80 protein-coding genes are annotated in these 88752 nt (G+C 61.4%); 39 read left to right on the top strand and 41 right to left on the bottom strand.

Features of this window, described 5'->3' with window-relative positions; genetic code table 11:
* Positions 1 to 31 precede the first annotated feature (31 nt).
* Entirely contained in the window at positions 32 to 3718 is a 3687-nt protein-coding gene (locus IG629_RS08820; RefSeq protein ID WP_193171583.1) for a vitamin B12-dependent ribonucleotide reductase, read from the bottom strand.
* A gap of 571 nt (positions 3719 to 4289) precedes the next feature.
* Here IG629_RS08820 and IG629_RS08815 point away from each other — a divergent pair.
* From IG629_RS08815 to IG629_RS08795, 5 genes are all read left to right on the top strand, one after another.
* The gene (locus IG629_RS08815) at positions 4290 to 4919 is read left to right on the top strand and encodes a LysE family translocator (RefSeq protein ID WP_193171582.1); all 630 of its coding nucleotides are present in this window, start codon (positions 4290 to 4292) and stop codon (positions 4917 to 4919) included.
* A 35-nt stretch (positions 4920 to 4954) separates the two neighbouring features.
* Positions 4955 to 5620 (top strand): RraA family protein, encoded by a 666-nt coding sequence (locus IG629_RS08810; RefSeq protein ID WP_193171581.1) that lies wholly within the window; start codon positions 4955 to 4957, stop codon positions 5618 to 5620.
* 85 nt (positions 5621 to 5705) lie between these two features.
* A complete protein-coding gene (locus tag IG629_RS08805) occupies positions 5706 to 6059 on the top strand; it encodes an NADH:ubiquinone oxidoreductase subunit NDUFA12 (RefSeq protein ID WP_193171580.1) in 354 nt (117 codons plus the stop codon).
* A gap of 61 nt (positions 6060 to 6120) precedes the next feature.
* A complete protein-coding gene (gene mlaD / locus IG629_RS08800; RefSeq protein ID WP_193171579.1) occupies positions 6121 to 6579 on the top strand; it encodes an outer membrane lipid asymmetry maintenance protein MlaD in 459 nt (152 codons plus the stop codon).
* A 28-nt stretch (positions 6580 to 6607) separates the two neighbouring features.
* Entirely contained in the window at positions 6608 to 7039 is a 432-nt protein-coding gene (locus IG629_RS08795) for a DUF2155 domain-containing protein (protein WP_193171578.1), read from the top strand.
* On the opposite strand, the gene aat is transcribed toward IG629_RS08795, so the two are convergent.
* From aat to IG629_RS08765, 6 genes are all read right to left on the bottom strand, one after another.
* Positions 6973 to 7626 carry a leucyl/phenylalanyl-tRNA--protein transferase gene (gene aat / locus IG629_RS08790; protein WP_193171577.1) on the bottom strand — a complete coding sequence of 218 codons (654 nt, stop codon included), beginning with the start codon at positions 7624 to 7626 and terminating at the stop codon, positions 6973 to 6975. The genes IG629_RS08795 and aat overlap by 67 nt on opposite strands.
* A gap of 46 nt (positions 7627 to 7672) precedes the next feature.
* Positions 7673 to 9019, bottom strand: a complete 1347-nt coding sequence (accC, locus tag IG629_RS08785) for an acetyl-CoA carboxylase biotin carboxylase subunit (protein ID WP_193171576.1) — start codon at positions 9017 to 9019, stop codon at positions 7673 to 7675.
* Between the two features lie 15 nt (positions 9020 to 9034).
* Positions 9035 to 9469 (bottom strand): acetyl-CoA carboxylase biotin carboxyl carrier protein, encoded by a 435-nt coding sequence (gene accB, locus IG629_RS08780; RefSeq protein WP_193171575.1) that lies wholly within the window; start codon positions 9467 to 9469, stop codon positions 9035 to 9037.
* An 18-nt stretch (positions 9470 to 9487) separates the two neighbouring features.
* A complete protein-coding gene (aroQ, locus tag IG629_RS08775) occupies positions 9488 to 9937 on the bottom strand; it encodes a type II 3-dehydroquinate dehydratase (protein WP_319025049.1) in 450 nt (149 codons plus the stop codon).
* 78 nt (positions 9938 to 10015) lie between these two features.
* Positions 10016 to 10582, bottom strand: coding sequence for a PAS domain-containing protein (locus IG629_RS08770; RefSeq protein ID WP_193171573.1), 567 nt, complete (start codon positions 10580 to 10582; stop codon positions 10016 to 10018).
* 145 nt (positions 10583 to 10727) lie between these two features.
* Entirely contained in the window at positions 10728 to 11252 is a 525-nt protein-coding gene (locus IG629_RS08765; RefSeq protein ID WP_193171572.1) for a MarR family winged helix-turn-helix transcriptional regulator, read from the bottom strand.
* A 116-nt stretch (positions 11253 to 11368) separates the two neighbouring features.
* Here IG629_RS08765 and hppD point away from each other — a divergent pair, with 116 nt between their 5' ends.
* On the top strand, positions 11369 to 12460 hold the full coding sequence (gene hppD, locus IG629_RS08760; protein ID WP_193171571.1) for a 4-hydroxyphenylpyruvate dioxygenase: 1092 nt from the start codon (positions 11369 to 11371) through the stop codon (positions 12458 to 12460).
* A gap of 155 nt (positions 12461 to 12615) precedes the next feature.
* Complete coding sequence (locus IG629_RS08755; protein ID WP_193171570.1) at positions 12616 to 13872, top strand: MFS transporter; 1257 nt, start codon at positions 12616 to 12618, stop codon at positions 13870 to 13872.
* Position 13873: 1 nt separating this feature from the next.
* Here the strand turns inward: IG629_RS08755 and IG629_RS08750 are convergent, their stop codons facing one another.
* The gene (locus IG629_RS08750; RefSeq protein ID WP_226886559.1) at positions 13874 to 14644 is read right to left on the bottom strand and encodes a DsbA family protein; all 771 of its coding nucleotides are present in this window, start codon (positions 14642 to 14644) and stop codon (positions 13874 to 13876) included.
* A gap of 107 nt (positions 14645 to 14751) precedes the next feature.
* Entirely contained in the window at positions 14752 to 16137 is a 1386-nt protein-coding gene (locus IG629_RS08745; RefSeq protein WP_193171569.1) for a M48 family metalloprotease, read from the bottom strand.
* Positions 16138 to 16234: 97 nt separating this feature from the next.
* On the opposite strand from IG629_RS08745, the gene IG629_RS08740 reads away from it, so the two are divergent.
* Both IG629_RS08740 and IG629_RS08735 read left to right on the top strand, forming a co-directional pair.
* Positions 16235 to 17797 carry a gamma-glutamyltransferase gene (locus tag IG629_RS08740; RefSeq protein WP_193171568.1) on the top strand — a complete coding sequence of 521 codons (1563 nt, stop codon included), beginning with the start codon at positions 16235 to 16237 and terminating at the stop codon, positions 17795 to 17797.
* Positions 17798 to 17812: 15 nt separating this feature from the next.
* Entirely contained in the window at positions 17813 to 18964 is a 1152-nt protein-coding gene (locus tag IG629_RS08735; protein WP_319025048.1) for a pyridoxal phosphate-dependent aminotransferase, read from the top strand.
* 2 nt (positions 18965 to 18966) lie between these two features.
* Here IG629_RS08735 and IG629_RS08730 read toward each other — a convergent pair whose 3' ends face one another.
* From IG629_RS08730 to IG629_RS08705, 6 genes are all read right to left on the bottom strand, one after another.
* A complete protein-coding gene (locus IG629_RS08730; protein WP_193171567.1) occupies positions 18967 to 22149 on the bottom strand; it encodes an efflux RND transporter permease subunit in 3183 nt (1060 codons plus the stop codon).
* A gap of 10 nt (positions 22150 to 22159) precedes the next feature.
* Positions 22160 to 23269 carry an efflux RND transporter periplasmic adaptor subunit gene (locus tag IG629_RS08725; RefSeq protein ID WP_193171566.1) on the bottom strand — a complete coding sequence of 370 codons (1110 nt, stop codon included), beginning with the start codon at positions 23267 to 23269 and terminating at the stop codon, positions 22160 to 22162.
* Positions 23270 to 23338: 69 nt separating this feature from the next.
* The gene (locus IG629_RS08720) at positions 23339 to 23884 is read right to left on the bottom strand and encodes a PadR family transcriptional regulator (protein ID WP_193171565.1); all 546 of its coding nucleotides are present in this window, start codon (positions 23882 to 23884) and stop codon (positions 23339 to 23341) included.
* A gap of 143 nt (positions 23885 to 24027) precedes the next feature.
* Positions 24028 to 24717: an SDR family NAD(P)-dependent oxidoreductase gene (locus IG629_RS08715; RefSeq protein WP_193171564.1), complete on the bottom strand. Its 690-nt coding sequence runs from the start codon at positions 24715 to 24717 to the stop codon at positions 24028 to 24030.
* Between the two features lie 42 nt (positions 24718 to 24759).
* Positions 24760 to 26403, bottom strand: coding sequence for a thiamine pyrophosphate-dependent enzyme (locus IG629_RS08710; RefSeq protein WP_193171563.1), 1644 nt, complete (start codon positions 26401 to 26403; stop codon positions 24760 to 24762).
* Positions 26404 to 26462: 59 nt separating this feature from the next.
* Positions 26463 to 28763 (bottom strand): xanthine dehydrogenase family protein molybdopterin-binding subunit, encoded by a 2301-nt coding sequence (locus tag IG629_RS08705; RefSeq protein ID WP_193171562.1) that lies wholly within the window; start codon positions 28761 to 28763, stop codon positions 26463 to 26465.
* 132 nt (positions 28764 to 28895) lie between these two features.
* Here IG629_RS08705 and IG629_RS08700 point away from each other — a divergent pair, with 132 nt between their 5' ends.
* Entirely contained in the window at positions 28896 to 29654 is a 759-nt protein-coding gene (locus IG629_RS08700) for a hypothetical protein (RefSeq protein ID WP_193171561.1), read from the top strand.
* Here the strand turns inward: IG629_RS08700 and IG629_RS08695 are convergent.
* Both IG629_RS08695 and IG629_RS08690 read right to left on the bottom strand, forming a co-directional pair.
* On the bottom strand, positions 29651 to 30028 hold the full coding sequence (locus IG629_RS08695; RefSeq protein WP_193171560.1) for an AtuA-related protein: 378 nt from the start codon (positions 30026 to 30028) through the stop codon (positions 29651 to 29653). The genes IG629_RS08700 and IG629_RS08695 overlap by 4 nt on opposite strands.
* Positions 30025 to 31398 carry an acyclic terpene utilization AtuA family protein gene (locus IG629_RS08690; protein WP_193171559.1) on the bottom strand — a complete coding sequence of 458 codons (1374 nt, stop codon included), beginning with the start codon at positions 31396 to 31398 and terminating at the stop codon, positions 30025 to 30027. The genes IG629_RS08695 and IG629_RS08690 overlap by 4 nt, the downstream gene beginning before the upstream one ends.
* A gap of 93 nt (positions 31399 to 31491) precedes the next feature.
* Between IG629_RS08690 and IG629_RS08685 the strand changes: the two genes are divergently transcribed.
* Together IG629_RS08685 and IG629_RS08680 are read left to right on the top strand one after the other, a co-directional pair.
* Complete coding sequence (locus IG629_RS08685; protein ID WP_193171558.1) at positions 31492 to 32124, top strand: exonuclease domain-containing protein; 633 nt, start codon at positions 31492 to 31494, stop codon at positions 32122 to 32124.
* Between the two features lie 92 nt (positions 32125 to 32216).
* Complete coding sequence (locus tag IG629_RS08680; RefSeq protein ID WP_193171557.1) at positions 32217 to 32693, top strand: cyclic nucleotide-binding domain-containing protein; 477 nt, start codon at positions 32217 to 32219, stop codon at positions 32691 to 32693.
* Between the two features lie 10 nt (positions 32694 to 32703).
* Here the strand turns inward: IG629_RS08680 and IG629_RS08675 are convergent, their stop codons facing one another.
* Positions 32704 to 33024, bottom strand: coding sequence for a hypothetical protein (locus IG629_RS08675; RefSeq protein WP_193171556.1), 321 nt, complete (start codon positions 33022 to 33024; stop codon positions 32704 to 32706).
* Between the two features lie 270 nt (positions 33025 to 33294).
* Between IG629_RS08675 and IG629_RS08670 the strand changes: the two genes are divergently transcribed.
* On the top strand, positions 33295 to 34527 hold the full coding sequence (locus IG629_RS08670; RefSeq protein WP_193171555.1) for a hypothetical protein: 1233 nt from the start codon (positions 33295 to 33297) through the stop codon (positions 34525 to 34527).
* Positions 34528 to 34530: 3 nt separating this feature from the next.
* On the opposite strand, the gene IG629_RS08665 is transcribed toward IG629_RS08670, so the two are convergent.
* A complete protein-coding gene (locus IG629_RS08665; protein ID WP_193171554.1) occupies positions 34531 to 35451 on the bottom strand; it encodes a DMT family transporter in 921 nt (306 codons plus the stop codon).
* Between the two features lie 150 nt (positions 35452 to 35601).
* Here IG629_RS08665 and IG629_RS08660 point away from each other — a divergent pair, with 150 nt between their 5' ends.
* The 9 genes from IG629_RS08660 (at position 35602) to IG629_RS08620 (ending at position 44727) form a co-directional block, all read left to right on the top strand.
* On the top strand, positions 35602 to 37911 hold the full coding sequence (locus tag IG629_RS08660) for a xanthine dehydrogenase family protein molybdopterin-binding subunit (RefSeq protein ID WP_193171553.1): 2310 nt from the start codon (positions 35602 to 35604) through the stop codon (positions 37909 to 37911).
* A gap of 81 nt (positions 37912 to 37992) precedes the next feature.
* Positions 37993 to 38619: a glutathione S-transferase family protein gene (locus tag IG629_RS08655; RefSeq protein WP_193171552.1), complete on the top strand. Its 627-nt coding sequence runs from the start codon at positions 37993 to 37995 to the stop codon at positions 38617 to 38619.
* A 137-nt stretch (positions 38620 to 38756) separates the two neighbouring features.
* Positions 38757 to 39392: a peroxiredoxin gene (locus IG629_RS08650; protein ID WP_193171551.1), complete on the top strand. Its 636-nt coding sequence runs from the start codon at positions 38757 to 38759 to the stop codon at positions 39390 to 39392.
* 277 nt (positions 39393 to 39669) lie between these two features.
* A complete protein-coding gene (locus IG629_RS08645; protein ID WP_193171550.1) occupies positions 39670 to 40614 on the top strand; it encodes an NAD(P)-dependent oxidoreductase in 945 nt (314 codons plus the stop codon).
* A gap of 42 nt (positions 40615 to 40656) precedes the next feature.
* On the top strand, positions 40657 to 41184 hold the full coding sequence (locus IG629_RS08640) for a 2'-5' RNA ligase family protein (protein WP_193171549.1): 528 nt from the start codon (positions 40657 to 40659) through the stop codon (positions 41182 to 41184).
* A 226-nt stretch (positions 41185 to 41410) separates the two neighbouring features.
* Complete coding sequence (locus tag IG629_RS08635; protein WP_319025047.1) at positions 41411 to 42433, top strand: zinc-dependent alcohol dehydrogenase; 1023 nt, start codon at positions 41411 to 41413, stop codon at positions 42431 to 42433.
* A gap of 13 nt (positions 42434 to 42446) precedes the next feature.
* Positions 42447 to 42845, top strand: coding sequence for a 6-pyruvoyl trahydropterin synthase family protein (locus tag IG629_RS08630; RefSeq protein WP_193171548.1), 399 nt, complete (start codon positions 42447 to 42449; stop codon positions 42843 to 42845).
* Positions 42842 to 43921 (top strand): glycosyltransferase family 4 protein, encoded by a 1080-nt coding sequence (locus IG629_RS08625; RefSeq protein ID WP_193171547.1) that lies wholly within the window; start codon positions 42842 to 42844, stop codon positions 43919 to 43921. The genes IG629_RS08630 and IG629_RS08625 overlap by 4 nt, the downstream gene beginning before the upstream one ends.
* Entirely contained in the window at positions 43918 to 44727 is an 810-nt protein-coding gene (locus IG629_RS08620) for a class I SAM-dependent methyltransferase (protein WP_193171546.1), read from the top strand. The genes IG629_RS08625 and IG629_RS08620 overlap by 4 nt, the downstream gene beginning before the upstream one ends.
* Here the strand turns inward: IG629_RS08620 and IG629_RS08615 are convergent.
* The 4 genes from IG629_RS08615 to IG629_RS08600 all read right to left on the bottom strand — a co-directional run bounded on the left by IG629_RS08615 (position 44720) and on the right by IG629_RS08600 (position 48440).
* A complete protein-coding gene (locus IG629_RS08615; RefSeq protein ID WP_193171545.1) occupies positions 44720 to 45472 on the bottom strand; it encodes a RibD family protein in 753 nt (250 codons plus the stop codon). The two genes, IG629_RS08620 and IG629_RS08615, sit on opposite strands and share 8 nt — an antisense overlap.
* On the bottom strand, positions 45469 to 46275 hold the full coding sequence (locus IG629_RS08610) for a creatininase family protein (RefSeq protein WP_193171544.1): 807 nt from the start codon (positions 46273 to 46275) through the stop codon (positions 45469 to 45471). The genes IG629_RS08615 and IG629_RS08610 overlap by 4 nt, the downstream gene beginning before the upstream one ends.
* A gap of 618 nt (positions 46276 to 46893) precedes the next feature.
* Positions 46894 to 47316, bottom strand: coding sequence for a hypothetical protein (locus IG629_RS08605; RefSeq protein ID WP_193171543.1), 423 nt, complete (start codon positions 47314 to 47316; stop codon positions 46894 to 46896).
* A 2-nt stretch (positions 47317 to 47318) separates the two neighbouring features.
* Positions 47319 to 48440 (bottom strand): FAD-dependent monooxygenase, encoded by a 1122-nt coding sequence (locus IG629_RS08600; protein ID WP_193171542.1) that lies wholly within the window; start codon positions 48438 to 48440, stop codon positions 47319 to 47321.
* A gap of 464 nt (positions 48441 to 48904) precedes the next feature.
* Between IG629_RS08600 and IG629_RS08595 the strand changes: the two genes are divergently transcribed.
* Entirely contained in the window at positions 48905 to 49444 is a 540-nt protein-coding gene (locus IG629_RS08595; protein WP_193171541.1) for a helix-turn-helix domain-containing protein, read from the top strand.
* A gap of 108 nt (positions 49445 to 49552) precedes the next feature.
* Here IG629_RS08595 and IG629_RS08590 read toward each other — a convergent pair whose 3' ends face one another.
* From IG629_RS08590 to puuE, 3 genes are read right to left on the bottom strand one after another with little or no spacing between them, the layout of a single operon-like run.
* Entirely contained in the window at positions 49553 to 50044 is a 492-nt protein-coding gene (locus IG629_RS08590) for an ureidoglycolate lyase (protein WP_193171540.1), read from the bottom strand.
* On the bottom strand, positions 50041 to 50898 hold the full coding sequence (locus IG629_RS08585) for a bifunctional allantoicase/(S)-ureidoglycine aminohydrolase (RefSeq protein ID WP_226886558.1): 858 nt from the start codon (positions 50896 to 50898) through the stop codon (positions 50041 to 50043). Before IG629_RS08585 ends, IG629_RS08590 begins: the two co-directional genes overlap by 4 nt.
* The gene (gene puuE, locus IG629_RS23045) at positions 50895 to 52310 is read right to left on the bottom strand and encodes an allantoinase PuuE (protein ID WP_193171539.1); all 1416 of its coding nucleotides are present in this window, start codon (positions 52308 to 52310) and stop codon (positions 50895 to 50897) included. Before puuE ends, IG629_RS08585 begins: the two co-directional genes overlap by 4 nt.
* A gap of 193 nt (positions 52311 to 52503) precedes the next feature.
* Between puuE and uraH the strand changes: the two genes are divergently transcribed.
* From uraH to IG629_RS08545, 7 genes are read left to right on the top strand one after another with little or no spacing between them, the layout of a single operon-like run.
* On the top strand, positions 52504 to 52863 hold the full coding sequence (uraH, locus tag IG629_RS08575; RefSeq protein WP_193171538.1) for a hydroxyisourate hydrolase: 360 nt from the start codon (positions 52504 to 52506) through the stop codon (positions 52861 to 52863).
* A gap of 9 nt (positions 52864 to 52872) precedes the next feature.
* A complete protein-coding gene (gene xdhA / locus IG629_RS08570; RefSeq protein ID WP_193171589.1) occupies positions 52873 to 54321 on the top strand; it encodes a xanthine dehydrogenase small subunit in 1449 nt (482 codons plus the stop codon).
* Positions 54318 to 56666 (top strand): xanthine dehydrogenase molybdopterin binding subunit, encoded by a 2349-nt coding sequence (gene xdhB / locus IG629_RS08565; protein ID WP_226886557.1) that lies wholly within the window; start codon positions 54318 to 54320, stop codon positions 56664 to 56666. Before xdhA ends, xdhB begins: the two co-directional genes overlap by 4 nt.
* Complete coding sequence (gene xdhC, locus IG629_RS08560; RefSeq protein WP_193171537.1) at positions 56663 to 57508, top strand: xanthine dehydrogenase accessory protein XdhC; 846 nt, start codon at positions 56663 to 56665, stop codon at positions 57506 to 57508. The genes xdhB and xdhC overlap by 4 nt, the downstream gene beginning before the upstream one ends.
* Complete coding sequence (locus IG629_RS08555) at positions 57505 to 59064, top strand: ABC transporter ATP-binding protein (protein WP_193171536.1); 1560 nt, start codon at positions 57505 to 57507, stop codon at positions 59062 to 59064. The genes xdhC and IG629_RS08555 overlap by 4 nt, the downstream gene beginning before the upstream one ends.
* Positions 59054 to 60130, top strand: a complete 1077-nt coding sequence (locus IG629_RS08550) for an ABC transporter permease (RefSeq protein WP_193171535.1) — start codon at positions 59054 to 59056, stop codon at positions 60128 to 60130. The genes IG629_RS08555 and IG629_RS08550 overlap by 11 nt, the downstream gene beginning before the upstream one ends.
* Positions 60127 to 61050, top strand: a complete 924-nt coding sequence (locus IG629_RS08545) for an ABC transporter permease (RefSeq protein WP_193171534.1) — start codon at positions 60127 to 60129, stop codon at positions 61048 to 61050. The genes IG629_RS08550 and IG629_RS08545 overlap by 4 nt, the downstream gene beginning before the upstream one ends.
* A gap of 9 nt (positions 61051 to 61059) precedes the next feature.
* Here the strand turns inward: IG629_RS08545 and IG629_RS08540 are convergent, their stop codons facing one another.
* Positions 61060 to 61527, bottom strand: coding sequence for a GNAT family N-acetyltransferase (locus tag IG629_RS08540; protein WP_193171533.1), 468 nt, complete (start codon positions 61525 to 61527; stop codon positions 61060 to 61062).
* A 30-nt stretch (positions 61528 to 61557) separates the two neighbouring features.
* The gene (locus IG629_RS08535) at positions 61558 to 62499 is read right to left on the bottom strand and encodes a LysR family transcriptional regulator (protein ID WP_193171532.1); all 942 of its coding nucleotides are present in this window, start codon (positions 62497 to 62499) and stop codon (positions 61558 to 61560) included.
* 110 nt (positions 62500 to 62609) lie between these two features.
* On the opposite strand from IG629_RS08535, the gene IG629_RS08530 reads away from it, so the two are divergent.
* Both IG629_RS08530 and guaD read left to right on the top strand, forming a co-directional pair.
* Positions 62610 to 63857 carry a urate hydroxylase PuuD gene (locus IG629_RS08530; protein WP_319025046.1) on the top strand — a complete coding sequence of 416 codons (1248 nt, stop codon included), beginning with the start codon at positions 62610 to 62612 and terminating at the stop codon, positions 63855 to 63857.
* A complete protein-coding gene (guaD, locus tag IG629_RS08525) occupies positions 63857 to 65140 on the top strand; it encodes a guanine deaminase (RefSeq protein WP_193171531.1) in 1284 nt (427 codons plus the stop codon). Before IG629_RS08530 ends, guaD begins: the two co-directional genes overlap by 1 nt.
* 11 nt (positions 65141 to 65151) lie before the next feature.
* Here the strand turns inward: guaD and IG629_RS08520 are convergent, their stop codons facing one another.
* Both IG629_RS08520 and IG629_RS08515 read right to left on the bottom strand, forming a co-directional pair.
* The gene (locus tag IG629_RS08520) at positions 65152 to 66084 is read right to left on the bottom strand and encodes a hypothetical protein (RefSeq protein WP_193171530.1); all 933 of its coding nucleotides are present in this window, start codon (positions 66082 to 66084) and stop codon (positions 65152 to 65154) included.
* A 243-nt stretch (positions 66085 to 66327) separates the two neighbouring features.
* Positions 66328 to 67989 carry a thiamine pyrophosphate-binding protein gene (locus IG629_RS08515; protein ID WP_193171529.1) on the bottom strand — a complete coding sequence of 554 codons (1662 nt, stop codon included), beginning with the start codon at positions 67987 to 67989 and terminating at the stop codon, positions 66328 to 66330.
* A 185-nt stretch (positions 67990 to 68174) separates the two neighbouring features.
* Between IG629_RS08515 and tcuA the strand changes: the two genes are divergently transcribed.
* Both tcuA and tcuB read left to right on the top strand, forming a co-directional pair.
* Positions 68175 to 69596 carry an FAD-dependent tricarballylate dehydrogenase TcuA gene (tcuA, locus tag IG629_RS08510; RefSeq protein ID WP_226886560.1) on the top strand — a complete coding sequence of 474 codons (1422 nt, stop codon included), beginning with the start codon at positions 68175 to 68177 and terminating at the stop codon, positions 69594 to 69596.
* Complete coding sequence (gene tcuB, locus IG629_RS08505; RefSeq protein ID WP_193171528.1) at positions 69586 to 70692, top strand: tricarballylate utilization 4Fe-4S protein TcuB; 1107 nt, start codon at positions 69586 to 69588, stop codon at positions 70690 to 70692. Before tcuA ends, tcuB begins: the two co-directional genes overlap by 11 nt.
* Before the next feature lie 73 nt (positions 70693 to 70765).
* Here the strand turns inward: tcuB and IG629_RS08500 are convergent, their stop codons facing one another.
* From IG629_RS08500 to IG629_RS08455, 10 genes are all read right to left on the bottom strand, one after another.
* A complete protein-coding gene (locus IG629_RS08500) occupies positions 70766 to 73018 on the bottom strand; it encodes a xanthine dehydrogenase family protein molybdopterin-binding subunit (RefSeq protein ID WP_036553275.1) in 2253 nt (750 codons plus the stop codon).
* Positions 73019 to 73235: 217 nt separating this feature from the next.
* Positions 73236 to 74312, bottom strand: a complete 1077-nt coding sequence (locus IG629_RS08495; protein ID WP_193171527.1) for a hybrid-cluster NAD(P)-dependent oxidoreductase — start codon at positions 74310 to 74312, stop codon at positions 73236 to 73238.
* A 3-nt stretch (positions 74313 to 74315) separates the two neighbouring features.
* Positions 74316 to 75542, bottom strand: a complete 1227-nt coding sequence (locus tag IG629_RS08490; RefSeq protein ID WP_193171526.1) for an aromatic ring-hydroxylating oxygenase subunit alpha — start codon at positions 75540 to 75542, stop codon at positions 74316 to 74318.
* A gap of 165 nt (positions 75543 to 75707) precedes the next feature.
* On the bottom strand, positions 75708 to 76190 hold the full coding sequence (locus IG629_RS08485; RefSeq protein ID WP_028465705.1) for a (2Fe-2S)-binding protein: 483 nt from the start codon (positions 76188 to 76190) through the stop codon (positions 75708 to 75710).
* Between the two features lie 4 nt (positions 76191 to 76194).
* Complete coding sequence (locus IG629_RS08480; protein WP_193171525.1) at positions 76195 to 77064, bottom strand: FAD binding domain-containing protein; 870 nt, start codon at positions 77062 to 77064, stop codon at positions 76195 to 76197.
* Between the two features lie 180 nt (positions 77065 to 77244).
* Complete coding sequence (locus IG629_RS08475; RefSeq protein ID WP_193171524.1) at positions 77245 to 78951, bottom strand: thiamine pyrophosphate-requiring protein; 1707 nt, start codon at positions 78949 to 78951, stop codon at positions 77245 to 77247.
* A gap of 143 nt (positions 78952 to 79094) precedes the next feature.
* A complete protein-coding gene (gene pcaG / locus IG629_RS08470) occupies positions 79095 to 79709 on the bottom strand; it encodes a protocatechuate 3,4-dioxygenase subunit alpha (RefSeq protein WP_226886556.1) in 615 nt (204 codons plus the stop codon).
* Complete coding sequence (gene pcaH / locus IG629_RS08465) at positions 79709 to 80452, bottom strand: protocatechuate 3,4-dioxygenase subunit beta (RefSeq protein WP_193171523.1); 744 nt, start codon at positions 80450 to 80452, stop codon at positions 79709 to 79711. Before pcaH ends, pcaG begins: the two co-directional genes overlap by 1 nt.
* Positions 80449 to 80829, bottom strand: a complete 381-nt coding sequence (gene pcaC, locus IG629_RS08460; protein WP_028465700.1) for a 4-carboxymuconolactone decarboxylase — start codon at positions 80827 to 80829, stop codon at positions 80449 to 80451. Before pcaC ends, pcaH begins: the two co-directional genes overlap by 4 nt.
* 43 nt (positions 80830 to 80872) lie before the next feature.
* A complete protein-coding gene (locus IG629_RS08455) occupies positions 80873 to 81616 on the bottom strand; it encodes a GntR family transcriptional regulator (protein WP_226886555.1) in 744 nt (247 codons plus the stop codon).
* A 410-nt stretch (positions 81617 to 82026) separates the two neighbouring features.
* Here IG629_RS08455 and IG629_RS08450 point away from each other — a divergent pair, with 410 nt between their 5' ends.
* Genes IG629_RS08450 through IG629_RS08435 form a run of 4 tightly spaced genes read left to right on the top strand, consistent with a single transcriptional unit; the run spans position 82027 to position 87147 of the window.
* On the top strand, positions 82027 to 84141 hold the full coding sequence (locus IG629_RS08450; protein WP_193171522.1) for an adenylate/guanylate cyclase domain-containing protein: 2115 nt from the start codon (positions 82027 to 82029) through the stop codon (positions 84139 to 84141).
* A gap of 3 nt (positions 84142 to 84144) precedes the next feature.
* A complete protein-coding gene (locus IG629_RS08445) occupies positions 84145 to 84855 on the top strand; it encodes a methyltransferase domain-containing protein (protein WP_193171521.1) in 711 nt (236 codons plus the stop codon).
* Entirely contained in the window at positions 84845 to 86506 is a 1662-nt protein-coding gene (locus IG629_RS08440) for a transporter substrate-binding domain-containing protein (RefSeq protein ID WP_193171520.1), read from the top strand. The genes IG629_RS08445 and IG629_RS08440 overlap by 11 nt, the downstream gene beginning before the upstream one ends.
* A complete protein-coding gene (locus IG629_RS08435) occupies positions 86506 to 87147 on the top strand; it encodes a hypothetical protein (RefSeq protein ID WP_193171519.1) in 642 nt (213 codons plus the stop codon). The genes IG629_RS08440 and IG629_RS08435 overlap by 1 nt, the downstream gene beginning before the upstream one ends.
* Here IG629_RS08435 and IG629_RS08430 read toward each other — a convergent pair.
* Positions 87144 to 88085: a LysR family transcriptional regulator gene (locus IG629_RS08430; RefSeq protein ID WP_193171518.1), complete on the bottom strand. Its 942-nt coding sequence runs from the start codon at positions 88083 to 88085 to the stop codon at positions 87144 to 87146. The two genes, IG629_RS08435 and IG629_RS08430, sit on opposite strands and share 4 nt — an antisense overlap.
* A gap of 113 nt (positions 88086 to 88198) precedes the next feature.
* Here IG629_RS08430 and IG629_RS08425 point away from each other — a divergent pair.
* Positions 88199 to 88752 (top strand): FMN-dependent NADH-azoreductase (locus tag IG629_RS08425; protein ID WP_193171517.1); only part of this gene is annotated, 554 nt, incomplete at its 3' end.

Here is an 88752-nt window from a genome sequence, read left to right as displayed (position 1 = left end):
GGGGGCCCGTTTGTGTTTAGAGGGGGCTGGCTCAGCTGCAGCCGGACGTCCCGCCGCAGGTGTCGCACTTCAGGCAAGTGCCGTTGCGGACCAGGGTGAAGTTGCCGCACTCGCCACAGCTTTCACCTTCATAGCCCTTGATCCGGGCTTCCCGGATCCGGTTCAGCTTTGCGTCGGTCGCGTCCATCACGCTTTCGGAGACCGTGACCGATGCGCTCTTCTGCACCGTTGTCGTCACTGTCGCTGCGTGTGTGGCTGCCGTTGCCATGACCGGTTGGGCATTGTCCGTTCCTGTAGCCTTCATCTGGTTAGACTGACCGCCCTGCAGCACCACCAGGTTCTTGCGGACATAACCGCGGCTGGTGATGGTGCCGACCTGCTCCATGAGCTGGGCCTTGGCTTTGTCGACGGCGTTCTCGTCGTCACCATCGCCGATCGCATCCGGCATCAGGTCGCTGGTGTCGACATGGCTGAGATCGTGGCGGTCGAGATAGGAGATCGCCAGCTCCCGGAAGATGTAGTCGAGGATCGAGGTCGCCATCTTGATGGCGTCGTTGCCGGTCACCATTCCCTGCGGCTCGAACCGCGTGAAGGTGAAGGCGTCGACATATTCCTCCAGCGGCACGCCATATTGGAGGCCGATGGAGACGGCGATGGCGAAGTTGTTCATCAGCGAGCGGAAAGCGGCGCCTTCCTTGTGCATGTCGATGAAGATCTCGCCAAGCTTGCCTTCCTCGTATTCTCCGGTCCGGAGATACACCTTGTGGCCACCGACATTGGCCTTCTGGGTGTAGCCCTTGCGGCGATGCGGCAGACGCTCACGCTCCGCGGCACGCTCGATGATCCGTTCGACGATCCGTTCTGCGACAACCGGCGCCTTGGCGGCGATCGGCGCTTCCATCAGATCTTCCATCTCTTCCTCGTCCTCGTCGTCAACGAGGGAGGAGGAGAGCGGCTGGCTCAGCTTGGAGCCGTCGCGATAGAGCGCGTTGGCCTTGATGCCGAGCTTCCAGGACAGGATGTAGGCGTCAGAGCAATCCTGAACCGTCGCCGCGTTCGGCATGTTGATGGTCTTGGATATCGCGCCGGTGATGAACGGCTGGGAGGCCGCCATCATGCGGATGTGGCTTTCGGTGGAGAGGAATCGCTTGCCGATCCGGCCGCACGGGTTGGCGCAGTCGAACACCGGCAGATGCTCGTCCTTCAGGTACGGAGCGCCTTCCAGCGTCATCGCACCGCAGACATAGGTGTTGGCTTCCTCGACCTGCTTTTTGGTGAAGCCGAGAGACAGCAGCATGTCGAAGGAGAGATCGTTCAGCTGATCGTCGGTGAAGCCGAGCGTATCACGGCAGAAATCCTCGCCGAGGGTCCACTTGTTGAAAGCGAACTTGATGTCGAAGGCGCTGGCCACCGCATCCTGAATCACTTTCACCTGTGCATCGCCAAAGCCTTTTGCCTTCAGGCTTTCCGGGTTGATGCCCGTGGCGCCTTCGAGCGTTCCGTAGCCGACGGCATAGCGGATCATCTCTTCGATCTGCTCTTCCGAATAGCCGAGGTTGCTCAAGGCTTCCGGCACGATCCGGTTGATGATCTTGAAGTATCCGCCGCCGGCCAGTTTCTTGAACTTCACCAGGGCGAAGTCCGGCTCGATACCGGTGGTGTCGCAATCCATGACCAGGCCGATGGTGCCGGTGGGGGCAATTACCGTGGTCTGGGCATTGCGGTAGCCATGCTGCTCACCGAGTTCCAGTGCTGCATCCCAGGCGGCGATAGCGGCCGCGTTCAGGTCCCGGTTCGGGCTGTTCAGGGCGTTCAGCGGCACCGGCTTGATCGCCAGCTCCTCGTAACCCTCATCCTCGCCATAGGCGGCGCGGCGATGGTTGCGGATGACCCGCAGCATGTGTTCGGCGTTCGGCTTGTATTCCGGGAACGTGCCCAGCTCGCCCGCCATTTCGGCAGAGGTCTTGTAGGCGATGCCAGTCATCAGGGCGCTGATGCCGCCGCAAAGCTCGCGGCCTTCGTCACTGTCGTAGGAAAAGCCGCTGGCCATCAGCAGGCCGCCAATATTGGCGAAGCCGAGGCCGAGGGTGCGGAAGTCGTAGGACAGTCTGGCGATTTCCTTCGATGGGAACTGCGCCATCAGCACGGAGACTTCCAGCGTGATGGTCCAGATCCGGGTGGCGTGCTCGAACGCTTCGATGTCGAAGCTGCCATCCTCATGCCGGAACTGCATCAGGTTCATGGAGGCGAGGTTGCAGGCCGTGTCGTCGAGAAACATGTACTCGGAGCACGGGTTGGATGCATTGATCCGTCCCGAAGCCGGGCAGGTGTGCCATTCGTTGATCGTGGTGTCGTACTGGATGCCCGGATCGGCGCAGGCCCAGGCCGCGTTGGAGACCTTGTCCCACAGCTCGGCTGCATTGACCGACTCGGAGATCTTGCCGTCGGTGCGGCGGATCAGGTCCCAGTTCTTGCCTTCGGCAACGGCTTCCAGGAAGTCATTGCTCACCCGAATGGAGTTGTTCGAGTTCTGGCCGGAGACGGTGAGATAGGCTTCGCTGTCCCAGTCGGTGTCGTAGGTCGGGAAGTCGATGGCAGTGAAGCCCTGCTCGGCGAACTGGATGACCCGCTGGATGTAGTTCTCCGGGATCATCGCCTTGCGGCCGCCGATAATGGCTTTCTTCAGGGCCCGGTTCTGCTTCGGGTCGAAGCGGGCAGCGCCCTCGGCACCGTCGGCATCGCGGCAGGCAGCCATGACTTCTTTCAGGTGCTTCTGGGCCAGCTTGGAGCCGGAGACCAGGGCGGCGACCTTCTGCTCTTCGCGAACCTTCCAGTCGATGTATTTCTCGATGTCCGGATGGTCGATGTCGACCGTGACCATCTTTGCGGCCCGGCGGGTGGTGCCGCCGGACTTGATGGCGCCGGCAGCCCGGTCGCCGATCTTCAGGAAGCTCATCAGGCCGGAGGACTTGCCGCCACCGGAGAGGGACTCGCCCTCGCCGCGCAGGCGAGAGAAATTGGAGCCGGTGCCGGAGCCATACTTGAAGAGCCGCGCCTCGCGGACCCAGAGGTCCATGATGCCGCCGTCATTCACCAGATCGTCACTGACGCCCTGGATGAAGCAGGCATGGGGCTGGGGATGCTCGTAGGCCGACTTGGAGCGCGTCAGCTTGCCGGTCTTGTAGTCGACATAGTGGTGGCCCTGTGCGGGGCCGTCGACGCCATAGGCCCAGTGCAGACCGGTATTGAACCATTGGGGGGAGTTCGGGGCCGCCATCTGCCGGCAAAGCATATGGCACATTTCTTCGTAATAGGTCTTGGCATCGGCTTCGGCGTCGAAGTAGCCGCCTTTCCAGCCCCAGTAGGTCCAGGTGCCGGCCAGCCGGTTGAAAACCTGCTTGGCGCTGCTTTCACCAACCGTGCGCTCATCTTCCGGCAGCGCCGCGATGGCGTCCTTGTCCGGGGTCATGCGCCACAGCCACGAGGGGACGTCAGCCTCCTCGAACGGCTTCAGGCGCGCCGGGATGCCCGCCTTGCGGAAATACTTCTGTGCGAGGATGTCGCAAGCCACCTGCGACCAATCGGCCGGGACTTCAATATCTGCATTCTGGAAAACAACGGATCCATCCGGGTTGCGGATTTCGCTGCTGGTTTTCCGAAATTCAATACCTGCATAAGGACCCTTCTTTGAGTCCGTAAACCGGCGTTCGATTCTCATACTTGGAACCCCCCGTTCCGTTTGGTCAGTGGCTATAGCGCTGACGCCACAAGATCTTGTGGCCAAGGGTTGAGACGATACTGGATTTGGCTTCCCGGAGGCAATGATAAATGAACCGTAAGGATGGAAAAAATGAATGTCGGCTCAATGTCCGCGGAATTCTGCGGAAATTGCCTGTCCGCAGCGAGCGTTAAAGTAAAATGGAAGTAAAATAAGAATAAATTCACCAATTCTATTAGGTGAATTAAGGGCGACGTGACCTGCTTCGGGTTGCGTGCTGCAATCCGGCGATCCAAAGTCTTGATTCCGCGATCAAGCTCCGCATTTCTATTAGAAGGCCCGTGCCAAGCCGTCGACCCAAATAATGCCGTTTTCGGTTTTCCGAATCAACATATTTTGTGCGCCGAAATGTCATAAAATCTACATCTAGTGTTTTTTCGCACTGTCGCCGTGCGATCCGGGCTTTTGCAAGGGGCGAGGAAAAGCAGGTCTTGCCCCGGGTTCCGGTGCTGTGGCTCACTCCCTGACATTGGCGATGCGGCGAATACCAGGTTTAGCGTGGAGGATAATAATGGACCCGACCCTTTGGCTCGCATTCACGGCAGCCTCGGCTTTCATGTTGGCGATCCCGGGGCCGACCGTGATGCTGGTCGCGAGCTACGCGATGGTGCGCGGACGGGAGTCCGGCTGGGCGACGGTGCCGGGTGTGGCGCTTGGCGATCTGGTGGCAATGACGGTGTCCTTGCTCGGCGCGGGCGCGATTCTGGCGGCATCGGCCGATCTCTTCACCGTGATGAAGTTGGCCGGTGCCGGATATCTCCTCTGGCTTGGTGTGCAGCTTTGGCGCAGCAAGCCAGAGCTTGCATCGGTTCAGGTCGGGACCGGGCGGCGCGACAAGCTGAGGATGTTCAGCAATGCCTTTGTGGTGACCGCTCTCAATCCAAAGGGCATCGTTTTCTTCGTGGCCTTCGTGCCTCAGTTCTTCGACCCGGCGCGCCCGATCGTGATGCAATGTGTCATCCTGATTGCGACCTTCGTGATTCTCGGTGCACTAAATGCCGTCTTCTGGGCAGTCATGGCCGGGACGATGCAAAACCGGTTTTCCAGTCCGCGGGCGCTCCGGATAGTGAACAGGCTCGGCGGAAGTGCAATGATCGGCGCGGGACTTCTGACGGCCCTGACGCGGCGTTCTGCCGTTTGAAGCGCAAAAATACAAAAACATAAGGGAGCGGACCAATGGCGATCATCAGATACAAGGGCGACTATAAGGCACTCGACGCGGCAGCTCTCGAACGCTGGAAAGGCGTGCCGCCGGCCGTCGCCGGGGATTGCCTGAACCGGACGGCCAGCATGGCGGGCCGTGTCTCCCCCCTGCATCCGGACATGCGAATCATCGGACATGCCCGGACAATCAGGGTGATGGCCGGCGACAATGCCTGCGTTCACGCGGCAATCCCGCTGATGCGGAAGGGCGAGATCATTGTGATCGACGCCGGTGGGAATCCGGATGTGGCCATCATTGGGGAAATCCTGGTGACGGCAGCCAAGCACAAGGGCGTAGCGGGATTCGTCATAGACGGAGCCGCGCGGGATGTGGCGGAGCTTCGTGCGGGAGATGTTCCGGTCTTTGCCTCGGCGTCCGTTCCGGCCGGACCGCACAAGGGGTTCGGTGGTTCGATCGACGGCCCGATCTCCTGCGGTGGCGTCCCGGTGCGGACGGGTGATCTTATTCTCGGCGATGCAGACGGTGTGACCGTCGTGCCGCTGGAGCAGGCGGGCGCGATTCTTGAAGCCGGCGAGGCGCATGTCCGCAAGGAGACGGACATGCTGGCGCAGCTTGCGGCCGGCAAGACGACAGCGGAGATGCTCGGGATTGAAATTCCGGAGATCACTGCGGAATGAAGCTTTGCGCGTCCGACTGGACTGCGCGGCTTGGGAATGACATATTCCGGCAACGTCTTGATGCAGGTGACAGGGTGGTTGGTCGATGGATATCGGCACGTCAATTTACACATGGCTTAACGGCCGCGAGGTCGGCCAGGACCAGTTCGGTAACCGCTATTACGAGCACAAGTCCGAACCGGCTGCTGGCTACAAGCGGAAGCGTTGGGTGATCTATAACGGGATCGTCGAAGCCTCGAAGGTTCCGGCGGAATGGCATGCTTGGCTGCATTACACAGCTGAAGCCCCGTTGGCGACCGATGACGATTTCGACTGGCAGAAAGAACATCTGCCGAATCTTACGGGTACCCGCTACGCCTACCGTCCGCCGGGGCATGTCCTCGAGGGTGGCAAGCGTGACGCGGCGACCGGAGATTATGAAGCCTGGACGCCGAACTGACGGTTTCCGGCTGTGCGAAGGCGTCGTTCCGGCGTCTTCTGGTTCAATCTGCTGAGGTCTCATGAAGCGCAATACGATCGAAACCGTTATTGGCGCCGTAGTGTTGCTGGTCGCCGGCATATTTACGGTATTCGCCTATATATCGGCGGATCTCAACACGCGTGGCGGCTATATCGTGACGGCAAGCTTCAACAAGGTTTCAGGCCTTGCCGTCGGCGGTGATGTCCGGATGAGCGGAATCAAGATCGGCACCATCGTCAGCCAGGAACTGGATCCGAAATCTTTCCTGGCCAAAGTGACCATGAACATCCGGGACGATATCGAGCTGCCGGCCGATAGTGCGGCTGCGATCTCGAATGAAAGCCTGCTTGGCGGGAGCTTTCTGGAGATCGTTCCGGGCGGCGACTTTGAAACGATAAAGAGCGGCGGTACTATCGAATATACGCAGGACCCCGTCGATATCGTCCAACTTCTCGGCAAGTTCATATTTTCGGCCAGTTCTTCCGCTACAAAGGAATAACTGGGCGAAATTGGTTGGGGCCGCTCCCATGCGACTGTCGAAGTGTGTGATTATCTGGGGGACGGCATTTCTGATCGCCCTGTCAGCTGGTGCCAATGCTCAGACACCGCCCCCCGAGCCCGGTTGGATCGAGCTTCCCATCGCGGTCCTGCAGGGGCTGGACAAGATCACGGCGCGAATTTCCACTTTTGAAGCGCAGGTGGGGGAGACGGCCACCTTCGGAACGTTCTCCATCACGCCCCGGGCGTGCCGCAAGCGGCCACCGACCGAAACACCTGAAAATGCCGCCTTCCTCGAAATCGACGAGAAGAAGCCTGACGAAGAACAGATCCGCCTTTTCACAGGCTGGATGTTCGCCTCAAGTCCTGCACTGAATGCTGTCGAGCATCCTGTCTACGATGTCTGGCTATTGGACTGCAGGAGTTCTTCAACGAACGGCCAGTCGTCCGGCCCCGAGTAGAATTCGGCTGGAAGTTTGATGGCTTCGGCGAGTTGGTCGCGGTAGTCCTGACGCGGAATTTCGATCGCTCCGAACTGCGCCAGATGCTCGGTGATGAACTGGCTGTCCAACAGAGTGAAGCCGGACGCCTTGAGTCGGGCTACCAGGTGGACAAGTGCAACCTTGCTTGCGTTCGGCTCCCGGCTGAACATGCTCTCGCCGAAAAAGGCGCCTCCCAGGGCTACCCCGTAAAGCCCCCCGACGAGCTTCCCTTCGCGCCAGCATTCGACGCTGTGACCGTGGCCCATCTCAAAAAGTGACATGTAGAGCCTGAAGATTTCTTCGTTGATCCAGGTATCGGGGCGCTCATCCCGTGGCTCCGCACAGCCTTCGAGCACGCCGCGGAAGTCCGTGTCGCAGCGAACGTCGAACCGCCGCCGCTTTACCTCCTTGCGGAGGCTGCGCGAAACGTGGAAGGCGTCAAGTGGCAGGACGCCACGATTTTCAGGATCGACAAAGAATGTGCGGGCATCGTCATGGCTCTCCGCCATCGGAAAGACGCCGATAGCGTAGGCCTGAAGCAACAGTTCTGGCCGCAATTGCGACATCGTGCCAGCGACTCCTCTGCGCCCTTCTGGGCGGTGGCCGTTCCGGTCAGGCTGGATCGGCGAGGAAACTCTTCTCTAGCCAGTGTATGTCGTATTCGCCGTTTATGAAATCGGGAGCCTGCGAGAGATCCTGATGCAGAGGCACGGTGGTCTCCACATTGCTGATCACAATCTCGTCCAAGGCCCGGCGCAGCCGCAGCAAGCACTCGTTTCTGTTGGAGCCATGCACGATCAGTTTGGCGATCAGGCTGTCGTAGTAGGGCGGGATCTGGTAGCCGGCATACAGTGCCGAATCGACCCTGACCCCGAGACCGCCCGGTGCGTGATAGTCGGTGACGCGGCCCGGTGACGGCATGAAAGTGCGCGGGTTTTCCGCGTTGATCCTGCACTCGATGGAGTGCCCGTTCAAAACCACGTCGTCCTGGGTAAAGGACAGCGTCGCTCCGGAGGCGATCTGAATCTGCTCGCGAACGAGGTCGATGCCGGTGATCATTTCGGTGATCGGGTGCTCGACCTGCAGGCGGGTGTTCATTTCGATGAAGAAGAATTCGCCGTCCTCGTACAGGAATTCCAGCGTTCCGAGGCTGCGGTAGTTCATCTTCGCGGTGGCACTGGCGGCAATGGCACCGATTTTAGCACGCGCGGCTTCATTCAGGGCTGGCGAGGGCGCCTCTTCCAGAACCTTCTGGTGGCGACGTTGCAGGGAGCAATCGCGCTCACCCAGATGAACCACATGGCCATGACCGTCGCCGACGATCTGCACTTCGATATGGCGCGGCTTGGAGAGATAGCGCTCCATATAGACTTCGTCGTTGCCGAAGGCCGCCGCTGCTTCACGGCGGGCCATATTGTAGGCTTCGCTGACCTCGTCCCGACTTTGGGCGATCTTCATGCCGCGTCCGCCGCCGCCGGCAGTCGCCTTGATCAAAACCGGAAAGCCGATCTCCTCGGCAGCCGCTTCAGCGGCCTCGACTGATTCGACGGGCCCGTCCGAGCCTGGCACACAGGGAATGCCCAGTGCCTTCACAGTCCGCTTGGCGATGATCTTGTCGCCCATGTCGCGGATATGCTGCGGCGAGGGGCCGATGAAGACAAAGCCGTGCGCTTCAACGATCTCGGCGAAATCCGCGTTCTCGGACAGAAACCCGACACCGGGATGGATGGCGTCGGCGCCGGTCACGGTGGCGGCCGTGAGAATGGCCGGAATGTTGAGATAGCTGTCCTTCGCAGCGGGCGGGCCGATACAGACACTCTCGTCGGCGAGGCGCACATGCATTGCATCCGCGTCGGCAGTGGAATGCACGGCAACGGTCCGTATACCCATTTCCCGGCAGGCCCGGTGAATGCGCAGGGCCACGTCGCCGCGATTGGCGATCAGGACTTTCTCGAACATTTCGGCTCCGGTCCGCTACTCGATCACGATCAGCGGCTGGCCGAATTCAATCGGCTGCCCGTTCTGAACCAGTACGTCCTTCACCGTCCCGGCGCGCGGCGCGGGGATCGGATTCATAACCTTCATTGCTTCGATGATCATCAGGGTCTGACCTTCGGTGACCCTGGCGCCGACCGAAACGAAGGGCGCCGAGTCGGGATCTGGGCCGAGATAGGCTGTACCGACCATCGGAGAATTCACCGCGCCTGCAATATCTGCAGGAGCGGTATCCGCGACGGGCGCGACTGGAGCCGGGGCAGGCGCCGCGACCACGCTGGCCGCCTGCTGTACGGCCGGCCTGGCCACGCGGATCCGCCAGTCGTCCTTCGCATATTCAAGCTCTCCAAGGCCGGTCTCTTCCAGGAGGGCGGCGAGCTTTCGTACGAGTTTGCTGTCAATGTCGTGCGACAAAGGGGTCTCCGGGTTCGTTCAGGTGCGATCAAGTATCCGCGCCATACCATCGAGGGCCAGGACATAGCCCTGGGTTCCAAGGCCTACGATGATTCCTTCGGCGACGGAGGAAATATACGATGTATGGCGGAAGGGTTCGCGCCGGTGAATGTTTGAAACATGGACTTCGATCACCGGCAGATCGGCCACGCGCAAAGCGTCGTGAATGGCGACGGAGGTGTGCGTGTAGGCGCCCGCATTGATAATGATCCCAGACGCGCTGCCGCGCGCTTGCTGGATGATCGTCACCATTTCACCTTCGAAGTTCGATTGCCGGAAATCCGTCGCCAGCCCAAGTGTTGCGGCATGGTCGGCACACATGGCATCGACATCGTCCAATGTCTCGGCCCCGTAGAGCTCCGGCTCCCGGGTTCCAAGCATGTTCAGATTTGGGCCATTGAGAATAAGTATTTCCGGGCGTTCGGACACTATGCTCGCCTGCATCTCAGTTTCGAAGGTTATATCACGCGGTCCGGCTGACGCAATCGGAACCGGCAGCTTCACAGCCTAATATAACGGATCCTTGGAATACATGGTGAGAGTGGCGTTGCCTACCTTAATTCGGGTGCCGTCGTTTCTGTAAGTGGCTTTCTGGGCCGGTGTTTCTTGTCTGGTGCGACCCGAGATCGTGTCGGTTACTTTTGTGCATCCGAGGATCGTATCCAGCTCCCCCTTGGCGCCGGTCATGGGCAGAAACAGGCGCTGGACCATGACATTGCGCTTGTCATGCAGGGTTTGTGCTCCAATGGTGTGGACAAGATGTCCGGCCTCAAGGCAGTCATCCAGGCGCTCTTTCAGAAGATTAGCGGTTTTACTGGACAGGAAATCGTTCAGCGAGCGACCCCGCAAACCCTGACCATACAGCGTATTCACGGCTTCACCCACGAGGCAATAGCGGTAGCTATTCAGGTCCGGTTCGCGTTCGCAAATCCAGACAAACGGGAGCGCCTGACCAAGCTCAAGCGGTTCAATCGATTTGCGCGCCGGATAGGCGTCGCCATTGCACCACGCGAACCATCTTTCCACCAATTTCCCTAATGTCGGGTCGTCGATGTTTTCGAGTATTTGGCTCATTGCCTGAACTCTTTCCAAGAGCTTGGACGTGGTTCAGAGCGCGAGTGCGCGAACCTCTATTGGAATCCGGATATCATGCCGTAATGGTTGTGGCAATAAACCCCGTGTAGAAAATATCAGCCCAAAAGTCTTGAGGCGGTAATATTTACGTTGGCGGAGCGGTTGTCATGCTTCTAGCTTTTTTTGTCAATTTTTCCAGCAATTGAATTAAGTCATCTTTCTCTTTTTCGTTGAGTGCCGACGAAAGGTAAGTTTCTCTTTCGAGGGCGATCGGCACGATTTGGTTGTAAATCTTCGAGCCGCTATCGGAAAGGGACAGAATCGCGCGGCGTTTGTCTTCAGGATGGACCTGTTTCCGAATATGCCCCGCATCCAATAATTTTGCTGCAGCGCGACTAACCTGAACCTTGTCCATCGCCGCCCGTTGTCGAATGTCATTCGACGTCATTGGCCCGTCACTGCCGAGGATTGCCACGAGCCGCCATTCGGGGATGCTGATATCGAATTCCGACGCGTACAGCTTCTGGATGCTGCCGGAGACCAGTGACGAGAGTAACGCCAGCCGATACGGCAAAAAACTGTCGAGAGCGAACGATGCCGGCTCTTGCTCCGGCCCCGTCTCCGCTACTGAGTTGCCGGAGGTATCGGCGCTGCTTTCTTGACTCTTCACGCGCAATCTCTAATTAGTTTCATATGTAACTAAATATGGCCTGTCCTGACGTTCCGTTCTCGCCCGTTTGCTGTCAAGGCGGGACCGAAGTCGTCACCAGGCCGGAGGAGACATTCATGGCATCCGAAACGCTTCCCCCAATCCCGGGCGGCACCATCGAGAACCCGATGGCGACCGACGGCTTCGAATTTGTTGAATATACCGCACCCGACCCGGAAAATCTGAAGACGCTATTTCGATCTCTTGGCTTTACGGCAGTCGCCCGTCACCGGTCGAAGGATGTAACGCTTTTCCGCCAGGGCGGTGTCAATTTCATCGTCAACGGAGAGCCGGACAGTTTCGCGCAGTCCTTTGCCCGCGTTCACGGACCGTCCTGCTGCGCCATCGCGTTTCGGGTAAAGGACGCCGCGGCGGCCTATGACCGCGCCCTGAAGCTCGGAGCACGGCCGTTCGAAGGCAAGGTGGGACCGATGGAGCTGAACATTCCGGCGATCCACGGTATCGGTGACAGTCTGATCTATCTCGTCGACCGGTATGGCGAGCAAAGCATTTACGACGTTGATTTCGTACCGTTGGACGGCGTGGAGCAGGTACCCGCGGGGGCCGGTTTCACAATGGTCGACCACCTCACCCACAACGTGCATCGCGGGCGCATGGATGTGTGGGCAAACTTTTACGAGAAGCTCTTCAATTTCCGTGAGATCCGCTATTTCGATATAGAAGGCAAGCTGACGGGCCTGAAGTCCAAGGCGATGACCAGTCCGTGTGGCAAGATTCGTATTCCGATCAACGAATCCTCCGACGACAAATCGCAGATCGAGGAATACCTCAACGCCTACAAGGGCGAAGGTATCCAGCATATCGCGATGGCGACCGATGATATTTTCGCCAGCGTCGACGCGCTCAAGGCTGCCGGCTCCAAGTTTATGGCCCCTCCGCCCGACACATATTATGAAATGCTGGACAAGAGATTGCCCGGACATGGCGAGAATGTCGCCGATCTGAAGCAGCACGGCATTTTGATCGATGGTGCGCCAACCGAGGATGGTGGATTGCTCCTGCAAATCTTCACCGAGACCGTCATAGGCCCGATTTTCTTCGAGCTTATACAGCGCAAGGGGGATGAAGGATTCGGCGAGGGCAACTTCAAGGCGCTTTTCGAATCCATCGAACAGGATCAGGTGAAGCGCGGGGTTCTCAACGCTTGATAGAAGGGCCTTGACCGGGCGGCCAAATCGCTCTTGGCTCATAAGACAGCCCGCCGGCCGATGCTGGCGGGCTGTCACATCTTGACCGGGGTATTCATGGTTCCGCTGTTGCTGTTCCGGGCGCTCCGCAGTGCCGGCAGGTCCGGGGGCGTCTTATGACGGGCGCGACCGGGCATGCCGTGCGCAGCGGTGCGGCACGGGTTTTCTTTATTCTTTGTGCATTTTTGACATTGGTGCAGATCAACCGGCTCGGCGGTGGGGTGATTGCCAATGCCCTGATGGAACAGCGCGGCATTTCCCCGGCCGAAATCGGCGCTGTAATCGGTATCATGTCGCTTGCCGCTGCTTCCGTGCAGATCCCGATGGGCGTTTTGTTCGACCGGTATGGCGCCCGCCTTACCACGTCGGCATTGAGCCTCATTGCGGTGGGCGGAATGGTGCTCTTCGCCGTTTCTGAAAATGCCACAGGGCTGATCGGAGGGCGGATTTTGCTCGGCGTAGGGCATGCCGGCGCCGTGACAACCGTTTACCTGATTGTGCTTGGCTGGGTCCGTCCGGACCGTGTGGCCACGGTTTCGGCGCGGCTCATCGCTCTTGCCGGGGCGACAAGCGGTCTGCTGGCGACAGCTCCGCTCGCCATCATGCTGCAGCAAGCAGGGTTCACAGTGACGTTCTTGCTTCTCGCCGCGGCGATCTTGCTGATGACGATCCTGATCTTTCTTTGGGGCCGGGATCATCCCCCGGGTATTGCGCGCCCCGAGCGGCCCCACGAAAGTATCGGCCAGGCCTTTTCAGCCATCCTGACTATGCTGCGCGATCGGGACATTCGCGGCACACTGATCATGGCAAGCTGTTTTGCCGCGCCTTTCGCAACGGTTGGCGGTCTCTGGGCCGGGCCTTATCTCAGGGAAGTTCATGGACTTGCCCAGACCGACGTCGGCTACGCACTGCTCCTTATGGTTCTGGCACAGAACGCCGGAACGCTGGCGTTCGGCCCTTTGGACCGGATGCTGAATTCCCGCAAGCGCGTTGTCCTTGGGAGCTGCGTGCTGATGGTGCTGTTGCTCGGCATCATGACAGCGATCCCACAGCCCCCGTTCTGGCTGGCCATGGTGCTGCTGGTCGCGTTCGGCTTCGTCTCGCCGTTCTTCGTCGTGCTGGCCGCACATTGCCGGGGCTTTGTGCCGAACCATCTGGCGGGACGTGCGATTACTGCCATGAGCCTCGTCGGTGTTGGAACGATCTTCCTCGCGCAATGGATCACAGGATTGATCGTGGACGTTGCCGGAGGCGGTTCCGACGGGGCCTATAGGCTGGTCTTCGCCAGTGTCGCCGCGCTGATTGTGGTGGCCGCTACATTCTACAGCCGGATCCGCGATATTCCGCCTTCCGCTCCTTCGGCCGCTTCCTGACCTAGCCTTTCCGGGCTGCTTCGATCTGCTCGACCAGAGTGTCCAGGCTGACGGCGCCCGGCAACAGTTCCCCGCCAATGACAAAGGCCGGCGTCCCGTTGATACCGAGCGTCCGGGCCAGGAGTGTGGCGTCCTGGATTATCGTTCTGGTTTCGGGAGAAGCCATGTCCGCTTTCAGCTTGTCCAGATCGAGACCGACTTCGGTGGCGGTCTGGAATATAACGGCGTCGCTCAGCCGTCCGCGATATTTCATCAAGGCGACGTGGAACGCGCTGTAGGCTCCCTGCTTGTCGGCTGCGATCGATGCCTGGGCGGCTGTCACCGACGCCGGGCCGAGAATCGGAAACTCCTTCATCACCCAGCGGACATTCGGGTCCTGCTTCAGCAACTGCAACACCGGGTCGACCATCCGTTTGCAATAGCCGCATTGATAATCGAAGAATTCAACCACGGTAACATCGCCGTCCGGATTGCCGATCACCGGGTCGTTTTCGTTGCCGGTAATCTGTCCCTGCATGTGGGCGAGGGCGGCACGCTGGCGCTCCTTCTCCGCAACTTCCTGGCGTGCCTGCATGGCGTTCAGGGATTCAACGATCACTTCCGGGTTGGCTATGATGTAATCGCGAATGGCTATGTCGAGAGCGGATTTCTGATCCGGTGAAAACGGCTCGGCAGCCTGTGATCCTGCCGGAAGACCGACAATTGCCGATGCTAGGACGACGGTGAGGATTAACGCTCGGTGGATTTTGGTGAGGGGCGCCATGGCGGCCATGCTGCGTGCCTTTCCGGTCGTGCTTTTGGTTTTGTAATGTTGGGCTGGCCGGCCGCTGCCGACAAACCACGTTATCGTTATTGCATTCTGACTATGGGATGAGGGCGCTAGTTTTTCCTCGCCGGCTGGTTCTTCTTGCGCTCGCGATCGCGCGGGGTCGAGATTCCCTCAATATCGCTGGCTCTCAGCCAGGCTTCCGTATGGGGCTGCAGCTTCTGCTTGGCCCGGTTTGCCTGCAGAGCGGCATCCCGCTCATTGCCGGAGCGGAAAGCTTCCTCGGCGAGGGCGAGGGCGGACATGCCATGATCGCCGTTGCGGCCGTAGGCGATAGCCAGCTGACGCCAAGCAAAAGTCGCATTGGGAAGTAGCCTTACGACATGTTCGAGATGCGTCTGGGCCTCCTCGTTGTGCTCCTTTGTGTCGAGAGCCAGCAGGACCCGTGACAGCTCCAACTCTATCCGTGGCGCGTCGGGCAGGCTTTCAAGGGCCTTGCGGTAGGCAACTTCAGCGTCGGCCGGCCGGGCCGCCTCAAACAGGATCTGGCCTTTCAGCTCGTGGAAATACGGATCGCCCGGGTAATCGGCGAGTAATTCGTCGACGAGCGCGACGGCTCTGTTGGCATCCGGCAGCCGATATGTGGCAATGGCCCGGGCGTAGCGGGCTTCCAGTGAGGTGTCCGTGTCGGGATAGGCCTTGAAGGTGCGTGCCGGAGAACGGATGAAGCCATACAGCTTGGCCACCATCCGGCGATGTTCCTGCTGTATCTCCTCGGGCAGTTTCTTATCGCTGTAGCGCGAGTTTTTCACCTGCTCCTCAACAAAGGCAATCCGGTCCCGGGTAAGCGGGTGCGTGCTTGCGTAGGGAGAGCGGCTGCGTCCACTCAACAGCTCTTGGCCACTGAGCGTCGAGAGGAACTCAAGCATGCCTCTTGAGGTCTCGCGATTGCTTTCGAGGAAACGAATTCCTGCCTGGTCCGCCGAAGACTCCTGTGCCCGGCTATATTGTAGCAGGGAGCCTTGAACAGCTGCCTGGCTGCCTTGGATGATCGCGCCGGCGGCGTCGCCCCGGCCGGTTGCGATTGCCGCGCCGGCACCGAGGATGATGCCGAGCAGGGCATTCTGGCTGGCATTACGCAGGACTTCTCCACTCCGCGCCAGATGGCCGCCGGCAATGTGTCCCGTTTCGTGAGCGATCACGCCGAGCAGCTGCTCAGGCGTCTCTGTCGCCATCAGCAGGCCGGTATGGAAGAAGATGTTCTGACCGCCGGCAACAAAGGCATTCAATGTGTCGTCGTTGATGAAGTAAAGGTCGACTGCCGCAGGTGACAGGCCTGCACTCTGAAAAATCGGGGTCGCCAGCTCGCGAATATAGAGCTCGATCTCCGTATCCGTAATGAACGACCGCGCATCAGCCGGCCGGGCCCACCCGGCGAGAATGGTCACCGCAAAAACTAACGCAATTAGATGCTTGCCAACTAGGGCTTTGCACTTCATGGATTTGGGTCCGAGCCGGTTGGTGCTGCGCATAGCTTTGTAATGTGCGCGTGTCAGGGGCCGCATTCAATAGCCTGCGGCGATTTGAGAGGAAGTTATGTTCAAGAGGACCGTGCCCGTGGCATTGGCTCTGTGCGCCGGGTTGCTTGCGGGCTGCGCGAGCGACGAAGCCATCGAAGTCACCGAAGGATTTTTCGGATCTGTCGCTGTCGATGAGCCGCGGGCTGCCCTAATCGCCCAGGATGTGCTGGTCCAGGGCGGGACTGCGGCCGACGCTGCCGTCTCTGCTTATTTCACTCTGGCCGTGACATTGCCGTCTTCCGCGGGCCTTGGAGCGGGTGGTTCCTGTCTTGCTTTCGACCCCGTGAGCAAGCGGTTTGAGCGTCTCTCTTTTCCGCCGCAACCCTTGTCGGATGAGCGCAATGCAATCGCCGCCCCGGTTGGACCGCGCGCGATGTTTGCCTTGCATGCCCGTTATGGCCGCCTGCCCATCACGCAGTTGATCGGTGTGCCGGAACAGCTCGCCCGTTTTGGTGAACCCGTCTCCCGCCGCCTTGCAGAAGATCTTGCACGTGATGGCGCAGTCTTGACGTCGTCGGCAGCCGGCCGCTCCGTCCTGCTCGCTCCGGACGGTGCCGCATTGCAGGCGGGTCGCTCTTTGGTGCAGCTGGATCTTGCCTCTGCATTTGGCCGATTGCGCGTCGCGGGGATTGGCGATCTCTATTCGGGCCAGCTTGCCCGCCGCTTCGTGACCGGGGCGGAATCTTTCGGCTACAAGGTCGATCCGGCTCGTTTGCGCCGGGCGGCTCCGGCCTGGAGTAATGTTGAGGGTGTCGATTTCGACAATCACGTCTGGGCGGTCGCGGCCAGCCGAAGTGCCGACAGCGCATTGATTGCCAAGACCCTCTCGCTCGCTTTCCACGAGGCCGGCTGGTCGTCCTCCCCGCAGGATATCGATCCGCTGATGCTGGCTGAAATGCAGGTCCGCGCGGCGAACGCAGTGGCAAAAGGGGACATCGATTTGAGTGCGGATGCCGCCGAGCGGCTGTTCGGTAATTTTCGTTCCGGTATTCCCCGTACCGCCGCAACACCTGCTGCGACCGCCTTGTTCGGCGGAAAATCACAGTCCGGCGCGACGAGCTTTACCATCACAGACAGGCGAGGTCTTTCCGTTGGCTGTGCGTTGACCTTGAACGCACCGTTCGGGATCGGGCAGATGCTTCCGAACCTCGGTTTCATCCCGGCCCCCGCGCTACCGACTTCGAACCCGCCGCTGGCTGCTGCGGTCATCGCAGGGAACACCCACGCCTGGCAGGTTCACATAACCGCCATGGCGACCGGTGGCAGGGAGACTGTCTCGGCTCTGGTTCCTTCGATCTTGCGTCATTATGTGGCCGGCCAAGCGATGAGTGCCGCCGTGGCGGCGCCGCGCTCCCATTTCGATCTTGCGGCGGGCACGCTGTCGGTCGAGTCCGGTATTGCTCCGGCGGCCGGAGCATTGGCTTCACGTGCGGGCTACCCGGTGCAGCCTGCCAGCCAGCCGATAGGCGCCGTCCGTCTGTTTCGCTGTAAGGAGGGACTGCCGCGCAGTGACAGGGATTGCGGCATTGCCGACGATCCGCGCGGACGCGGTATGATCCTGTTTGAAGGCGGCAACTAGCGGAAAGGCAATCCAGTGGCCCTGAAAGTATCCCGGCGGGGAGATGTGCCCGCCTTCATCGTCATGGATGTCATGGAAGAAGCCGGGCGCCTGATGGATGCCGGCGCGGATGTGCTGCATCTTGAAGTCGGACAGCCTTCCACTCCGGCCCCGAAAGGGGTTCTGGAAGCGGCAAGAAAAGCGCTGGATGACGACCGGATCGGCTACACTCTTGCCGCTGGCTTGCCGCCGCTGCGGGAACGGATCGCAGGGCATTACAAACACTGGTACGGCGTTTCGCTGGACCCGTCACGGATCATGGTGACCACCGGCTCTTCCGGAGCTTTCCAGATCGCCTTTCTTGCCGCGTTCGATGTCGGTGATCGCGTCGCCATGGCCTCCCCGGGATACCCGGCCTATCGCAATATCCTGTCCGCCCTTGGTGTCGAACCCGTGCTGCTGGAGACTGAGCGCGAGCATCGCTACCAGCCGACACCGGAATTGCTGGATGCAGTCGAAGGAGAACTGGACGGCCTGATCATTGCCAGCCCTTCCAACCCGACGGGCACGATGCTGGGGGAAGAGGAAATGGCGGCTTTGACCCGCTATTGCCGGGAGAAGGGAATCCGGCTGGTCTCGGACGAAATCTATAACGGGATTGATTTCGGTATTCGTTCCGTGTCGGCGCTTGAGAGCGACGATCAGGCAATCGTCATCAACAGTTTCTCGAAATACTTCTGCATGACCGGCTGGCGGCTCGGCTGGATGGTCGTGCCGGATGACCTGGCACTCTCCATGGAGCGGCTGGCCCAGAACTTTTTCATCTCGCCGCCGACGCTGTCCCAGTTCGCGGGAATGGCGGCCTTCGACTGTGAGGAAGAACTGCAGGCCAATGTTGCGCGCTATGCCCAGAACCGCGAGGTTCTGCTGAACGAGTTGCCGGCGGCTGGGCTGGACAACCTCGCCCCGGCGGATGGTGCGTTCTATATCTACGCCGATGTCAGTCGCCTCACCAATGACAGCGCCGATTTCTGCAAGCGTATGCTGAACGAGACCGGCGTCGCGGCCACGCCCGGCATGGATTTTGATCCTGCACGCGGCCACCGTTCCTTAAGGTTTTCCTTTGCCGGAAGCACCCCGGATATGGTCGAGGCAGCCAGCCGTCTCAAAGGCTGGCTGAAACGCTGACGCTATTCAGCCGGGTTGGGTAAACCGCCGTCATAGCCGCCATCCTGATCATGTCCGGCCTTGCGGGCCCGACGGGCCGCGCGCCAGTCCTGGAAATTGCCCCGGAGCTGCAACGCTGAAGGGGTGACGATCAGTGTCAGGATCGTGGCGAAACCCATGCCGAAGACGATTGCGGAGGCCAGAGCCACCCACCATTGGGTCGAGGGCGCTCCGACCGAAATCTCCCGCGTAAACAGATCGATATTGAGCTGGAACACCATCGGCAACAGGCCGAGCATGGTCGTGACGGTGGTCAGCATCACCGGACGAAGGCGCTGGGCACCGGTGCGCAAGACCGCTTCCATGGTGCTGCCCGTGGTTGTCTTCAGGGCGTCGAACGTATCGATCAGCACGATATTGTTGTTCACCACGATACCGGCCAGCGCGATCACGCCGATGCCGCTCATCACGATACCGAAGGGCTGCCCCGTGACCATCAGGCCGATCATCACGCCGATGGTCGACATGATCACGGCGCTCAGGATCAGGAAGGCGCTGTAGAAGCTGTTGAACTGGGTGACCAGAATGATCGCCATGATGAACAGGGCGACACCGAAAGCCTTGCCGAGGAAAGCCTGGGCAGCCTTCTGTTCCTCGTCCTCGCCCTTGAACGTGTAGCTCACGCCTTTCGGCAGTTCGGTCTTACCCAGCCAGGCGGTCAGTTCCTTCACCTTTTCGTCCGCCAGCACGCCGGGCAGCACGTCTGCCTTCACCGCCATGACCTGACGGGCGTCGGAGCGCTTGATAGTCCCGACTTTGGCTTGCGGCGACCAGGAGACAAAGTTTCGCAAGGGAACCAGGCCCTTGTCCGTCATCATTCGGATCGCGAGAAACTGGTCGAGGCGACGGGATGGGCGGGGATAGCGGACGACAATGTCGATTTCCTCGTCGCTGTCGTTCGGCCGGTAGTCGCTGATTTTCAGGCCGCGGGTGACGAGTTGCACGTAGCTGCCAATCAGGGCGATATCCGCCCCGAATTTCGCTGCCTGGGCCCGGTCGACGGCGATCTGCCACTCGATGCCGGGGATATGCCGGTCATCCTCGATATTCTGCAGACCGGCCATGCTGTCGAACTGTGCTCGGACCATCCCTGCCGCCTCAATCAGGCGATCAGGGTAGACAGACCGAAGCTGGACCTGCACCGCTTTGCCGGTCGGCGGGCCGCCTTCTTCCTTGGCTGTTTCGGCGAAGATGCCGGGATAGGCTTTGGCGCGCTCGGAGATCTCGGCCAGAATTTCGTCGGCCGACGCGCGGTTCTGCCAATCGTCGAATTCGACCTGAATGGTACCGACGACATCCTCGGCCAGATCCTGACCGCCGCCTTCCTTCTCTCCGACGAATGTGTAGACGGATTTGAAGCCGCCGACATCGAGGACTTCCTTCTCGATCTCGAAGACGAGGCGCGCCTTCTCGGCCGTCGACATGTTGCCGCGGGCATGGACGTGGATCATCGCGTTGTCGGGTTCGACCTCGGGGAAGAACTCCACCCCGTTGCCGTGGTTGGCGTAATAATACTGCACGCCGACCAGCAACGCGGCTGCGGCCAGTATCACCTTTCCGGGATTGGTCAACGCGAGTTTCAGGACTTTCAGATAGCCGCCGGTGAAGCCTCTGACCTTGTTCAGGTCGCCATTTTCCATGGCCGCGAGCGACTCCCGACTTTCCTCGCTCTGGGCGCCGGACTTGCCGAAGATCGACCCGAGGGCCGGGACGAACAGCAGGGCCATGAAGAGGGAGGCGGTGAGGGTCGCGATCAGCGTGATCGGCAGGAACTTCATGAACTCGCCGACCACACCTGGCCAGAACAGCAGCGGCAGGAAGGCGGCGAGGGTCGTGGCGGTGGAGGCGATGATCGGCCAGGCCATGCGTTTGGCCGCTTCCGAATAGGCGGCGCGCCGGTCCAGCCCTTCGGACAGTTTCCGGTCGGCATATTCGGTCACCACGATGGCGCCATCGACCAGCATGCCGACCGCGAGGATCAGGCTGAACAGCACGACGATGTTCACAGTCAGCCCGAGTGACGACAGGGTCAGGATGCCGAGCAGGAAGGAGCCCGGTATGGCGATGCCGACCAGTCCGGCGGAGCGGTAGCCGAGGGCACCGACAATGACGATCATGACCAGCAGGACGGCACTCAGGACATTGTTGCGGAGATCGGTCAGCATGGTCCGGATCTGGCCGGATTTATCCTGGCTGAACGTCGCGGTAACGCCGGCGGGCCAGGTTGTCTGGGTTTCGGCAACGATGGCTCGGACGTTCTCCACGGTCTCGATGACGTTTGTACCGATCCGTTTTGTCACCTCGATGCCAATGGCGGGTTTGCCATCGAGCCGTGCATGGGTCTCCCGGTCCTTGAAGCCGCGCTCGACATAGGCGATGTCACGGACCCGAACCACGGCGTCGCCGTTCGTCTTGATCGGCTGATCCAGGATGTCCTGCAGGTTTTCGTAGAGACCGGGCACCTTGATCGGAAACCGGCCATTGCCGGTATCGAGCGTTCCGGCGGCTACCAGCTGGTTCGAGCGGGCGACGATCTCAAGCACTGACGACGCATCAATGTTGTAGCTGTCGAGGCGGAGCGGATCGATTACGATTTCGACCAGTTCCTCCCGCTCACCCGTGAGTTTCGCCTCCAGCACGGATGTGATGCCCTCGATCTCGTCGCGGAGATTTCGGGCGAGATGCAGCATGCTGCGCTCGGGAAGCTCACCCGAAAGGGTCACGACCAGGATAGGGAACAGGCTCACATTGACTTCGTGAACAGTCGGCTCGTCCGTTTCCTCGGGCAGCTCCGGCTTGGCGAGATCAACCTTTTCGCGGACATCCAGCATCGCTTGGTCGGCATCGAACCCGGCCGTGAATTCCAGGGTGACGTTCGCACCGCCCTCAAAAGCGGTGGCGCGCATTTCCTTCACGCCTTCGATGCCGCGCATTTCGGATTCCATCGGTTTCAGCAGAAGGCGCTCTGCATCTTCCGGCGAGATGCCGTCATGCTTCATCGAAACGTAGATGATCGGGATATTGACGTCCGGATCCGCTTCTTTCGGGATGGTCACATAGGCGACCGCTCCGGAAATCAGGATCAGGGCCAGCACCATCAGGGTGGTCCGGCTGCGGTGCAGGGCAGCGTCGATCAGCGCGTGCATCGGGCGATCCTCAGCTTGCTTTGGCGGCGTCGGTGCCGACGGCCGATTCCGGGACCGCCCGCACGGTCTCGCCATCGGAGACGAATTCCTGACCGACGGAGATCAGCAGCGCACGTTCCGGGAGGCCTGTGACGTAGGCCCAGTCTGCATCGCTGTCGAGCACGGTCACTTTGTTGAACCGAACGATGCTGGACGCATCAACGGTCATCACCCCGAGCTGGCCGTCATCGTTCAACGTGAACACGCCGGCGGTCAGTTTGTGGGCGGTAACCTGCGGGAGCGGCAGGATGACGCCGGCTGTGATGCCGAGCTCCAGATCCATACCCGGGTTGGGAACCTCGAGCTCCACCCGGAACGTCCGGGTATCGGAGTCGGCGGCGGCAGAGATGTAGCGGATTGTTCCGGTCAGATCGGTGCCGTCGAGCAGTTTTGCTTTACCCGGTTGCCCGACCGCGAGCTTGATCCGCTCCTGCTCGGAAACCTGGGCGACGACGAGTATGGGGTCGAGATCGAAAAGGGCTGCAACCGGATCGCCGCTCTGCAAGACATCGCCAAGCTCTACATAGACATCATCGAGTACGGCATCGAATGGCGCTGAAATGGTAAGGCGCCGGATTTCCTCTTCGACCTTGGCGAGCTCGGCCTTGGCTTCCTGCAGATCGGCAAAGGTTTCGGCGCGGGTGGTCTGTGCCTGGAAGCCCTTGTTGGCGAGCTTGTCGGCGGCATTGAACTGGGTTTCGCGCTGCACGATCCGGGCTTTTGCCATCTGCCGCCTGGCTTCCCGGTCTTCGGGGTCGAAGCGGAGGATCGTCGCGCCTTTCTTGACGTGATCGCCGTCCTTCGCGCCGAGCGCGACGACCTTGCCGAGGATCTGCGCTTTGAGCTCTATTTCGCGGGAGGGGGCTGTCCGGCCGGTGATGACCACGGCGGAGCGATACGGCTCAGCGATGCTTTCGCGGACGCGCACCGCCGCCATTTCGGAGGCCGGTGCCGCAGCTTTTGTCTCCGCAGCGTCCTCGCCTTCCGTACGGGCCCCGTTTGCGAACTGGCCTGACAGAATCCATGCGGCGGTACCGACGGCGATGACGGTGGCCAGCAGGATGGAATAGTTGATTCTCATAGGACCTCAGCGGGGCTGTATGGTTTTGGAGCGCACGCGCGCGTTCTGATCGATCGGTGGAGTGGCCCTTTACTCAGCAGCATGTCGCGTCTCCGCGCTGAGCTGGGTCAGAAGCGTGTCGCGATTGGCCCTCATATAGTCGGCGGCGGCGCTGTAGATCGTACTACCGAGACCACGGACGAAATTCATGCCGGGATCGGCGGCACAGTTCGGGTTGAACTCGTCGAGCTCGCATTGCTGGGAATCGTAGAATGCGATCCGTTCATCGATCAGTCGGGCGATTTTCTCCGGGGTCTGATAGCGGGCGAAGAAAATCAGGAAAAATAGATCGGAACGAACCTGGTCCGGCTCCGGCTCGATCTCGCACGCGCGGCGGAGGGCCGTCTTGCCGGCCTCGGTCAGGGAATAGACTTTCTTGTCCGGCCGGCCATCCTGCGCTTCTTCGGTAACCGTTACGAGGCCTTCTCTGGCGGCGCGCGTCAGGGCTGGATAGATGGCGCCAAGAGAGGCTTTCTGGAAATGCGCGAACGGCCCTTCCGCGAACTGCTTGCGGATCTCGTAGCCGGTTGCGTCCCGTCGGCTGAGTACCGCGAGACAGAGAGTCTTTACGTCCATGAACAGGGCCAAACTATATCGGTCTGATATATAACGGACCGATATATGGGAGCTATACCTGCAGATGGAAGGAAAAAGTTTCTGAGCCGCTAGACGATGCAGGATTGCGCAGGTTTTGTGGCCTCAAGGCAACAGACCCGGTATCAGAAGGTTTCCTTCCAGGGTCGCAGTTCGATCTCCCAAGCCCAGCTTGAGCGTGGTTGGCGGTGGAATTGCAGGTAGCATTCGGCGATGGCGTCCGGATCGAGCAGTTTGTCCTCGCCGGGTTGCTCCCGTTGATCGCTTTCGGTCCGGATTCCGCCATCAATCACGAAATGACCGATATGGATGTTCTGCGGGTGCAGTTCGCGCGCCATGGATTGCGCGAGACCCCGCAGCCCGAATTTGCCCATCGCGAATGGCGCGGATTGCGGGTAACCCTTGACCCCGGCCGACGCGCCGGTCAGCAGGATCGTGCCGTGACCGGCCTTCAGCATGCGTCTTGCCGCTTGCTGTGCCACCAGGAAGGCGCCGTGACAGGTGACTGTCGTGGCGGCGAGGACGTCATCCGGATTGAGATCGACAATCGGCCCGCGGGCTCGCTTCGAGGCATTGAACACGACAATGTCAGGGCTGCCGAGCGCGCCATCCATCCAGGTGAATAGGCTGGCGACGCTGGTCTTGTCGGCGACATCGCAGGAATAGGTCAGGGCGCCGGTCTCCGAGGCCAGTCCGGCCAGCTTGTCCGTGTCCCGGGCCGCCAGCGCGACTTTCATGCCGTTTGCCGAGAAAAGACGGGCGAGGGAGGCGCTGAGGCCTGTGCCGGCTCCCACGATCAGGGCTGTTTCGCTCATGGTCCATCCTATCGGTTCGGACGGCTCCGGGCCGGATCGCCGCTACCTCTTCGGTCGCGACGGTCCCGGCCTGATCACCGGCCAGGGTTCGGGAAATTCGCCGACCGGAACCTCGATCAGGGTCGGACGCCCGGCGGCGAAACCTTCCTCGATCTTCGTCCGCAGCTCGGTCGGCGTAGTTGCGCGCAAGCCTAGCGCACCGCAGCTTTCGGCGAGCTTCACGAAGTCGGGATTGGTGAACTCGCTGCCGATCACCCGGTTGTCATAAAGCTCTTTCTGCATCCGCATCACGTTGCCGTAGGCACCGTCTGCGAAAACCACGGCAACGACATTGATGCCGTGATGCACGGCGGTCGCAAGCTCCGGCATGGTGTACATGAAGCCGCCATCGCCGTTGATCGACAGCACCTGCTTGTCCGGGTGTGCGACCTGAACGCCGAGTGCGGTGGCATAACCGTAGCCGAGCGTACCCTGATAGCCGGGCGAGACCAGCGTGCGTGGGCCGTAGGTCGGGAAGCCGACGCGGGAGGCGTAGGCGACCTGGGTAAATTCATCGACCAGGAAACCGTCTTCAGGCAGGGCGGCGCGGATAGCGGCCACCCATTCCATCTGCGGGCCGATTTTGGCTTCGAACTGCGCCTGGAACTCTGCCTTCAGGGCTTCCATTTCCTCGGTGCGTGACGGCCGCGCACGATTATGTGCCGGGATCTTGCCGAGCAACGCGCGGGTCGCACCGGCCGCATCGGCGACGATGCCGATATCGGGCTTGCCGACGCGGGTCAATTCGGTCGGGTCGATATCGACATGAATGACTGAGAGCTGATCATCCGTGCCCCACGTCATCCGCTCGTGCTGCAGGCGGCAGCCGATGGAAATCACCACGTCCGCATCGCCCCAGAGCCGGTTCCCCGCGGGATGGTGCAGGGAAAGCGGATGTCGGTCATCCAGAACGCCCTTGCCGTTCATGTAGGAAACCACGGGCGCTTGCAGCATCTCCGCCAACGCGCGGATCTCTTCGGTCGCTTCGTAAGCACCGCCGCCGACGAAGATCATCGGGTTGCTGGCCTCGCCGAGCATTTTTGCGGCATCCGCGATCAGATCCGGATCTGGCTCGGGAGGCTCCGGGGCCACGGTCGGCGTGATCGGGCCCACGGGAGCTTCCAGATGCAACTGGTCCAGCGGCATTTCGATACCGACCGGGCGTGGACGGCCGCTCCAGAGCTCCCGGAAGGCCTGATCCATGACGGCGGGGACTTCGGAGGGGTGATTGATCCTGTGGGACCACTTCGTCAGCCGTTCCATCTGTCCGAGCTGATCCGGGATCTCGTGCAGCATGCCGAGGCCGCGACCGATGGTATTGCTCGGGATTTGCCCGGTCAGCGCGAGGACGCGGGCATTGCAGCCGTAGGCGGTGGAAAGCGCGGCGAAAGTGTTCAGCAGACCGGGACCGGGGACAACCGCATAGGCACCGACCTTGCCGGTCGACTGGGCATAGCCGAAAGCCATGTATGCCGTGCCCTGTTCGTGCCGGGCATTGATCACCCTGAGGCTGTTCCGGGCGTCATACAAGGCGTTGAACAGCCCGTCGAGCTGGATGCCGGGCAGGCCGAACACCGTGTCGATACCGTTCTCCGTCAGGGCGCGTACCAACGCCGTGCCGCCGGTCATGGAACTGGATGCGGTCATGTTTCCTCCCTGTGGCCGGTGCCGGTCTGATGCCGGCATTCAGCGGCCTTTATTGCGGATCAGCCCCCATTGCGGATTGCCGTCCAGACCTTTTGTGGCGTCATCGGAATATCGATGTGTTTGACACCATATCCCGCAAGCGCATCGATCACCGCGTTCATGATCGGTCCCGGCCCGCCAATTGACGGTACCTCACCGACGCCCTTCACACCGAGCAGGCTGTTCGGTGACGGCGTGGCTACCCATGAATGATCGATAAACGGCACGTCGTCGGCGCGCGGGAAGGCGTAATCCATCAGAGATCCGGTAAGCAGCTGGCCGGAGTCCGGGTCATAGACGCTGCCTTCCATCAGAACCTCACCGATGGCCTGGGCAATGCCGCCGGTCACCTGTCCGAAGGCGAGGGGCTCGTTCACGATCCGTCCGAGATCGTCGACACCGACGAAACGGTCGACAGCAACATGGCCGGTGTCCGGATCGACCTCGACCTCAACGACATAAGCGCCGTTCGGGAAGGTGGTGTGCTTGCCTTCGAAATCCATCTCGCCGACGCAGCCGCCACGCAGGCCCGGCTCCAGCGTCTCTGCCGGAATATCGCCCATGCGAGCGATCAGTTCGGGGAAAGAGATTGCCTTGTCCGTGCCCGCCACCTTGAAGGAACCGGCCTCGTATTCTATGTCCTGAGATGCGGTTTCCATGAGGAGCCCGGCCAGTTTCTTGCCGTTTTCGACCATCTCGACCGCCGCCCGATGCACGGTGTTGGCCGCGATCGGCATCAGACAGGACCCGCCGGTGCCGCCGCCAACCTGGAGGTCGTCACTATCGCCTTGCTCGACAATCACCTGCGCGGGGTCGATGCCGAGGGTTTCGGCCGCAACCTGCGCCAGCGTGGTCTGGTGGCCCTGGCCGGAATCCTGGGTGCCGGTGCGGACCCGGACCTTGCCGTCGTCTGTCAGTTCGACCTTGCTGCGCTCGGCGGTTGAGCCGCCGGTTGCGTGCACGTGGATGCCGAAGCCGATGCCGCGTTTCTTGCCAGCAGTCTCGCTCGCCGTGCGGCGATCCGCGTAAGTCTCGTAGCCTGCCTTGGCGAGTGCCTTCCGGAAGATCTCGGGATAGTCCCCGCCGTCATAATCCTCGCCCATCGGCGTGTGGAACGGCAGGTCTGCAGGCGTCATCAGGTTCTTGGCGCGAATCTCCGCCCGGTCGAAGCCGTGCTTGTCGCAGGCATAATCGATCAGACGTTCCAGCGTGCCTGCGCTCTCCGGTTTTCCGGCGCCGCGATAGGCATCGGTCGGCGTTGCGTTTGTGAACACGGCCTGCACGCGGTATTCGGCCGCCGTGATCTTGTAGCAACTGGTGAAGACCCGGACCGCCCCCTTGGTGACGATGGAGGGGTTCACTGCGTTGAGGTACGCGCCCATATCGGCCAGCGCATCGATCCGGAAGGCGGTGATCATGCCGTCCTTTGTCAGCGCCAGTGTCGCCCGGTCGAGGCGGCCACGGCCGGGCGCGTCGGCAACGAAGCTCTCGGTGCGGTCCGCGATCCACTTCACCGGACGTCCGGTAATGCGAGATGCAAGCAGGCAGAGAATCTGTTCCGGATAGGGCCAGATCTTCACGGCGAAGCTGCCGCCGACATCGTTGGTGATGACCCGCATCTGGGTTTCCTCAACACCAAGCACTTCGGACATGGCCGCGCGCAGCATGACGACGCCCTGACTCGGTGTGTGGAGTGTGTATTTTCCGGTCTCACCGTCGAACGCGCCGACGCAGCCGCGCGGTTCGACCGGCGCAATCACGGCGCGCGGATGGTCGACGGTCAGTTCCACCACATGGTCGGCGGCGGCGATCGCTTCATCGACTTCGCTGCCATTGCCGATACGCCAGTCGAAACTGACATTACGCGGCGCCTCGTCCCAGATCTTGGGAGCGCCGTCCGAGACGGCATGGGCGAGATCGGTGACTGGCTCCAGATCCTCATAGTCGATATCGACCAGCTCGGCCGCTTCCAGGGCGGCGGATATCGTTTCGGCAACGATGAAGGCGACCGGTTGGCCCGCGTATTTGGCGACACCCGTCGCCAGTGCCGGACGTTCCGGCTCGATCATCGGCTTGCCGTCGTGCCCGACCATGGGCATGCGGGAGCGCATCGGGCCGACGCTTTCGCGTATCAGGTCGTCGCCGGTCAGAACGGTCAGAACGCCGGGCACGGCCTTTGCGTCGTCCACTGCAACAGAAAGGAGCCTGGCATGCGCCATGGCAGAGCGTACCACGACCGCATGGGCGGCTCCTTCCGGGAACAAATCGTCCACGTAACAGCCGTGGCCGGTGAGTAGCCGGTCATCCTCGCGTCGCAACATGTCTCTTGATCTCGTTAATTCGTGGCTGGACTGTGATTATCTCACACGCAAATATACACGCGATCCAGCATTTCTTAACCCCGCAATAGTAAGGCTTGGTTGTGAGCACAAAGAATATCGGTGACTTGGCGCATGGGTGATTCGGACAATAGTTCAGCAGCGCTCGACGCTCTGCGCGCGCAATTCGATCAGGCGATGTCGGAGCCGGACGCCGTCAAGCGTTTCCGCGTCCTGTTGGATGTCATGGAAGGAGCACGCCTTCTGCAGTCGAAAGTCAACAAGAGCCTGAAAGAGCACCAGAAATCAGAAACCTTTTTAGAGGTTGAAAAGCGGTTCGTGACCAAGCACGAAACCAAGCTGGACGCCCTCGCCCAGGGTTTCTTCAATTGCTATGCGACCCCCGGAAAAGCACGCGCAGCGCTGGATCAGCTTTGTGACAATTACGACACTCAGTATGTCCTTGATGTGGTTGCACTTGGTGTTTGGCGGCTTTCGAAGCCGCTCGGTTTCGATCTGTTCGGGATCAAGAGCGAGGCTCGCCACGCGGCCGAGGCGTTCTATGAGAACAAGCTGCATCCAGCACTTGAGCAAGCCATCCCGGATCACGGGGATTATCTGAAACTGAAGCGTCTCAATGTGGAAGAGCGCTACGGAAAAGTTCTCGAGGATATCGAGATGTGCCGGAAGGCCGCGGCGGCCATCGAGGTGGTTCTGAAAAAATACCGGGACCGGTTCGCGACCGAAGCAAAGTCAATGTCCGAGGAAGACGTCGAACAGCTTTCTCCATCGGAGGTGGTCGAGCGGGTGAAGGCTCTTCCCCCGAAAATGCAGGAAGCTATCTTCGAAGCGCAAAAAGAAGCTCTTGCCACCAAACCTCGCGCCGCGCACTAAGCCTGGCGCCTGCCCTGGGTGAATTCCTGGACCCGGTCGAGAGGGATCTCGACCGGCAGGTCCAGGAGCATAAAAGACAGGGTCTTGCCGTGCAGATCCAGATTGAGCGTGCTGTTCACACCGCCTTCGAGTGCATCGTCGATAACGAAATTCAGTGCCGGAAGGTTGGGCAGCTCATAGCGGGTGACAGCGCTCGCTCCCTTGTGCGCGAAGAGCGCGAGGATCCGCTCTTCGGTTACCTGTTCCAGCAACAGGGAATAGGCGGCCTCCGTATAGGGGATGACGCTGATGTTGGAACGGTTTCCCTTATCGCCGCTGCGGCCGTGCGCGATGTCGTGCAGGCGGAGGCGAAGGGTATCGAGAACCACGGTCATGCGTCGGCTCCGAGAAATTGAACGCTGGGCGAAAGCCTGTTCCTGTCGACCAGGATCGAGGCGGTGTGGATCTGTGCGGTGATATTCCGCCTGAAGCCGCCGCCGCCGGCAGGGCCGGAACAATAGAGGCTCAGTACCTCGTCCGCGAGATCCTCTGCAACCTCTCGGGAATGACAGGAAACGGCGGCCCGGACCCGGTAATCGCCATCCGGTGAGGGGTCTTCGGCGCCGGGATAGGGCGCACTGCCGCCATCGAAGGTGCTGGACGTGCCGATGATATCGAAGCGGTACTCGGCATTGCTTCCGCGCTCGTGGGCCCGTTCGCTCAGGACCTCCCGGGCAAGCTCCGCCCGGGCCAGGGCATTTGGCCCCGCATAGCTGATCTCCGCCTCGCCGAGCCAGCCGCCATCGAAGCTGATTGTGGTCTTCAACGTACCCGGCCGGGCTTTCCCGCGTGCGCCGGAGACAGCGACAACATTGTCGTCAGCTTGCTCGACGGACACTCCGGTGATGTCGAGCACAACGTCCGCCGTCAGATAGGCAGAGGGATCGTGCATCTCGTAGAGGATCTGTTCCTTGACGGTCGCCGGTGTCACGCAGCCGCCGGTGTTGTCAGCCTTGCCGACCCGTATTGCGCCGTCGCGGGAGATCGTGGCAATGGGAAAGCCGACATGGGCAAGATCCGGCACGTCCTTGAAACCCGGGTCGGCGAAATAGGCGCCTGTTACCTGGGCGCCGCATTCCAGCAGATGTCCCGCCAGCGTTCCAGCCGCAAGCGTATCCCAGTCCTCTTCGGCCCAGCCGAACTCATGGATCAGCGGGCCGAGCACCAGAGCCGGGTCCGTGGTTCGTCCGACGACCACGATATCCGCGCCGCCGGCCAGCGCTTCGGCAATCGGGCGGGCGCCAATATAGGTGTTGGCGGCGACGATCCCGTCACCGATTGGCAGCCCTTCGATGGTCTTGTGCGCGCGGATCTCTTTTTCGTCCATCACTGTCAATAGATCGTCTCCGGAGACGACCGCGACGCGTGGTGTGCGGCAGCCGATTTCCTCGGCGATCTCCAGAATACGCTTCGCTCCACCGGTCGGGTTTGCGGCGCCAAAATTGGAGACGATGCGGATGTTGTTTGCAAGGCAACGCTCCAGAACCGGCCGGACATAGGCTTCGAGGAACGGTGAGTATCCGCGCTCCGGATCGCGCTGTTTTTGTTTTTGCGCAAGCGCCAGGGTGCGTTCCGCAAGTGTCTCGAAAATAAGATATTTTGGGCCATCACGGGTGGCGAGTGTATCAACCACGGGACCGCCGGCATCCTTACGGTCGCCGGCAAAGCCGGCGCCACAGCCGATATGAACGAGATTTTTGGTCATCAGTCTTTCGCTTGGCAGGGTGGGGGGCAGACTGTAGCGTCTGCCGGACGATTTTTACCAGTCTTCAAATCAACCAGTGCGGGGAGAGCGGCGATGCCGGGACGCGCAGATCGCGTCAGAGAGAGTGCTGCCGCAGGTCCGTTTCGCGATTTTCCCGAGCAAGGCACGGTGGTTGTTTTCGATCTTGAAATCACGGCCTGGGAAGGCTCGCTCGCCCGGGGCTGGAGCGAGCCCGACGAATTCATGGAAGTCGTCCAGATCGGGGCGGTAAAGCTTGATGCCGCCATGCCCATGGCGGAGCGGGCGAGCTTCGAGGTGTTGGTGACGCCGGAGAAAAACCCGCTGCTTTCCGACTATTTCATCGAATTGACCGGGATCACCAATGCGGATCTGTCTCGTCACGGCGTGCCGTTCCAGGATGCTCTGACCCGGTTCGCCGATTTTGTTGGCGATGCCGGGCTCGTTGTGTCGAACGGGAGCGATTGGTCCGATCTCGTTCAGAATGCGGATTGGGCCGGTATGGCATGGCCGTTCAAGGATGATCTTTTCGCCAATATCCGTCCGCGCCTTGCCGGAGCGTTGGGGCTGCAGGAGAGCCAGACCGTGAGTTCAACCCTCCCTCAGCATCTCGGTCATACGGCCATGCCGGGCGCCCATACCGGGCTCGGTGACTCTCGTGCCATTGCTCTCGCCATTCGAGAGCTTAGAGCGCAGGGGCGTTTTTGAGGCGCCGGAGACGGTTTGTGCTCTAAATCATTTCACCTGCGGTCAGCAGGTGCATACTATATGAGAGCAGTGTGTGGGACTGATTGGGGCAGATGATGAGTTCGGATAATTTCGATTTGGGCGGCGGTTCCGTCAACGCGGACGAGATTGGCCGGATCGGGCTGTTTCTGGATCTCGGGGAAGAAGAGCGCGCGGCCATCGCGGCTCTTTGCCGTAAGAGCCAGTTCGCGGCAGGCGAGGTGGTTATCGCCAGAGAAGGCGAGAACCACGATGTCTATTTCATGCTGGAAGGCTCTGCCGACGTCCAGAATCACACGATTATCGGCGGTGAGCTGAAGCTTGACCGACTAGGGGCCGGAGCTTATTTCGGTGAACTTTCGGCACTGGATGGCGGTCCCCGGTCTGCCGAGGTCCGGGCGACAAGCGATTGCGTCGTCGCGGCGATGTCACCGAGCGACTTCCGCAACATGCTGTCGGAATATCCCTCGGTGCTGGTTCTGGTGCTGCACAATCTCGCCCAGATGATTCGTAATTCGAACCTTACGGTTCTTCAGCACGCGACCATCTGAGTAAGTGAGGTCAGCTCTCGTCTTCGGTGGCGTCGTCATCGCGGCGGCCGTCGGCCGAGCGAGTGAGGCGGCCCATCAGCTGCTCGAGGGCAGCGTGCAGGTTACGCACGCCTGAGCGGGACATGATCATGCGGGATACGACGGCATGCTCGACCTGAGAGCCGTCGATATTGAACCGCGTGTTCACAAGATTGATCCGAACGACACCGTCCCGCACCATGGCACCGATGACTCCGTCGACGAAAATATCCTGGCATTCAGGGGCAATCACGATGTTTGGCTGCTGTCCTGCCGCCTGACCGCCGGTGGTGGTGTTCGAAGTGTCGCTCATTGAAATTCGCCCGACATAATTTTGTGCCAAATTCGATCTAATACCGATAACACGTTGCCACCGTTGGCGGAAGATCGTTAGGGCGATTCCCGGACGATTGCGCGAGGATTGCCAAATATCCCGCTAAGGAGCAGACTCCTTTATCACGATCCAAAACTCCCTCCGCCTTGGAGACATCCCATCTTTCCGCAGTCTTTCCTGGACTGGCGCGTCCTGCTTCTGACAAGTGTGTGGTTCGGGTCCGTTGCCGGGCTCTTTCTTTCCTTTCCGATGCTTGATCACATCGTTGCGGGCGGCCTGCTGCTTTACGTGCTCGGCACGCTGCCGCAGGCCCGGCTGGAGACGAAAGTGCTTGTCGGCATCGGCACGGTCGCGACGCTGATCCTGATTTCCACTGTTGCCGATCCCGAAGCTGTGTGGCGCGGCCTTGAGCGCACACTGATTTTCGCCGGACTGCTCCCGACACTGAAGATGACACGGGAAGTCGCCCGGCTGATGCCGTCCGTGCGGGCGAGCCAGAACAGACTGGCAGCGCTTCCGGACAGCGCGGCGGATGTCGGCATCACCATTGGCGCGACGGTCTTCGGTGCGGTCCTGAATACAGGCTCTTTCGCCCTGGTCTCCGCAGTGGTGCCGGCCAATGCAAGCAAGGAACGCCGTCGCTCTGCGGCGTGCGCATCGATGCGGGGCATGAGCATCGCCGTGCTCTGGTCGCCATTCTTCGTCGGCTTTGCCGTAGCCGGTACCTATCTGCCGATGGTCGAACTCTGGGAGATCATTCCGTTCGGTTTCATCTGCGTCGCCATATCCGTCTCGATCGCACTTGCCATGTTCGCCCGGCCGTTCAGCTTCTCGGCCGTCGGCGCTGCCCTTGCCTGCCTGAAGCCGATTGCATCGCGGCTGGGGATTGCCGCTGGTACGGTCATTCTGGTCGGGACCTTCACGCCGCTCTCGACACTTGGCTCCATCCTGGTGGTGATGCCGTTGCTGTGTATGTTGCAATTCTTCCGTCGGCCGGACGCATTACGGCCGGTGCTGGAGAAAACGGCGGAAGGGATGAAGGAGCTCGGGGACGACCTTGCGCTTGTCGCCATTGCCATCGTGGTCGGCACCGTTGCGGGAGAGGCCGATGCGGTGATTGTCCATGTCGCGCCGCTGCTTGAAGGCGGATTGCCTGCGCCGGTCCTGCTGGCCCTGATGATCGGCATACAGCTGATACCCGCCATCATCGGGATTCATCCGATCATCACCGGGACCATCTTCCTCGCCGCCCTGACCAGTCTCGATCATGGGGTTCTGCCGCTGGCTCTCTATGAAGCCATGCTCGCGGGATGGGGGCTCGGGGCCATGGTCTCCATCGCCTCTCTCTCTGTTGTCACGGCGGGCTCGATGTTCGACGTGCGGCCAACGCGCGTCGCTCTCGGCCCGAACCTGGCATATGTATTCGTTGTCTGGGCCGTGCTGGTGCCGATCCTCAGTATCCTTCACTACGCCCTGATGTGAGCTTCAGCTCTCTGCGGGCAATCTTGTTCGGCGGGTCATCACCAGGAAGACAGCGGAGACCACGGCGGTGAGGGCCGCGTAATCGACCGGGCCCGGAATCGTTCCGAAAATCATGGCGTCCGTTATGACACCGACAACCGGGACCATCAGCGTTCCGACGGTGGAGACCACGACCGGAAGCATGTTCACCACGCTGAAATAGGCCCAGTAACAGAAGATGCCCGTGATCGTCATGTTGTAGATGAGGCCGAGCGTCGGGACGAGCGTGACCGCGTCCGGCATGTTCTGATAATCCCAGGCAAGCGCGATCACCGCGACGGGCAGCGCACCCAGCATCTGCTGCCAGCCGGTAAGTACGGTCACCGACATGGAAAAGCGGAAATACTTCACCGCCGCCGTGCCCATGCCCCAGCTCATCGCGGCGAGGACGACCAGGACCGGACCGAGCGGGTCGCCCGACACGGCGCGGTCGTCGCCGAAGAACAGCAGGCCCATGCCGACGAGGCCCAGGCCCAGTGCCAGAACGGACCGGGCGCGCAAGGGCTCCTTGACCAACCATGCGCCGGTCAGGGTTGCCCAGAGCGGCATGGTGTACGCGAGGATTGCGGCCCGGCCGGATTCCATAAGGTCAACGCCGTAGAGGACCGCAATGTTCCAAACCGACATATTGAGGAGGGAGACGATTACCAGTCCCTTCCATTCCGCGCGCGGCACGCGGAGTGTCCGGCCGTTGGCTTTCGCCATCGCGAACAGCCCCAGACCCGCCGAAATTCCTGCCACTGCGCGGAAAACAAAGGGCGGGTATTCGGCAAGGGACAGCTTCATCACCGGCCAGTTAAGGCCCCAGAGCAGGGCGAGCATGGCCAGCAGGAAGACCGCGAATGCCGGTATTTCTGCCGATTTTTGCGGCGAGGGTTGGTTCACGGGCGTAGAGCCCCTAACTCTGTGAAGGGTGTGTGAAGAGAAAGTTTGCTAACCCATTTGTTGCTTGAGTGCCAGACTTCTAAACCCCTAACATCCGCCGCGAGAGATATCGGCCGCTGCGACCGCAACGGCCCGACGAGGAGGGACTTCATGGTAAAATTCGGCATTGGCCAGGCGATCAAACGCGTTGAGGATCAGCGGTTGCTGACCGGTCAGGGTAATTATACGGATGACGTTACGCCCGACGGCACCGCCCGGGCCTTCATCCTGCGTTCCCCTTACGCTCATGCGCGGATCAACGGGATAGATACGGCGGACGCGGAAGCGGCCCCCGGTGTCATCGCCGTTCTGACCAACAAACATGTGAAGGAAGACGGGCTGGGCGATCTTCCCAGTCTGGCGCCTGCGCCGAACAAGGATGGCAGTGCGCGAGCCGATACGCCGCGCCCGATCCTTGAAGGTGATACGGTCCGTCATGTCGGCACGCCCGTCGCCATGGTGATCGCGGAAACGCTGGATCAGGCACGCGATGCGGCGGAACTGATCGATGTTGATTACGAGCCGCTGCAATCCGCAACCGATACCGAAGGCGCCACCAAGCCGGGTGCGGCCCAGCTCTATGAGCATATCCCGCACAATGTCTGCTTCGACTGGCAGAAGGGCGATCTGGAGATGGCCGAGGCCGCCTTCACACGGGCGAAAAAGGTCGTCCGGACCAAGGTCGTCAATAACCGAATCATCGTGAACTCCATGGAGCCGCGCGGTGCCATCGGCCTTTACGATGCGGAGACGGATCGCACGACACTCTACAGCTCTACCCAGGGTCCGAGCTTTATTCACCCGATCCTCGCCGACGCGGTGCTGAAGATCGATAAGGAGAAGCTGCGCTGCATCACCACCGATGTCGGTGGCGGGTTCGGTATGAAGATCTTCCTATATCCGGAACAGTGCCTGCTTGCCTGGGCCTCCCGCCGCCTGAAGATGGCGGTGAAATACACCCCGGAACGCTCCGAAGCCTTCATGAGCGACACCCAGGGCCGGGACAATGTGAGCTATGTCGATGCCGCGCTTGACGAGAACGGCAAGGTTATCGGCATGAAGGTCGAGACCTTCGCCAATCTCGGCGGCTACCTATCGAATTTCGGCCCCTTCATCCCGACCGAGGCGGGCACCCACATGCTTTCCGGCGTCTACGACATTCCGGTGATCTACGTGAATGTGAAGGGCGTGCTCACCAACACCACGCCGGTGGATGCCTATCGTGGCGCCGGCCGGCCGGAAGCGGCCTATCTGATCGAGCGGGTGATGGATAATTGCGCGGCGGAAACCGGCCTCGGCCGGGACGAGATACGGCGCCGCAATTACATTAGGCCGGATCAGATGCCCTACAGCACCACGCTCGGCAATGTCTACGACACCGGCGAATTCCAGATCGTCATGGAGAAATGCCTGGCGAAGGCGGACTGGGACGGGTTCGCCGCCCGCAAGGCAGAATCGGTGAAGAACGGTAAGCTGCGCGGCATCGGCCTCGGCTACTACATCGAGAAATGCGGTGGCGGGAACCCGGAGACGGCCGATATCCGTTTCACCGAGGACAACAAGATCGAGATCTATATCGGCAACCAGTCGAACGGGCAGGGGCACGAGACCGCCTATGCCCAGGTGCTGGGCGACGTGCTCGGCATCGACGGTGAGGATATAAGGATCATCCAGGGCGATACCGACCGTACGCCTCCCGGTCTGACCGGCGGCTCCCGCGCTCTGCCGGTGGGCGGCGTCGCGGTGTTGCTCGGAGGCCGCGAGATTGTCGAGAAGGGCAAGAAGGTCGCGGCCCGGGTGATGGAAGCGGCGATCGAGGATATCGAGTTCACAGACGGCACATTCACCGTCGCCGGGACCGACAAGACCATGTCGATCTTCGAGGTGAACCGGGAGGCCATGAGCGAGGAAGAGGCGGGCCTCGACACCACGCACAAGCGCACGCCGGAAGCGGCGACTTTCCCGAACGGCTGCCATGTTTGCGAGCTGGAGATCGATCCGGATACCGGTATTGTCGAGATCCAGAAATACAGCGTGGTCGACGATTTCGGCTCGGTCATCAACCCGAACCTGCTGGCCGGTCAGGTGCATGGTGGCGTCGGCCAGGGCCTCGGTCAGGCGCTCTATGAGAACACGATCTATGACGAGGAAAGCGGCCAGCTCGTGACCGGCTCCTACATGGATTACACCCTGCCGCGCGCGGACCATGTGCCGTGGGTCGATTTCGAAACCCACAATGTCTGGTGCACGACCAACCCTCTCGGCATCAAGGGTTCCGGCGAGGCCGGTGCCATCGGTGCACCGCCTGCGGCGATCAGCGCGGTCTGCGACGCGCTCGGCGTCACCAATATCGACATGCCGGCGACGCCGGAGAAAATCTGGGCGGTGGCCAACGCGGGTAAACTCGCGGCGGCCGAATAGGTATCATTCTGAAAAGACGGTTGCGGAAACGCAGCCGTCTTTTCTTGTATGACAGTTCAAGAATTCAAAAGGGGGGAAGCCATGACGGCACCGATCGAATGCTACACGTGGAAGACGTCGAACGGCCGCAAGATCACGATCATGCTGGAAGAGTGCGGTATTCCGTACAACCTGCACCCGATCAATATCGGTGAGGACGATCAGTTCACGCCTGAATTCATCGCTATCAACCCGAACTCGAAGATCCCGGCGATCATCGACCCGGACGGCCCGGGTGGGAAGCCCTACACGGTCTTCGAATCCGGCGCGATCCTGATGTATCTGGCCGAGAAGACCGGTAAGTTCTTGCCGACCGACATGGCCAGGCGCTATGAGGTCATCCAGTGGCTGATGTTCCAGATGGGCGGCATTGGCCCGATTTTCGGCCAGGTGCATCATTTCAAGCGCGCCGCGAAAGAGAAGGTGCCTTATGGCATCGAGCGGTACGGCAAGGAATGCCTCCGCCTTTACGGCGTGCTGAACAGCCGCCTCGAAGGCCGGGACTATCTCGCCAATGACGAGGTCTCCATCGCCGATTTTGCAACCCTGCCCTGGGTGTTCCGCCATGAGTGGCAGGAAGTGGATCTGAACCAGTTCCCGAACGTGAAGCGCTGGTACGACGCCATGATGGCGCGTCCGGCCCTCAGCCGGGGTATGGAACTGCCCTGATCCGAAACCGGATTTATGGTTAAAAAGCGGGGTCGCGGCGGTATCGTCCGGCCCCGCGTCTGCTTATAGTGCCGCTGCCCGCGCATTCCTCGGGAGGGAGGCGACAGGCTCGAAATTCACACCAGGAGGAGAAGGCCATGACCATCCGGCTTGGCGACATAGCGCCTGATTTCACGCAGGACTCCACGGACGGCAAGATCAATTTCTACGATTATGCGGGCGACAGCTGGGTCATCCTGTTCTCGCACCCGAAGGATTTTACCCCGGTCTGCACCACCGAGCTCGGCTACATGGCCGGCCTGAAGCCGGAATTCGACAAGCGCGGCGTCAAGGTGCTCGGCCTTTCCGTCGATGGTCTCGGCGACCATGAGAAATGGGCTGACGACATCAAGCAGACCCAGGGCAACAGCCTGAACTTCCCGCTGGTGGCGGACCACGACAAGACGGTCGCGGGCCTTTACGACATGATCCACCCGAACGCGAACGATACGCTGACGGTGCGTTCGGTCTTCGTCATCGACGGCAACAAGAAGGTCCGTTTGATCCTGACCTATCCAGCCAGCACCGGGCGCAACTTCGACGAAATCCTGCGCGTGGTGGATTCCCTGCAGCTGACCGACAAGCACAAGGTGGCGACGCCGGTGAACTGGCAGGACGGTGGCAAGTGCATCATCGTCCCGGCGCTGTCCAACGACGACGCCAAGAAACTGTTCCCGGGCGGTTGGGACGAACAGCGCCCTTATCTCCGCGTGGTCGATCAGCCGGGTGCGTAAGGGCTGACCATTTTGGGAAAAGGGCCGGTTCGACCGGCCCTTTTTAATTTCTGCACATCATTTTCTCTGATCGTCATCCCTGCGAAAGCAGGGACCCAGGGATGACGAATACAACTCTATGATCCCTGAGTTCCCGCCTGCGCGGGAATGACGGTGAGGGGGCGTGCCGCAAGAACGCTTTAGCGCCATCAAAAGGGAATAACACCTTAATAATGTAGCAAAAATCCGGCACTCTTCCGGCAAGTCGACAAGATCGATCGTAGCAGGAGGGCGGGACATGAGCGGAAACGATAAGGGCACAGAAACGGCAACGGATTTCTCTGTCGGTTTCATCGGTCTTGGCGGGATGGGCCGAGGGGTGGTGAAAAACATGCTGGCCGGAGGCGCCGTGGTCTCGGTGCACGATCTTGATCCGGAGGCGGTTGCACTGGCTGTCTCGCAGGGTGCCAGCGCCGAGCCGGATCTCGCGCACATGGCGGCCAATGTTGATGTTCTCGGCATATGCATCACCACGGCGGAGGCGGTCCAGGAACTCGCTCTCGGGCCGGACGGTTTGCTATCCCATATGCGCGACGGAGCGGTCTTCCTTGATCACACGACGGTCTCGCCGGAGCATGTGGACAAGATGCGGGAGGCCTGTGCCGCGCGCGGGATCGACTATTGCGAGGCACCGATGACCCGGACGCCGGTCCATGCCGACCGGGGCGAGGTGAATATCCTGTTCGGCGGAACGGAGGTATTGCTGGAGCGGTTGCGTCCGCTGTTCGAGACCTATGCCGAGAACATCTTTCATGTCGGCCCGGCCGGACACGCGATCCGCCTCAAATTGATCCACAATTACATAGCCTTCGCCAATGTCGCTTCCTGGTGCGAGGGCTTCGCGCTCGCTGCCCGGGAAGGGCTCGACATGGACAAGGTGATCGGCATCATCTCGGCTGCCGGCGGCAAGTCGGGCATGATGGATCTCTATGGCGAAGCCACCCTGAAACGCGACTTCACGCCACTGATGTCGCTGGCCAACGCCCAGAAGGATGTTCGTTATTACGCGCAATGGCTGGAGCAGGCAGGCCTGCCGGGTTTCATGGCGGAGTCGGTTCACCAGACCTACGCGCTGGCCTCTATCATGGGCTTCGAGGATGAAAGCTGCACGGCCGTGATCAAGGCTTATGAAAAGCTGACCGGTGTTGAGGCTCGGTTGCCGGGAGCTTTGGAAGGTGGCTAAAAGAAATGGAGCCCTTTCAACCAAGATTGAGAAAGCTCATCAATGGCGCACGCGATTTCCCTTTCATCAAACAATGTGAGTGCGGATCGTGTTCGCCAGTTGTGGCGAGACTTCGGTTCGCTGGAGAATGCGCCAACTATGTCTGGTCTCGATTATCCGCCTCACATCACTTTTGCGGTTTGGGATGAGAGTAACACGAGCACTGCCGAAGGTTTAATCAGGTCTGTATTCGGGGGGATGTCTCCAATACGCCTGACTTTTGATCGCATCCGATGGTTCGATACTGATCCACTGGTCATCTGGGCCGCCCCATCTTCGCCAGAAGAGCTGTTTGCGTTTCACGTTGCCCTTCATCGACAGAGATATTTCCAGTCCTGCCGCGCGCATTACCGGCCAGAGAGTTGGGTGCCTCACTGTACGCTTGCCATGGATGTCGCTGCAGACAACCGGCAGCAAGCAATCGAATTGGCATCGCGGCCTATTACCCCTTTTGACGTCGTCTTTGATGCTGTGGACTGGGTTTCATTTCCGCCCGTAGACTTAAAGTATCGTCTTGGCTGCGGGGTGTAATTAATCAGTTTGGAATGCTGATCCCTCTGCTGATATCCAAAATCGTCACTCTGGCCGGAGAGCCGGGACCTGGGCGATCATAGGGTCGCGCCCATGTTCCCTAGGTCTCCGCGTGCGCGGGAATGACGTTTCGGGGAGGAGGGCGCGGCGCGGGGAAACATCCCGCTCACGATAGTTTTTGCTGCATGCGGGGGCACAACAGACTAGGCCTCCCCTGTAGGGTTTTGTGGCGTCTTCCAATAAGGCGGAGATGATGGGGCAGGATAAAGCAGCAACGGACGGCGCGCGGGCGTTCTGGTCTCTCGGCGATGGCCGGGGCGAGATCAGGGCGGCGGCACTTGCTACGCCGGGGCCGGATGAGGTGCTCGCGGAAACTGTTTATTCCGCCGTCAGCAAGGGCACTGAGAGTCTAGTCTTCCGGGGCGGCGTGCCGGAGTCCGAGTGGGGGCGCATGGCCTGTCCGTTTCAGGAGGGGCAATTTCCGGGGCCGGTGAAATACGGCTATGCCGCCGTTGCTCGTGTTGTCGAAGGGGCGGCGCTTGAACCGGGGTCGTTAATTTTTGCGCTCTACCCGCACCAGACCCGCTTCGTGTTGCCGGCCGCTGCGGCCATTCCTGTGCCGGAAGGCGTGACGCCTGAGCGGGCCGTGCTGGCCGCCAATATGGAAACGGCGCTGAACGCGGTCTGGGATGCTGAAGCGGCACGCACCGGCCGGATTGCCGTCATCGGTGGCGGCATGGTCGGTTTGCTCACCGGCTATCTCGCCCGCCGGTTCTGGGGGGCGGAGGTCTGGGTGATTGACCCGGTCGAAAGCCGTAAAGCGGTGGCGGAGCAGCTTGGCCTGCACTTTGCGGAGACCGGCACGCAGTTGGAGAAGTTCAGCTTGCTTTTCCATGCCAGCGCGACCGAGGCCGGATTGCGCACGGCGCTCGACCTCGCGGCCTTCGAGGCGACCATTATCGAGTTGAGCTGGTATGGCGACCGAGAGGTTTCCCTGCCGCTTGGCGGCGCCTTCCATTCCCAGCGTCTGACCATCCAGGCCTCCCAGGTCGGTGCCGTGGCGCCGTCCCGCCGGGAGCAGGCGCGGCACGCCGAGCGTCTGGCCGAGGCGCTGACGCTGCTGGACGATCCGGCGCTGGACATTCTCATCACCGATGAAAGCCCGTTCGAAGCTCTGCCGGAGGTACTGGCGGGACTTGTCGCCGGAGCACCTGAAACGCTCTGCCATCGCATTCGTTATTCTGACTGACCGGAGTATTTCAATGTACGCACTCACCGTTCGCGACCATGTCATGATCGCGCACAGCTTCAATTCCGAAACCTTCGGCCCGGCCCAGCGGCTGCACGGCGCGACCTATGTGATCGACGTGGAATTCCGCCGGGCGGAGCTGGATGCGGATAATCTGGTGGTCGATATCGGCGCCGCCTCGGAGCGGCTGAAAGCGGTGCTGGAGCCGCTCGGCTACCGTAATCTGGACGATCTGCCGGAATTCGCCGGAGAGAACACGACGACCGAGTTTCTGGCCCGGCACATCTTTGACCGGATGGCGGGCGCGATTGCGGCCGGAGAGCTTGGCGAAGGCGCGAAGGAGCTCGCCTCCATGAAGGTCACCCTGCACGAATCCCACATCGCCTGGGCTTCCTATGAGGGGATGCTGTGAGCGCGGACCCGTTCAAGGGCACGGAGCCGCCGGTCCATTTCATCGTCCCGGGTCCATTGGAAACGCTGACCGGCGGGTTCATCTATGACCGTCACATGGTTGACGGGCTGAAGGCAGCCGGACGTCTTGGCATGGTGCATGAGCTTGCCGGCGATTTTCCGAGAGCCGCTCCCTACGATGTCGCGGCCGGAGCGGCAGTGCTGTCGGGCCTGCCGGACCGGACCCGTTGCGTGATAGACGGTCTGGCACTCACGGCACTCGGCCAAGCGGTTTTCCGGCATGCCTCCCGGCTCGATATCGTGGCCATGATCCACCATCCGCTGGCCGATGAGACCGGCCTCAGCATGGCGGAGCAGGAGGCATTCTTCCAGGCGGAGAAAGCCGTGCTGAATGAAGTGGCACGGGTTGTCGTTTCAAGTCGCCGCACGGCGGAGCGGCTGGCGGATTTCGGTGTGCACCCGTCTTCGGTCCATGCGGTCGAGCCCGGAATTTCCAACTGGGTGTCGTCGGTCGAAAAGCGCCCGGCAGATGGGCCGCTTCGCATTCTCTCGGTCGGCACGCTGACACGGCGCAAGGGGCATGACATCGCCTTGCGGGCTCTGGCCAATTGCCGCGACCTCGACTGGCAGCTCGACATCGTCGGAGCCGCCCGGGACGAGGCACATGCGGCGGAACTGGACTCCCTGATCGTCGAGCTTGGTCTGGAGGATCGGGTCACGCTGCATGGCGAGGTGGCGGATGAGGCCTTCTCCGGGATGCATGGCACTGCCGGGCTGTTTCTGTCGGCGACACATCACGAAGGGTTCGGCATGGCCCTCGCGGATGCCGTCGCCGCCGGGCTGCCGGTTGTGACGACGCATGAGGGCGCGGTTGCCGATGCGGTGCGCGCGGCGGCACGGCTGGTGCCTGCCGGTGAAGCCGGGGCATTGACCGATGCCTTGCGCGATGTGCTTGGCGATGGTGAGCAGCGGGTACAACTGGCCGGACGGTCCGTCGTGGCGGCGGCCACGCTGTCCGACTGGGCGAGGGCCAAGGCGGCATTCCAGAGGGCGGTGGATGGGGTGATACTGCAGTGAGCGGGTTCTCTGACGCCTGGCTCAGTGCCCGCGCGGCCTGGGACAGCCCGGCCCGGAGCCGGAGCGTAGAGGATGCGCTGGTCGGATGGGCCCGCAAACGCGCACCGGACGGGCAACGTCTCCGGGTCGTCGATCTCGGGGCCGGGAACGGGAACAACCAACGCCATCTCGCACCGCTGCTACCGGCGCCGGTGGACTGGATGCTGGTTGATAGCGATCAGGCATTGCTGGCCAGCGCGGAGCGGACTGCCGATTTGAAGCCGGGCGACTCGCTGGTCGCCGAAGTGACGGATCTCGCACACGCCGATCTGGCAAAGCTGGTCGTGGCGGCCGACCTTGTCACGGCCTCCGCGCTGTTCGATCTGGCTTCGCAAGACTGGCTCGACAATTTGCTCGATGCGCTGGCAGACGAAGGAACGGCCCTGCTGGCCGTTCTGACCTATGACGGGCGGATTGAGGCCGGTACCGATCAAGAGACGCTTGCGGAAGTGAGGGACCTTGTGAACCGGCACCAGCGGACGGACAAGGGGTTCGGTCCGGCGCTTGGCCCTGATGCGTCAGCCGCACTGTCCGCCGGTCTCGCCGCACGTGCCTATGATGTGCGGGATGGGGAGAGCGACTGGATCGTCGCACCCGGTGATCCAGGCACGCGCGAGCTGGTGGGCGGTTGGGTTGAGGCCGCGTCCGAGATGGCGCCGGAGAGGGTTCGTGATTTCGAGGCTTGGGCTGAAACCTTGTATGCGCAGCCGGAAGCTAAGATCCGTGTTGGCCATCGCGACCATTTCGCCACGCCGCCTCTCAGCTGAGCCGGCAGTCAAACAGGGTATCCGACCCCAGTTTGTAGGTTTGAGCCTCGAAACGCCGCGCTTCCGCAAGCGTTTCAATCTCCGGCAGGACAAGACCCGGGCGGCCGGAGCCGATCAGCATTGGGGCAACGGCGATGTGCAGCCGGTCTATCAGGTCCGCACTCAGGAAACGTGAAATCGTATTTCCGCCGCCTTCGATCAGGATGGTGCGCAGTCCCTTGCTGCGAAGCTGTTCCAGAAGCCGGTCCGGCGCAACCTGTTCGGCACCGGTTGCCTGAGCAAGGGCGGAGCAGTGCGGCGGCAGTTCGGAAATATCGAGGCCGGTCACCAGCAAAGTCTCGGCGTCGGGTTCCGCCAGCAGGGCGTGCTCTGCCGGAACGCGCCTTTTCGGATCGATCACCACACGTACCGGGTTTGGCCCGGTGACGCGCCGAGTCGTGAGCCGGGGATTGTCCAGGACCGCCGTGTTGGCGCCGACGATCACGGCATCGGCAATGGCCCTCAGGCGGTGCAGGTGGTCGAGACTTTCGGGGCCGTTGATATAGTGGGAATGGCCGCTGGCGGTCGCGATCCTGCCATCGAGGCTCTGGCCGATCTGGGCGATGACAAGGGGGCGTTCCATACAGTCCCGGGCGAGATCGCGGTAGAGCTGCCAGGGAATATCGTCATCTGACCGCGCGTCTTGCGGGTTCGTGCCGCTGACCTTGCCAAGCAGCGCAAGAATGCTCGACCAGTCGCCGCTCATGGTGCCGCGCCGAACGGCTCACCGCCCTCGACCGGCCAGTCCGCGACATCGGCGATCAGGTCGGCAAGCTGGGTCGCATAGGCGGCGAGCAGGGCTGTCCCCTGTTCCGCCGTTGCCAGACTGGCATTGCCGGTCGCGCCTTCCGGGTTCAAATCCTCCGCGTTCCAAGCATAACCGCCGGCACCGGAAAGGCCGAGGCGTTTCGCCGTGCGGATGCGGTCCGCCGCTTGGTTCGGAAAGTTCGCTATCTTGTCCCGGCGCACCAGCTCCGGGTGAAGCGCCAGCATCAAAGCGGTTTCGATTTGGCCGCCATGCAGGCCGAATGCCCGCTCGTTCTCGGCGATCAGGTCCGGCGGCAGGTCGAAGCGGAAGCTGTTCGCCCGCACGGCCAGCATCCCGGCCTCGCTGCGGAGCCGCTGTGTCACCAGATCGACGATCTGGGGCTGGCCGCCATGGCTGTTCAGGATGATCAGCTTGCGCAATCCGGCCGCAGAGACGGACATGCCGATTTCCGTCCAGGAGGCGAGCAGGGTCTCGGCTTCATGGGTGAGCGTGCCGACGAAATTCATATGCTCCGGGCTAAGACCGACAGACTGGGAAGGCAGCCGGATCAAATCTAAATCAGTGGCAACCCGTTCGGCCGCGGCCGCAAGAATGCCTTCGGAGATCAGGATGTCGGTTGCCAGCGGCAGGTGTGGGCCATGCTGCTCGATAGCACCCACGGGAAGCACTGCGACGGTGCGCGCCGGATCGAGCGCTGCGACCTCAACAGTGGTCAGATGGCCCCACGTCCTGATTGGCATCCTGTTGAAATTCCGGCTGTTTCTGCTGTGATGATGGTTAGAGCACATACTGCCGTGACTGGTCCTGTCAAGTCGATACACGGCGGCGTGATAAAATGTTCGTCACATTTATGAAATTGAAATGTCATTTATTATACGCAATATATTCAAATAATGAGCCTCTTTCTTTTATTTTTCTAATTGATGGTAGTAAAAAATAAATAATTATCAGTTATATTGTTTGAGTACGTGAATGGATATTGAGTCCGTCGCGTTATTATTGGCATGTCTTGGCACGGCAGGCGTTGGAACAATGTTAAGCTCACCTTTTCTTGCGGGAGCATATCTCGGCGTGCGGCGCCGCTGACGGGCTTCAGGCCTGCCATCGGCACCGTATGGTTCGGGATTCCCTAGCGTTTAATCGCAGGCTGGCGGCTTGAGCGCCCGGTCTTCTGCGCCGTGAATACGGATCAGAATGCGGCGCGGCAAGTTTCGCTGCTGGCGGCTGCGCAATTGCTCTTTCCGGCTACGGCCGAGAGGTTTGACCTCAAGCGGGTCTGCCCTGTCGGCATCTTCGGTCAGGATACCGAGGCCGAGATCGTCGAACCCGATCAGGGACAGTATCCAGTTTTCCTCCTTTCAGGTGATCCTGGCTGCTGCTGGCGTCGCCAGTGCGGGAAGACATGTCTCGTCCGGTTTTCCCAATTTAGCCATCAGGCTGCGCTGAATTTCTCCGGCACTCCTTCTGGTTGCCGCCGCGTGCCGTCGTTCGAGCAGGATCTGCCGCAACCGGTTCGCTTGGTCGAATTGTAGATAGATGCGGAAATCGGAGCCGAATGCCTTTGCCTCCGGTACCACGAGCCGGCCTTTCAGCTGGCCGAAATCAATACCGGGTTTTAGGAGGTGCGCCTCCGGCACGGCGCTGGATGCATCGCTGACCGTCATACCGAAGGTAAGGCGGGAGAGGGGCGGAGGCAGATCCGTCTTCTGGATGGTGGCTCCCACGGCTGGGCTTGCCAGAGCCAGCGCGAGAGACATGAGGGCGGCGGAAGCCGGCCGCATGTTTATCTGAGGCCCGCGCGCATCAGGCCGCGTTTCAAACCGCTGAACTGGCCAATGGCGGCGAGACCTGCCTGTCGGATCAGTTTCTGCGGTCCGGCCGGGCGGGTGGCGACACCTGCAAGTGCGCCGATGGCGGACAATCGTCCGGCAACGTCAAGCTGACGGCGGGGCGCATAGGCATCGAGCACCTCCTGGCTGCCGATATCGTCACCATTGGCAGTGGCGGTGGCGAGGAGGGACTTCAAGGTCATGATGTCCCGAACTGACATGTTCCAGCCCTGGGCAGCGATCGGCGGCGCGATATGCGCGCTCTCACCGATCACGATGACCCGTTCCCGTGCCGGTTGCGGTGTAAAGCCGAGAGCCAGGGGGAAAATGGCTTTCTGACCGGCGAACCCGATATGGCCGAATGTGTCCTGACGGCGTGTCAGCTTGCGTTCAATGGTCTCGTCCGAATGGGTGGCAAGAGCGGCGATCTCGTCCGGGGCGGCGATGGTGATCAGGGAGGCGTCGTGCTCCGCGACGGGGATCAGGGTGAGAGTGCCGGTATCGTCATAGCGTTCGATACAAAGCCGTTCGTGTGGGCGCTCGAGCCGGACCGGCACGCAAAAGGCGCTTCGGCCGAGCGGTTTCTTGCGCATCCGGATGCCTGCGGCTTCCCGCGCCAGGGACTGCAAGCCATCGGCGGCAACCACCAGCCGGGCTCTTACTTCCCGGCCGTCGTCCGTTTCAATCCGGACGCTGTCTGCCGACGTCCGGACGCCGGTGACCGTGGCTTTGTGTTGCCGGACATCCGGCATGACGGCCATCAGGTCCCGGATGAACAGATTCTGGGCCAGGAAGGCCTCGCCGGCATCCGCCGCCGTGAACAGTTCCGAGACAATACCGAACGGTCCGGTTGTTTCAATCCGAAGATCCAGAAGCGGGGTTGCCCTTGTGCGGACATCGATACCCAGCTGATCCAGTGCATCGACGCTTGATGGCATCAGGGCGGTAGTCCGCGGATCTGCGGACCGGTCGACATCCGGTCCGATCATCACCACATCCGCCCCGCATTCGCAGAGCGCATGGGTGGCGAGGCGGGCGGTCGGGCCATTCCCGATAACGGCGATATCGACAAGCATTGCAGTTCCTTTTTGGCGTCCGTCAGTTTCGGTCCGTAGTTAGTAATCTGCAAGTTTTCGCAACAGGATCCAATCAATCCCGGAATGGTTGATCTTAATAGGATGATTTTAAGGTATATTTAGTGCGTATGGCGCTTGAAACCCGCTCTGACAGCCGTTTTAAAAGTCGAAGGCATTAAGCCGCATATTAATAAAAATCTACCTATGACGATCACGGAAAAATTGAATGTTTCGGCGCAACATGGTATGGTTACCCATCTGAACGCCAATTGCCCAAATCAACAAAGGCAACGACGCAAAGCTTCGGCAGAGCGGTACGCACATGGCGGCGCCGAATCAGGCGCAGCAGAACGCTTTTAGACATCGCGATGCTGCCTGAGGGGAGGGGATGATTCCTGTCTGGACAATCGCGTGGATAACAAACTTTCGATTCAGGGACGTTAACACGGCATGGGGGTGAGGATATGAAGAACGCGGCTAATCGTCTGGCCGACGATCTGTCTGAAGACACAGCGTTGGCGACGGAAAAGGATGACTCGGACCGGGGCAAGACGACCTCGAACAATCCGGTCGACGTGTTCGTGGGCGCCCGTCTGCGCCGCCGCCGCAAGGAAATGGGCATGACCCAGCGCATCGTTGCGCAGAAGATCGGCGTTACCTCCCAGCAATATATGAAATATGAGCGGGGGGATAACCGGATCAGCGCGTCGCGTTTGTTCGATGTAGCCTCGGTCCTGAATACACCGGTCTCTTTTTTCTTCGATGAGATGGACGAGCAGACGATTGCCCAGTCTCCGGCGCGTCTGCTGGGTGCCGAAGGCATGGCGCCGCCAATGGTCAGCACGCATGATGTCGAGATAGATTCTCCGCTGGCGCGCCGTCAGGCAAATGATCTTGTCCGGCTCTGGTGTGATCTGCCGGAACATGCGCGGACCCGCATTGTCGATTTGGTGCGGACTATGTCGGAGCTGGCCGATCAAGGCCACGACAACGAGCGGGTTTGATCCTGACTTAAGGTAAAGATCCAAACGCAGTAGAGAAATTGCCGCTTCAGCGGCAATTTCTGTTTTCAGGTACCGCCGCCTCTAACCGGATCAGTCCGTAACGCCGGATCAATCCGTAGAGATGGTGTACGGCGTGGTCAGGTGATGTTCTTCCAGATTACCGCCCGGCCCGACCCGGTCCACGATCAGGAAATCGGACGGCCCGGTCAGCGGTGCCAGCACGCCGTGCCAGCAATTTATCTTGTACTGAATGCCCTGACTGCCGTTCGTCAGGAACGCGCGCGGTGTCCCCGGCGTGCCGTACCTGTCTTCGGCAACGATGACCAGAAACCGGGTTCCCGCCATCGGCACGAAAGCCTGGCTGCCATGCGGGTGCCGCTCCATCATGCTAAGGGAGAGCGGCAGGGTGACGGCCTCGCTGCGCCCGACGCTCAGGCTTACGGCGCCGTCAGCATCTGTCTCCGGACGGGCGAGATCGTGATGGCGGCCGCAGAGACCGGCGTTGATCATGAAGTCTGGCGTGCCTGTCGCTTCCAGCACGGCGCCGAACGGTGCGAAAGCCTCCGCCGTCAGCGGCTGCGCCTTGATAGTTCGGCTCATCGACCGAACCCGCCGACGCCGGTCAGCTTCGGATGCCGGTGCATGTCTTTGTAGAGCAGATAGCGGAACGGCTCCGGCCCGGCCGCGTAGCAGGCCTGCGGGCAGAAGGCACGCAGCCACATATAGTCGCCCGCCTCGACCTCCACCCAGTCCTGGTTCAGCTTGTAGACGCCCTTGCCTTGCAGCACGTAGAGGCCGTGCTCCATGACGTGGGTTTCCTCGAACGGAATGGTGCCGCCCGGCTGGAAAGTGACGACTGTGATATGCATGTCATGCCGCAGGTCTTCCGGGTCGACGAAACGCGATGTCGCCCAGCGGCCTTCGGTATCTGGCATGGCGTTCGGCGTGATGTCCCGGTCATTCGCGAACAGCGGCTCGGGTGCGTCGAGCCCTTCCACAGCCTCGTACATCTTGCGGATCCAATGAAACTTCGCCGTCTCGCTTCCCCGGTTGCGCAGGGTCCAGCCCGATGTCGGCGGCAGAAAACCGAAACCGCCCGGCTCCAAAACATGTTCTGCCCCATCGATACTGACCGTGATCGAGCCTGAGACAACGAACAGCGCGCCTTCCGCGCCTGCTTCCGGTTCCGGCTTGTCCGAGCCGCCACCGGGGCCGACTTCCATCACATAATGGGAGAAGGTCTCGCTGAAACCGGAGAGCGGCCGGGCGATGATCCAGCCCCGGGTCTTCTCCCAGAACGGAAACAGGCTGGCGACGATATCGGTCATCACGCCTTTCGGGATCACCGCATAGGCGTCGGTGAAGACCGCCCGGCCTGTCATCAATTCGCGCTGGCCCGGCAGGCCGCCCTCGATGGCGAAGTAGGCTCCGCTGTCCTTGTTTTCCATGCTCATGGCAGCAGATCCTTCAATCTGAGTTCGGTGATGCGTTCGACCTGGCGGCAGGCCTCGGCCATTTCCGTCTCCCGGTCACTGCCGATGCGGCGCTGAAAGGCAGCGAGGATACCGGCCTTGTCATGATCGCGGACGGCGATGATGAACGGGAAGCCGTGCTTGGCCACATATTCCGCGTTCAGCGCCTCGAAGCTGGACCGTTCGGCGTCGGTCAGGGCGTCGAGCCCGGCGCTGGCCTGCTCTGATGTGGAATTCTCGGTCAGACGTTTCGCCTGCGCCAGCTTGCCGGCAAGGTCTGGATGGGCGTTCAGCACGCCAAGCCGTTCCGCCTGGCTGGCCGAGCGGAAGATCCGGTTGAGAGCGTTGTGCAGGCCGGTTGCCGTGTCGTGCGCCGGGCCGCGTTCCAGATCGAAGGCCTGCTCGGCAATCCAGGGAGAGTTCTCAAAGATGCCGCCGAAGCACTCGACAAACCGTTCGCGGGACATGGCGCCGGGCCGCTCCCAACGCTTGTGCGGGAAATTGGCTTTCCAGTGCTCGGCGATCTCGATCCGGCGGGCAAACCAGACATCGCTGTGGGATTGCGCGTACTCGATGAACCGCTTCAGCCCGGCAGCCCGTCCGGGCCGGCCGGTGAGGCGGCAATGCAGGCCGACGGACATCATGGCCGGGCGACCGGCCGCACCTTCCGCGTAGAGACCGTCGAAACTGTCTTTCAGATACTGGAAGAACTGCTCGCCGGTATTGAAGCCCTGCGGTGTCGCAAACCGCATGTCGTTGGCGTCGAGCGTATAGGGAATGATCAGCTGATCGTGCTCGCCCGCTTCCATCCAGTAGGGCAGGTCGTCGGCATAGCTGTCGGAGATATAGTCGAAGTCGCCCCGCGCGGCGACGAGCCCGACCGTGTTCATGGAGCAGCGGCCAGTATACCAGCCGCGCGGCGCCTCTCCGGTGACTTCGGCATGCAGGCGGATCGCTTCCACGATCTGGGCCAGCTCCTCCGCTTCGGTCATGTCCTTGTGCTCGATCCATTTGAGCCCGTGCGAGGCGATCTCCCAATGAGCCTCCTGCATCGCCTTCACCTGCGACGGACTGCGGGCGAGCGCAGTGGCAACGCCATAGACGGTGAGCGGGATGCCGGCCTCGGTGAACAGCCGGTGCAGGCGCCAGAACCCGGACCGGGCGCCGTACTCATAGATCGATTCCATATTCCAGTGCCGCTGGCCTGGCCAAGCGGCGGCACCGACGATCTCCGAGAGGAAAGCTTCGGAGGCGTCGTCCCCGTGCAGCAGGTTGTTTTCGCCGCCTTCCTCGTAATTCAGGACGAACTGCACCGCGACCTTCGCGCCGCTTGGCCAGGCGGCATTCGGAACGGTCTGGCCATAGCCTTCAAGATCGCGCGGATAGGTCCCCATATTTCTTCCTCTCATGCCTGCGGGTGCCATCGTTCCAGAGAACTGCCCGGCGGACATTCAACAAAATTTTGAAAGAGTCTTATGACAAGCCCCCTTTCATATACAATTCCTAGACAATCTAATTCAGTCAAAGAACGCGGTCGTGCAAAGACTGCAACCGGGATCAACCCGGCAAAACAGGGGCAGACTTGCTATGGCGTCAGGACGATTGACGACTCATGTGCTTGATCAGGCGGCAGGGAAGCCGGCGGCGGGGCTGAAGATTGAGCTTTTCCGACTGACCGGTGGCGTGCCGCAACCGATCTCGCACGCGGTGACGAACGCGGACGGGCGGACGGACGGCCCGATGGCGCATGGCGAGAGCTTCACGCCCGGCGTCTATGAACTGCTTTTCCATGCTGGCGATTATCTGAAGGCGGCTGGTCATGTCGGAGACGGCATCCTGTTCCTCGACACCATTCCGCTGCGCTTCGGTATCGAGGATGCGGACCAGCATTTTCATGTGCCGTTGCTGCTTTCCCCCTACGGCTACGCGACCTACAGGGGGAGCTGACGGGTGACGATGGCGCGGGGCGAAATCCGGTTTCTGCTGAACGACCGCGAGATACGTCTCGGGACGGTCGGGGCCGGTGACACCCTGTTGGACCATCTCCGCCTCGATCAGCGCTTGCGCGGAACAAAGGAAGGCTGTGCCGAGGGCGATTGCGGCGCCTGCACCGTTCTGGTTGGGCGGCGTGCCGGCGGCACGATCCGGTACGAGACGGTCAATGCCTGTATCCGGCTGCTTGCCTCTGTCGATCTTTGCCATGTGGTCACGGTGGAATATCTGCGCGGCCCGGAGGGCGGGCTGCATGCGGTTCAGCAGGCGATGGTCGATCATCACGGCAGCCAGTGCGGCTTCTGCACGCCCGGCGTGGTGATGTCTCTCTACGCGCTCTGGATGGAAGCGGGCTGCACGTCCGTGGAGGCCGTGGAAACCGCGCTTCAGGGCAATCTCTGCCGCTGCACCGGGTATGAGCCGATTGTCCGCGCCGCACTCGCGGCAGGCAACACCGCGCCGGACGGGGACTTTCTCGCCGCGGAACGGGCTCATGTGCTCGAACGCCTGGCGGCGATGACTGACGGTGCGCGGGTCATGGTGTCACGTGACGAGAGCACCGCCATACTGCCTGCGAATGCCGGCGATCTGGCGGTGATTCTCGCTGAATATAAGGACGCAACCATCGTTGCTGGCTCTACCGATGTCGGACTCTGGGTGACCAAGCATATGCGCGATATCTCACCCGCGATCTTCGTCGGGCATCTCGACGAGCTGAAGAGGATTTCGGTCGAAGAGGGTGCGGTGACGCTGGGCGCCGGTGTCAGCTATTCCGATGCAGCGCCTGTTATTGCCGAGCATTTCTCGCACTTGCCGGAGTTCTGGAGCCGGATTGGTGGTTGGCAGGTGCGCAATATGGGGACGGTCGGCGGGAACATCGCCAACGGCTCCCCCATCGGTGACACACCGCCGGTGCTGATCGCGCTCGGTGCCGAATTGACACTGCGCCGGGTAGAGGGGCAGCGCCGGATCCTGCTGGAAGAATACTTCATCGATTACGGCAAACAGGATCGGGCGCCGGACGAGTTCGTTGAGGCGGTGCATATACCGCTGCCCGCTGCTGGATCGCTGAATGCTGCCTACAAGATATCGAAGCGCCGGGATGAGGATATCTCGGCGGTTTGCGGGGCGTTTTCCGTCACTGTTGAAGAAGGCCTGGTGGCGCGTGCCCGGCTGGCCTTCGGCGGAATGGCGGCGACGCCAAAGCGTGCGGCAGGCGCGGAGGCTGCCCTCGTCGGCCAGGCCTGGAGCGAAGCAAGCGTGCGCGCGGCGATGGCGGCTTTGGCCGATGATTTCTCGCCGCTGTCCGACTGGCGGGCCTCGGCAGAATATCGCAGCCGGGTGGCGGCGAACCTGCTGCTGCGTTTTTATCTCGAGACGACTGGCAGCCAGCCTGCACGGTTGAGCGCATGATGGACGGCGGGCGGAAAGACGCAGGCACGAGAGTGCGGGGCGGCGTCCATAGCGCCGAGCGTCATGACTCGGCCCACAAGCATGTCACCGGCGCGGCGGATTACATCGACGATATGGTGGAGCCGGTCGGCACCCTGCACGCGTATTTGGGCCTCTCGGAAGCCGCCCACGCGGAAATTGTGTCGATCGACCTGACTGCCGTGCGGTCGGCACCCGGCGTTGTAGATGTGCTGACGGCGGCGGATATCCCGGCCGTAAACGATGTCAGCCCGGTCCACGCCCATGACGATCCTGTCTTCGCCGAAGACAAGGTGATGTTCTGGGGCCAGCCTGTTTTCGCCGTGATCGCGGAGAGCCGGCTGCAGGCCCGCCACGCGGCGACACTGGCCCGGATCGACTATCGCCCGCTCGATGCCGCTATCGACATCGATGCGGCCATGGCTGCGGGGGGCGACCTCGTTACCAAGCCTCTGAAACTGGAACGCGGTTCCGTCGACAAAGCGCTGGCTGAGGCGCCAAACCGGATTATCGGCAATATGGAAATCGGTGGCCAGGACCACTTCTATCTGGAAGGCCATATCGCTTTTGCCATCCCGGGCGAGGACGAGACCGTGACCATCCATTCCTCGACCCAGCACCCGAGCGAGGCGCAGACCCTCGTTGCCCAGGTGCTTGGTGTGGCCGCGAATGCGATCTCCGTGCAGGTCCGGCGGATGGGAGGCGGCTTCGGAGGCAAGGAATCCCAACCGGCGTTGTTCGCTGCCGTTGCTGCCCTTGCGGCCAAGCGTCTGAACCGTCCGGTGAAGATCCGTCCGGACCGGGATGACGACATGATCGCCACCGGCAAGCGGCATGATTTCAAGGTCGCCTATGATGTCGGTTTCGATGACGAGGGCCGGATTCTCGGTGTCGAGGGGACCTACGCCGCGCGTTGCGGGTTCTCGGCGGACCTTTCCGGTCCGGTGACCGACCGGGCGCTGTTTCATGCCGATAACGCCTATTACTTCCCGCATGTCCGGCTGAAATCCCTGCCTCTCAAGACCAACACAGTCTCCAACACGGCCTTTCGCGGCTTCGGCGGGCCTCAGGGCGTGGTCGGGGCGGAACGAATCGTCGAGGAAATCGCCTACGCGCTCGGCAAGGACCCGCTGGAAATCCGCAAGGCGAACTTCTACGGCCCGCCCGGCAGGGATGTGACCCCTTATCACCAGACGGTGACGGACTCGATCCTCGACCGGCTGGTGAGTGAACTGGAAATCAGCTCCGATTATCAGGCGCGGCGCGAGGCCATCCTCGATTTCAATCGGCAGGGTGGGGTGATCCGCAAGGGCATAGCTCTGACGCCGGTCAAGTTCGGCATCTCCTTCACAGCGACCTGGTTTAATCAGGCGGGCGCCCTGCTGCATGTCTACAAGGACGGCTCGATCCATCTGAACCATGGTGGCACGGAGATGGGGCAGGGGCTTTTCACCAAGGTCGCGCAGATTGTCGCTGACTGCTTCCAGGTGGACCTGGATCGCATCCGGGTCAGCGCGACCTCGACCGAGAAAGTGCCGAACACCTCCGCGACTGCTGCCTCTTCCGGCTCCGATCTGAACGGGATGGCAGCCCAGAACGCAGCGGAGCAGATCAAGCAGCGGCTCGTGGCGTTCGCTTCTGAGAAATGGTCGGTTTCGGCAGAAGAGGTGACATTCGGTCCGGGCGGCGTGTGTGTCGGCTCCAAGACTGTCCCGTTCGATGTATTGGTCGCCGAGGCCTACATGGCGCGGGTGCACCTCTCCGCCGCCGGTTTCTACAAGACTCCCGATATTCATTGGGACCGGGAAGCGGGCAAAGGCCGGCCTTTCTATTACTTCGCCTATGGCGCGGCGGTCTCCGAGGTTTCCATCGACACGCTGACCGGCGAGTACCGGGTTGAGCGGACAGATATCCTGCATGATGTCGGAAAATCCCTGAACCCTGCCATCGACAAGGGGCAGGTCGAGGGCGGGTTCGTGCAGGGCGTCGGCTGGCTGACGACCGAAGAACTCTGGTGGGACGACAAGGGGCGGCTGCGCACGCATGCGCCGTCGACCTACAAGATCCCGCTCGCCTCGGACCGGCCACGCATCTTCAATGTCGCGCTGGCCGAATGGTCGGAGAACAAGGAACGTACTATCCGCCGCTCCAAGGCGGTGGGGGAGCCGCCGCTGATGCTCGGTATTTCCGTGCTGGAAGCGATTTCCATGGCGGTGGCGAGCGTTGCCGATTACCGGGAATGCCCACGGCTCGACACACCGGCGACACCGGAGCGGGTGCTGATGGCGGTGGAGCGGCTGCGGGCACATGGGGGAGCCGAAGCATGAGCACACCGATTTCTTTCTTCACGAGCACTCCGGCGGCAATCCGGCTGGAGCTGGTCACGGTCAGAGGCTCCGCTCCGCGCGCCGAGGGCACGGTGATGTATGTCTCGGCCGAGCGGATCGAAGGCAGCATCGGCGGCGGCCGGCTTGAATTCATCGCCATAGAGGCGGCGCGGGACATGCTGGAGGCGGGTTCCCGGGAACGGCGGCTTGAAGTCCCGCTCGGCCCGGAAATCGGGCAATGCTGTGGCGGCTATGTCGCCATCGCCATGGACTTGCTGGATGCAGCCGCCCTTGGAGCGGAAGAGGCGCGCAGGGCGGCTGACCGGAGCGCCTTGCCGTCGGTCTATATTTTCGGCGCCGGTCATGTCGGACGGGCGCTGTCGGACAGTTTCAGCCTGTTGCCCGTTCAGGTCACGCTGGTGGATGAGCGGGAGGAGGAGTTGGCATTGTGCCGCGCTCCCGTTCGCCAATGTCTGACGCCTCTGCCGGAAGCCGAAGTGCGCGCCGCGCCATCTGGCAGTGCCTTCATCGTGCTGACCCACGATCACGCACTGGATTTCATCATCACGGCGGAAGCTCTGATGCGTGGCGATGCGGCCTATGTCGGGATGATCGGATCTGATACGAAGCGGGCCTCGTTCGAGCGCTGGTGCCGGAAAAGCAGCGCGCCTGTGGGGCGGACAGAGCATCTGGTCTGCCCGATCGGGGCACAGGGCAGCGGCGACAAGCGGCCTGAAGTGATCGCGGCCTTCGTTAGCGCCGAGGTGATCGCGCGATTGACGCCAGTAGCCGGTCCGGTGGACCCTCAACTGGAGCTGCTGGGGAGCGGGGGACTTGAATGAGTGACGGGACGACGCGCCGTCTGGATCTGAAAGGCATTACCAAGGCCTTTCCGGGCGTGCTTGCCAATGACGATGTCAGCTTTTCCGTGGCGCCGGGGGAAATCCATGCGCTGCTCGGGGAGAATGGCGCGGGCAAGTCGACGCTGGTGAAGATGATCTACGGCATCATGCAACCGGATGCCGGAGAGATCCGATTCGACGGTGAGCTGGTTCATGTCGCCAGCCCGAAAGCCGCCCGGGCCATGGGCGTCGGCATGGTGTTTCAGCATTTCTCGCTGTTCGAGCCGATGACCGTTCTGGAGAATATCGCTCTCGGTCTGGACGAGGCGATCTCCTATGCAGATCTCGAAGCCCGTATCCGGGAGGTGCTGGAAACCTACCAGCTCTCGCTCGACCCGCACCGTACCGTGGCGACGCTCAGCGTCGGCGAACGCCAGCGCATTGAGATCGTCCGCGCCCTGCTGCTGGAGCCTCGGCTGCTGATCATGGACGAGCCGACTTCGGTGCTCACACCGCAGGAAGTCGCCCAGTTGTTCGACACGCTGCGGGCTCTGGCCGCGCGGGGCTGCTCCATCCTCTATATCAGCCACAAGCTGCATGAGATCGTGGAGCTCTGCCATTCGGCGACCATCCTGCGCGGCGGCCGGGTGGTGGCGGAATGCGATCCGCGCGCCGAATCCTCCCGCAGCATGGCGGAGATGATGATCGGCGGCGCGCTGAAGGAAATCGAAAAGGCGGCAGACCGGAGTTTCGGCGTCGAGCGGTTCATCGTCGGCGGTCTATCCCTGGAAGCCGATGACGCATTTGGCACCTCACTGAAAGACATCAGTTTCTCCGTTAGGGCTGGCGAGATCTTCGGCGTTGCCGGTGTCGCCGGGAACGGTCAGAACGAGTTGATGCTGGCCCTCAGCGGTGAACGGCCGGTGGAGAGCGCTGGTGCCATCAATATCGACGGGAACCCCGTCGGCACGCTCAATGCGGAGAAACGTCGTCGGTTCGGCCTCTGCGCCGTGCCGGAAGAGCGTAACGGCCATGGCGCCGTGCCGGGTTTCTCGCTCTCCGACAACGCGATCCTGACGGCCCGGACCCGGAAGAACATGGTGCGGTTGGGCGTGATCGATGCTGGCGTTGCGGAGAGTTACACGAATGAGGTCATAGGCGGTTTCGCTGTGAAGACAACCGGCGCGAAAGCGCCGGCGAGTTCTCTCTCCGGCGGTAATCTGCAGAAATTCATCATGGGGCGGGAGATCATGCAGGCGCCTGACGTGCTGGTGGTCTCGCAGCCGACCTGGGGCGTGGACGCGGGCGCGGCGGCGGCAATTCATCAGGAGCTGGTCGATCTGGCCGCGCGCGGCTCCGCCATCGTGGTGATCAGCCAGGATCTGGACGAGTTGATGGCGATTTCCGACACCATGGCGGTGATGAACGAAGGAAAGCTCTCTCGCACCCTCGCGGTCGGGGAGGCTTCGGTCGACGAGATCGGTCTCTTGATGGGCGGCGTACATGGCGACCCGGACGCAACGGCGGATTATGCGGGAGCGACTCATGCGGCTTGAGCTGGTCAAACGGAAACAGCCAAGCCGCGCCATGCTCTACCTGACACCGGTCTTCTCGGTGCTGCTGACCATGGTTGTGGGCGCGACGATCTTCTCGTTGCTTGGCTATGACGGGCCGGGTGCGGTCTGGAACATCTTCTTCGTCCCGGCGCTCGACCCGAACAAATGGCAGGATCTCGGCATCAAGGCGGCGCCGCTGATCCTGATCGCCATCGGGCTTTCCGTCGGCTTCCGGGCCAATGTCTGGAATATCGGGGCGGAGGGGCAGTATGTCATCGGCGGTCTGGCCGGCACCGGCGTGGCGCTTGCCACCTGGCAGATGGAAGGCTGGTGGATTTTGCCGCTGATGTGCCTCGCCGGTGTAGCGGGCGGCATGCTCTACGCGGCAATCCCGGCATTCCTCAAGACAAAGCTGAACGTGAACGAGATCCTGACCAGCCTGATGCTGACCTATGTCTCGGTCCAGTTGCTCTACTACCTGATGCGTGGCCCCTGGAAGGACCCGGAAGGCTTCAACTTCCCGCAGAGCCGGATGTTCACCGACAGCCAGATGCTGCCGGAGATCGGCAATACCTTCGTGCATTACGGTGTGCCGATCGCCTTTCTGGTCGCGCTGCTGGCCTGGTTCATCCTGTCCAAGACTGTGTTCGGTTTCGAGATCAGGGTGGTCGGCGCGGCGCCCAATGCGGCCCGGTATGGCGGCTTCAACCGGACCCGGACGATCTGGACCTCGTTGCTGGCGGCCGGAGGCCTCGCCGGGTTCGCGGGCATTCTGGAAGCGGCGGGGCCTTACGGGCAGATGGTGCCGCAATTCCCGACCGGCTACGGTTTCACGGCGATCATCGTCGCCTTTCTCGGCCGTCTGCATCCGGTCGGCATCATGCTGGCGGCCATCATCCTCGCGATCTCCTATGTCGGGGGCGAAATCGCGCAATCTTCCATCGGCCTGCCGAACGCGGCCAGCGGCCTGTTTCAGGCGATGATGCTGTTCTTCCTGCTGGCGACCGACATTCTTGTGAATTATCGCGTCCGCTTCAGCGGTGTGCGGAGCGGGGGCGCGGCATGAACGAAGCCATCCTGATAGCGATCCTCGTCACCGTCGTTGGCGCGGCGACGCCGATCCTGCTGGCCGGTTTGGGCGAGCTGGTGGTGGAGAAGGCGGGCGTGCTCAATCTCGGGGTCGAGGGCATGATGCTGGTCGGCGCCGTCACCGGTTTCGCCGTCACCACCATGACCGGCGCCACCTTCATCGGCATCGTCGCGGCAGGGCTGGCGGGCGCCGGTGCCTCGATGATCTTCGGCTTTCTCACCCTGACGCTGACCGCGAACCAGGTCGCGACCGGCCTCGCACTCACTATCTTCGGTGTCGGCCTGTCCTCGTTGATCGGTGCCGGGTTCGTCGGCCAGACGGTGACGGTGCTCGGCCCGCTCTTCCCGCCAGCGCTGGCAGAGCATGAGCATCTGCGCATCCTCTTCGGCTACGATCCGGTGGTTTATTTCTCCTTCGCCATGACCCTCGTCGTCGCCTGGTTCCTGCGCCGGACCCGGGCAGGCCTGATCCTGCGCGCAGTCGGCGAAAACGACGCATCCGCCCATTCCATCGGCTATTCGGTGATCGGCGTGCGCTACATGGCCGTCGCCTTCGGTGGCGCCATGGCTGGCATCGGCGGCTGCTACTACTCGCTGTTCCTTACCCCGATGTGGGCGGAACGGCTGACAGCCGGGCGCGGCTGGATTGCGCTGGCGCTGGTCGTGTTTGCTGCCTGGAAACCGATGCGGCTGCTGGCAGGCGCTTACCTGTTCGGCGTTGTCATGACGCTGGAGCTGCATGCCAAGGCGGCAGGTTTCGAATATGTCCCGCCGGAATTCCTGGCGGCGATGCCGTATCTAGCCACCATCGTCGTGCTGGCATTGATCTCACTGCGGAAATCCGTCGGCGCGCAGGCGCCGGCCTGTCTGGGGAAACCGTTCAAGCCGTCGACCTAGTCGATCAGCTCAGGCCACGTTGGTCCGGTACACGAGGAAATCGGTGTTCCGTGCGAGACGGTCGTAGAGGCCTCGCGCGGTCTGGTTTTCTGATTGGGTGTGCCAGTAGATGTCTTTGACGCCGCGCGCCCGGCAGGAATCGGCGACACCGTCGATGAGCTTTCGCCCAACACCGTGACCGCGCGCGGCTTCCACCGTGAACAGATCCTGCATGTAGCAGGTATCCGCAATATGGATCAGGTTCCGATGGAAGACGAAATGGGTCAGCCCCAGCAACGCGCCGCCGAGATCTGCGACCAGTCCATATACCGGTTCCTCATCGGACATCAGGCGCTTCCAGGTGGTGGCGACAATCTCACCATCCAGCGCTGTATCGCCTTCGCGCCCATAGAAGGCATTGTATTGCGCCCATAGATCTTGCCAAACCGCGCGATCATCGTGCTGCAGGGGGCGGATGGAAACTGGGGCTGCGGGCATTGGACATGAACCTTTGTTTGATGTGGTGGATCATCGACCCCGATTTAATGCGCTGACGTCTTTCATCATACCCTCGACCCGGGCCTTGCATTTCTTCGTCATGAAATCGACGAACAGCCGGATCTTCGGGTCGAGCAGGCGACGGTGGGGGTAGAGGCAGGACAGGGAAGACGGAGGCGGCGGTGTTGCCGTCAGGATCGGCACGAGCGCGCCGCTCTGGATATGGCTTGCGACTTCGAAATAAGGCTTGTTGACGATGCCGCGTCCGGCCAGCGCCCATTCGGTCAACACGTCGCCTTCATCCGCATCGTAGGGGCCGCGGACGTTGAACCGGGTCAGGCCGGTCACAGTCTCCAGCGTCCAGAAATATTCCTGCGTGCCCGGAAAACGCAGCAGCAGGCAGCGGTGATTGTTCTCGGTCAACTCTTCAGGTGTCTGCGGTGTGCCGAAATGGTCGAGATAGACCGGGGCGGCACAGAGCACGCGCGGGCAGTCCATTATCTTGCGGGCTTTCAGGCTGGAATCCTCCGGCGTGCCGAGCACGATGGCGACATCGACCCGCTCGTCGAAGATATCCACCTTGCGGTCCGACAGCCGGAGCTGGATGGCGAGGTCCGGGTAAAGATCGTTGAATTCCGGCACCAGCGGCGCCACTACCCGGCGGGCGAGGCCGAGGGGCGAAAGCACTTTGATCGCGCCGCGCGGATGCTGGGAATAGTTCGCGACGGCTGCTTCCGCCCGGTCCAGCGCCTCGATGATTTCTTTCGCATGATCGTAGTAGAGCCGCCCGGCCTCGGTCGGCGCGATCTTGCGCGTGGTCCGGTTGAACAGTCGGATACCGAGCCGGTTTTCAAGATCCCGTATACGATTGCTTGCCACCGCCGGGGTCAGCCGGAGGTCCCGCCCGCCCGCGGTAATACTGCCAAGTTCGACGGTGCGGACGAAGACCCGGATGCTGTCCAGATAGGGCATGGCTGCCTCTGATTTTCAATAATTCCTATAAAGTAAACAGGAGATATAGAGGTTTTGAAAGGGCGGCGGATTTGCCAGAGTGGGAAGGTGCCGATCTGATGGGGGTATCAATGCTCGAGCTGCTGCCGAATTCGGCGATTATCTGGGACTGGGCTGCTTTCGCGGCACGCTGGCTGCATGTCATCACCGCCATCGCCTGGATCGGCTCGTCCTTCTATTTCATCGCCCTCGACCTTGGCCTGCGCAAGGCGGCTGGCCTACCGGAAGGCGCCCATGGCGAGGAGTGGCAGGTGCATGGCGGCGGCTTCTATCACATCCAGAAATATCTGGTGGCCCCTGCTGCCCTGCCGGAGCATCTGACCTGGTTCAAGTGGGAGAGTTACTGGACCTGGGTGTCGGGCTTCGCGCTGATGTGCATCGTCTATTACGGACATGCCGAACTGTACCTAATCGACGTCTCGGTCTGGGATGCGGAACCCTGGATGGCGATCGCGGCCTCCGTCGCCTCGCTGGCGCTGGGCTGGACTGTCTACACGCTCGTCTGCCGCTCACCGCTGGCAAAGAGCCCGACCCTGCTGATGGTGCTGCTCTATTGCGCGCTGGTGGCGCTGGCCTGGGGATTCACGCAAATCTTCACAGGCCGCGCCGCCTTCGTTCATCTGGGGGCGATCACGGCAACCATCATGTCCGCCAACGTCTTCATGGTGATCATCCCGAACCAGAAGATCGTCGTCGCCGACCTGAAGGCGGGCCGGGTGCCGGACGCGAAATACGGCGCCATAGCCAAGCTGCGCTCGACGCACAACAATTACCTGACCCTCCCGGTCCTGTTCCTGATGCTGTCGAACCATTATCCGCTCGCTTTCGCGACGGAGTACAACTGGGTCATTGCAAGCCTGGTCTTCTTGATGGGCGTCACCATCCGGCATTTCTTCAACTCCATGCATGCGCGCAAGGGCCGACCCTGGTGGACCTGGGTGGCGACGGTCGTGTTGTTCCTCGCCATCGTCCTGCTCTCCACTGCCGGACCAAAGCAGACGGAAGAAGAGGCAGCCGAAGCGATGACGCCGGAGGCAACCCGGCTTGCCGCCTCGCCGCATTTCGAGACGGTCTATGAGGCCGTGCTTGGCCGCTGCTCCATGTGTCATGCAAGCGAGCCTGCCTGGGACGGTATCGCCTTGGCGCCGAAAGGCGTGCTGCTGGAGACCGAGGCGCAGGTCGCCACTCATGCCCGGGAGATCTATCTGCAGGCAGGCCGCAGCCACGCCATGCCGCCCGCCAATGTCTCTTACATGGAGCCTGCGGAGCGGGCGCAGATCGTGCTCTGGTTCGAGGGCGACAGCCCGGTGGTGCAGTGATGCCTGATCGTATTCTGAGAGGCCGGGTCCTCAGTTTCCGGGATGAGCCGGCCAGCTACGACGATACCGCGTCCTTCCGCTATATCGAGGATGGAGGCATCCTCATCCGGGACGGCAAGATCGTCGAATGTGCGGATTTCGCGACGCTGGTAGCGGACGGGCCGGAGATCGTCGATCATCGTCCGCACCTGATTGTGCCGGGCTTCATCGACGCGCATGCCCACTACCCGCAGATGCAGGTGATCGCTTCCTGGGGCGCGAAGCTGCTCGACTGGTTGGAGAAGTATACCTTTCCAGAAGAAACCAAATTCTCCGATCCGGATCATTGCCGCCGCATCGCCGGACATTTTCTCGATACGCTGACGGCGCACGGCACAACAACCGCTGCGGTCTATTGCACCGTACATCCGCAGTCCGCCGAAGCCTTCTTCACGGTTGCGGAAGAACGGGGTATGGCAATGATCGCCGGCAAGGTGATGATGGATCGTCACGCGCCGGACGCGCTCTGCGATACGCCGCAATCTTCCTATGACGATACCACCGCCTTGATCGGCAAATGGCACGGCAGGGGCAGGGCGCAGTACGCCATCACGCCGCGCTTCGCCATCACCTCCACGCCGGAGCAGATGGAGATGGCGGAAGCATTGGTCCGCGAGAACCCGGACTGTTACCTGCAGACCCACCTCTCGGAGAACAAGGCCGAGATCGAGTTGACCCGGGAACTCTACCCGGAGGCGCGGGACTATTTCGACGTCTATGAGAAGTACGGTTTACTCGGCGAACGCAGCCTGTTTGGCCACGCCATTCACCTCACCCACCGGGAGCGGGACCGGATGGCGGAGACTGGCTCGGTCGCAGTCTATTGCCCGACCTCGAACATGTTCCTCGGCAGCGGTCTCTATGACGAGGCCGGGCTGAAGGAAGCGGGTGTCCGCCGGGCCATCGCCACGGATGTTGGTGGCGGGACCAACTACTCCATGCTGCGAACGCTGGACGAAGGCTACAAGGCCCTGCAATTGCGCGGCCAGAATATCGACCCGCTGCGCAGCTTCTACTGGGCCAGCCTCGGCAATGCCCGGGCGTTGCAGCTGGAAGACCGTATCGGCACGCTGGAGCCTGGCACGGATGCCGATATCACGGTGCTCAACAGCCGGGCGACGGATGTCATGACATTGCGTATGGAAACAGTAGGCAGCCTGCAGGAAGAGCTTTTCGTCCTGCAGACCCTTGGAGACGATCGGGCGGTGGCAGAAACCTACATCGCCGGCCATCCGGCGAAGTAAGGGTCGAAGGCTTAGGCTTTCTCAGCCAGGTAGGCTTTCAGGATATCCATTTGCCGGAGGTTGGTCAGACCCTTGCTGGACTCAATTCTCCAGAATTGGGTTGCCCAGTTCAGTCCGGAATACTCGGCAATATGGATTGTATAAAGATTGAGCTTCTCTGCGATCTTGAGCGGGATTCGATGCAGCAGTAATGCGCGGTTCGGGCTTTTTGGGCTTCCCGCATCGGCCGACCAGGCAATGCGGGGTGGTGGCGGCGTATAGTCCGATTCGGTGAAACCGGACCCGTTGTGATTCGCCGTGCTGACTGCTGTTTCCGTTCGCGAGAGGTATTGGTAGCGACGGATGCTCCATTGGTTTTCAACAATATTGTCCAGAATCTGATCCGTATCGGAGCCGTTGACCATGTTGAGCAGACGGGTGACCGGGTCGGACGAATTTTCCGGCGGCTGATGCAGATGGAACAGGCGGGGCAGGCAGGCATTGCAATCAAGCTCGAACGTGTTCACCCAATCGCTCGGCAAAGAAGAGGCAATGCGTCGAGCAAGTTTCAGCGAAGGTGTCCAGCCGGGCTCCATGATGCGGTGGACCTGGCTGGGAGATGTTCCCGTGGTCAGCGCAAGCTTGTAGGGCGAGAGGCCGTTCTCGACGATCCATCGTCGGGCCATCTCGGTGATCTTGAAAATTTCAAACTCGATGGTGTTGAGCGCCTGCGAGGAAGGAGTTTTGTTAGAAGGCTGCAGACGATTTTCTTCAATCTGGAACGGCCCATCCACCCATTCTTTCAGGGCTCTGGTGAGGATGCCGAATTCATTGTCAGTCGAAATCCTGGGTTCTCCTCGAGAATCCACAGGCCGCTCTCTCTGGCTGTCGCCAGAAGTCAACTCAGTGTGCGAGAGTTCAGCACGCAAACAGGAATCTGAATCGTGCAACGATCCCTTGCTCATCACTTTTCCCCATTCTGGCTCTGTGCAGTGACGCGCCTATGTTCGTGTCCTTCTGGACACGGTAGTCAGTAGTTTACTGCCTCTAAAGGTTTACTACCTTTAAGGTAAATGCATTTTAACTGAAATTCGCGATGAAGGCAATCCAAGTTGCCAGAAATCCGCAGGAATTCAGCACTTTGCCAGCGATATTAAGAATTTCTTTGTAAAATCAATGTATTTTGCGAAAGCGCGCGGCGTCGCTTGCTACCTGGGAGGGTGCGCTCGTTGCATGACGGGTGAGAGAATCTGATCCGAGATATGAAAATCCCATACAGCGCCGCGGTCCGATCCATTGAATTTCGCAACCAGCTCGGGCAGTCGGGATAGATCGGTGACGGTTTCGCCCTCCAAGCCGAAGCCCCTGGCAATCCCCGCGAGGTCGGGACGGCCGAAAACCGCACCGGCATCGGACAGTCCCTCGGAACGCAGCTTGTGGATTTCAGAGCCGTAGGCGCCGTCATTCAAAACGCAGATCAGCACCTTCATGCCGTGGCGCCGGATCGTTTCCAGTTCCTGGATATGCATCAGCAGGCTGCCGTCTCCGTCGAACATGACGACCGTTTCGTCAGGCTTGGCCGCAGCGACGCCGATGGCAAAGGAGATGCCGTTCCCGATAGCGCCGAACTCGCGGATGGTGTGGAAGCGTTCGACCGGCCGCTTCGGCATCTGGGCAAAGAAGTAGGAACAATGGCCGGAAGAGTTCACCGCTTCCCAGTCGATCGGCAGGGCATCGTCCAATGCCGAGGCCACGTCGCGCGGATCGAGCAGGCCCTGTTCTGCCTGGAAGTCAGAGCTGTCCGGCGGGGTATCCTTGATCTGCTTTGCAAGTGCGGGGCTGCGCCAGCTATCGGCATCCTCCGCGCGTGGCTCCAGCGCGTCGGCCAACGCCTTGACGGATAGGGCGGCGTCGCCGCGCAGATGCGTGTCCGCCGGTACCCGGCCCTGACTGAGAGCGACTGGGTTGGTGTCGATCTGCAGGACATGCGCCTGCCCATAGAGCTTGCCGCCATCGGCATTATGGTGTGCGAGGCTGGCTCCGACGGCAACGATCAGGTCGGCTTCGGCGAAGCATTCCCGCGTCACCTGACTGGAGAAGCCTCCCGCGATGCTGAGATTGAACGGGTCGTCATGGAACAGCCCGCGTGCCGGCAGGGTGGTCGCGAGCAGACCGCCGCACTTCTCGGCAAGGGTACGACAGGCCTCACCGGCACCGGCTGACCGGACTGCGCCGAAACCAGCCATGACGATTGTCTTTTTTGCACCGGCGATCAGCGTTGCCGCTTCCGCCACATCGTCGGGGTGCGGCGGCATCGGACGCATTTTTGGCAGGACGTCGCGTGAGGGAGCGGGCAGTTCATCCGCGCCGGTCCAGTCCCTGTTCTGCAGATCGAACGGGACGCCGAGCACCACCGGGCGCATTTCTTCCCGAGCCTGCACGAAGGCGTCGCGGATCTGGCGCAGCATGCGGTCCGGGTGATGAAGGGAATGATAGGCGGCGCCGCACGCGGTGACGAAGGGGGCCTGATCCAGTTCCTGATTGTACCAGTTGTTCCGAAGGGGTGACTCGCCGGCGAAGACCACGAGCGGGATATGCGCGCGCACGGCGGCGGGCAGCGCGGTCATGATCTGCGTGAGGCCCGGGCCGCAGGTGACCGTCGCAACGCCGATCTTGTCCAGCGCTCTTGCGTAGGACATGGCTGCCGCGACCGCGCAATGCTCATGCCGGACATAGACGAAATCCGCTCCCAGTTCCGCGAAATGGGTGGCCCAGTTCATGTTCGCATCGCCCAGCAGCGCGAAACAGGTATCCACCTCTTCCTGACGGAAGGCTTCAGCCAGAATCTGGTATGTTTTCTTTGCGGACATTTGCGTGTTTCCCCCGGGGCAAGCCGTCTCGGCCATGATGGTGCGCCAAGTATCGCGCCGGAGCAAAATCCGCGCGTCTCGACCGATTGACTGCACAGTATTCAATTGTATACAATGTGGTCAAGAAGGCCGCTGACTGAGGCGTCATTATCCCCAGCCGAACGGCCCGCTGAAGGAGAGAAACCCTGTCTGAAATCACCGATACTGTATGGGATGTCGTCGTTGTCGGCGGTGGAAACGCGGCATTATGCGCGGCCATTGAGGCCGCTGAGGCTGGCTGCCGCGTCATCATTCTCGAAGGCGCTCCGAAGACTTATCGCGGTGGCAATTCGCGCCATACCCGGAATTTCCGCTGCATGCACCAGGGGCCGCTTTCGGTTCTGACGGATACTTATGCAGAAGACGAGTATTTCGACGATCTGCTGCGGGTGACCAAGGGGAATACGGACGAGGGGCTGGCCCGGTTGGCGATCCGTACCTCGGAGAGCTGCCTGCCCTGGATGGAGGCGCATGGCGTTCGCTTCCAGCCATCGCTTTCCGGCACCCTGTCACTGGGGCGAACCAACGCCTTCTTTCTTGGCGGCGGCAAGGCGCTGGTGAATGCCTACTACAACACGGCCGCCGATCTCGGTGTCGAAGTGGTCTACGAGGCCCAGGTGAAGCACGTCGAAATCGAGGGCGGGAAGTTTCAGGCGGTCGAGGTGGAGATCGCGGGCGCCGCGCCCTGCCGAGTGGAAGGCCGCGCCATCGTGCTCGCTTCCGGTGGTTTCCAGGGCGATATCGACTGGCTGGCCCGTGCCTGGGGCCCGGCGGCCCGGAATTTCCTGATCCGGGGTACGCCCTACAATCGTGGTGTCGTTCTGAAGGACATGCTGGATCAGGGCGCTGACAGCGTTGGCGACCCGACTCAGTGCCATGCCGTTGCTATCGACGGACGGGCACCGAAATTCGACGGCGGTATCGTCACCCGGCTCGATTGCGTGCCGTTCTCCGTTGTCGTGAACAAGGATGGCGAGCGGTTCTACGATGAGGGCGAGGATGTCTGGCCGAAGCGCTATGCCATCTGGGGCCGTCTCGTCGCCGCGCAGCCCGATCAGGTTGCCTATTCGATCATCGATGCGAAGAGCAGCACGCTTTTCATGCCCTCGGTTTTCCCGGCGGTGCAGTCGGACACTCTGGAGGGGCTGGCGGAACAGATGGGGCTTCCCGCCGCGAAGGTGCGGGAGACCGTCGACGCCTTCAACGCGGCCTGCAGGGAAGGCGACTTCCATCCGACAGAGCTGGACGGTCTGGCGACCGAAGGTGTCGAGCCGCAGAAGACCAACTGGGCCCGGCCGATCACGGAGCCACCTTTCTACGGCTATTCCCTGCGCCCCGGTGTCACCTTCACCTATCTCGGGCTGAAGGTGGACGAGACCGCACGGGTGACCATGGAAGGACAGAAACTTGAAAATGTCTGGGCTGCGGGGGAAATCATGGCCGGAAGTATCCTGGGCGAGGGCTATCTCGCCGGTTTCGGCATGACCATCGGCACTGTGTTCGGCCGGATTGCCGGGCAGGAAGCCGCCAAGGGCGCAACCCGGGGAGTGAACAGCAATGCCGCTTGATCACGCGACACAGACTTCGGCCTCAGATACTCCGGTACCAGACACCCTGACCGACGAAGCGCGCCGTCAGATCGAGATCTGCAATGCCTGCCGCTATTGCGAGGGCTATTGCTCGGTCTTTCCGGCGATTACCCGGCAGCGGGCCTTTGCAGATGGGGACATCACCCAGCTCGCCAATCTCTGCCACAATTGCCGGGGCTGCTATTACGCCTGCCAGTATACCGAGCCGCATGAGTTCGCCATCAACCTGCCGAAAGCGCTGGCCGAGGCGCGGGCGGAGAGTTGGGAGCGGTTTGCCTGGCCGGGCTTTCTGGCGGGCCCGTTTCATCGCAGCGGCGTTGCCATCGCGGTGGCGCTGATTGTCGGCCTGGCGGCATTGTTCTGGGCGGCGCAGGCCTTGAAGCCCGCTGGCGGGGAGGGGTTCTACGCAATCCTGTCCCACACAATGATGATCACGATCTTCACACCGGCTTTCCTGTTGCCGTTGCTGGCGATTTTCGTCGGCTTGCGCGCCTACTGGAAGGAGGTCGGCGGAGAGCCTGTCAGCCTTGCTCATCTGAAGGTGGCCTTCGTGGACGCGGCGAAGCTGAAGAACCTCTCGGGCGGCGCAGCGGAAGGCTGCAATTTCGAGAAGGGCGACCGCTTCACCAATGTCCGGCGCTGGCACCATCAGGCGGTGATGTATGGCTTCCTGCTCTGCTTTGCCTCCACAGGTTCGGCGACGCTGATGCACTATCTCTTCGACATGCCGGCACCTTACGGGCTGTTCTCCTTGCCAAAGCTGCTCGGTATCCCGGGCGGCCTTTTGCTGACACTTGGCGGCCTTGGCATGGCGGTGCTGAAGACACGCGGCGAGAAGGATTTGGGCGCGCCCGCGCTCTGGGGCGGCGAGATGGCTTTCGTACTGCTGTTGAGCTTCACGGGCGGCAGCGGTCTCGCCCTCTATGCCGCGACCGGCACGGCGGCGGTCTCCGCGCTGCTGCCATTGCACCTCGGCGCCGTGCTGACCTTTTTCCTGCTGACGCCCTATTCGAAGATGGTGCACGGTTTCTTCAGGCTGGCGGCTCTGGTGCGGGACGCGCAGCAGAAGTCCTAGACCCTATTCGGAAAAGAAAAGCCCCGCACCGAATGGTGCGGGGCTTTTTGTATGCGTTTGAAAGAGGTGTCTGTTATTCCGCCGCCATCTTTGTCGCGTCCAGCTTTTCAAGGACCTTCGGCGGGGACATCGGCAGGCTGTAGAAGCGGATGCCGAGGGCGTTGTAGACGGCGTTCCGGATCGCTGCCAGCGGCGGAACCAGCGGGACTTCGCCGACACCACGGACACCTTGCGGGTGTTTCGGGTTCGGGACCTCGATGATCACGTTGTCCAGCATCGGCACATCGGAGCAGACCGGCATGCGGTAATCCAGGAAGCCCGGATTATCGACCTTGCCGTCCTTGTTGTAGATGTATTCCTCGTTAAGCGCCCAGCCGATGCCCTGCACGGCACCGCCCTGCATCTGGCCTTCGACATAGGCCGGATGAACCGCTTTTCCGACATCCTGGAACGAGGTGTACCGGATCACGCGAACGATCCCGAGATCGACATCGACCTCGACGTCGCAGACATGCGTCGCAAAGCCGCCTTCGGCCCCGGCGGTGTTGAGCTGGACGCCCGCACCGATCGGCCCGCCGGTCTCATTCGACCGTGCGGCCAGCTCCTTGAGTGTCAGAGGCTCGAACTTGCCGGCATTTTCTCCGGCCGGGCGGGCTGCGCCGTCCGACCAGGTGACGGCTTCGGCCTCGATGCCCCAGATCTTGGCTGCGAGACCCCGAAGCCTTTCGATCACCTGTTCCGTCGACTGGGTGACCACCATGGCCGAGGCAAACAGCACGCGGCTGCCGCCGGTCAGGTTGCTGTAGCCGATGGTCGCGGTGTCGCCGATCAGGACCGAGACCCGGCGATAGTCGATGCCGAGCAGTTCGGCGGTGATGTTGGCGATTGAGGCACGGGAGCCGCCGATATCCGGATGGCCTGTGGTGACGACGACGTTGCCGTCCTCGGTAATGTTCACCTGGGCGCTCGACTCGCCGCCGGCATTGAACCAGTAGCCGCTGGCAACGCCGCGTCCCTGGAACTTGCCGAGAGGTGCCTTGTAGTGCTCATGCGCGAGCGCGGCCTTCACCGTCTCGGCATAGCCCATGACCGGATAGACCGGGCCGTGTGCTGCCTTGGTGCCCTGCTTTGCCGCGTTCTTCAGACGCAGCTCAAGGGGATCGATGCCGATCTCCTCGGCGACTTCGTCCAGCACGCTTTCAACCGCATAGGCGCCGATCGGCGAGCCCGGGGCCCGGTAGGCTGCGACTTTTGAGCGGTTCGAGACCACGTCATAGCCGAAGGAATGGACGTTCGGGATATCGTACGGCGCGAAGCAGCAGCCGCAGGCGCCGCGTATCGGTGCGCCCGGGAAGGCGCCGGCCTGCAGGTAGTGCACAGCCTGCGCGGCCACGATGGTGCCGTCTTTCTTGGCGCCGATCTTGACCATGCTCTTGGCACCGGAGGTCGGCCCGGTCGCCCGCATGACTTCCTCGCGGCTCATCACCATCTTCACTGGCCGGCCCGACTTCTTCGACAGCATGGCTGCGACGGGTTCCAGATAGATAATGGTCTTGCCACCGAAGCCGCCACCGATCTCGGCCGGGATCGCGCGAATGTCGCTCTGCGGAATACCTGTCAGGAACGCGGTCATGGCGCGGACCATGAACTGGCCCTGGCTGGAGCTCCAGACCGTCATCTTGTCATCGGGGGTCACGTTGACGAGGCAGGCATGGGGCTCGATATAGCCCTGGTGCACCGGCTTCGTATCGAAGCTGCGCTCGACAATCACATCGGCTTCGTCGAAACCGGCATCGATATCGCCCAGCGTGTGCTCAAGCGTGCCGGCAATGTTGGACGGCTTGCCTTCGAACTCGATGAAATCGTGCAGGATCGGGGCATCGTCGGCAATAGCGTCGTCGATCTCGATGGCCCAGGGCAGGACTTCGTAATCCACCTCGATGAGCTTGCAGGCTTCCTCGGCGATGGCGCCGGAAGTTGCCGCAACCGCTGCGACCGGATGCCCGTGGAACAGGGCTTTCTCGCGCGCCATGACGTTGCGGCACATCCAGCGCATGTCCTGAATGCCGAGCGGCACCGGTGTGTGAACGGAAAAGTCGACGATATCCTTGGCGGTGACGACGGCCTTCACGCCGGGCAGTGCCTCGGCTTTGGAGGTGTCGATGGAACGGATGATCGCATGGGGATGCGGGCTTCGCAGCACCTTGCCCCAGATCATGCCCGGCATGTTGGTGTCCGCCGCATAGGCGGCCTTGCCGGTTACCTTATCGGCGCCGTCCGGACGGATCGTGCTCGTGCCGATCCATTTATTTGAAATCTCGCTCATACTGACTCTCCCTGCGGTCCGGGGCTTTCTGCTGCCCCGTTCATCCCGACTATGCCGACCGTCACTAGACGATCCCGGCAAAATTCACTGTTCGCTTGTGGAAGCGTACACGGTCTTCGCGCTTCTGAACAAGGTCGGGAGCGCGAAGGGAATGTGCCGATTTGCGCAATGGCCGGATTAAGGGGCCGGAGAGAGGATCTGCTCACTCACAGAAGGCTTAAACCTCCACCTCAATCCGCCCGATCGGGTTGGAGCAGCAGGCGAGGATATAGCCGGCCTCGATATCGTCTTCCGAGATGCCGCCGTTATGCACCATGTGCACCTCGCCGGAGAGCTTCTTGATCCTGCACGTGCCGCAGACGCCGAAGGTGCAGCCGGACGGAATATTGAGCCCGGAAGCCTTGGCGGCGGCGAGCACCGTGTCGGTCTCTGCGCAATGCCCGGTAACACCGGAGGCGGCGAAGACGATTTCCGCCCTGGCGCCTTCCTCGGGAACCGTATCGTCCAGCTCCGGGATGTCCTCTTCATTGGCGACCGGCGCATGGAAGCTTTCCTGATGATAGTGCTCCATGTCGAAACCGAAGCCGGCAAGCGCATCGCGGACGGCCTGCATGAACGGCTCGGGGCCGCAGCAGAAGACTTCGCGCTCCAGGTAATCTGGCGTCATCAGGCCCAGCATGAGCTGGTTGAACATGCCCTGGTAGCCGGTCCAGGGACGGTAGATATCAGGCTCCTCAACGACGAACTTGAGGTCGATACCCGGGTCCCGGCTCGCCATATGTTCAAGCCGTTCGCGGAAGATGATCTCCGACGGACGCCGGGCGCAATTGATCAGCACCACGTCCGAGCGGGTTCCGAGATCGAACATGTAGGTGCTCATGGACATCATCGGCGTGATGCCCGAGCCAGCGGAGATGAAGAGGTATTTCTCCGCCGGATGCTGCGCCATGCAGAACAGGCCGGTCGGGCCGATTGCCTTGATCTTCATGCCTGGAGCGAGATTGTCGATCATCCAGCGGGTGCCGACACTGGTTTCCTGCGCCTTGGCGGTGATCGAGATCGAGCGCGGCCGGGAGGGTGAGGAGGAGATCGTGTAGGTCCGGTGAACCGGGCCACCCGGTACCGGAATCTCGAGCGTCAGGAACTGGCCTGCCTGAAAGTCGAACAAGGCTCCGGACGGGGCCCGGAAGGTGAACGTCGCTGTATGCGGCGCCTCCGGCAGTATGGAGACACATTCAAGCGGCTCGCTGTCGTGCCACACGCCGGCATCCAGAATGGGGGATGGCGCGGCCATTAATTACTCCGCCGCCAGCATGGTCGGACGCAGGCGATCGCCCATTGCATTGCAGTACCAGTCCACGAAGGAAATCACGCCGCCTTCCTGGGTACGGGAATAGGGGCCGGGCTCGTAGGCCGGCGAGTTGATGCCATGCTGGTTGTCTTCGACCACACGGCGGTCTTCGTCGTTCGTTGCGGTCCAGACTTCGGTCAGGCGTTTCAGATCGTAGTCCTCGCCCTCGACCGCATCCTTGTTGACCAGCCACTTCGTGGTGACTTCTGTTTCGGTCGGTCCGATCGGGGTCACCCGGAAGACGATGGAATGGTCAGCCAGGAAGTGGTTCCAGGTTGTCGGATAGTGAAATTTCAGCAAAGTGCCGGCTGACTTGTCGGCGATCCGGCCGAGGAATTTGCTGACCGCAACCTTGCCGTCCATCGTGTAGCTTTCGGCGCCCTCAAGGAGGGGCATCCGGGTCACCCGGTATTGCAAGTTGTCCGACATCTGGAAGCGGGACGGAAAGCCTTGCGCCTCCATCCGCTCGAAATGTGTCTGCAACTGGAGTGAAATCCCGTCGACGCCGAAAAGCGTCGGATCTTCCGGAAAGGTACGGCACAGGCTCGGGTGGTTTCCGCTGCAGTGATAGCATTCGCGGTTATTCTCCCAGACCAGCTTCCAGTTGCCTTTCTCGATGATGCTGCTTTCGTGCGCGACCTTGGCGTTGCTTAGATCGTGCGGGGCGAGATAGGGCTGAACGAGATCGGCGAAGGCGTCGAAGTCGGGCGCGTCATCGGCGAGGCAGATATAGACGAGGCCGGAGAGTTCGCGGCAATGCACCGGCTTCAGGCCGTGCTGCGAGGCGTCGAATTCAGGCCCCATGTCCCTGGCCCAGAGCAACTTGCCGTCGAGCTCGTAGGTCCACTGGTGATAGGGGCAGACCAGTTTCGGGGCATTGCCCTTGGCCGCTTTGCAGATCACCGAGCCGCGGTGCCGGCAGGTATTGTGGAAGGCACGGATCACGTTGTCAGCGCCACGCACGATGATGACGCGATAATCGCCGACCTTGTGGGTGACATAACTGCCGGATTTAACCAGCTCGCACGCCGGGATCGCGAACAGCCACTCGCGATACCAGACCTGCTCCATGTCGAGCCGGAAGATATCAGGGTCACCGTAGAAGGGCTGGGCCAGACTGTGGCCGCTTCGGCGCTGGTTCAGCAAGGCCAGCATGTAGTTGCGCGCGCTCATCTCTCATCCTCGCACCTTGGACGATGGAATTAGAGCATGAGAGAGAGGGCAGCATTCGTCATGGGAACGACATTGCTGCGTCGCAAAATAAACATTCGGAATATGTTTTAAGACAGCCGCCGCGGAGCGCCGTTACGGGCCCGCGGCGGTCTTGCCAGTAAGTCTTTATTCGGCGGCGCCGCGCAGATCTGCGGCGGTTTCCAGAACGGCACGGACAATCTTGTCGTAGCCGGTGCAACGGCAGAGATTACCGGCGAGCCAGTACCGCACTTCGGTCTCGCTCGGGTTCGGGTTTTTCTTCAGCAGGGCATCCGCCGCGACCAGAACGCCGGGGGTGCAGATGCCGCATTGCAGCGCAGCCGTTTCGAGGAACTTCTGCTGCAGCGGATGCAGCGCTTCGCCCTCTGACATACCCTCGATGGTGCGGATCTCATGGCCCTCAGCCTCTGCTGCCAGCATCAGGCAGGAGCAGACCAGCCGGTCGTCCAGGGTGACGCTGCAGGCGCCACAATCGCCGGAGCCGCAGCCTTCCTTGGAGCCGGTCATGCCGAGATTGTCCCGAAGCACGTCCAGCATGGTCTCGTAAGGCTCGCAGAGGAATTCCGTCGGCTCGCCATTGATGGTGGTGGTGATATGCATCTTGGCCATGTGCTCAGCCTCCCTTGGCGCGTTCGGCGGCGATGGCGGTGGTGCGTTTCAGCAGCACACCCGCGACTTTGGTGCGATAGGCAATGGTCCCGCGCTTGTCGTCGATCGGATTGCAGGCGGCGCTGCACGCGGCAGCGGCCTTGTCCAGCGAGGCATCGTCCAGCTTGGTCAGGACCAGGGCCTTGGCGGCATCTTCGACCAGCAGCACGGTCGGGGCGACGGCGCCGAGGCTGACACGGGCCGCGGTGCAGGTGTCGCCATCCATGGTCAGGCTGACAGCGCAACCGACGACGGCGATATCCATTTCCGTGCGCGGGATCATCCGCAGATAGGCGTCGCTGGAATGTGCGGGGCGAGGCGGCAATGTGAAGCTGACCAGAATTTCGCCGGGGGCGAGGCTGGTTTTGCCGGGGCCTGTCGGGACTTGTTCGACCGGTATATTGCGGCGTCCGTTCGGACCCTGAACCGTTGCGATCGCACCGGCAGCGACCAGGCCGGGAATGCTGTCGGCAGCAGGTGAGCCGTTGCAGAGGTTTCCTCCGGCGGAAGCGCGTCCCTGAACCTGTGTCGAGCCGATCAGGTTGAGGCCTTCAAGCACCCCGGGCCAGACCTTGCCGAATGTCGGGTGCTCTTCCAGAACGGCGCCGGACACGGCAGCGCCAATCCGGAAACCGCCCTCCGGCGTTTTCTCGATCGCACTCAGTTCCGCGACTTTCTTGATGTCGACGATCAGGCCGGGCTTGACCATGCCCGCGCGCATCTGCACCAGCAGGTCCGTACCGCCAGCCAGAATGCGGGCAGCGCCTTTCGCCGCAGCGTAAGCGCCGACCGCTTCATCCAGCGTCGACGGCGCTACATATTGGATATCTGTCATAAAGATTTTCCCAGCGTCGTTCCCCATTCCACACACCGGTTCCGCCACCACATTGGCCGGGAGCGATTTCTTCCGATACGTGAATTAGGGAAGGCTACACGGCGGGAGGGGCTCTGAACAACCCCGACGCGCGGGACCAGTCCTGTGCAAGGTGGGCAACAGTTGATATCACCCGCAAATTCATGCGGCGACCTGCACGTCCAGCAAAACCTGCCGGCGCTCCTTCGTGGCGATGGAAATGGCGCGTTCCAGCGCGGCGGGCAACTCGTCACCCCGTTCGACCCGCTCGACATGCGCATTGCTGGCGCTGGCCGTCTGCCGGAAATCCGGGCTTGGCGTAAGAGCCGTCAGCGGCACCTCGTTCGACTTCGCGGCATGGCCGTCCGGATAGAGGCCGACGACCGATTGCTGGACGGCGCCCCATTCGTGGTTGTTGAGGATCAGCGTGATAACCGGCAGTTCCAGCGCTTCGGCGATCTGGTGGCAGACCGTCGGGTTCGAGAACATGTAGGATCCGTCGCCCATTGTCGCGATCACCAGCCGGTCCGGATCGGCGAGTTGCGCCCCGAGGGCTGCAGGCAGCCCCCAGCCGAGACCGCCCGAATGGGGTTCCTGGAAGAAGGAGTTCACCTCGCGGCGGCTGAGGAAGCCGAGCATGGTGCCGAGCTCCGAATAGACGGTGGACGTGCGACCTTCGAGTGCCTTGCCAAGGCAATGACTGACCCATTGCTTGGTCATGGGGCCGCTGTTTCCTGCTTCGGCGGTGCGCACCATATCCGCCCGAGTGGCGGAGGATGCTGCCGCTATCTGCTCCCGGCGGTCGCGGATTCGGGCCTGGTTTTTCGGTTGTGCGTCGAGCGCGGCGGCGAGTGCCGGGATGGTGTCCGCGCTCTCACCCGCAAGGGTAATGGCGGATTTGAAATTGCGTACCGGGAAGCGGGAGAAGATCGGGTCGGGACCGAGATTGATGATGGTCGCATCGCTGCGCGGTTTGTGGATGTCCGGCTGCCAGGGAGCGAGACTGTCCAATATCAGGATGACGTCCGCCTCTTCGATCCATGGTGACGGGTTCGGGCCGACATGGCAGTCGTGATCCGTCGGCAGCGCCAGCTCGACAGCCCAGTAGGAGCAGACCGGGATGGCCCAGTCCGAGACCAACTGTTGGAAACGGGCAAAGCTCGACGCATCGCCGGCGCCGCGTTGAGCAATGATCAGCGGCTTTTCTGCATTGGCCAGAGCCATCGCGGCCGCCTGCAGGCTGGAGGCTTCGGGCATGATCCGGGCAGGCGCCAGAGCCCCGTCGGCGGTCAGGCCGTCGGCAGAGATTGTCTCGCAAAGGGCTTCCCGGGGCAGGGAGAGATAGGATGGGCCTTTCGGCGTCGAGTTCGAGATGGCGTAGGCCCGGTCCATCAGCTCGGTGATCTGTTCCGGATAGCGCAACTCGAAATCCCACTTGCAGCATTCCCGGACCATGCCGGCCTGATCCCGCATTTCCTGGCCCCAGCCGATCGGCACGGTGCGGGCGCCGAACCGGCTGTGCTCGGTGATCGGTGTGCGGCCGGACATCAGCAGCATCGGCACATGGGCGCAGGCTGCGTTGATGGCGCCGGTGACACCGTTCGACAGGCCGACATTGGTGTGCAGCATGACGGCGGGGCACTTGCCGGAGAGCTGGTAATAGCCGTGCGCCATGCTCATGGCCGCGTGCTCGTGCGGGATCGTCAGTGCCTGCGGCAGGGCGATGTCCTTTGCCTTAGCTTCGGCGAGGCCTTCGATGATCGGCGGGAAGTCCGTGCCCGAATTACAGAACACGTAATCAATGCCGAGCGCCTTCAGGCGCGTGAAGATGGCGCCGCCGGCGGTCATGGTTTCGCGCGAGCCTGACATTGTTCCTCCGGATATTATTCTGCTCTCGGTCTTTCGCCGAAATGCTGCTGTTCAGTGAAGTATTGATCGGAATGATCTGATTGACGACGGAAAGAGGGCGGGCAGATTTTGCCCGCCTTCTTCAGGTTCCCGTCGGTGCCAACTCAGACGTCGAAGAACACCGTCTCGTTCTCACCCTGCAGAATGATGTCGAACTTGTAGGCGCCGTCGCCGGTCTTCTGGGCGATCAGGGTTGGCACCCGGTTCTGGTGTTCTATCCGCGTCAGGATCGGGTCCTTGGCGTTGGCGTCGGCCTCGTCCGGGAAATACATCCGGGTCTGCAGGCCGATATTGATGCCGCGGGCGACCACCCAGAAGGTGATATGAGGTGCCATCATGCGGCCATCCGGAAACGGAACCGCGCCGGGCTTAACGGTTTCGAAAATCCACTCGCCGGTGCCGTAGTCGCCGGCCTTGCGGCCCCAGCCGGTGAAGTTCGGATCGGCCGTACCGCGATGTTCCTCCGGGCTAGGATAGAGCCCGTCCGCATCAGCCTGCCAAATCTCGATCATGGCATCTTTCAGTGGCGTGCCGGTGCCGTCATAAACGGTGCCGGATACCCTGATCCGCTCTCCCTTGGTCTTCTCGTTGACCATGGCTGTGCCGAGATCCTCGGGATAGACGCCCTCGATGCCGCAGAAATTCGGCACGCAGCCGATATGGACGTACGGACCGGCGGTCTGGCTCGGGCTTTCCTTCAGACGGTTGAGCGACTGCATCAGTTCCCCTCCAGCTTGTTTTCGAACAGGGTCGAGCGTTTGCCGCGCAGCACCATGTCGAATTTGTAGGCACGGGCATCCATCGGGATCGTGCTGTCCATGTCGAGCAGCGCGATCAGGCTTTCGATGCCGTCACTATGGGGCACCGTATCGACGATCGGGCATTTCCAGATCATCGGATCGCCCTCGAAATACATCTGCGTGATCAGCCGCTGGGCGAAACCCTGGCCGAACAGCGAGAAGTGAATATGGGCCGGGCGCCAGTCATTGCCCCGGTTCGGCCAGGGATAGGGGCCGGGCTGCACGGTCCGGAACTCGTAAGAGCCGTCCTCGCCGGTGATGCAGCGCCCGCAACCGCCGAAATTCGGATCCAGCGGGGCGATATAGCCTTCCTTGGCATGTCGGTATCGACCGCCAGCATTGGCTTGCCAGAACTCTACAAGCACGTTCGGCACGCCGCGTCCGCTTTCGTCCAGCACGCGGCCATAGACGATGATGCGTGGGCCGATGGCGCTCTCGCCCGACTTGGCGAAATTCAGGATCAGGTCATTATCCAGAGCGCCGATCATGTTGTGGCCGAAGACCGGACCGGTGATCTCGCTGAGGGTCTGCGGCATGGACAGCAGTGCCCGGCTCGGCGAGCGGGCGACCGAGGTCTTGTATTGCGGCGTCAGGGCTTCGGGCTGCCAGCCCCGGTCCCGGGCGAAGAACCCGCCTGCCGGCCTTTGGTTGCTAAGACTCATATCTCCACTCCCATCTCTCCATAAGTCTTCTTGATGATTTTCAGTGCGTGGTTTGCCGCCGGTACTCCGGCATAGACAGCGACATGCATCATCGCTTCCCGAAGGTCTTCAGGAGTGGCGCCGGTGTTCGCCGTGGCGCGGACATGCATGGCGACTTCGTCCCATTGGCCGAGCGCGGCCAGGAGGGCGAGGGTGATCATGGAGCGTTCGCGTTTTGTCAGCTTGTCGCTGGCCCAGACCGTGCCCCAGGCGCCTTCCGTGATGAAGCTCTGGAACGGCTCGTCGAATGCCGTCTTCGCCGCTTCGGCCCGGTCCACATGGGCATCGCCCAGCACCGAGCGGCGGATCTTCATGCCATTGTCAAAGCGTTCACTCATAGCGTCGTCTCTTCCCGATTTTGTGGTTTCTGTTTTTGTCTGTTCAGGCCGTCACCAGGGTGAGGGCGGGATAGCGGGCCTTGATCCGGTCGTCGTTCATGGCGACTTCGAGATTGCGCCGGGCAAGGCGGGCATGCTCGCGGGCAAGGGCCTCGGCCCGGCTGCCCTCGCGCAACTCAATGGCCTCCACGATGGCCCGGTGTTGCGATTGTGCCAGAACCAGAGAGCCATGAAACTCCGGCAGATCCCGCTGCACCATGAGGAGCGCGTTCGGGCTGGCGAAAGGCAGGGCGGTCAGCCGATCAAGCTCCCGTGCGATTACGGAACTGCCGCAGCTTTCCTTCACCAGCTCATGGAAGACTGCATTGCAGGCGGTATAGGCTTCGTGATCGAGGTCTTCACCCGGGACCTGAAGCAGCGCATCGATCTCCGACAGCAGCGTCCTGAAGGACATGGACTGGGCCGGGGAAATGCCCCGCTCGGCAGCGAGGCGCGCGGCGGTGCCTTCAAGCACACCGCGCAGTTCGATGGCATCGAGAATATCGTCTGTCGCGAATTTGCGGACGGCGAAGCCGCCGGACGGAATGGCATCCACCGCGCCTTCCTGCTCAAGCCGGGCGAGTGCCGCGCGTACCGGGGTGCGGGAGAGTTGCAGCCGCTCTGCAATGGCCGGCTCGCTCAACCGGGCGCCGGGCTCGAAGACGCCCGAGAACAGAAGCTCTCTGATGCCGGAGAGTGCACGCTCCGACTGACTCTGCCCCCGTTCCTGACTCTCGCTTTCCATCATCGCCGGTTCCTGATTCGATCTGATGAAGGAGGATAGTATGTGCTGCAGGAAAAGATGTATACACAATGGAGGTAGAAAATCACGAAACATAACAAAAACAGGCATGTTTATGATCGGTTTTGTTTAAGGTGTATACATCACGGCTTCGTTAGTGGCGTTTGCGATGTTTGAAAGCTGGCGCGCTCGCACGTCTTCCTCTTGCTGAGGTGCGGCCTCGGTGCCGTGCGATCAATCCGGCTGAAGGCGCGCAAAAAATAAGGAAATTGAGCTGTTTGCTTGATGGACACACCCTCCAAAGGATGTGCCTACTTTGACGCTCCGCAAGCATTCATAAATAGTCCTCGGCGATGAAAAACTATTCAACTATCATGTGTTAGATCGCATCGTTAGGTCGCCGTGTGAGCGCTGGAATGAGTCTCTCGACAAAAAATTTGCGACTGCGTCCGGTCATCCTGACGTTGTTCATCATACTGACGCTGCCGGTGTTTCTGACCATTGTGGCAGTGAACTACGTTTCGAATCAGGAAGCGGCGCATGTCCATGCGGAGGAGCTGCTTTACCGGTTCAATAACGAGGCAATCGACAATATCGAGCAATTGTTCGAGCCCATTAAGTCGCTGATCCGCAGTGCGGCAGCGCTCGGCGGGGAGCAGCCGGAGTTTTACGAGGCTAACGGCTCGATCACCTATCTCCACAGCATCCTCGAGCACAGCGATGTCATCATCAGTGCCTATGTCGGGCTGGAAGACGGCTCGTTCCGGCAAGCCCGGCAGATCGATCCCGAAGTCGAGGTGCAAGGCAGGCTGCCGCCGACAGGGACGCGCTACGCCGACCGCTGGATCGCGCGCGCGTCCGGTGAGGTGCCAGTCGACCATTATGTTTTCCTCGATGCCGGCCGGAGTGAAATCGGCCGTTCAGAAAAAGGCACCTCCTACGACCCGCGAGCCCGGCTCTGGTATGAAACCGCTCTGGCATCTGGCGGGATGTCCGTCAGCGATGTCGATGTTTTCGCCGTGCTGGATCTGGTCGGCTTCACCGTCGGCGCGCCCTTCTACGGGCCGGACGGCAACGTGCGCGGCGTTGCGGCTGCGGACATCACCCTGGACGGAATGTCGGATTATCTGGCCGAGAGCAATATCAGCTCGGGCACTGTCTCCTTCATCCTCGACCATCAGGGCGGCGTGATCGCCAATTCGCGGCAGGAAAAGACTTATGGCAGCCGGAATGGCCGTCCCGAGCTGATGCATGTGACGTCGCTTGGCGACGATCTGCCGGCAGTTGCCTTCAGTCTGCGCCCGCGTGACCGCGAGGGGATGTATACGATTGAGCATCAGGGCCGGGAATATGTTGCAAGCCTGACGACATTTCCGGCGTCTTTCGGCAAGGCGTGGCAACTGTTCGTCGTTACGCCGCTCTCTGATTTCACCAGCACGCTGGAGAAGCGGAACAGGCAGCTTTTCATATTCGGCCTGATCGCCATCCTGGTGCAGATCATCATCATCTACTTCCTGTCCGGGGTGATCTCGGCGCCGCTTGAGAGGCTGGCCGTCAAGGTGATGAAGATCAAGGACCTCGAGGTCGAGAGCCCGCTGTCGCTGCAGACCCCGATCCGGGAGGTTGCATTGCTCGGGCGCGCCATAGACACGCTCGATACAACGGTTAAATCCTTCGCATCCTTCGTGCCTGTCGATCTGGTGCGTCAGCTTCTCGACACGGACCAGAAGCTGGCGCTCGGCGGTTACAACAAGTTCCTCACGGTGTTCTTCTCCGATATCGAGGGGTTCTCGACCCTTTCGGAATCCACGCCATCGAAACAACTCCTGCAGCGGGTCTCGACCTATCTCGAGGCCGTGACCCGGGCGACCAAGCTGGAAAGCGGCACCATCGACAAGTTCATCGGCGATGGGGTGATGGCGTTCTGGGGCGCCCCAAACAGGCTGGACGACCATGCCATGCATGCCTGTTTCGCTGCCCTCAGGATCCAGCATGAAATGGCGCGCCTGAATGCAGACTGGACAGCGCAGGGCATGCTGCCGCTGAACATCCGTATCGGCATTCACAGCGATGCGGTTCTGGTCGGCAATATCGGGTCCTCGGACCGGATGAACTATACGGTCATGGGGGACGGCGTGAACATCGCTGCCCGCCTTGAAGGCATCAACAAGGATTACGGAACGCGGATCTGTATCAGCCATACAGTGTTCAAGGAGGCCGGTGACCGGTTGTGTGTCCGGCCAATCGACGAGGTTGCGGTCAAGGGGCGGCGGGGCAAGGTGCCGATCTATGAGCTGGTCGGTGCCTACGATCTTGAACCCGCCTTCGAGCCGGATGAGCGTCTTGTCCGGCTATGCAGCATGACACGCGATGCCTACGAGGCACTGGTCGCCGAAGATCTGGATCTCGCACTGGAACGCTACAACGCGATTCTGGCCGAGTATCCGGATGATACGGTGGCTGCGGAAATGGCGCGCCGGCTCACAGCTACAAGTGTGAAAGACACAATACCCACAGAAATTTCAGATTGAGCGATGTCTGTTTTACGAGAGATTCCCGTAGCGCCGTCCGCGCTTCGACCAAGCGAATATACAGCAGCCCTGATACATGCCCTGCATCTCGACATGGAGAGCATTCGGAACGCGCACGCGTTGGAGATGGGCTCGGGAAGCGGTGTCGTTCTGGCTGCTCTGGCGCATCTTGGGGCGGCCTCGCTTTGCGGCATCGATGTTGAGCATGACGCGGTCGCTGCGGGGACCCTGTTGCTTCAGGACCTCGGGCACGGACCACGCAGTCAGATCCATCGTGGTGACATGTGGCAGCCGGTCGCTGGCCGGCGCTTCGATCTGATCGCCGCCAACCTGCCGCATTTCGCCATGGAAGATCACGAGATCCCGGGGCGCCATACGACCTGGAGCGCGGGCGGGCCGGACGGCCGCAGGCTGCTCGATCCGTTCCTGTCCGGTTTGCGGGATCATCTGGCCGAAGGCGGCCGCGCGGTTTTGACCCATAATGGCTTTGTCGGCCTTGACGCATCGCGGGACGTTCTCGTCTCACACGGATTGACGCTTCGTGTCGTGAAGTCCGTGATGGTATCGATCGATCAGGATAAACTCGCCCTGATGACCCCGTCCGTGCTGCGGGAAGAGGAAGGGAAATCGATCCATCGCTATGGGCCTTACGCATTCGCTGAAATGCATGTTGTCGAAATTGCCGCCGAAGATCGGGGTTCGCATGCCAGGTAAATGGCGTTTTCTGCTGCTCGTTGCTGGGCTGCTGGTCACGGGCGTTGCCCCGGCGCTGGCGGAGACGCCGGACGCGGCGCTTGAACGCCTGCTGGATGAGGCCCGTGTTGAGGCTGAAACGCCGGGGACATGCGAGAAACCCGGCATCGATCGTCTGGTGCGCATTTTCTGTGAAGGCAAGATCAGGGCGGGTATCCGCGAAAAATATCCGCTTTTCGGCACGCGCGTAGGCGATGTGCGTTTCGGCTACGACGTGGACGTTGCCCGTGCCGTTGCTTCAAGGCTCGGGGTCGAGCCCGAGTTCACCAGAGTTAAGGCGGCGACCCGTATCGTCCTGCTCGATGAAGACAAGATCGACGTGGTTCTGGCGACAATGGGGCACAACACCCAGCGCGACAGCCAGGCCCGCTTTATCCGCCCGCACTATTACCAGTCCGAGACAGTTCTGATCGGGCCGAAAGAGCTGCCGGTTGCGGGCTGGGAGGATATTGCCGGGCGCAGTATTTGCGTGACGATAGGCAACGGCTCCAATGCCCAGATGATCTCCCATCAGGCCCGCCTCATGCTGTTCGAGGAGGCAACGGTGCTCCCCGTTCGCCTCGCGGACGAGACCTGCATGCTGGCGGCGCAGGACAACAGTTTCTTTGCTTCCTACTTCACCGATGAAGGTTTCGCCCGCCGGTTCGAGCCGAAATTCGGTTTCTCACAAGTGCCGTGGGGCATGGGCGTGGCCCGCACCGGCAGTGACCGGTTGGCAAAGGTGCTCGACCTGATGGGGCAGGTGTTTCACCGTACGGGTGTTTTCCTGGAGATCGGCAGAAAGAACGCTATCGCAACCGGGTTCCTGGAAGCTCAGAAAGAGGTTTGGGCCCGGCCGGAATGCAATACATCCGAAGGCAACACAGACCCGGCTTGCGTTCTGCCACCTCTCGATGCAGCTCTGGAGCCGACACCGTTCGTTGGAAATGTTGTCGCGGCGGAACAATGGATTGCGGAGCGGACGGGGCTGTCGGTGTCCCTGCCGATGTTCAAGACCATGCCCGCCTGGACACTGTTCCAGAGCGGTATCATCAATTCGCTTTATCTGGTCGTTGGTGCGCTGGGCGCGACGCTCTTCTTCGCCCTTCTCCTGGGAGCGCTGCAAAGCTCGGAAAATTCTATTGTCCAATGGGTCTTCAAGGCTCTCACCGTGATCCTGCAATCCTCGCCCGTGGTGCTGACTGTGGTCATCGCGGCAGCGGTGGCGCAGGAATTCTTCAGCTATTCGTCCGTGGTCGCGATTGGCGCTGCCATCGTGGCTCTGGGCCTGATGAATGGCAGTAACGCAGGGCAGGCCATTGGCGAGGCGATGCACACACTGCATGCGGAGAACGCGGGTAAGGATGTCGCCGAGACCAAGCTGTTCGGCCGTGCCGTAAGCCGCTCGGCGACCCAGATCGTCTCGTTCCTGATCAACGCGGCCAAGGGCACACCCGTCGCCGCCTTCATCGGCGCGCCGGAGTTGCTGAGTGCCCTGACGGATATCACCTCCTTCGCGAGCGGCAGGGCGACGACTTATACGATCCTGCTGATCTTCTACGTCCTCGTCGTCATGATCGTGGTCTGGCTTTGCGGCCGGTTGCGGGTGGCTCTGGAAAGGAGGCACGCGTAATGACCCAGTTTCCGGATCTCTACGAGTTTCTGCCGCAGTTGCTTGCCGGCATGGTGGTGAATTTCGAGATCGCCTTCATCGCGCTGGTCATTGGTCTCGCCCTCGGTGGATTACTGAGCTTACTCAGCCTCTCGGGCGGCCTTCTCAAGGCGATTGTAGCGACTCTGGTCGGGGTGATGCGGGCGGCGCCGACCTTTGTCGTCATGTTCTTCCTGCTGAACGCCATCCCGAGTGGGACGGCGATCACCATCGGTGAGCTGAGCATCGGTCTGGCGCCGTCGCCGCTGATGGCGGTGGCTCTTTCTCTCGTGCCTTATTCCGCATCGTACGTGGTGGACAACGGGATCGAGGCGGTGATGCAGTTGCGCCGGGGCTCGATGCTGGGGGCACTGTTGTTCCTGCCGAACATCACACGGGCCTTCTTCGTGCTGGTGATGTCTTCCAGTACGGGAGCTGCCATTGGCGTGAACGAAGGGATTGCAGTCATCCTGAGGGCGGCAGCGCCGATGACCTCGCTTGGGGACAAGATGGTCCTGTTCGCCATCGGTATTCTCTGCTTCGGGCTCACCCTGCAGGCGGGCTTCTTCCTGATGCGGGTGCTGCAACGCCGGCTTGGCCGCAGTGCACTGCCGGCCGGTTAATCAGACGGAGCTGCTTGCTTCCCGGCGGCATGCATGAGGCAGTGGTCCCAGTGCGGCTCGCCGCCGAAATGCTCGACCAGGACATCGATCAGCATGCGGACCTTGCCGGGGACATTCGCGCCCGGCGGCCGGATCACGTAAATCCCGAATTCCGGCGTCGGAAAGTCCGGCAGTACCGGCTCGACGGCGCCGCGCTCGATTGCGTCGGCCAGCATGAAGGTGGGGGCCGAAGTAATGCCCAGCCCTTCGATGGCCCAGGCGAGTAGCGCATCTCCATTGTCCGACCGCAACCTGCCTGACGGACGAACAGAAACCCATCTGCCGCCGTTTCGGAGTGTGAGATCCGGCTCGGCGCGGCCGGTATAGATCAGGCATTCGTGACTTGTCAGGTCGGCTGGCTTCTGCGGCCGGCCACGACGGTCGAGATAGTCCGGGCTGGCCACCAGAACGGAGCGTGCCGGACCGATCCGGCGGGCGATCAGGCTTGAGTCCTGCAATTTACCTATGCGTATGGCGGCATCGAACCGCTCGGCGATTAGATCAACCCTGCGGTCGCTGAAAGAAGCGTCGATCTCGAGTCGGGGATGGCGTTTTGCGAGCTCGGCGAGGACCGGCGCGACATGTCTGATGCCAAAGGATGTTGGTGCCGACAGACGCAGGCAGCCGACCACTTCACCGCCGTGCTGGGCGACGGCTTCCCGCGCATCGTCATATTCCGCGAGAATGCGCTCGCAGCGCGTGGTGAATTCGAGTCCGGCCTCGGTCGGGCTGATCCCGCGCGTGGTGCGGCTGAGCAGCACGGTACCGAGATCCGCCTCGATGCGGGCGATGCGGCGGCTGACGATGGATTTGGATATTCCGAGATAGGTCGCTGCCCGGTTGAACCCCCCGTTTTTCACCACTTCGAGGAAGCAGCGCATGTCCTCGATTTCGATCATTTGAGTGTTCCTCCAGAAGCAACAGTTCGATCCTCTGGGCGCGTATTCCGGACCGCATGACGGATCACTACCTTACTGGAAACACCCTGACCAGCAGACATTGGATCCAGATCATGTCGACCATTCTCGTTCTCACCAGCAGCGCCCTCGGCGATGCCTCCACTTCCGGACTGCTTATTGATGAAGCGGTTGCAAAACTTCAGGCCCAAGATCCGGGCGCGACCGTCATCCGCCGAGATGTTGGCGGGTCTCCGCTACCGCATCTTACCGAAAACACCGTCGGGATCATTCGCGGCGCCGAGGCGACAAATGACGAGCAGGCGGCCGCGAAAAAGCTGGCCGCCGAACTTGTCGGTGAGTTGATTGCTGCCGATACCGTGCTGATCGGCGCGCCGATGTATAATTTCGGCATCACCTCGACCCTGAAGACATGGTTCGACCATGTGCTGCAGGCGGGTGTGACGTTCCGCTATACCGAGAACGGCCCGGAGGGCCTGTTGAGCGGCAAGCGGGCGATCGTCGTCGAGACCCGTGGTGGCCTCTACAGCGAGGGGCCGGCCCAGGTAATGGATGCGCAGGAGCCGCATCTGCGCGGCATGCTCGGTTTCATCGGGATTTCCGACGTGACCTTCGTCCGTGCCGAGAAGCTCGCCTTCGGTGACGAGGC

The organism is Nisaea nitritireducens (assembly GCF_014904795.1).
Classification (GTDB): Bacteria; Pseudomonadota; Alphaproteobacteria; order Thalassobaculales; family Thalassobaculaceae; genus Nisaea; species Nisaea nitritireducens.
Note: the sequence above shows the minus strand (reverse complement) of the source record. Positions and strands in the feature narration are given on the sequence as shown.

What these genes read in the sequence shown, in the direction of transcription:
- IG629_RS08820 (WP_193171583.1), bottom strand. Translation starts at nt 3,718, where the DNA reads ATGAGAATCGAACGCCGGTTTACGGACTCAAAGAAGGGTCCTTATGCA.
- IG629_RS08815 (WP_193171582.1), top strand. Translation starts at nt 4,290, where the DNA reads ATGGACCCGACCCTTTGGCTCGCATTCACGGCAGCCTCGGCTTTCATG.
- IG629_RS08810 (WP_193171581.1), top strand. Translation starts at nt 4,955, where the DNA reads ATGGCGATCATCAGATACAAGGGCGACTATAAGGCACTCGACGCGGCA.
- IG629_RS08805 (WP_193171580.1), top strand. Translation starts at nt 5,706, where the DNA reads ATGGATATCGGCACGTCAATTTACACATGGCTTAACGGCCGCGAGGTC.
- mlaD (WP_193171579.1), top strand. Translation starts at nt 6,121, where the DNA reads ATGAAGCGCAATACGATCGAAACCGTTATTGGCGCCGTAGTGTTGCTG.
- IG629_RS08795 (WP_193171578.1), top strand. Translation starts at nt 6,608, where the DNA reads ATGCGACTGTCGAAGTGTGTGATTATCTGGGGGACGGCATTTCTGATC.
- aat (WP_193171577.1), bottom strand. Translation starts at nt 7,626, where the DNA reads ATGTCGCAATTGCGGCCAGAACTGTTGCTTCAGGCCTACGCTATCGGC.
- accC (WP_193171576.1), bottom strand. Translation starts at nt 9,019, where the DNA reads ATGTTCGAGAAAGTCCTGATCGCCAATCGCGGCGACGTGGCCCTGCGC.
- IG629_RS08770 (WP_193171573.1), bottom strand. Translation starts at nt 10,582, where the DNA reads ATGAGCCAAATACTCGAAAACATCGACGACCCGACATTAGGGAAATTG.
- hppD (WP_193171571.1), top strand. Translation starts at nt 11,369, where the DNA reads ATGGCATCCGAAACGCTTCCCCCAATCCCGGGCGGCACCATCGAGAAC.
- IG629_RS08755 (WP_193171570.1), top strand. Translation starts at nt 12,616, where the DNA reads ATGACGGGCGCGACCGGGCATGCCGTGCGCAGCGGTGCGGCACGGGTT.
- IG629_RS08750 (WP_226886559.1), bottom strand. Translation starts at nt 14,644, where the DNA reads ATGGCCGCCATGGCGCCCCTCACCAAAATCCACCGAGCGTTAATCCTC.
- IG629_RS08745 (WP_193171569.1), bottom strand. Translation starts at nt 16,137, where the DNA reads ATGAAGTGCAAAGCCCTAGTTGGCAAGCATCTAATTGCGTTAGTTTTT.
- IG629_RS08740 (WP_193171568.1), top strand. Translation starts at nt 16,235, where the DNA reads ATGTTCAAGAGGACCGTGCCCGTGGCATTGGCTCTGTGCGCCGGGTTG.
- IG629_RS08730 (WP_193171567.1), bottom strand. Translation starts at nt 22,149, where the DNA reads ATGCACGCGCTGATCGACGCTGCCCTGCACCGCAGCCGGACCACCCTG.
- IG629_RS08725 (WP_193171566.1), bottom strand. Translation starts at nt 23,269, where the DNA reads ATGAGAATCAACTATTCCATCCTGCTGGCCACCGTCATCGCCGTCGGT.
- IG629_RS08720 (WP_193171565.1), bottom strand. Translation starts at nt 23,884, where the DNA reads ATGGACGTAAAGACTCTCTGTCTCGCGGTACTCAGCCGACGGGACGCA.
- IG629_RS08715 (WP_193171564.1), bottom strand. Translation starts at nt 24,717, where the DNA reads ATGAGCGAAACAGCCCTGATCGTGGGAGCCGGCACAGGCCTCAGCGCC.
- IG629_RS08710 (WP_193171563.1), bottom strand. Translation starts at nt 26,403, where the DNA reads ATGACCGCATCCAGTTCCATGACCGGCGGCACGGCGTTGGTACGCGCC.
- IG629_RS08705 (WP_193171562.1), bottom strand. Translation starts at nt 28,763, where the DNA reads ATGTTGCGACGCGAGGATGACCGGCTACTCACCGGCCACGGCTGTTAC.
- IG629_RS08700 (WP_193171561.1), top strand. Translation starts at nt 28,896, where the DNA reads ATGGGTGATTCGGACAATAGTTCAGCAGCGCTCGACGCTCTGCGCGCG.
- IG629_RS08695 (WP_193171560.1), bottom strand. Translation starts at nt 30,028, where the DNA reads ATGACCGTGGTTCTCGATACCCTTCGCCTCCGCCTGCACGACATCGCG.
- IG629_RS08690 (WP_193171559.1), bottom strand. Translation starts at nt 31,398, where the DNA reads ATGACCAAAAATCTCGTTCATATCGGCTGTGGCGCCGGCTTTGCCGGC.
- IG629_RS08685 (WP_193171558.1), top strand. Translation starts at nt 31,492, where the DNA reads ATGCCGGGACGCGCAGATCGCGTCAGAGAGAGTGCTGCCGCAGGTCCG.
- IG629_RS08680 (WP_193171557.1), top strand. Translation starts at nt 32,217, where the DNA reads ATGATGAGTTCGGATAATTTCGATTTGGGCGGCGGTTCCGTCAACGCG.
- IG629_RS08675 (WP_193171556.1), bottom strand. Translation starts at nt 33,024, where the DNA reads ATGAGCGACACTTCGAACACCACCACCGGCGGTCAGGCGGCAGGACAG.
- IG629_RS08670 (WP_193171555.1), top strand. Translation starts at nt 33,295, where the DNA reads ATGCTTGATCACATCGTTGCGGGCGGCCTGCTGCTTTACGTGCTCGGC.
- IG629_RS08660 (WP_193171553.1), top strand. Translation starts at nt 35,602, where the DNA reads ATGGTAAAATTCGGCATTGGCCAGGCGATCAAACGCGTTGAGGATCAG.
- IG629_RS08655 (WP_193171552.1), top strand. Translation starts at nt 37,993, where the DNA reads ATGACGGCACCGATCGAATGCTACACGTGGAAGACGTCGAACGGCCGC.
- IG629_RS08650 (WP_193171551.1), top strand. Translation starts at nt 38,757, where the DNA reads ATGACCATCCGGCTTGGCGACATAGCGCCTGATTTCACGCAGGACTCC.
- IG629_RS08645 (WP_193171550.1), top strand. Translation starts at nt 39,670, where the DNA reads ATGAGCGGAAACGATAAGGGCACAGAAACGGCAACGGATTTCTCTGTC.
- IG629_RS08640 (WP_193171549.1), top strand. Translation starts at nt 40,657, where the DNA reads ATGGCGCACGCGATTTCCCTTTCATCAAACAATGTGAGTGCGGATCGT.
- IG629_RS08630 (WP_193171548.1), top strand. Translation starts at nt 42,447, where the DNA reads ATGTACGCACTCACCGTTCGCGACCATGTCATGATCGCGCACAGCTTC.
- IG629_RS08615 (WP_193171545.1), bottom strand. Translation starts at nt 45,472, where the DNA reads ATGAGCGGCGACTGGTCGAGCATTCTTGCGCTGCTTGGCAAGGTCAGC.
- IG629_RS08610 (WP_193171544.1), bottom strand. Translation starts at nt 46,275, where the DNA reads ATGCCAATCAGGACGTGGGGCCATCTGACCACTGTTGAGGTCGCAGCG.
- IG629_RS08605 (WP_193171543.1), bottom strand. Translation starts at nt 47,316, where the DNA reads ATGCGGCCGGCTTCCGCCGCCCTCATGTCTCTCGCGCTGGCTCTGGCA.
- IG629_RS08600 (WP_193171542.1), bottom strand. Translation starts at nt 48,440, where the DNA reads ATGCTTGTCGATATCGCCGTTATCGGGAATGGCCCGACCGCCCGCCTC.
- IG629_RS08595 (WP_193171541.1), top strand. Translation starts at nt 48,905, where the DNA reads ATGAAGAACGCGGCTAATCGTCTGGCCGACGATCTGTCTGAAGACACA.
- IG629_RS08590 (WP_193171540.1), bottom strand. Translation starts at nt 50,044, where the DNA reads ATGAGCCGAACTATCAAGGCGCAGCCGCTGACGGCGGAGGCTTTCGCA.
- IG629_RS08585 (WP_226886558.1), bottom strand. Translation starts at nt 50,898, where the DNA reads ATGAGCATGGAAAACAAGGACAGCGGAGCCTACTTCGCCATCGAGGGC.
- puuE (WP_193171539.1), bottom strand. Translation starts at nt 52,310, where the DNA reads ATGGGGACCTATCCGCGCGATCTTGAAGGCTATGGCCAGACCGTTCCG.
- uraH (WP_193171538.1), top strand. Translation starts at nt 52,504, where the DNA reads ATGGCGTCAGGACGATTGACGACTCATGTGCTTGATCAGGCGGCAGGG.
- xdhA (WP_193171589.1), top strand. Translation starts at nt 52,873, where the DNA reads ATGGCGCGGGGCGAAATCCGGTTTCTGCTGAACGACCGCGAGATACGT.
- xdhB (WP_226886557.1), top strand. Translation starts at nt 54,318, where the DNA reads ATGATGGACGGCGGGCGGAAAGACGCAGGCACGAGAGTGCGGGGCGGC.
- xdhC (WP_193171537.1), top strand. Translation starts at nt 56,663, where the DNA reads ATGAGCACACCGATTTCTTTCTTCACGAGCACTCCGGCGGCAATCCGG.
- IG629_RS08555 (WP_193171536.1), top strand. Translation starts at nt 57,505, where the DNA reads ATGAGTGACGGGACGACGCGCCGTCTGGATCTGAAAGGCATTACCAAG.
- IG629_RS08550 (WP_193171535.1), top strand. Translation starts at nt 59,054, where the DNA reads ATGCGGCTTGAGCTGGTCAAACGGAAACAGCCAAGCCGCGCCATGCTC.
- IG629_RS08545 (WP_193171534.1), top strand. Translation starts at nt 60,127, where the DNA reads ATGAACGAAGCCATCCTGATAGCGATCCTCGTCACCGTCGTTGGCGCG.
- IG629_RS08540 (WP_193171533.1), bottom strand. Translation starts at nt 61,527, where the DNA reads ATGCCCGCAGCCCCAGTTTCCATCCGCCCCCTGCAGCACGATGATCGC.
- IG629_RS08535 (WP_193171532.1), bottom strand. Translation starts at nt 62,499, where the DNA reads ATGCCCTATCTGGACAGCATCCGGGTCTTCGTCCGCACCGTCGAACTT.
- IG629_RS08530 (WP_319025046.1), top strand. Translation starts at nt 62,610, where the DNA reads ATGCTCGAGCTGCTGCCGAATTCGGCGATTATCTGGGACTGGGCTGCT.
- guaD (WP_193171531.1), top strand. Translation starts at nt 63,857, where the DNA reads ATGCCTGATCGTATTCTGAGAGGCCGGGTCCTCAGTTTCCGGGATGAG.
- IG629_RS08520 (WP_193171530.1), bottom strand. Translation starts at nt 66,084, where the DNA reads ATGAGCAAGGGATCGTTGCACGATTCAGATTCCTGTTTGCGTGCTGAA.
- IG629_RS08515 (WP_193171529.1), bottom strand. Translation starts at nt 67,989, where the DNA reads ATGTCCGCAAAGAAAACATACCAGATTCTGGCTGAAGCCTTCCGTCAG.
- tcuB (WP_193171528.1), top strand. Translation starts at nt 69,586, where the DNA reads ATGCCGCTTGATCACGCGACACAGACTTCGGCCTCAGATACTCCGGTA.
- IG629_RS08500 (WP_036553275.1), bottom strand. Translation starts at nt 73,018, where the DNA reads ATGAGCGAGATTTCAAATAAATGGATCGGCACGAGCACGATCCGTCCG.
- IG629_RS08495 (WP_193171527.1), bottom strand. Translation starts at nt 74,312, where the DNA reads ATGGCCGCGCCATCCCCCATTCTGGATGCCGGCGTGTGGCACGACAGC.
- IG629_RS08490 (WP_193171526.1), bottom strand. Translation starts at nt 75,542, where the DNA reads ATGAGCGCGCGCAACTACATGCTGGCCTTGCTGAACCAGCGCCGAAGC.
- IG629_RS08485 (WP_028465705.1), bottom strand. Translation starts at nt 76,190, where the DNA reads ATGGCCAAGATGCATATCACCACCACCATCAATGGCGAGCCGACGGAA.
- IG629_RS08480 (WP_193171525.1), bottom strand. Translation starts at nt 77,064, where the DNA reads ATGACAGATATCCAATATGTAGCGCCGTCGACGCTGGATGAAGCGGTC.
- IG629_RS08475 (WP_193171524.1), bottom strand. Translation starts at nt 78,951, where the DNA reads ATGTCAGGCTCGCGCGAAACCATGACCGCCGGCGGCGCCATCTTCACG.
- pcaG (WP_226886556.1), bottom strand. Translation starts at nt 79,709, where the DNA reads ATGCAGTCGCTCAACCGTCTGAAGGAAAGCCCGAGCCAGACCGCCGGT.
- pcaH (WP_193171523.1), bottom strand. Translation starts at nt 80,452, where the DNA reads ATGAGTCTTAGCAACCAAAGGCCGGCAGGCGGGTTCTTCGCCCGGGAC.
- pcaC (WP_028465700.1), bottom strand. Translation starts at nt 80,829, where the DNA reads ATGAGTGAACGCTTTGACAATGGCATGAAGATCCGCCGCTCGGTGCTG.
- IG629_RS08455 (WP_226886555.1), bottom strand. Translation starts at nt 81,616, where the DNA reads ATGATGGAAAGCGAGAGTCAGGAACGGGGGCAGAGTCAGTCGGAGCGT.
- IG629_RS08450 (WP_193171522.1), top strand. Translation starts at nt 82,027, where the DNA reads ATGAGTCTCTCGACAAAAAATTTGCGACTGCGTCCGGTCATCCTGACG.
- IG629_RS08445 (WP_193171521.1), top strand. Translation starts at nt 84,145, where the DNA reads ATGTCTGTTTTACGAGAGATTCCCGTAGCGCCGTCCGCGCTTCGACCA.
- IG629_RS08440 (WP_193171520.1), top strand. Translation starts at nt 84,845, where the DNA reads ATGCCAGGTAAATGGCGTTTTCTGCTGCTCGTTGCTGGGCTGCTGGTC.
- IG629_RS08435 (WP_193171519.1), top strand. Translation starts at nt 86,506, where the DNA reads ATGACCCAGTTTCCGGATCTCTACGAGTTTCTGCCGCAGTTGCTTGCC.
- IG629_RS08430 (WP_193171518.1), bottom strand. Translation starts at nt 88,085, where the DNA reads ATGATCGAAATCGAGGACATGCGCTGCTTCCTCGAAGTGGTGAAAAAC.